Source organism: Citrobacter freundii complex sp. 2024EL-00216, from assembly GCF_043945515.1.
Lineage (GTDB): Bacteria > Pseudomonadota > Gammaproteobacteria > Enterobacterales > Enterobacteriaceae > Citrobacter > Citrobacter portucalensis.
On sequence record NZ_JBIMRA010000003.1, the window covers coordinates 1 to 115,343 of the forward strand.

Here is a 115,343-nt window from a genome sequence, read left to right on the forward strand (position 1 = left end):
TCTGAGGCAGCACCTGGCACGGCTGGGACGGAAGTCGCTGTCGTTCTCAAAATCGGTGGAGCTGCATGACAAAGTCATCGGGCATTATCTGAACATAAAACACTATCAATAAGTTGGAGTCATTACCAAGGCGTTAAATCCACATTCCGCCTGGTGGCTACCACGATTGTGACGACATTTACCATCTGTGCCTGCACGGCAAATGGGACCTTACCGTTGCTGCTGTGCGGTGATGCCTTTAAAGAGGAGTACAAAAAGCGAGGTCTTGCGGCAAAAAACCTCTCGCGAACCACTGAAGATGCCGGAACCGTTGTCGAACCGATTATCCCCTGGTCTGCCTCAGGCGTTTATTGCGCCACTATGCTGGGCGTTGCCACGCTTGATTACTTGCCCTGGGCAATCCTCTGTTACAGCGGCGTCATCTTTGCCCTACTGTGGGCGGCAACCGGTATTGGCATTGCTAAATATGAGCCCAATGAAGCCACTGAGAATATGGTTGAGCAAAAATCATAAACTACTAAATAGCTAAATCTTAGCTATCACCAGGGTAAATTAAATATATCCATTAGATATACATAAACATTCTTCGCTTTTGCGTTGCTTACACTATTTTCAGAGACTTCCAGGAGTCAACAATGTCTTTGTTTGATGATATTGTCACAAGGGATGTTAATTGTCGCAAATACGGGCAATTACAACAGATGTACGGTACCACCGATGTATTACCGCTGTGGATTGCAGATATGGATTTTGCGACACCAGAGCCAATCATGAGCACGCTGCGTTCGGTGGTATCGCAGCCTGTGCAAGGCTATAACCTGGATTATCCACAATGGAAAGAATCTGTTATTCATTGGTATGCACAACAGTATGATGCCGATATCAAGGCACACTGGTTACATTTTATTCCCGGTGTTATAAAAACTATCGTACTCTCTTTAATGGCGCTTACCCGTCCAGACGATAATATTTTAACCTGTACGCCAATCTATGATCCCTATCCTAATCTGGTAAACACCAGCGGCAGGAATTTGATTCAGACGCGCCTCATTGAGAAAAACGGGCACTATGAATTTGACTGGCATGATTTCAGCGAGAAACTCAAGCAGTGCAAAATGTTTTTGTTCCCTTCACCGCATAATCCAGGTGGAATGGTGTGGTCGCGGGAAACGTTGGAAAAAATAAGCCACTATTGCCAGCAGGCTGGCGTCATCATTCTGTCTGATGAAGTGCACAGTGATTTAACCCTGCCAGGAAAGCGCCATTTGCCGTTTTTTACTGTTGATGAAGCGCCAGATAGTCGGTCAATCGTGCTTACTTCCATCAGCAAGACCTTCAATACGGCGGCGATCCAGGGCGGAATCGCCATTATTAAGAATGATGAATTACGCCATCAGTTCTACCACTTTCTGGATAACTGCTACCTTGCAGAGACCCATTCATTGCAGCAGGCGGCCATTTACAGCGCCTTTACTCATTGCGCCGACTGGCACCAGAAATTATTGGCCTATCTGGCCGACAATGTAGCGTTTGTGAAAAGTGAAATTGAAAAGCACTGTCCTTTGATCTCAATAGTGTATGGCGGCGCGTCGTATCTGTTATTTCTGAATGCGGAAAAAATGGATCTCAGCGATGAGCAGCTAAGCGCTTTTTTTGTGCATGACGCCAGGCTTGGCCTGTCACCTGGGGCGCAATACGGTCCCGGTGGAGAGGGGCATATGAGACTCAACGTTGGCTGCCCACGCCCGGTACTGGTAGACGCGATGAACAGGCTAAAAGCGGCATACCAGAAATGGCAGAACGCATAGCGTACATCACACGATTTGCCCTGCCACGGTGGGGCAAAATTATCCAAAGATGTTGCTGAACTGCTATAAAGTCTTTCCCTTCTGTCGGCTGGTGTTAAACTGGAAAGTGTGATCTTCATCATAACCTGCTTAAACAGAGACAAGAGACACTGCTATGCAACATATCATCGAGGGCTTCCTCAACTTCCAAAAAGAGATTTTCCCTCAACGCAAGGAACTCTTCCGCAGCCTGGCATCCAGCCAGAATCCTAAGGCACTTTTCATCTCCTGTTCCGATAGCCGCCTGGTTCCAGAACTCGTTACTCAGCAAGATCCAGGACAGCTTTTCGTTATCCGCAACGCCGGTAATATCGTACCGTCATTTGGTCCGGAACCAGGTGGTGTATCCGCAACCATCGAATACGCGGTTGTCGCACTTGGCGTAACGGATATCGTCATCTGCGGTCACTCCAATTGTGGCGCGATGAAAGCCATTGCCGATAGCCAGCCCCTGGATCCGATGCCCGCTGTCGCTCACTGGCTGCACTATGCCGATGCCGCGAAAGCCGTGGTCGATAAAAAAACCTGGGATAACCCAATCGATAAAGTTAACGCCATGGTGGAAGAGAACGTTATCGCACAGCTTAACAACATTAAAACGCATCCTTGTGTCGCGGTTGGGCTGCGCAATAATGCGCTTCGTCTGCACGGTTGGGTGTATGACATCGAAAGCGGTGAAATCCGTACCCTGGATAAAAACAGCAAAACCTACGTTTCCCTTGCAGATAACCCGCAGGTGCATTTCGAGTAATTCCCCCACTGGAGCAAGGATGCTCTGGACATCTCCTCTCCCTATTTCTGTTAGTGGACAAAAAACGGGCTCGCGACTAGTTTTAAAGTAGCCACTGGTGTTCCACATCGGTTTTCGCACATTTATACAACATTGCGACAGGCTCATTCACTGAGTCGCAAACAGCTGTTCATACATGGTGCAGGCGATAAAAAGGAGCAGGTGCAGATGCAAACAAAAATAAAAAGAATAATGGATAAGTTATTTTATCATGAGTCGTGGGACATCATGCTTATTAAGCATAATGGTACACACTCATTCCCCGACAACACTCTGGAGATATTAAGCAAATCCACTGCGCAGCAGTTAAAAAAGAAATATACATTTCAGGCCGATCCTTTTCTGATTGAAAAAGACGATAAACTGTATGTTTTCTATGAAGCTCTTAGCTTTCGCAACTCAAAAGGCACGCTACGATGTCGCGTTCTTGACCGTGAACTGGTTGAACTTGAAGATATTAGGCTTGAAGGCTTTGACGACTTAAAGTGTCATTTGTCATTCCCTTATCTGATACATATCAACGATCAACTGTTCATGATCCCCGAGTCTTCAGAAAGAAAAGAGGTAATACTGTTTCAGTCAATTGAGTTCCCTGCACGCTGGAAGCAAGTTAAAGTTTTAATCTCTGATACCAAATTAACCGACAACGTATTTATCTCAATTAATGAAACCTGTTATCTGTTGTCCACCACGATGGATAACGAAATAATTATTCATTCAGCAGATCATATTTATGGACAATGGCAGCGGATTACCCCCTCATTAAAGGTGAGCAATCCTCATCATCGAGGTGCAGGTGCCTCCTATCTGGTCGAAAATAAAATGTACTTCCTTACACAGGAGTGCACACCTGAAACTTATGGAAAATCAATCTATATCAAAGAATTAGTGACACTAAACGACGCTAATTTTGCTGAAACTCTGATCGAACAAATCAATTCGTCGATCAACCATAGTGACGGCGTCCACACGCTGAACTTCTCAAATAACTATATTGTTTATGATACAAAAATAAACAAATTCAGCTTTTTATCTATACTTAAAAAAATATCTTATAAATGCATGGTGAGGTATCGCAACTATTACCTTACCAAACGTAACCAATAACGCGTTCTCTATGGTACTGGCGTGAATCAATCCCCGTTTATCTGGAGTCTGTATGGCAATTCTTGTCACTGGTGGTGCAGGTTATATTGGTTCACATACTGTGTTAACGCTACTGGAAAGAGGCGATGATGTCGTAGTCATCGATAATCTGGCGAACGCCAGCAGAATCTCGCTGGGCAGGGTCGCGGAACTCACCGGAAGAGAGCCCATTGTCTATATCGCCGATGTTCTCGACAGGCAGGCATTAAAAAACATTTTCGCCGACCATAACATCACCGATGTCATTCATTTTGCGGGACTCAAATCGGTTTCAGAGTCGATAAAAGAGCCCCTCGCCTACTATGAAAATAACGTCACCGGTACGCTGGTTTTACTGGATGAGATGCTGGCCGCTGGCGTTAATCGTTTCATTTTTAGCTCATCTGCGACGGTATATGGTAATCCAGAAAGCGTACCGCTGAGCGAGCAATCACCTACGGGCGGCACCACCAATCCGTACGGTACGTCTAAGTTGATGGTCGAACAAATTCTGGCCGATTTCTCACGTGCACAACCCGATTTTCGCATTACCTGCCTGCGCTATTTCAACCCGGTTGGCGCCCATCCATCAGGTCGGATTGGTGAAGATCCTAACGGTATCCCTAATAACCTGGTTCCGTATATCTCCCAGGTCGCGATTGGTAAGCTGGAAACCGTGTCGGTGTACGGTAATGATTATCCAACCCCTGATGGTACCGGTGTGCGTGATTATATTCACGTCATGGATCTGGCGACCGGTCATTTAGCCGCACTTGATTGCCAGAGCAAAGGCGCGGCTTACAAAGTGATTAACCTCGGTACCGGTGTCGGTTATTCCGTAATTAATCTGATTGAGGCGTTTGAAAAAGCGGCGCAGACAAAAATAAACTATCAGTTTGTCGCCAGAAGACCCGGAGATATTGCCGAATGTTGGTCTGACCCATCGCTGGCATACAAAGAGCTAGGTTGGAAGGCCATCTATAACCTTGATGAAATGATGCGTGACACCTGGAACTGGCAAAAAAGTAACCCGAATGGGTATCAAATTTAATGTTCTCAGCAGCGAGCCTGACCGTCAGGCTCGCTGCTGTGTCTGACTAGCGTACCGTTATTGTTGACACCCGGTACCAGCCGCTGCTCTGTTTCCCTTCATTGGCAAAGTTAATTCTCGCCGCACCCGACTTATCCAGCATCGCAACCTCAATCGCGTATTGCCCTTTCGCCAGTCGGCCTGGCATAGATAACGCATAACTGACCTGATACTTACCGGGGAGCCAGCGGCGAATATCCTCCGCGGAATTCCCCTGTGCCACCACCTTATTGGCGCTGTCTACGACCCGGAATGCCAGCATGTATGGCAGATAAATCGGTGCGATACCCTCATTGTACCAGGTACTGTTTAATGTCAGCGTTTGTCCACTGTCCCACACGGACTCATGGCTCAGGGACGCAAGGCGAAATCGATAGCCCAATTTGGTCAGCGCATTGTCGACAATCGGTCGATAGTCGCTGGGTATCGTTCTCGATTTCAGGTTAATGGTACTGGCGTGCTGCTTGACCGCCCAGTCAAAAATCCCCTGCACTTCAGCACGTGTATAGTGAAAGGTGTTCTTCCAATCCTGCATATACGAGCAGATCTCCAGACTCACCGGCGCACGTTTCCAGACGTCGTTGAACCCTGAATAACTCTGCTGCGCAGCCAGCAATCGCTGCGGGTAATCATCAGCCATATGGTTCCAGGTGTCCGAAAATACGCGCAGGTCCCCCCAACAGTCCGCACGCCACCCAGCCCCACGCGCCACCGCATTCGCCAGACTTTGACCGCCGCTTATCAGCATGGTTTTTGGCGTCACCGGAAAAGCAGAAAAGTGCATCGCGACGTAGCGATCCAGTTGCGCCGTGGTGTATCGCTCCAGTAATGGCTTCAGGTTCGGGAAGTTGCTGTTATGCCATTCTCCCCACGATCCCACCATGCCAATATCAACAAACGCGAGATTCTCATTACCATCGTAGCGTTTACCAAATGCGTTCAACAGACGCTGGCTGTATTCAATAAACAGAGGATCGTCTAAATCCGGGGCAAATGTCTTTTTATCCGGCGTCCAGGTTCCTTTCACGCCTTTTTTAATCAGCCAGTCAGGTATTTGCGAACCGCTTTCCGGCTCTGCCAGAGCCATAAATCGTAGCCCGACATTCATCGCAGGACGATGTGCCGCCGCGTATTTGAAGGCATCATCCACCAAGGCAAAATTGTACTGGCCTTCGACTGGCTCCAGGTCCCGCCAGTAAAAACGCTCGTATTCAAATCCGGTATTGGGATAGTCCGCCAGCCCCAGCGTTTCACCGTATCCCTGATGAAAACTTGCCACGCCAATCCCCGGATTGGTTAACGGGCCCGTCAATGCTTTGGGGGTAACGGTCGTCAATGCGGCCATAACCGTCAGCGGGAAAAACATGCACAACAACGCACAAACCCATTTACGCTTCATCGCAATGACGTCCTCCACCAATTTGTTAACACTAGCGGTCTTTCAGGCTTAACCACCAGTCCCAGATACCTACGTGAAAATTTTGGAACACATCAATACCTAACGCGGATTTGATCATATACAGCGTCAGCAATATGCAGCAGGTGACGAATAGCACGGCAATCAGCAGCAAAAAAGTGAGCAACATTCTCGACAGGGTTGATTCCTGGCGATGCTGGCGGCGTAAATCTCTGCCAAACAAAAAAACCAGATAATAACGCTTACTGAAAAAAGGAAAGCTTCTGCGAATATCGATCTGATGCCGCGAAGTCAGGGTTGTAGCAAGGAGCGCTTTTTCCACCCCTTCTTTTTGTTCAGGGGTCAATTCCTCCGCTATCCGCTCATCAAGGTGAGCGTAAAACCGTTCGATGGCAGGAAGACGATTTTGAGGACTGGTCAAAATTAACCTATATCTTTATCAATGGAGTGGTAGACGTTAACCGTCTTTTTGGCGATTTCATGCCAATTGTAGTTTTGCAAATATACACCATAGTCCACGCTATTTGCTGTTGCCCCTTGGCCTAATTTTTCAGCCAGACCGGTTACATCTCCCACCTTAAAATAGTCCTCGGCGGGCAGTTGAACTTCAAGGTTAGCCGGAATATCACTGACGACGGCCGGAAGAGAAAATGACATTGCCTCCAGCAGCGCAATAGGCAATCCTTCATGGTATGAGGGCATCACAAACAATTTAGCCTGCGAAAACACCGCCTGAAGTTCGTCACCACGTAAAAAACCAGTCATCACAACACCTGGCGTGTCGGCGGCAAGCTTTTTGAGGCGCACGCTGTATTCGGTCGGATGATCCGCATCGCCAATTAACACTAACGGCATGGTCAAACCACTGTGTTGATAAGCGGCGATGGCATCATGCATCCCTTTTTCTTCCACAAACCGCCCAACCACCACGAGGTAGTTTTTCGGCTGCAGCCCAAAGCGGGAGAGCGTATTGTCGATGGTAAGCTGTGATAATAACCTCGGCTCGTTCACGCCATTGTGAATTAAATGCGCATCATAGCGACCGTGTTTTTTCTGGATCAGTTGATTAATAACGTCAGAAATCACAATCACCTCGTTGGCATATCTCACCGCCCAACGCTCACCCAGCAACAATATTTTTTTGGCTACAACCCCCCATTTCTGGCGATCGTAATCGGGCCCGTGGTGGGTAAAAACCACCTTTTTACCCATCACGCGTAAGAGTGGGATCACAAGGCCGGGGCCGATAGCATGGACATGCACAATATCCGAATGGTCGATACATGTCCTAAACGCCGCTAAAACGGAATGGACAATCGCTTCCAGCGAGCGCTTTTTGGGTGCCCACAGCGCGTAGGTTTCGACTTTCTTATATACCGATCGTTTGTAATTTACATATGGCGAGCGAGCGATCACGCAAATATCCACGTCGAACTGCTGTTTAATGGCAGGATAAAGATTCTGACAGTGTGTCTCCACACCGCCCAATACATCGGGAATACCACGCGTTCCAAAAACCGTTATTTTTTTACTCATACTATGGCCTGCTCAGCAGTTCTTTATACAGCGCCTGTAGGGTATCCATATGTTTACTCAGCGCATATTTTTCACTCAACCGTGCACGTCCATGTAAACCCATATTCCTCGCCTTATCAGGCGAGTCGGCCAGAGCGTCCATCGCATTGGCTAACTCCTGCGCATTGCCCGGTTCGAATAAAATCCCTTCGATACCGTCACGAATTTGTTCCGGTATACCGCCGATGCGCGACCCGATAACCGGCTTGCCTAAGGACATCGCTTCTAATATCGCCATAGAACAGTTTTCATAGCATTCTGAAGGCAGGATCACCGCTCGCGCATGCTTAATAAGGTTGTCGAGGGCTTCCCCTTGTTGCACATAACCTAAAAACTCAACATCAGGGTATTTGGCGGCTAATTCATCATGCAACGGACCGTGCCCCACAACTTTCAGCGGCGCTTTGTTCTGCATTTTTTTATGCGCTGCCAACAACGTTGCCACGCCCTTTTCACGGCTCAGACGGCCAAAGTACAGCATATAGCCCTCATCGCTCACTTCAGCCAGGGGACGGCTGTCATCAACGCCATTGACGATGACATCAATGCGCGAATTTGGCAGCGTGCGCAGCAAGACACCGCGTAAAAAAACGCTTGGTGAAACAATCACATCCAGTGCCTGATAGTTTTGTGCAATGTACTGCCAGGTTGCCTCCAGGGAGAGCAGTAAACTTTTTGAGGCTGAACCTTCCTGACAACGATACCTGAAGGCATTGAAAACCGTTCCGGTAATACAGGAATCACACACTTTGCCGTCGCGCAGCATGGAATACGCGGGGCACACAATCTTATAGTCATGCGCAGTCAGCACCGTTTTGCAGCCAAAATTGCGCGCAACTTTAATCAACGCCGGTGTTAACTGATGGTAGATGTTGTGAAAGTGGACGATATCCGGGCGCTCTTTTTCTAATAGCGCCAGCATTTTTTTGCAGGCCTGCGAATTATGAATAAAGTTAACCGCCGTTTTGATACCACCCAGCAGATTGCTCGCTTTGTGGTAGTCCACATTACTGACGAAATAATCCGCATAGTCCGAGGGGAAATTATTCTCATGCTGCATAGAGAAATCAATAACCTGCACTCCGGCCTGTTTCAGCATATCGCGCTCTTGAAAATAAACCGTTTCCGCGCCGCCTTTGATGAAAAAAAACTTGTTAACCAATAATACTTTCATGGCGCCTGCCCCGGTTATTCATGAATGATTTTACTGTTAGGCGGAGTCAGCGGATCGCGTACCGGATAAAAAATACCTTTGATCAGCCCCGCTGAGCGTACGATTAAATTAATAACGCTTTGCAGCCCATCTGTTAACGAGCGGTTTTGCACAATCTTCAACAAAGCAAACGCCAGTAATGGTAGAAGCGCAACGGCAAACACATTGATATTTAAACTGAGCATCGCCACAAATAAGAGAATAAGGTAGAGCGCAAATACCGCCTCATTCTTCACGATGTTGAATGACTGGGAAAACCAGGGTTTCCCCCAACTACAACGCAAAAGCTCACCTGGCGCCTGGTAATAACCGCTGGTCCAGCGCCGCGCCAGCATCTTAAACGTCGGCAGCGTATGTGACGTATGGCTGAAGTAAGGAATATCCAGACGCCGCAGTTTATAGCCTGCTTCGATTAAACGCAGGCCCAGTTCAGCCTCTTCATACGCGTGCAAATTACGGTTAGTCAGATAACCAATTTTTTCAATTGCCGACCGACGATACAGCCCACCGCCCCCCAGATGATCGCTATCCCCGAGTGGATAGATTTTATTAATGCGTTGCTTACGCGATTTAAACTCATAGTTTACGGCATCATCCATTTCAACGGTTCCCGCAACGCCTGCATATTCTGGTTCGGCCTGCAAAAACGCGACGGCCTGATCCACAAAGCCCTCCTCCAGCTCCATATCGCCGTCCATCAACAACAGATATTCCCCTTCACTATACAGATAACCTAACTGGTGCCCGACGCCACAGCAGCGATCGCCAGGGTCAGTTAAGGACACTACGGTCACCCCTTTATCGATCGCAAGCTGTTGGGTGTTATCCGTTGACAGACTATCTGCCACAATAATTTTGTGTGGATAATCAATAAGCTGCTTACGGATACTGTCAATCGTCTTCTCAATACATTTAGATTCATTGAGTGTTTTAATACTCACTGAAATAAACGGTTTTTGGTCCATACAATTACCCTACGCAGCGAAGGACGGTTCGACGAATCACTAAACTTGATCCTAGTGATAAATAGAACAGGAATTGTAACATCGGTGTAATCATCAGTATCTGGCTATAAGGTAAGCTAATTAAGCAACCAATCGCAAAAGCGTTAAACGCCGGTGCAAAGCTCAATAACTGGAGATCCTGCTGGTCCAGTTGTTCAAGCGTCAGTAATGGCTTTGGCTGACAAACTTTCAGGATATAAATGAATAAGCTAATAAAGAGCAACGTGCCGATCACCCCCACTTCCCACAGCAACATACTCAGGGAAGTCGAGTCGAGAATTAAGTTGTAGATAATATTCAAAAAGCCCGGCGACACCGTACTACCACTGTTAGTTGCATTGAGTCCGTAGCCAAATAACGTTCCTGAAAGCCCCCACAGATCGTTATTTTTCAACCAGAACAGGAACGTCGTAAAGCGCCCTAACTCACCGGTAGACATAATGTAGTTCGGATCAAAGATATAGCTTAAGGAGTCGATAAAAATACTTAACGAGCTTTTCGACGGATCGCCGCCGAACGCCGTAGAATAATAGTATGCGAGGATCACAATCGACAGGCTAATAAGCAACAGCATTCCCGCCACAATAACTAACAACGTCTTCAGATTGACCTTACTAACGTCTTTGACGTAGCTCGGTGAAAGCCACACCCACGCCAGGAATATAGGCGATAGCAGGATGACAAACTTCACTTCACCAATGATGCATAACCCGATACCGAGAACAATATGCAGCGCCATGGACTTGAACGTGGTGAGCCCATGCTTATATTCGGAGACTTTTAACAACATAATTAACAGGCAAAACAGGCCCATTGCGGCAGTATTCCCGCCCCCCATTGGGTCACCGCCAAACGTGCCAACCACGGAGTCCCATTTCTCATCTTCGCCGCGCACCGCAACGCGCTGGGGAACGACCAGTAAAACCTGATAAATCATTACCGGAATCTGCGCGTAAAACACCCAATACAGATAGCGCGTTGCGCGGTAAATCTGTGATTCCCTGCAAAAGCCCAGCAGCAAACAGATCATCACCAGCGACAGCGCAATTTCGTTTTTAAATGCCACAATCGCGACGGTGATCCCGCCCTGAATCAGCGTCGATGCTCCAGCCAGCACCAGAAACGAAAAGTACAACGCCAGGACAATCGTCTCCTGGGCATCCAAATGTAAGGAGCCATCACGCGTCTGCATCACCAATAATCCCACCATCAATAAGGTGAGGAAAAAAGGTATCCACAGCACTGACTGCATGCCGGTAAAGTATTGCACCAGGCCACACAGGATCAGCGTGACAAAGGTATAAACCTGTAAATAGTATCCGGTATTCAGCGTCATAGTATCACCGGCTTGTCTTTCAGGAGATTGGCCCGCTTATTCATTTTCAGATAAATGAAGGCGTAGCGAATAAATGTCAGTGAAGAAAACAAGATGACCGACGTTGCATAATCTTTATAAAAATAGGGCGTCACAACAAAAGCGAAGAGTACAATCGCCAGCTGTTCCAGTTGGATACGCAGAAAATAGCGATGGGAACCAAAAATAAGCTCTATCACCGTCAGAGGGCTTATCGCCAGCGCCGGGAATAAATAGGGCAACATGTAGCGTGACGTCTCAATGGAGTTTATCCAGTCTTCGCTAAAGCCGAGGCGCATCACAATCGGATAGAAAATAAAAACCCCAAGGGTACAGATAACCCCTAGTACCAGCAATAGCATACGTACCTTGGTATACTCCTGATAGTTAAAGGTATTATTTCTGAAGTCGATAGACCATTTGGAAAAAATAGTATTGCGCACCGCATTCCCGATGATCACCACCGGCGCCAGGCAAAAGCGGCTAACCACGGAAAAATAACCCGCCGTCAGCGCCGAGAACCAAAAGTTAATCAGCATAATAGGCAAATTGCTGCTGGCCATCGCCAGCACTTCCGCGCTGCCCACTTTGGTAATGTGATGAATATTCTGTTTGAAAAAATGCCAATTACTGGTGGGCCGCAGATGTCTGGCCGCCACCGAACGAATATCAAACGAATGCAAAATACAGCTTATGGTCAGCACCATCGTCGTACAGGCCCACGACCAATAAAATAGTTGTACATGGTGCGTAACCAGAACCGAAAGTAATACCACCACAGAGACAGAAATACGCTGGAAAATCAGAAAACGAAAGTTGGCCGTGCGTAGTGACAGGTTTTCCGAGATTAAAACCCACGCCGTTGCCAGCGTCAGTAAATAGAGGAACAGAATGTTCTGGTGAAACAGCCACGCGGTCAGCACTGCGTACGGTAAGGCAATGATCGTGCTTTGTATTAAGCAAAACACGACATTCTGCACCAGTTCGTCATCCTGCTGTTTAGGAATTAACAGCTGTGATGCAAAGGTACACACCTGAGCGCCCACCACGGCGATGCTGTAGTTGAGCGCATAAAGCCCCACTTCAGCCATATCGTACTTGTGTGAAATCAACCAAATAGACAGTGCACCAATCAACTGCGAGATGACTGATGAACCGGCTATTGTGGAAGCGCTCTTCAGTAGACTCATACGCGGCCTGGCGTTGCCATCAGTTGATCGGTACTGAAGTTCAGTGAACGCAGACCCTCTTGCGTCTCAAGATCCTTTTCTTCAACTGCATTGAGCACCGCACCAATCACCACGCCGTTATTTTCCTCGATCTTATCCAGCGCGTTGGCGATTTGTCCCGCGGACCCCGCCCCGGCTTTCACAATGAAAACAACGCCATCGACGGCACGTTTGATCAGTTGAACATCCTGGCTCTGGTTCACGGCAGCAACATCAATAATGATGCGCTGATAATGCGATTTCAACTCGCGCATTAAGAGTTCAACATGCTCCGAAGACAGCATCAGTAAAGATGAGATGGTGTTCTTGCCGTGTGGAATAAAGTCGAGATTATCACTGAGTTTGATCCTCGCCTGTTCAAGCTCTGTCTCCCCGCGCAGCAGTTCCGCTAAGCCTGCGGATGTAGCTGACGCCAGCTCGGATGTGAGCCCACCAGTGTTAAAGAAATCTGCATCAATAAGCAGTGTTTTCTGGTCGAAACTAAAAGAGTTCGCTAACAGATTCGCCAACAAAGAACGCCCATCGCCGTGCTCCGTCGACGCCACGGCGAGCGTCTGTAAAGGTCGATTATCCAGCATAATCCGGGTACGGATACCGTGCACAATATCGGCATTAAGCGGGTTCTTCATGATCATGTCCCGCACCTGTGCGCGCCCTGAGGTTCCGCTAAAACGACGAATTTCACCCAACGGAACAACATTGAGCCGTTTTTTCATGCGACTAAGGGTACCGATTGAGTTATCCATTGCCGCTTTGACAATGAAATACATGATGCTGAACACCACCACCAGCATGACCACCATCAGCAACAATAAAGATTTATTCGGTTTCGCCGGTTTTAACGCGGGTACCGCAGGGTCGTATAACACCGCATCGGCATTCACGCCGGACAGCGACAGCTCCTGAGTACGTTGATAAAGCGATTTATACAGGTCTTCCATTTTATCTAACGACAGCTTTTGACTGTTCCAGGCATCCCGTTTTGACGCCATTTTCTGGAAGATCTCTTTCTGCTCAATCACTTGCTGTTGATAGTTTTTTTCGTCCGCCAGCGCCGCCAGATATTGCTGACGTAAACCGACTTTCAGCTCGCCCAACACTCGTCCGGTCTGGCTTTGGATCGACTGAACATCGGCCTCGGCTTTTAAAATAGCGGGATTTTTTGGCCCATAGACTTTACGCTGTTCGGACAACGTTCGTTGCGCCTGAATCAACGCAATGCGCAAATCCTGGATCTGAGCGTGGTTAGAGACCGAAGGCAGCGAGATAACGCTCTCAAGGGACTTACCTCCCCCGTTCACCTCGTTATAGACGGATTCAGCGGCAACCCGACGCTGGGTCGCATCGGCCAGGCGATTAGTTACGATACTTAACTGCTCGGTTTCAAAACCATCGATACCACGGAAGGTCAGCAACCCGGCATTTTTCAGATAGCTGTCCATCTCGTCTTTTTGCTTGGCTATCGACTTCTGAATCTCTTCCATTTTTTCAAAATTCAGTTCGCGAGCTTTCTCCACCTTCAGACGTTTCTGCTCCACCGTATAGTTGATGAAAGCCTGCGCGACGCCGTTGGCAATATCAGCCGCAACCTGAGGCGAAGTTGATTCATAGGTAATGGAAGCCAGGTTCGTCGTGCGAATACCGATGACATTCAGGTTTTTCGATAACGTTTTCAGCGCTTGCTCCATTCTCAGTTGCCGACTTTCATTGCTATCAGCCCCCTGAGCACCGGCTTTTTCCCCGGTAAACTCCGGGTTTTCATCCAGCTTCATATCACGTACGGCTTGCTCCAGCACAATACGTGAATGCATCAACGCATATTGTGTTTCGTAGTAACCACTGCGTGTTGAATCGAAACCATCAACCTGTGGAAACGGAGAAACGTTATCAGCCTGCGCCTTAATCAGCACCGTCGCCGTTGAAACATACTTTGAGGACATCATGCTGATTAACGGATACGCGACGACCCCGGCAACGATACCGGCCAGCGCGATTTTCCAGGCGTTCTTTTTCAGCTCTTTGGCAAAGCGGGAGAATTCGACACTGCTTTCTCGTTTTTTGCCGTTTTCCACTATTGATAGTTTCATCGTCAGAAGAACCCCATGCCAATAATCACGACATCCCCAGGATGAACAGAGTGCGTTAAATCGACATTCTCAAGCAGCTGATTGCTCCCTGACAGGCGAATGTTGATATCTTTTCGGTCAGCACGATCTGTAAATCCACCCGCCTGCGCAATAGATTTCTCGACGGTAAGCCCTGGCTCATAGGCGAAGCCATTTGGACTTTTTACCTCACCTGAAACATAGTATTTGCGGAACTCGGCAATACTCACCGTCACCATTGGAGATGTAAAATAATCTCCGGTCAGGCGTTGAGTTAATTCTTTAGTCACTTGATCAACGGTTTTATCTTGTAATTTAAGAGCACCAACAAACGGGAAATTAATTTCCCCGCTCTTATCCAAAATAAACCGCATCGTCATATCGGGTTGACCATGAACAGCGATATTGACCGTATCCCCCGCCCCAAGTCGGTAATCCTGCTGAACAGTAGCAGGATCGTCCATTAATCGCGGGCTGGACGCTGTGCATCCGACCAACAGGATACTGAATAGCAAAACCGCGCACAGTTCTATTATTTTCATTTTAGATCTGAACCTTAGCTTTAAGCATAATCATAGAATTATCATAACCCAACGTTCTAATGACTTCCTGATTGTCGTTGGGACCGATATAAAACGAGTCAGTATCCTTATTCGAATTTAATGTATCTATCTGATATTTAATCTCAAAATTAACCGACGGCGTGTAGTCATAGCTCATGGTGAAACTAAACACGCCATCTTTATCATGTCGATCCTTGTTCTGTTTTTTATAGTCTTCCGAAGTGAATGAGTAGTCCAATAAAGTAGAAAAACGAGTGCCTAACCAGAAATGCTGGTAAGAAAGGCCATACTGGGTCACTAAAATATATCCCCCAACTTCCGATGGGTCTTTAATGCTTTGCGCAGAGTGGGCCGTGAAAACAGACTGCTGTAACGGCTTCCACTCCGCTTTTATGTCCCAGTTTAGACCATTAAAATCATGCGAGTTTGCGTTGTTTTCAAATGTTTTATACAGCCATGAAATATTCATGTCGACATTGGTTTTCCCCGTCAACTGCGACTTCAGGCCATACAGTAAATAATACTCATTAGTGTCTTTATCTGAGTTGTTATCATAGCGACGCTGGTTAGTAATAAAGCTATAGCGAAAGCGCGTTCTGGATGAGTATTGGTCAAAAACTTCCGCTATCAGGCTATTTTCATGCCATTCCTGTTCCTGAATATAATTGTAGAAGTCCTCACTGCTGTCCCGAACATCAGAGGTGTTACCGAAAGTCAGTTTTTTGTATAAAAACGCCAGTTCCGCTTTGCCGCGACCATCAGGCGCACCGTAGCTGTAGCGCAATTCACTATTGATAAAATTCGTCGTCAGCGGAGATTTAATCCCATACTGCTCAAACTGACTCGGTAGAAACCCCTCGGTGATGTCACGACCGCGGGATTCATGCCCAAGCGAATCCTCCAGATTGAGGGTTAAGCCATGCTTGAGTCCATAACGCCAGGCTCCGTTAAAACGGAAAAAATGATCGTTGTAGTTATCAGCAGAATCGCTTGAGTAATTACGATAATCCCCAGAGTACATCAGCAAATACTTATCCTGACCACGCTCTCCAATCATGCTCAGAACGGGCGCCGCACTCTGAAACGATGAACCGATAGCATCGCTGCTATGTGGCTGATAAGACACGTTATCATTATAACCATAGTCCACAGCGACCTTGCCCTGGAAGTCTATCCCCGCAAAGCCAATGTGTGATTTCGGTGTTAAATCAGCCCATGCGGACTGCGATATCACGATTCCGGTAATAACGAGTAATTTAGTATGCATTCTTACCGACAAATCCTTTGAAAATAGTTTTAATAATAATTTTTATATCCAGCCATAACGACCAGTTTTGAATGTACTCAATATCGTACTGAACCCTTTTTTCCATCTTATAAAGCGCATCGATCTCCCCGCGGAACCCGTTGATCTGCGCAAGCCCAGTGATCCCTGGCTTAACTTTATGGCGAATCATGTAATTTTCGACCTGTTTTCGGTACTGCTCATTATGCGTAACCGCATGAGGTCTGGGACCGACAATCGACATACTTCCCTGCAAAACATTAATAAATTGCGGAAGTTCATCCAGCGAAGTGCGGCGCAAAAAGCTCCCGAATTTGGTTACCCGCGGATCGTTTTTAGTGGCCTGAATAACCGTATCGGAATTCTCCATGACGCGCATAGAACGAAACTTCCAGACCTTAATTTTTTGCCCACTCAAGCCATAGCGGTCCTGTTTGAAAAAAACCGGCCCACGGGACGTGAGTTTGATACCAATGGCAATCGCCAGCATCAGGGAGGAAATCATCACCATAATGATGCTGCCAAGAACCAAATCTTCCGCCCGCTTAATAAACGAGCCCGCCCCTTCGAACGGTGAACTAAAGATACCGATAGTTTGCAGATTGTGGATGGAGCGTAACTTGGACATGTTGTTACTGTAGGTATAAAAGTCAGGGACAATATAGGTATCTACGGTGGTGTCTGACATCATGGCCAAAAAGTGACGAATGCGATGTAAAGCAACCATCGGTAAAGCAATATAGATTTCGTCTATGTTTCCCTTCTTGGCTTCCTCGACCAGATTGATCACCGGACCACGAAAGGGGCTTTTAACCTTATCAACGACATCGCCACAGCGAGATAAGGCGCGCTCATCATAAAAGGCCAGATCTAATGTGATATTGGCGTATTCATTCATTAGCGCGGTTTCTGCGGCCAGACCATTGTCGGTCAGACCAATAATCGCCACACGGATACTCTTTTTCGTTGAATACTTAAAAATAAAAAAACGAATGTAGTAAAGAAAAGGTAATGGAATGAAGTACCAGTAAATAATGGCTGAATAAAAAGGGGAAGGCAGTCTGTCTAAGTAGCCCAGTGACTCAGGTTCAGCCACCGTCATACTGACCAGTTCGTTAAAAAAAATCGCCAGCAGCGTACAAAAAACCAAGCGCTTTTGATTACGTAAACCGATCGTCTTAATCTTTTGCTGGTACATTTTAATGTATTCAGCAAACAGCAAGAAAAAGATTGAGAAGAGAAGACTCAAAATGGCAATGGTGTTAAAGGGCACCAAACCCAGCAGATGGGCGCTAAAAATTAACGTCACATTGATAACAATGAAATCGACCAGTTTTAAAAAGACTGGATATCCTTGGCTGCTAATCTTTAGCGATTTTTTAAGCATATCTCAGCCCATTATTTATTGATCTTTAATTGTTTTTTTTCTCATTTCATGTTGCTAATTATATCACAAGTCTAAAAAACGCAATGGTACATTGTCAGTAAATGTAAAAAATAATACTCATTACTGTGACAACACTCCCCAGTGAAATCGTATCTATATGATTTTAATGCAGATGACATCAATAGAAGTTTTATCTACCTCAGCAAAAAAGATAACCTTTAACAACATTTTCGCTATTGACAGATAACATCTCATGGTCTATGAAAAAGTGTTTTATGTATGATAAATTGCACAAAAGTATTGTTTCAGTGACGTTGAATCACCTTAGAGTTGCTGTTTAATACCGTAATTAAAATAAAAACAGCTGCCTTACGACAACATTTCAAATGATATTAATAATACAATTAATTACTTTTTATTATAATTAAACAACAAATATCATCTCCATGAATACCTCATACGGTAACGCTTAAAAAGCGTACCCGAACCCTCAGCCCACCTAATGTCTCACTACGCGTTAGCTGAGGATGCGTGCGATGCAGACGAGCAATATCATTGACCAGCGCCAGACCAATCCCGGCGCCTGGGAGATTGCCTACGTTATCAAGACGATGAAACGGTAGCAGGGCCTGATGAACCATCTGCTCATCTATGCCCGGCCCGCTATCTTCGACCACCAGCACCACGGCCTCTCCTTCTCGTTGCAGCCGGGCGGTCACCATCCCCTGCGACGGCGTGTATTTCAGTGCGTTATCCAGCAGATTCCCACACAGTTCACCGAGCAGCACTTCATCTCCCTCAACCCACACCGCGTCCTGTTCCCCTTCATAACCCAGATCGATCCCTTTACTACGCGACTGCGCCAGTCGGGTAAAACAGCTGGTTTGCACCACCTCATACAGATTAACCGGCGAGAAATGCCTTTCCCCCTGCTCCTTGCGCTTCACCGCAGACAGCTGCAACAGCCTCTCCGTCAGTTGAATGGTATTATCGAGCGTGCTACTCATGGCTTGTAAACTCTCATACCATTGCCGCGGTTCGGCGCTGGCGAGAGCCACCGATGCCTGAGTTTTCAGTACCGCCAACGGCGTTTTGAGCTGATGGGAAGCATCCGCGCTGAAGCGCTCCTGGCGAGAGATCAGACCGCGAAGTCGGTCCAGATAACGGTTGAAAGCCACAATCAGCAGACGGGTTTCCGACCATGGCAGCAGCTCCGGCAGCGGCGTCAGCAGGCCAGGCTCACGACGCACCATCAGCGATGACAGCTGGCGCATCGGGCGTAGCACCCGGCGCAGCAGCCAGCCAACCAGCACCAGAGTCAGTAGCACCAGCAGCCCTTGCGAAACCCACGAGGAAAACAGCAGCTGTCGCGCCAGATAACGCCGCGATTGCAGCGTTTCGGCAACATAAATCTCCGCCATGCCGACAATGCCGCCTTCGTTGACGGGCTGCAGCAGACGTGCCACGCGGATTGCCTCACCACGATATTCGGTGTGATAAAACCATGCCAGCGCCGGGTAAAGACGCGTGCGCGAGGTGGCAGGCGGCATCGCCGGTAAATCGTCATAACCCGAGATAACCTTCCCCGCCGGATCAACCACTTTGTAATACAGTCGGTCGTTCATATTCAGTTCAAAGCTGTCCAGCACCACCCATGGCACGTTCACTTCCAGCTGTTTATTGCGCACCACCAGCCGCTCGGAGACGGTCCTGGCGGATGAGAGTAGTGTCCGGTCATACGCCTGGATAGCTGTTGAATGCCGACAGGCCCCACAGCAACATTAGCGGCAGGCCCAGAAACATCAGCAGTTGCAGGTACAACGATTGGGGTTTAACCCACTTCATCGCTACGCTCCAGCACATAGCCCAGACCACGCAGCGTAGCAATACGCACATCGCTTCCCTGTAGCTTTTTACGTAAGCGATGGATATACAGCTCAATGCTTTCGGGACTAACCTCATCACTCAGGCTGAAGACCTGCTCAAACAACTGCTGACGTGAAACTGGCCGCAACCGACGGTACATCAGCACCGTTAACAGCGCCTGTTCACGCGGCGTGAGCGCCAACGGCTGCCCCTGCAACAGAAAATAGCCTTCATCGTGAAACGCCAGCTCCCCCAGTTGCTGTATGCCTTGCACCTGTCCCGCACTGCGACGCAGCAAGGCCCGCAGCCGGGCATCCAGTTCCTCTATTTCAAACGGCTTTGCCAGATAATCATCGGCTCCGACGTTCAACCCTTTCACCCTATCGGCCACCGCGCTACGCGCCGTCAGCAGCAGGACAGGAAGCGTCTGCCCGCGTTTGCGCAGCCGCTGAACGACTTCCAGGCCATCCAGCCCCGGCATATTGATGTCCAGCACCGCCAGCGCATACGTTTCGCTATGTAAAAGATGGTCGGCAGCCAGGCCATCAAACACGCAGTCAACGGCAAAACCGTTTTGCACTAGCGCTTTCTCCAGCCAGTGAGCTAACTCACGGTTATCTTCCGCTAATAAGAGACGCATATCACATCCTGTAAAGTTTCTGCCGCATTGAAAGGGAATTGAAAGGTTAATGTTTTAACAATCACGCAACCGAACTGCTACACATCGGCTCACATAATCACAAAAATCTTCTTCCGTACCTGAAAATCCGGTTTTCCGGTGTGAGGATAAACAATGAAAAAACAGTTATTTCGTACCCTTACTGCAAGCATTTTACTGATGAGTACCTCTGTACTGGCGGAACAAGCGCCGTCGCGCACTGAATGTATCGCCCCTGCTAAACCCGGCGGTGGTTTCGATCTCACCTGTAAGCTGATTCAGGTGAGTTTGATGGAAACCGGCGCTATCGAAAAACCGATGCGCGTGACCTACATGCCCGGCGGCGTTGGCGCTGTGGCCTATAACGCGATTGTTGCCCAACGCCCGGCTGAAGCAGGCACCGTGGTGGCCTTCTCCGGCGGCTCCTTGCTGAATCTGTCACAGGGCAAGTTTGGTCGCTACGGCGTGGATGATGTCCGCTGGCTGGCCAGTGTGGGTACCGATTACGGCATGATTGCCGTACGTCAGGACGCGCCATGGAAGACGCTGAAAGATCTGCTGACAGCCATGGAAAAAGATCCCAACAGCGTGGTCATTGGTGCTGGCGCCTCTATCGGTAGCCAGGACTGGATGAAGTCGGCGCTGCTGGCGCAAAAAGCCAATGTCGATCCGCACAAGATGCGCTACGTGGCCTTTGAAGGCGGTGGCGAACCGGTTACCGCATTGATGGGAAATCACGTACAGGTGGTTTCCGGCGATCTCAGTGAGATGGTGCCTTACCTCAGCGGCGACAAAATCCGCGTGCTCGCAGTGTTCTCTGATGAACGCCTGCCGGGCCAGTTAGCCAACGTACCAACCGCTAAAGAGCAGGGTTATGACCTCGTGTGGCCTATCATTCGTGGCTTCTACGTTGGGCCAAAAGTCAGCGACGCCGAGTATCAGTGGTGGGTTGATGCCTTTAACAAACTCCAGCAGACCGATGAGTTTAAAAAGCAGCGCGATCTGCGCGGTCTGTTTGAGTTCAACATGAGCGGCAAACAGCTCGACGACTACGTGAAAAAGCAGGTCACGGATTATCGTGAGCAGGCGAAAGCCTTCGGTCTGGCGAAGTAAACGCAGAGGCAAAGATGATGAGCGATCGTATTTTCGCAGGTATCTGGCTGTTGCTCTGCATAGCCGGGCTGTTCGTGGCCTGGCAAATCAGCAGCGAATACAGCTATGAACCCGTAGGACCGCGTCCCTTCCCGCTTGGCATTATCAGTCTGATGCTGGTCTGCGCCGTGGCGCTGCTGTTGCGCCATCCGGACACCATCAGTTGGCCCCGTCGCCACGTGCTGCAAAAGCTGCTGACGATGGTCATTGTTCTGTTGATGTACGCCTGGGGTTTTGAGTGGCTCGGTTTTCCCATCGCCACCGCCATTCTCACCGTGGTGATTGGCATGCTGTTCGGCGCAACCATCCCGGCTGCGGGTATTTCCGGCGCGGTGCTCGGCATTCTGCTGTGGTTTGCCTTCGACCGACTGCTTGACGTCACCTTACCACTCGGCGCCTGGCTGGGTTAACGGAGAAACGATGGATACCTGGATTTATCTTTCTCAGGGTTTCGCGGTGGCAATGACGCCGGAAAACCTGGTCATCGCCTTGATAGGCTGTTTTGTCGGCACCATTGTGGGTTTGTTGCCTGGCCTTGGGCCGATCAACGGCGTGGCGATTCTGCTGCCGTTGGCCTTTGCGCTGCATCTGCCCGCAGAATCCGCGCTGATCCTGCTGGCTACGGTCTACATAGGCTGTGAATATGGCGGGCGCATCTCCTCCATCCTGCTGAATGTTCCTGGCGATGCGGCGGCGATTATGACCGCGCTGGATGGCTACCCGATGGCGCAGCAAGGACGCGGCGGCGTGGCGCTCTCTATCTCGGCGGTCAGCTCTTTCTTTGGTTCGCTTATCGCCATCGGGGGCATCATTCTGTTTGCCCCGGCGTTAGCCCAATGGTCGCTGGCCTTCGGTCCGGCGGAATACTTTGCCTTAATGGTTTTCGCCATTGCCTGTCTCGGCAGCATGATGGCGCAAAATCCGCTGAAATCATTTCTGGCAGCGCTTATCGGTCTCGGACTTGCGACCGTCGGCGTAGACGCCAACACCGGGGTTTATCGCTTTACTTTTGACAGTGTCCATCTCTCCGACGGTGTGCAGTTTATCGTGGTGGTGATTGGGCTGTTCTCTGTCTCTGAAATACTGTTAATGCTGGAACATACCAGCAGTGGCCAGACGCTGGTGCGTAAAACGGGCCGCATGTTGTTCAACGCCAAAGAAGGCGCACAGTGCGTAGGGGCCACCCTGCGTTCATCAGTGATTGGCTTTTTCGTCGGCGTTCTGCCTGGCGCTGGCGCCACCATTGCCAGTGCCATCACCTACATGACCGAGAAAAAGCTCAGCGGCAACAGCGACAGCTTTGGCAAGGGGGATATTCGTGGCGTAGCGGCTCCAGAAGCCGCCAATAACGCCTCGGCCTGCGGCTCTTTTATTCCGATGCTGACGCTCGGCGTGCCGGGCTCCGGTACCACGGCGGTGATGATGGGCGCGCTGACGCTGTACAACATCACCCCGGGGCCAGCCATGTTTACCGAGCAGCCGGATATCGTTTGGGGGCTGATTGCGGCGCTGCTAATTGCTAACGTAATGCTGCTGGTGATGAACATTCCGCTGATCGGTCTGTTTACCCGCATGCTGACCATCCCGCTGTGGTTTTTGGTACCGGCTATCGCGGCAGTTTCCGCGGTTGGCGTGTACGCCGTTCACAGCACCACCTTCGATTTGGTATTGATGGTCGCCCTCGGCGTGCTGGGCTACATCCTGCGTAAAATGCACTTCCCAATGTCGCCATTGATTCTGGGCTTCGTTCTCGGGGAAATGCTGGAGCAGAACCTGCGCCGGGCGTTGTCTATCAGTAACGGCAGTATGGATATTCTGTGGGCCAGCGGCGTGGCGAAAGTGCTGCTGGTGATGGCGGTACTGGTTATCGTGGTCCCGCCGGTGCTGCGCATGATCCGTAAACGCAACAGCAAACCGCAGGTGGATATCGGTTAATAATATGCCGGATGGCGGCGCTATTGCGCCCTATCCGGCCTACAATTTGGCTCGGTTGTAGGCCGGATAAGTGCAACGCCATCCGGCATTTTTATTTTCCGCGCAGCCCCTGCGTTCCTTCCAGCACATGTTCAACAAACCGTGTCAGCTTAGGCAACGGACGCAAATCCTGTCGCCACAGCAAATGAATTGGCCGCGGCTGCGGCGTAAACCCTTCCAGGATCCGAATCAATTTCCCCGTAGCCAGTTCTTGCGCCAGCAGCACCTCAGGTTGCAATAACAGCCCAGCCCCCGCTACTGCCGCCATACGCAGGCCATGACCATCGTTACAGCGCAGGATCGCATCGCGCTTCCATCTGACCTCCCCCGTCACGCCAGGCAGTATCCACTCGTTTCGAGCCGTCCACACGGTATGAGACAGGCACAGATGATCCACCAGATCCGCGGGCGTCCGGGGGGTGCCATGGCGAGCAAGATAATCTGGCGAAGCACAAATTGCCATACGGTAGGGACACAGGTATTTCGCCACCACGTCAGTCTGATGGATATCGCCAATGCGGATCGCCAGATCGACACCTTCATTCACCAGATCAACCATCCGGTTGGTGAGATCCAGTTCAATACGCACCTCTGGCCAGGTCTGTAAAAACGCAGCGGCCAGCGGCGAGATCACGCAAGCGCCAAAAGAAGTGGGCGCGCTAATGCGCAGCGTCCCCGCAGGTGCCAGCCGCAGACGCTCTACCGAACGTTCGGCTATCGATACCTGCTCCAGCACGCGACGGGCTTCTTCAAAATAGACGCGTCCGGCATCGGTCAGACTCTGGCGGCGCGTATTGCGCTCCAGCAAACGCGTACCGAGCTGCGCTTCCAGTTGGTTGATATATTTTCCCACCATCACCGCAGACATCTCGAGCCTCGTCGCCGCAGAAGTAAAGCTCCCACTCTCCACCACGGCGACAAACGTTTCCATGCCGCGCAGTTTATCCATATTACAAACCCCTGGTTAGTAATCATCTAACTTTTAGCCAGTTTATCTGATTTCATTTTCATTAAAGAATAGCGGCTCACACTATTGCGGAGGTGGTTATGAAAATCGTCATTATTGGTGCCAGTGGTACAGTGGGTCGCGCAGTTACGCAAGCATTGAGCCGTAAACATGAGGTGGTCCGCGTGGGTCGCACTCAGGGTGATTACCAGGTCGATATCACCTCGCAGGAGAGTGTCGAGGCCTTGTTTGAAAAAGTCGGTCGGGTAGATGCGATCGTTTCCGCCACCGGTAATCTGTTCTTTGGGCCGCTGTCGACCATGACCGACCAGGACTTTAATCAGGGGCTTCAGGATAAACTATTAGGCCAGATACGCCTGGCATTAACCGGGCAGCATTTCCTGAATGATGGCGGATCGATAACGTTAATTAGCGGCATTATCGCCCACGAGCCCATCGCCCAGGGGACAAACGCCGCAACGATCAATGCCGGGCTGGAAGGATTTGTTCGCGCCGCGGCCTGTGAACTGGGCCATGGTCAACGCATTAACCTGATAAGTCCGACCGTGCTGAGTGAGTCCGCCGAAGCTTACGACAGTTTCTTCCCGGGCTTTGAAAGCGTGCCTGCCACCACCGTCGCCAACGCCTACCGCCGCAGTGTGGAAGGCATCCAAACCGGGCGTATTTATAAAGTCGGTTACTGACTTTGCCGCTGCCGTTGACACATCACCAACGGCAGCGTGATTAACCCACTGTTTTAAAATACTTTATCTTTTCCCTCGCATTAACCCACATCTTTCATAATGTTAAATATTTGTTGTTTTTGATCACAAATAATAAACAAACAAGCTCATTCTGTGCGCGTTTTTCAAAAATGTAGATATTTTTAATTTATGGCTACGAAACGAGCTGCGCCATATCTCCCTGACAATCTACTGAGAGGAACGATTTGATGAACGCACTGACTGCCGTAAAACCGAACGCTGAAGATCCAGCCCAGCACTACAGCGGTTTCACGCTGAAACCGTCAGCCCAATCCCCACGCCTGCTGGAGCTGACTTTTTCTGCTGAGACCACTGAGCAATTTCTGCAGGCCGTCGTGCAGTGGCCGGTTCAGGCGCTGGAATACAAATCCTTCTTGCGCTTCAAAGTGGGCAAGATCCTCGACGACCTGTGCGGCAATCAGTTACAGCCCCTGCTGCTGAAAACCCTGCTCGATCGTGCCGAAGGCGCACTGCTAATCAATGCCGTTGGCGTAGACGACGTGGCGCAGGCGGAAGAGATGGTCAAGCTGGCAACGGCGGTAGCGCACCTCATCGGACGCTCTAATTTTGATGCGATGAGCGGTCAATATTACGCACGTTTTGTGGTGAAAAACGTCGATAACTCAGACAGCTATCTGCGCCAGCCTCACCGAGTAATGGAATTGCACAACGACGGAACCTACCTCGAAGAAATCACCGATTACGTGCTGATGATGAAGATCGACGAGCAGAACATGACCGGCGGTAACTCGCTGCTGCTGCACCTCGACGACTGGGAGCATCTGGATCAGTACTTTACCCATCCTCTGGCACGTCGCGCCATGCGCTTTGCCGCACCGCCAAGCAAAAACGTCAGTCAGGAAGTGTTCCATCCGGTATTTGACGTTGACCAGCAGGGCCGCCCGGTAATGCGCTACATCGACCAGTTCGTCCAGCCAAAAGACTATGAAGAAGGCGTCTGGCTGAGCGACCTGTCCGATGCGCTGGAAACCAGCAAGAGCATTATTTCCGTTCCGGTTTCAGTAGGTAAATTCCTGCTGATCAACAACCTGTTCTGGCTGCACGGCCGCGATCGTTTCACTTCGCATCCGGACTTGCGCCGCGAACTGATGCGCCAGCGTGGTTATTTTGCGTACGCGACCAACCACTACCAGACCCATCAGTAAGCGCGAAGGAAAAGCGGATGTATGATTTTGTGATTATTGGCGGCGGCATTATCGGCATGTCGACCGCCATGCAACTGATTGATGTCTATCCGGACGCCAAAATCGCGCTACTGGAAAAAGAGTCCGGCCCGGCCTGCCACCAGACGGGCCACAACAGCGGCGTCATTCATGCCGGGGTCTATTACACCCCCGGCAGCCTGAAGGCACAGTTTTGCCTGGCCGGAAATCGCGCCACAAAAGCCTTTTGCGACCAAAACGGCATCCGCTACGACGTCTGCGGAAAAATGCTGGTTGCCACCTCCGCTCTGGAAATGGAGCGCATGCGCGCGCTTTGGGATCGCACCGCCGCTAACGGTCTGGAGCGCGAATGGCTGAATGCGCAGGAACTTCGCGAGCGTGAACCCAATATCACCGGACTGGGCGGCATTTTTGTCCCGTCGAGCGGGATTGTCAGCTACCGCGAAGTCACCGCCGCGATGGCGAAGATTTTCCAGGCCAAAGGCGGTGAGATTATTTACAACGCCGAGGTCAGCGCGCTGAAAGAGCATGCTGCGGGCGTGATTGTCCGTACCCGTCAGGGCCAGGAATATGAAGGCGCGACTCTGATTAGCTGTTCTGGCCTGATGGCGGACCGACTGGTAAAAATGCTCGGCGTTGAACCTGGCTTTATCATCTGTCCGTTCCGGGGCGAATATTTCCGCCTGGCGCCAGAACATAATCAGATAGTTAACCATTTGATCTACCCCATCCCCGACCCGGCGATGCCGTTTCTCGGCGTTCATCTGACCCGGATGATTGACGGCAGCGTCACCGTCGGCCCCAACGCGGTACTGGCATTTAAACGTGAAGGCTACCGTAAACGTGACTTCTCGCTCAGCGATACGCTGGAGATCCTCGGCTCTTCTGGTATTCGCCGCGTGCTGCAAAACAACCTGCGCTCAGGGCTTGGTGAAATGAAGAATTCGCTGTGCAAAAGCGGTTATCTGCAGCTGGTACAAAAGTACTGCCCGAGCCTGACGCTTAAGGATCTGCAACCGTGGCCTGCGGGCGTACGGGCACAGGCGGTATCACCTGATGGCAAGCTTATCGACGATTTTCTGTTTGTCACCACGCCACGCTCAATTCACACCTGTAACGCCCCTTCTCCGGCAGCAACGTCGGCAATCCCTATCGGCGCACATATTGTCAGCAAAGTTCATGCGCTGCTGGAGAACCAGAGTAACCCCGGACGCACGCTGCGTGCGGCACGTAGCGTGGAGACATTACACGCCGCATTTACCCGTTAAACCGATTAAGACAGGAAGCAATCATGCAACTTAACGATCCAACCTTATTTCGCCAGCAGGCACTGATCGACGGCAACTGGCGTGACGCCAACAGCGGCGAGACCATCGCGGTGACCAATCCCGCCAACGGTCAGCAATTGGGTAGCGTACCTAAAATGGGGGCAGATGAAACCCGCGAAGCGATTAACGCCGCTAACCGCGCCCTGCCGGCCTGGCGTGCGCTGACCGCCAAAGAGCGAGCCAATATCCTGCGCCGCTGGTTCAACCTGATGATTGAGCATCAGGACGATCTCGCCCGCTTGATGACCCTGGAACAGGGTAAACCGCTGGCGGAGGCCAAAGGCGAAATCACCTATGCAGCCTCATTTATTGAGTGGTTTGCCGAAGAGGGCAAACGCATCTATGGCGATACGATCCCTGGCCATCAGGCTGATAAACGCCTGATCGTCATTAAGCAGCCGATCGGCGTTACCGCCGCGATTACGCCATGGAACTTCCCGGCGGCGATGATCACCCGCAAAGCCGGTCCGGCGCTGGCAGCAGGCTGTACGATGGTACTTAAACCCGCCAGCCAGACTCCCTACTCCGCACTGGCGCTGGCAGAACTGGCTAATCGCGCCGGGATCCCGGCTGGCGTTTTCAGCGTGGTGACAGGTTCTGCGAGCGCGGTTGGTAACGAGCTGACCGGCAACCCGCTGGTGCGCAAACTGTCATTTACCGGCTCAACCGAAATTGGCCGTCAGTTAATGCAGCAGTGCGCCAAAGACATCAAAAAGGTATCGCTGGAGCTGGGCGGCAATGCGCCGTTTATCGTCTTTGACGATGCCGATCTCGATAAAGCCGTGGAAGGTGCGCTGGCATCGAAGTTCCGTAACGCCGGGCAAACCTGCGTCTGCGCCAATCGCCTGTACGTGCAGGACGGCGTGTATGAGCGTTTTGCCGAAAAACTCCAGCAGGCGGTAAGCAAGCTGCGCCTCGGCGATGGTCTGCAACCTGACGTCACCACCGGACCACTGATCGACGAGAAAGCGGTAGCCAAAGTGCAGGAACACATCGCCGATGCCCTGGATAAAGGCGCGCGCATTATCGCGGGCGGTAAACCTCACGCGCTCGGCGGGAACTTCTTCCAACCCACCATTCTGGTGGATGTGCCTGATAACGCAAAGGTCGCCAAAGAAGAAACATTCGGCCCGCTGGCTCCGCTGTTTCGTTTTAAAGACGAAGCTGACGTCATCGCTCAGGCCAACGACACCGAGTTTGGTCTGGCCGCCTATTTCTATGCCCGTGATTTAAGCCGCGTCTTCCGCGTTGGCGAAGCGCTGGAGTACGGCATCGTCGGGATTAACACCGGCATTATCTCCAACGAAGTCGCCCCGTTTGGGGGGATAAAAGCCTCCGGTCTTGGCCGTGAAGGATCGAAATACGGCATCGAAGACTACTTAGAAATCAAATATATGTGCATCGGCCTTTAATAAAACAAATACTGGAGAACACCTGATGAGCACCAACAAAGAACTTATGCAACGTCGCAGCAACGCCGTTCCCCGTGGCGTAGGACAGATCCACCCTATTTTTGCCGAGCGGGCAGAAAACTGTCGGGTCTGGGACGTTGAAGGCCGGGAATTCCTCGACTTTGCTGGCGGTATTGCGGTGCTGAACACCGGTCACCTGCATCCGCAGATCGTCTCTGCGGTAGAAGCGCAGGTGAAAAAGCTGTCCCATACCTGTTTCCAGGTGCTGGCCTATGAGCCGTACCTGGAGCTGTGTGAAATCATGAATAAGAAAGTGCCGGGTGATTTCGCCAAGAAAACCCTGCTGGTGACCACCGGTTCTGAAGCGGTAGAAAACGCGGTGAAAATCGCCCGCGCCGCCACCAAGCGTACGGGGACTATCGCCTTTAGCGGCGCTTACCACGGTCGTACCCACTACACCCTGTCACTGACCGGGAAAGTCAATCCGTACTCCGCCGGAATGGGGCTGATGCCGGGCCACGTGTATCGCGCGCTTTATCCTTGCCCTCTGCACGGCATCAGTGAAGATGATGCTATCGCCAGCATTCACCGCATTTTCAAAAACGATGCCGCGCCAGAAGACGTCGCCGCCATCGTGATTGAACCCGTTCAGGGCGAAGGCGGCTTTTACGCGGCCTCTCCTTCCTTTATGCAACGGCTGCGCGCCATTTGTGACGAACACGGGATCATGCTGATTGCCGATGAAGTACAGAGCGGTGCGGGCCGCACCGGTACGCTGTTTGCCATGGAGCAGATGGGCGTTGCGCCCGATCTCACCACCTTCGCCAAATCCATCGCCGGCGGCTTCCCGCTGGCAGGCGTGACCGGACGCGCCGAAGTCATGGACGCAATCCCACCGGGTGGTCTGGGCGGTACCTATGCCGGTAACCCAATTGCCTGTGCCGCCGCGCTGGCGGTACTGAACATTTTCGAACAGGAAAATCTGCTGCAAAAAGCCAACGAGCTGGGACAAACCCTGCGCGAAGGCCTGCTGGCTATCGCGGAAACCCATCGCGAGATTGGCGACGTACGCGGGCTGGGCGCGATGATTGCTATCGAACTGTTCGAAAACGGCGACCACACGAAACCAGACGCCAAACTGACTGCGGAAGTGGTGGCGCGTGCACGCGAGAAAGGACTGATCCTGCTCTCCTGCGGACCTTACTATAACGTGCTGCGCATTCTTGTCCCGCTGACCATTGAAGATGCTCAAATCCGCCAGGGGCTGGACATTATCGCCCAGTGTTTTGCCGAGGCAAAGCAGGGTTAAACCCCCGAGTAAAAACGGGAAATTGTAGGCCGGATAAAGCGCAAGCGCTGCCATCCGGCAATGTTGTGATGCCCGGTGGCGCTACGCTTACCGGGCCTACGGGTAAGGTGCAGGAAGCGACGTCAATAACAATAACGAGGTTTAAAGATGGGGCAAGTGTCACAATCACATGATTTAGGGGGCGGGCTGAAATCACGCCACGTCACCATGCTGTCTATTGCCGGGGTAATCGGCGCAAGTCTGTTCGTCGGTTCAAGTGTGGCGATTGCAGAAGCCGGTCCCGCAGTATTATTAGCCTATCTGTTCGCCGGATTGCTGGTGGTGATGATTATGCGCATGCTGGCCGAAATGGCCGTTGCCACCCCGGATACCGGTTCGTTTTCCACTTACGCCGATAAGGCCATTGGCCCGTGGGCAGGTTATACCATCGGCTGGTTGTACTGGTGGTTCTGGGTGTTAGTTATCCCTCTGGAAGCGAATATCGCCGCCATCATTCTGCACTCCTGGGTACCAGGTATTCCTATCTGGCTGTTTTCTCTGGTTATCACGCTGGCGTTAACCGGCAGTAATTTGCTGAGCGTCAAAAATTACGGTGAGTTCGAGTTCTGGCTGGCGCTGTGCAAAGTGGTTGCCATTCTGGCGTTTATTACCCTCGGTGCGGCGGCGATTAGCGGTTTCTACCCTTATGCCGAGGTTAGCGGAGTTTCACGCCTGTGGGATCAGGGCGGCTTTATGCCCAACGGTTTTGGCGCCGTGATCAGCGCGATGTTAATCACCATGTTCTCCTTTATGGGCGCAGAGATAGTTACCATCGCCGCCGCCGAATCCGATACCCCGGATAAACATATCGTTCGCGCTACCAACTCGGTTATCTGGCGTATCTCTATCTTCTATCTGTGCTCTATTTTTGTGGTGGTGGCGCTGATCCCGTGGAACATGCCGGGCCTGAAAGAAGTCGGTTCTTATCGCTCGGTGCTGGAGCTACTGCATATCCCGCACGCGAAATTGATCATGGACTGCGTCATTTTACTGTCGGTGACCAGCTGTCTTAACTCCGCACTGTATACGTCATCGCGTATGCTCTACTCCCTTAGCCGCCGTGGCGATGCCCCCGCCTTTATGGGTAAAACGAACCGCAGCAAAACGCCTTATGTGGCGGTGTTACTGTCGACAGGTGCTGCGTTCCTCACCGTCATCGTCAACTATTACGCCCCGGCCAAGGTATTTAAATTCCTGATCGACAGCTCCGGTGCCATCGCGCTGCTGGTGTATCTGGTCATTGCCGTTTCTCAACTGCGGATGCGCAAAATCCTGCTGGCGCGAGGCGGTGAAATTAAACTGAAAATGTGGCTCTATCCGTGGCTTACCTGGCTGGTCATCGCGTTTATTATCTTTGTGTTGGTGGTCATGCTGTTTCGCCCGGCCCAACAGCTGGAAGTTATCTCTACCGGGTTGTTAGCCATAGGAATTATTTGCACCGTGCCCATTATGTCACGCTGGAAAAAACTGCTATCGTGGCAAAAAGCACCATTGCAAAATACGCATTAAACCTGTTCCCGGCGCAGGCCGGGAAATCCTTTCAGGAGTATGACCATGACCGCCATTCCCCAACCGACGGCCATTGATGGATACCGCTGGCTGAAGAACGACATCATCCGCGGTGTGTATCAGCCTGATGAAAAACTGCGTATGAGTCTGCTAACCTCACGCTATGAGCTAGGCGTGGGACCGCTGCGCGAAGCGCTTTCGCAGTTAGTTGCCGAGCGGTTAGTGACAGTAGTTAATCAGAAAGGGTATCGTGTCGCCCCGATGTCAGAGCAGGAGTTGCTCGATATTTTCGATGCCCGCGCCAATATGGAAGCCATGCTGGTCGCGCTGGCCATTGAACGCGGCGACGACGCCTGGGAAGCTGAAATTCTGGCGCGCGCGCATATGCTCAGTAAGCTTGAAGCCATTGACGCCAGCGAACAGATGCTCGACGAGTGGGATCAGCGCCATCAGGCATTTCACTCGGCGATTGTCGCTGGCTGTGGTTCACAATATCTGCTGCAAATGCGCGAACGGCTGTTCTCTCTGGCGGCGCGCTACCGGTTTATCTGGCTACGTAAAACGGTGCTGTCGGTTGAAATGCTGGAAGACAAACACGATCAGCACAAGACGCTGACCGAAGCGATTCTGGCACGTGATGCCACGTGCGCCAGCGAATTAATGCGCCAGCACTTGCTGACGCCGATTCCGATTATTCAACAGGCTATGTCCGGTAAATTACTGACGCAATAAGCCTAAATAACATTACTGTTCCGGAATACGTAAAACCTGCCCAGGATAGATTTTATCCGGGCTTTTTAGCATTGGTTTATTCGCTTCAAATATCTGGTTATATAGGTTGGCATTACCGTAAACCTGTTTGGCAATAGCGCTCAGGGTATCCCCAGATTTCACGGTATAAAACTGGCTTTCGCTCGCGGGTGCAGAGGTTTTAACCTGATCATCTACGCTGGCGATACCAGAGATATTACCAATCGCGATCAGAATTTTTTCTTTTGCTTCCTGACTTAATCCATCACCAGAAACAGTGGCTTTGCCTTCGTTAATTTGCACGTCCACTTTATCCGCATCAGGGATGCCGGTTTTGTTCAGGTGTTCCTGCACTTTTTTTGCCAGATCGGCTGTGTCATGGTTTCCAGTGACCGCATCCCACAGTTTTTCACCTGCATCTTTTACGAAATTGAAGAGTCCCATATCCACCTCGGTAATTAACAATCAACACCCAAAAGTGTAGCAGAGGAGAAAGGGACACAAAGAAAACGGCGCCGAAGCGCCGTAGTAGAAAGGAATTAATTACGCGTCTGTATCCAGAAGGCGTGGATCAAACCTGGGATGTAGCCCAGCAGCGTCAGAACGATATTGAGGATAAATGCCCAGCCGAACCCCTTCCCCAGCAGCACGCCAAGCGGGGGCAGAATAATAGTAAAAACGATTCTCCAGAAACCCATGCACACTCCCTACAAGCAAAAATTAATCATTGTTTAAAAAGAGATTTTATCTCTAAGAGTAGCCATTCTACCCAACTCTACCAGTACTCCGCGGCTGTTTTACCCTCCTTTACGCTCTTTACGCTGGCGTACGTTGGTTACTTATTTTAGAATACACTTAATTTAGACAACGCTTAAATACATATGACTGAACTTGAACAACTCCAGGACAGCGCTGAACAGGCTGCCGCCCTGCTAAAAGCGATGAGTAACCCGAAACGGTTGCTGATTTTGTGCATGCTCTGTGGTTCACCCGGTACCAGCGCGGGTGAGTTAGCCCGTGTTACCGGCCTTAGTCCTTCCGCCACTTCCCAGCATCTGGCGCGTATGCGTGAAGAAGGTCTGATAGAAAGCCAGCGCGATGCCCAGCGCATCCTCTACTCCATTAAAAATGCGGCCGTGAATTCGCTGATCGCCACATTAAAAACACTGTATTGCCCATAAGGAGCCATCATGACTATTGGGACGATTTCCCCACGCGAGGCGCAGACACTGGTCGCGCAGGGTGCAAAACTGATTGATATCCGCGATGCTGACGAGTATCTGCACGAGCATATTCCTGATGCACATCTGGCGCCATTACCCGCGCTTGAGCAGGGATCGCTGCCAGCGAATTTACGCGCCGAGCAGGTGATTTTTCACTGCCAGTCAGGCAAACGTACACAAAATGCGGCAACAAAACTGAGCGCCATCGCCGCACCCGCGCAGGTCTGGTTGCTGGAAGGTGGAATTGACGGCTGGAAAGCCGCAGGTTTGCCGGTGGCGAAAGACAGTTCACAACCGTTACCGCTGATGCGTCAGGTGCAGATAGCCGCAGGCAGCCTTGCCCTACTCGGCGTTATTCTGGGCTATAGCGTTAGCAGCGCCTTCTTCCTGCTGAGCGGTTTTGTGGGCGCCGGGCTGATACTCGCTGGCGTAACCGGCTTTTGCGGTATGGCGCGATTACTGGACATCATGCCCTGGAACCGACGTACTCATTAAGCGGTAATCATTGAAACAGCACTGTACCCGCCGGTTGACGTGATCTATGGTGAGTTCTGCGATAAATGATAAATAAAGGAGCGCAACAATATGTTTAAACCTGGCGATCTGGTTCAACCGCGTATGGGCGGTCCAAAACTGAAGGTTGTTGAAGTCAATGACGATCAAATTGTGGCGGTACAAGCCAGTAATGAAAGCGGTGATAAATTCACGCTGAAAGCAGCTGATGTCACGCGATATACCGAAGAGGGTGATTTCGGCGTTTGCTGAAAATAAGCGGTGAGGATCTCCTCACCGCCTTCGCAATTAGATCAAAAAGTCATCAAGAGATTTGCCGGCCGCCAGCGCCTGGGCAATTGGCTTCGGTGTGCGACCTTGTCCGGTCCATGTTTTCGTTTCACCATTGAGATCGATAAAACGATATTTCGCCGGGCGCGGTTGGCGTTTTTTAACTGAACGTGCCGTCGCAGGTGTTATGCTCAGCAGCTCCTCCGGGCTGATCCCGTCTGCCTGCATCTGCGCCAGCAAGGCATTAATTTTTGCCTGCTGTTCCGCACGTTGGCGCTGTAGCTGTTCTTCTTCATCGCGCCGTTCTTTGGTCACTACTCTGAATTTTTCAAGCATATCTTCCAGTACATCAACGGAAAATTCACGAGCCATTGCACGCAGCGAGCGGATATTATTTAAGTTTTTTAACATTGAACTCATATTAACAAAACCTCTTTAACGTAAAACATAAAAACGGTATTACGCTAAATATTGTATGCAACCGACTATTATATTTCCAGTCTAATTTATTCGTTTATCATTAAACAAATAGCCAACTCTGATATTTATAGCATCCATTCTGCTATCGCCCAGACAATATATTCTATTACCCTGATTGCAGCTTTGAATATACCTGCAAGGTATCTCAGCGCGTCACTTAAGAAACAAGCCACGGCATCTCGTGGAACCAACGAGTATACATATTGCACATCAGTCAACATTCAGAAAAGGAGCGCAAAAAATTCAGAAAAACAAGCAACAATAACTCTTTGATCTAAAAAGACTTTAATTAACACAGCAACGAAAACACCAAAACGAACAAAAAACAAACCATTACAGAGCATTTTATCGACAAAAAGACAATAAATAAAAATTTTCAGCTAGTTGCTAGTTATTATCCAGGCAGATATCCTATTAAAACGCGAAAGCAGCAAGACAAATCACTAGCAGTTAAGGTATTCAAAACCTTTTTTCCCCTTTTTACAAGGAGCATTAACATGTTCTCTCCGCAGTCACGCTTGCGTCATGCAGTAGCAGACACGTTCGCGATGGTTGTTTATTGTTCTGTCGTGAACATGTTGATCGAAATATTCCTTTCTGGAATGAGCTTCGAACAGTCGCTGTATTCCAGATTAGTCGCTATCCCTGTCAACATACTGATCGCGTGGCCATACGGCATGTATCGTGATTTGTTCATGCGCGCGGCCCGTAAAGCCACGCAGGCAGGATGGGCAAAAAATCTGGCGGATGTGCTGGCTTATGTCACCTTCCAGTCGCCGGTGTATGTGATTATTCTGCTTACGGTTGGCGCAGACTGGCATCAGATTACGGCTGCAGTAAGTTCGAACATCGTGGTGTCAATGCTGATGGGCGCTGTCTATGGCTACTTTCTTGATTATTGTCGCCGCTTGTTTAAGGTCAGCAGCTATCATCAGGCTAAAGCCTGACACGCTTCTTCGCGACTGGCACTGCCAGTCGCGTTATTAGTTAGAATTAACGTCGCCAAACAGCCCGCTCAGATAACGTTCAAGCGCAATACGCGAGCTAAAGCCGTGCGGAATACCATAATGCTCATGAGTCTCTCCGGCTAAATACAGCGGGAATTGCTGGTAATGATCGCAAGTTTTAATATCCGTTGCCGGTTCCGCCAGCGAAGAGCTACGCTCTTTCAACGTGGGATGGATAATTAATGCGGTACGCCCCATGCGAGCTTCACGATTAACATACACATAATTTTCGCCACGCCGATAGCCGTACGTTTTCTGCGTCACTACATCAACGGTAAAACCCACTTTTTCAAGTACGCGCGCCACCTCATCAGGTCGTAAATACATATTATTTTCCTCGTTATCTTTTACTGCGGGCTTACCTTACCTGATTCAGCATTAGCAACGCTTTCAGAAAAGTCCATAAACGAGTGAACACGATGAGACGAATATCTTAAGAACCGTACAGATTTATGTCAGCGCCAACCGCAGTTGGTAGGCCGCCTGTTGCGCCATTTCCGCCGAGCTGATATTGGTAAATGACAGCAATATTCCCCCCTTTCCTTCTGACGTTATTCGCCAGCGGCTTAGCGCCTGAACCGCTAACCCGGCCTGATTCGCTTTGCGCACCAGCGCAATATCATCTCCGTCTACACTCACCACCAGTTGAATCCCACCTTCCTGAGGAATGACGCTAAACCCTTGTTCGGTCAGGGCGTTTTCCATCCATTGTCGTCGTTCGGCATAATGCTGTCGCATACGTTTTAAGTGTCGCCAGAAGTGGCCGTCTCGCATAAAATCCGCCAGCGTTTGCTGCCATAGAACCGGGACGCTACAGGCCGTTAGCGCCGCTTGCTGGCGAAAGCGTTCAACCTGGGTCAGAGGCACCACCAGCCATGCCGTACGCAAAGCCGGAAACATCGATTTGCTGAACGTTCCGGCATAAATCACCCGCTGAGGCGCATCCAGACTTTTTAGCGGCGGCAACGGCTTACCGTGGTAACGAAATTCACTGTCATAGTCATCTTCGATTACCCACGCCTGCGCGCGAGTCGCCCACTCCAGCAACTGGTGGCGACGGTCCAAAGACAGTGCTACCCCCAGAGGGCTTTGATGTGCGGGAGTGAGCAGTACAAAACGCGCCTGCGGGTAGTCGCGGATCCCGGCGCTGACATCCAGACCATCGGCATCCACCGCTACCGGCATCAACTCAATGCGTTCCTGAGCCACCACGGGCCGGATCAGCGGAAAACCGGGATCTTCGACCCACATTCCCTCACCGGGATGCGCCAGAGCGCGCAGGATTAACGTCATTGATGCCGCATAGCCTGAAGTGATAAAAATCTGCTCTGGCTGGCATTCAATGCTGCGTGAAACGCGCAGATAATCAACAATTGCCTGGCGTAACACCCGTTCACCACATACATCGCCCACCGCCAGATCAAAACGCGTTTGGGTGCGTAAACGCCGTCCCATCACCCGTGCCCAGACTTCACGCGGAAAAAGATCGAGTGCGGGTAATCCCATCTGAAAAGGTTGCGGTCTGGGATTTTCTCCGGCGAAGATGGCAGGCGATGCAGGCGCCCTTTCTGGTCGCAGTTGCTCACTGACAAATGTTCCTGCCTGTCCACGCCGCGCGAGCCAGCCCTGCGCCACCAGCTCTGCATAGGCATTTTCCACCGTCGAGCGTGATACTCCCAGCTCCTGGGCCCAGGTCCGGCTGGAGGGCAATCTGGTACCGGGCTTGAGTTCGCCTTTCTCAATTGCGTTTTTTAACTGACGGGCGATTTGCTGATAACGTGGCATTTATGGTCTGCTTTTTTGGCAACAATATGGCTCTCTGTTGCAGTCCATTATAGTGCTACATTGCGGGTCATCCAAACGAGGAGAAATACCATGACAATGTTACGCCAGCCCTATTACGAACTCAGTCCTGAAATCTATAACGCTCTGGTTCAGGCAAGCCAAGCGCTGGAAAACTGCGCGCTGGAACCTACGTTGACGGAACTGATTTACCTGCGGGTCTCGCAAACCAACGGCTGCGCCTTTTGTCTGGAAATGCACAGTAAAGCACTGCGCAAATCCGGTGTTGCGCAGGCCAAACTGGACGCACTGGCAGGCTGGCGGGTGAGCCACCACTTCAGCGAGCAGGAACGTGCGGCGCTGGCGTGGGCCGAATCGGTCACCCAGATTGCCACTACTCACGCCGAAGATGACGTTTATCTGCCGCTGCTCGACCATTTCAGCGCGAAAGAAATTAGCGACCTGACATTTGCCATTAGCCTGATGAACTGCTTTAACCGTCTGGCGGTGGGGATGCGCATGTGATTTTGCGCTGCCGGATGGCGGCATAGATGCCTTATCCGGCCTACGTTGTGCTCTCCTGTTGCCCGTAGGCCCGATAAGCTTAGCGCCATCGGGCAATTTATAACCACCCGTTAGCCTTCCCCCGCCACGCTCATCACCCCGCTCATCATCAATCTAAAATTCCCATATCTTGTATGGTTGAATCTTTTTAAAACTACATCTAGTATTTCTTCTATCAGGACACATACAACCCGACGCCCTCTATCGCGCCGATCCTTTATTTTTAAATGGAAATACGAATCATGCGTATTATTATTTACACTCGCAATAACTGTGTTCAGTGCCACGCCACCAAACGGGCAATGGAAAGCCGTGGTTTTGACTTTGAGATGGTAAACGTCGATTTACAGCCCGATTTGGCTGATAGCCTGCGCGATCAAGGGTTTCGCCAGCTACCGGTCGTGGTCGCGGGTGAAACCAGTTGGTCAGGGTTTCGCCCGGACATGATCAACCGTCTGCATCCGGAACACCGTGTGGCCAGCGCATGAGTCAGCTCGTCTACTTCTCCAGCAGCTCCGAAAATACGCACCGCTTTATGCAGCGTCTGGGGCTGCCAGCCATCCGCATTCCGCTTAACGAACGCGAGCGGATCCGGGTAGACGAACCTTACATATTAATCGTGCCGTCCTACGGCGGCGGCGGCACTGCTGGCGCGGTCCCAAGACAGGTGATCCGCTTTTTAAACGATACGCACAACCGGGCGTTAATCCGTGGAGTGATCGCCTCCGGCAATCGTAATTTCGGTGACGCCTACGGTCGCGCGGGTGATGTCATCTCACAAAAATGCGGCGTGCCGTGGCTCTATCGCTTTGAGCTGATGGGCACCCAAAGCGATATCGACAACGTTCGAAAAGGAGTGAGCGAATTTTGGCAACGACAACCGCAGAACGTGTAATGCAGCCAACGCTGGATTATCACGCCCTGAACGCCATGCTAAATCTGTACGATAAAGCCGGGCGCATTCAGTTCGACAAAGACCATCAGGCGGTGGAGGCCTTCTTTGCCACCCACGTCCGCCCAAACTCGGTGGCGTTTGCCAGCCAGCAGGAGCGCCTGGAAACGTTGGTGGATGAAGGCTATTACGATGCCAGCGTGTTAGCCCGCTACGATCGCGCGTTCGTGCTGAAGCTATTCGATCACGCCCACGCCAGCGGATTCCGTTTCCAGACGTTCCTCGGCGCATGGAAGTTCTACACCAGCTATACGCTGAAAACGTTCGACGGTAAGCGCTATCTCGAAGACTTTGAGGATCGGGTCACGATGGTGGCGCTCACGCTGGCGCAGGGCGATGAAACGCTCGCGATGCAGCTGACCGATGAAATGCTCTCCGGGCGCTTTCAGCCCGCCACACCAACCTTTTTAAACTGCGGCAAACAGCAACGCGGTGAGCTGGTCTCCTGCTTCCTGTTGCGTATTGAAGACAACATGGAGTCTATTGGTCGGGCGGTCAACTCAGCACTTCAGCTCTCCAAACGCGGCGGCGGCGTGGCATTTTTACTCTCCAACCTGCGCGAGGCAGGAGCGCCCATAAAGCGCATTGAGAACCAGTCATCTGGGGTGATCCCAGTAATGAAAATGCTGGAAGATGCGTTTTCTTATGCGAATCAACTCGGCGCGCGTCAGGGCGCGGGGGCGGTGTATCTGCACGCACACCATCCGGATATTTTGCGTTTTCTCGATACCAAGCGCGAAAACGCCGACGAGAAAATCCGCATCAAAACGCTCTCGCTTGGCGTGGTGATCCCGGATATTACCTTTCAACTGGCGAAAGAAAATGCCCAAATGGCGCTGTTCTCGCCGTATGACGTGGAACGGATTTACGGCAAACCGTTCGGTGATATCGCCGTGAGTGAGCGGTATGGCGAACTGCTTGCCGACGAACGTGTGCGTAAAAAATACATTAACGCCCGCGATTTCTTCCAGCGGCTGGCCGAGATCCAGTTTGAGTCTGGCTATCCTTACATCATGTTTGAAGATACGGTGAATCGCGCCAATCCAATTGCCGGTCGGATCAATATGAGCAACCTGTGCTCGGAGATTTTGCAGGTTAACAGTGCCTCCACCTACGATGAAAATCTCAATTACGCGCAGACCGGGCACGATATTTCCTGCAATCTCGGCTCGTTGAACATTGCCCATACCATGGATTCACCCGATTTTGGTCGTACCGTGGAAACGGCGGTTCGTGGCTTAACCGCCGTTTCGGACATGAGCCATATCCGCAGCGTGCCCTCGATTGAGGCCGGAAACAGCGCGTCGCACGCGATTGGTCTTGGGCAGATGAATCTGCACGGGTATCTGGCGCGGGAAGGGATCGCCTACGGTTCGCCGGAAGGGCTGGATTTTACCAATCTCTATTTCTATACCATCACCTGGCATGCGCTGAATACGTCAATGAAGATCGCCCGGGAGCGCGGTCAAACCTTTGCCGGATTCAAACAGTCGCGCTACGCCAGCGGCGAATATTTTAACCAGTATCTGCAGGGCGACTGGCAGCCAGAAACCGCCAAGGTTCGCACGCTTTTTGCCACCAGCGGCATTACGCTGCCGACGCGCGAGATGTGGTCACAGCTGCGTGAAGATGTGATGCGCTACGGCATTTATAACCAGAATTTACAGGCGGTTCCCCCCACCGGTTCTATCTCTTACATCAATCATGCCACGTCAAGCATTCACCCGATCGTGTCGAAAGTGGAGATTCGCAAAGAGGGCAAAACCGGGCGCGTTTACTACCCTGCCCCGTTTATGACCAATGAGAATTTGGCCTTGTATCAGGATGCCTATGAGATCGGCCCACAAAAAATCATTGATACCTATGCTGAAGCAACGCGCCATGTCGATCAGGGGCTTTCACTGACGCTCTTTTTCCCCGATACCGCCACCACGCGCGATATCAATAAAGCGCAGATTTACGCCTGGCGTAAGGGCATCAAATCCCTGTACTACATCCGACTACGCCAGCTGGCGCTGGAAGGCACCGAAATCGAAGGCTGCGTGTCATGCGCGCTGTAAGGAGGAGAAAATGACATTATCCCGCGTGAGCGCCATCAACTGGAACAAGATTGAGGATGATAAAGATCTTGAGGTATGGAACCGTCTGACCAGTAACTTCTGGCTCCCGGAAAAGGTCCCGCTCTCCAATGACATTCCGGCCTGGCAAACGTTGAACGCCGCCGAACAGCAGTTAACAATCCGCGTTTTTACCGGGCTGACGCTGCTCGACACCATTCAGAATGTTGCCGGAGCACCAGCGTTAATGGCTGATTCGTTAACGCCGCATGAAGAAGCGGTGCTGTCGAATATCAGCTTTATGGAGGCGGTGCACGCCCGTTCATACAGCTCTATATTCTCTACCCTTTGCCAGACCAAAGACGTGGATGCTGCCTACGCCTGGAGTGAGGAAAATACCCCACTTCAGCGCAAAGCGCAGATCGTTTTGACACATTACGCCAGCGACGAACCGTTGAAGAAAAAAATAGCCAGCGTGTTTCTGGAATCCTTCCTGTTCTATTCTGGCTTCTGGTTGCCAATGTATTTTTCCAGCCGCGGCAAATTGACCAATACCGCCGATCTCATTCGTCTGATCATTCGTGATGAAGCAGTTCATGGGTATTACATTGGTTATAAATATCAAAAAGGTCTGGAGCATATTTCCGAATCCGCACGCGAGGAGTTAAAGGATTTTGCCTTTGACCTGCTGATGGAATTGTATGATAACGAAGCGTGTTATACGGAAGAGTTGTATGCAGAAACCGGCTGGGTGGATGACGTCAAAGCCTTCCTTTGTTACAACGCCAATAAGGCATTAATGAATTTGGGATATGAGGCGCTATTTCCGCCTGAAATGGCGGAGGTTAACCCGGCAATCCTTGCCGCGCTGTCGCCCAACGCTGATGAAAACCACGATTTCTTCTCGGGTTCCGGTTCATCTTATGTGATGGGAAAAGCGGTCGAAACCGAAGATGACGACTGGAATTTCTAGCGCTCATTTTCACGGGAAATACCGTACATTTTTCGCGGAAATATTTTAACAGGATCACACTTTTGTCGTGCAAATATAATTGTGTGATCTACACTCAATATCAGCCGCATTATTCGCCTGCATTCCAGCAATTCAGGCGATTTTTCATTGCCATTTACAAAAAATATTAACCCGTTCACATTCGCGCTCAGCCCTTATATCACGGGAAGTCCCGCCACTTGGCCTTTGGCAATATTCATGCCACAACCAAATTCAGGGTTGTCTCAGATTCTCAGTATGTTAGGGTAGAAAAAGGTCACTATTTCCATCAGGTAATATATCGATATAAACAAATAACAGGAATCATTCTATTGCATGGCAATTAAATTAGAAGTTAAAAATCTCTATAAGATATTTGGAGAGCATCCCCAGAGAGCCTTCAAATATATTGAAAAAGGACTTTCAAAAGAGCAGATTCTGGATAAAACGGGGCTATCGCTTGGCGTTAAGAACGCCAGTCTGGCCATTGAAGAAGGCGAGATATTTGTCATCATGGGATTATCCGGTTCGGGTAAATCCACAATGGTACGCCTTCTCAATCGCCTGATTGAACCCACCCGCGGACAGGTATTGATTGACGGCGTAGACATCGCCCGGATATCCGATGCTGAGCTTCGCGAGGTGCGCAGAAAAAAGATTGCGATGGTGTTCCAATCCTTTGCCCTGATGCCGCACATGACGGTTCTCGACAATACGGCATTCGGCATGGAATTAGCCGGTGTTGGTGCGGATGAACGTCGTGAAAAAGCGTTAGATGCGCTGCGCCAGGTTGGTCTGGAGAATTATGCTCACGGCTACCCGGATGAACTTTCCGGGGGGATGCGCCAGCGTGTAGGCCTCGCCCGCGCATTAGCCATTAACCCTGACATCTTATTAATGGATGAGGCCTTCTCAGCCCTCGATCCATTAATTCGTACTGAGATGCAGGATGAACTGGTAAAACTACAGGCGAAGCATCAACGCACCGTGGTCTTTATATCGCATGACCTCGACGAAGCCATGCGTATTGGCGACAGAATTGCCATTATGCAAAACGGTGAAGTGGTCCAGGTCGGCACGCCAGATGAAATCCTGAATAATCCGGCCAATGATTATGTACGCACCTTCTTCCGTGGTGTCGATATTAGCCAGGTCTTTAGCGCGAAAGATATTTCACGCCGTAGTCCCGAAGGTTTGATTCGTAAAAACCCCGGGGTGGGTCCACGTTCTGCGCTGCAATTATTGCAGGACAAAGATCGCGAATATGGTTACGTGATCGAACGCGGCAATAAATTCGTTGGCGTTGTCTCTATCGACTCATTAAAAACAGCGTTAAGTCAGGCGCAAGGTATTGAAGCGGCATTGATCGATGAGCCGTTAGCCGTAGATGCACAAACCCCTCTCAGCGAGTTGCTTTCTCATGTCGGTCAGGCCCCGTGCGCGGTGCCGGTTGTAGATGAGGAACAGCAGTATGTGGGCGTCATTTCAAAACGCATGCTGTTACAGGCTTTAGATCGTGAGGGGGTAAACAATGGCTGATCAAACTAATCCGTGGGACACCACACCAGCGGCCGACAGTGCCGCACAAAATGCTGATGCCTGGAGTACGCCATCAGGCGCACCCACTGACGGTGGTGGCGCGGACTGGCTGACCAGCGCACCCGCGCCGGCACCAGAGCATTTCAATATTATGGATCCGTTCCATAAAACGCTGATCCCGCTTGACAGTTGGGTCACAGAGGGGATCGACTGGGTCGTTACCCATTTCCGTCCGGTCTTCCAGGGCATTCGTGTCCCGGTGGATTACATTCTCAACGGCTTTCAACAGCTGCTGTTGGGTATGCCAGCGCCCGTGGCGATTATCCTGTTCGCGCTGATTGCCTGGCAGATTTCCGGCGTGGGGATGGGCGTTGCGACGCTGATTTCCTTGATTGCTATCGGTGCCATCGGCGCGTGGTCGCAGGCCATGATAACCCTGGCGCTGGTGTTGACCGCGCTGCTGTTCTGCGTGGTTATCGGTCTGCCGATGGGGATCTGGTTGGCGCGCAGTCCACGGGCAGCAAAAATTGTTCGCCCGCTGCTGGACGCCATGCAAACCACACCCGCGTTTGTCTATCTGGTGCCGATTGTCATGCTGTTCGGTATTGGTAACGTCCCGGGCGTAGTGGTGACGATTATCTTCGCCCTGCCGCCAATCGTGCGTCTGACTATTCTGGGGATTAACCAGGTGCCAGCCGATCTGATTGAAGCCTCGCGCTCGTTTGGCGCCAGCCCGCGTCAGATGCTGTTTAAAGTGCAGCTCCCGCTGGCAATGCCCACCATTATGGCTGGGGTTAACCAGACGCTGATGCTGGCACTCTCAATGGTCGTCATCGCGTCGATGATTGCCGTCGGCGGACTGGGTCAGATGGTTCTGCGCGGAATCGGTCGTCTGGATATGGGGCTTGCCACCGTCGGCGGGGTTGGGATTGTGATCCTCGCTATCATTCTCGACCGCCTGACGCAGGCCGTCGGTCGCGACTCGCGTAGTCGTGGCAACCGTCGCTGGTACACCACCGGTCCCGTTGGGCTTATCACTCGCCCTTTCACGAAGTAATTCACCCGTTGCCCGGTGGCGCTGTGCTTACCGGGCCTACAATTCATTAACTTACACATAATCATTCAAGTTGCATCGCGGCGGTAAACGAATGTATCCCCAGGAGCGTACAAGTAGTACGTGACTGGGGTGCATGAGTGCAGCCAACAAAGAGGCAGCTTGAAGGATGAAGTGTAATAAGGAACAACGATGCGACAGAAAGTAATTATTGCCACAGCGTTTGCCACCCTTGTCTCCACCAGCACTTTCGCTGCCGACCTGCCGGGCAAAGGCATCACCGTACAGCCAATCCAGAGCACTATCTCTGAAGAATCCTTCCAGACGCAGTTAGTCGCCCGTGCGCTGGAGAAACTGGGTTACACCGTTAACAAAACCAGCGAAGTTGACTACAACGTCGGCTATACCTCCATTGCCTCTGGCGATGCAACTTTTACCGCCGTGAACTGGCAGCCGCTGCATGATGATATGTACGCCGCTGCGGGCGGAGACAAAAAGTTTTATCGCGAGGGGGTATTCGTTACGGGTGCCGCACAGGGTTATCTGATCGACAAGAAAACCGCTGAGCAATATAAAATCACCAATATCGCCCAGTTAAAAGATCCGAAGATCGCCAAAATCTTTGACACCAACGGTGACGGAAAAGCCGATATGATGGGCTGTTCACCGGGCTGGGGCTGTGAAGCAGTAATCAACCACCAGAACAAAGCTTTCGATCTGGAAAAAACCGTCGAGGTCAGCCACGGTAACTATGCGGCGATGATGGCCGACACCATTACCCGCTTCAAAGAAGGTAAACCCATTCTTTACTACACCTGGACACCGTACTGGGTGAGCGACGTAATGAAACCTGGTAAAGATGTGGTCTGGCTGCAGGTGCCGTTCTCTTCCCTGCCAGGCGAGCAGAAAGATATTGATACCAAACTGCCAAACGGCGCCAACTACGGCTTCCCGGTGAACACTATGCATATTGTCGCCAATAAAGCCTGGGCGGAGAAAAACCCGGCTGCGGCGAAACTGTTTGCCATCATGAAGCTGCCGCTGGCGGATATCAACGCGCAGAACGCAATGATGCACGACGGGAAAGCGTCTGAAGCCGACGTACAGGGTCACGTTGACGGCTGGATCAAAGCCCACCAGCAGCAGTTTGACGGCTGGGTGAACGAAGCGCTGGCCGCGCAGAAATAACCCACTCACAGGCCTGATGAGTGTAGCGCCATCAGGCCTGTAACCGCATAAATGCCGGATGGTGGCGCGATGCACCTAATCCGGCCTATCCTCCTTCCCCCAATAGCACAATCCATCACTCAACAAATCAGCAACATTTAATCACTTCCGTTATGATTGTTTTCTGCAACCCATTACTCAGTTGAAAACAATGACGAAAACTACTCAGGGACTTAGCCCTTCGCTGATCCTGTTAATGTCTATTGCCACCGGCCTCGCCGTCGCCAGTAACTATTATGCGCAGCCGCTGCTCGACACCATCGCGCGCAACTTTTCGCTATCTGCCAGTACCGCAGGGTTTATCGTCACTGCAGCCCAACTCGGCTACGCTGCCGGCCTGCTGTTCTTAGTGCCGCTTGGCGATATGTTTGAACGTCGGATGCTGATTGTCTCCATGACATTGCTCGCGGCTGGCGGCATGCTGATCACCGCCAGCAGCCAGTCGCTGGGTATGCTGATTCTCGGTACTGCCCTGACCGGACTGTTCTCGGTAGTGGCACAGATTTTGGTTCCGCTGGCGGCAACGCTTGCCACACCGGACAAGCGCGGGAAGGTTGTCGGCACGATTATGAGCGGCCTGCTGCTGGGTATTCTGCTGGCGCGCACCGTGGCGGGATTACTGGCGAATCTTGGCGGCTGGCGCACCGTATTTTGGGTCGCATCAGTATTAATGGCGCTGATGGCGGTTGCGCTGTGGCGCGGCCTGCCGAAAATGAAATCCGATACTCATCTTAACTATCCTCAGCTGTTAGGCTCGGTACTCAGCCTGTTTATTCACGATAAATTGCTGCGTACCCGCGCGATGCTGGGCTGCCTGACTTTTGCCAATTTCAGTATCCTGTGGACCTCGATGGCGTTTTTGCTCGCCGCGCCGCCGTTTAACTATTCGGAAGGAATGATTGGTCTGTTCGGTCTGGCGGGTGCCGCAGGGGCGTTAGGCGCACGTCCTGCAGGCGGTTTTGCCGATAAAGGTAAATCCCACCTGACCACAACCATAGGACTGCTATTACTGCTGCTCTCCTGGCTTGCTATTTGGCTTGGGCACGCTTCAGTCCCCATGCTGATTATCGGTATTCTGGTGTTGGACCTCACCGTTCAGGGAGTACACATCACCAACCAGACGGTTATCTATCGCATTCATCCGGATGCGCGTAATCGCCTGACCGCCGGATACATGACCAGCTATTTTATTGGCGGAGCGGCAGGTTCGCTGATTTCAGCCTCCGCCTGGCAGCATGCTGGTTGGGCTGGCGTTTGTCTGGCGGGTACGACCGTTGCCGTACTCAACCTGGTGGTCTGGTGGCGAGGTTTTCACCGTCAGGAAGCCGTAAATTAAGCGTATAGTGCATGTTTACCGCTGATTGGGCTCCACAGGGTGTTAAGGAGCCCATCAGTCTGCTAAGGTTATAACTCATTGAGCCAAGTTATATTAATTTCGGTAATGAAACCTATAACCCTATGGAAAGCCCTGTACCCCAGTCTGAATCCTGTTCGGCAACGTTAACGGAAGGATTCAAAGACAGCCTGCCAATAGTCATCAGCTATATTCCGGTCGCTTTTGCATTTGGTCTCAATGCCACTCGCCTTGGCTTTACGCCGGTTGAAAGCGTCTTTTTCTCCTGCATTATCTATGCGGGAGCCAGCCAGTTTGTCATTACCACCATGCTCGCTGCGGGCAGTTCGCTGTGGGTCGCCGCCCTTACCGTCATGGCCATGGATGTCCGTCATGTTTTGTACGGCCCTTCCCTGCGCAGCCGAATAGCCCAGCGACTGAGTAAACCCAAAAGTGCACTCTGGGCTTTTGGCCTTACCGATGAAGTCTTTGCCGCTGCAACGGCAAAACTGGTCCGGGATAATCGGCGCTGGAGTGAAAACTGGATGATCGGCATCGCACTATGCTCCTGGGCCTCCTGGGTGTTTGGTACGGTGATCGGCGCGTTTTCCGGCAGTGGTTTACTCAAGGATTACCCGGCGGTTGAAGCGGCACTGGGATTCATGCTCCCGGCGCTGTTTATGAGCTTCCTGCTCGCGTCATTCCAACGTAAACAAGCGCTCTGCGTGACAGCCTCCCTGGCCGGGGCGCTGGCTGGCGTCATGCTGTTTTCCATACCTGCCGCTATCCTTGCAGGTATTGTCTGCGGATGCCTGACGGCGCTCATCCAGTCATTTTGGCAGGGAGATCCTGATGAGCTATGAGGTTCTGCTACTTGGCCTGTTGGTCGGCTGCGTTAATTACTGTTTTCGCTATTTGCCACTCCGTCTTGGGGTAGGCAATGTTCGCCCGACGAAGCGCGGCGCGACGGGCATACTACTCGACACTATTGGCATTGCATCTATTTGCGCCCTGCTGGTGGTGTCTACCGCACCAGAAGTTATGCACGACGCTCGTCGGTTCGTGCCTACGCTGGTGGGGTTTGTCATACTGGGCGCAAGCTTCTATAAGACCCGCAGCATCATCATTCCAACGTTACTGAGTGCTCTGGGCTATGGATTAGCCTGGAAAATGCTTGTTGGCTTATAGATAAAAACAATCATTTTAAAGAAATAATACATTTACTTTATTTGTCACTGTCGTTACTATATCGGCTGAAATTAATGAGGTTATACCCAAATGGATAGTTCGTTTACGCCCATTGAACAAATGCTAAAATTTCGCGCCAGCCGCTACGAAGAGTTCCCTTATCAGGAAGTGCTTCTGACTCGCCTCTGTATGCACATGCAGGGTAAGTTGCTGGAAAACCGCAATAAGATGCTGAAAGCTCAAGGGATTAACGAGACATTGTTTATGGCGTTGATTACGCTGGAGTCTCAGGAAAACCACAGTATTCAGCCTTCTGAACTGAGTTGCGCGCTTGGCTCGTCACGCACTAACGCTACCCGCATTGCGGATGAGTTAGAAAAACGTGGCTGGATCGAACGTCGTGAAAGCGATAACGATCGCCGCTGTCTGCATCTGCAATTGACCGAGAAAGGCCATGCATTTTTGCAAGAGGTGTTACCGCCTCAGCATAACTGCCTGCATCAGCTCTGGTCGTCTCTTAGCACCACCGAAAAAGATCAGCTTGAGCAAATTACCCGTAAACTTCTGACCCGTCTTGATCAGATGGAGCAGGATGGCGCGGTGTTAGAAGCGCTGCGCTAACGCGCTGACTCGCTCAGAAATCCAGATTTATAAATGAAAAAACCGACAGGCCAGCACGCATACTGCTGGCCTGTCTGATAAACAGGTCGGCTCAGCCGATGTGAAAAAAAATAAGATCGTGGAGAACAACATGAGCGCAAATGCGGAGACTCAAACCCCGCAGCAACCGGTCAAGAAGAATGGCAAACGTAAAAGTATGCTTCTCCTTCTGACCTTGCTCTTTATTATCATTGCCGTGGCATATGGGATTTATTGGTTTTTAGTACTTCGTCATGTCGAAGAGACAGACGATGCGTACGTGGCAGGGAACCAGGTTCAAATCATGGCTCAGGTATCAGGCAGCGTGACGAAAGTCTGGGCTGATAACACTGACTTTGTAAAACAAGGCGATGTGCTGGTCACCCTCGACCAGACAGACGCAAAGCAGGCATTTGAAAAAGCCAAAACTGCGCTGGCTTCCAGCGTGCGTCAGACGCACCAGTTGATGATCAACAGCAAGCAGTTACAGGCAAGCATTGAAGTGCAAAAAACCGCACTGGCGCAGGCACAAAGCGACTTTAATCGCCGAGTTCCGCTGGGCAATGCCAACCTGATTGGCCGTGAAGAGCTGCAACACGCTCGTGATGCCGTCGCCAGCGCTCAGGCCCAGCTTGATGTCGCGATCCAACAATATAATGCTAACCAGGCGATGATTCTGGGTAGCAAGCTGGAAGATCAACCCGCTGTGCAACAGGCTGCCACCGAAGTGCGCAATGCCTGGCTGGCGCTGGAACGTACCAGAATTGTCAGCCCAATGACCGGTTATGTATCCCGTCGCGCCGTACAGCCTGGTGCGCAAATTAGCCCAACCACGCCGCTGATGGCGGTTGTTCCGGCCACTAACCTGTGGGTAGATGCCAACTTCAAAGAAACACAGCTCGCACACATGCGTATCGGCCAACCAGCGACCGTTATCAGCGATATTTACGGCGATGACGTAAAATATACCGGTAAAGTTGTCGGTCTCGATATGGGTACGGGCAGCGCCTTCTCCCTGCTGCCAGCGCAGAACGCAACCGGCAACTGGATCAAAGTCGTCCAGCGTCTGCCGGTACGTATCGAACTGGATGCGCAGCAACTGGCACAGCATCCATTACGTATTGGTTTGTCTACACTGGTTACGGTAGATACCTCAAATCGTGACGGACAAATTCTGGCAAGCCAGGTTCGTACCACGCCAGTATCAGAAAGTAATGCACGTGAAATCAACCTTGCTCCGGTCAATAAGATGATCGAAGAGATCGTGCGGGCCAACGCGGGCTAATTCAAAGGTGCGTGTGATGCAACAGCAAAAACCGCTGGAAGGCGCGCAGCTCGTCATTATGACGATCGCGCTGTCCCTGGCGACATTCATGCAGGTGCTGGACTCCACCATTGCTAACGTGGCGATCCCCACTATCGCCGGGAACCTCGGCTCTTCACTGAGCCAGGGGACCTGGGTGATCACCTCATTCGGGGTGGCGAACGCTATCTCTATTCCGATCACCGGCTGGCTGGCAAAACGCTTTGGCGAAGTAAGACTCTTTATGTGGTCAACTATCGCCTTCGTCATTGCGTCATGGGCATGCGGGATGTCCACCAGCCTGAACATGCTGATTTTCTTCCGCGTAATCCAGGGTATTGTCGCCGGTCCATTAATTCCGCTGTCACAGAGCCTGTTGCTGAATAACTATCCACCCGCCAAGCGTTCCATCGCCCTCGCGCTATGGTCGATGACGGTGATTGTTGCCCCGATATGTGGTCCTATTCTTGGGGGCTATATCAGCGACAACTATCACTGGGGCTGGATATTTTTTATCAACGTGCCAATCGGGGCTGTGGTGGTATTGATGACCCTGCAAACCCTTCGCGGTCGGGAAACCAAAACCGAGCAGCGGCGCATTGACGCCATTGGTCTGGCACTGCTGGTTATCGGTATCGGCAGTTTGCAGATTATGCTCGACCGCGGCAAAGAGCTGGACTGGTTCGCCTCGCAGGAGATTATCATCCTGACGGTGGTCGCCGTTGTCGCTATCAGCTTCCTGATCGTCTGGGAGCTTACCGACGAGCACCCCATTGTCGATCTCTCGCTGTTTAAGTCGCGCAACTTTACCATCGGCTGCCTGTGTATCAGCCTGGCCTATATGCTCTACTTCGGCGCAATCGTCCTGCTGCCGCAGCTGTTGCAGGAGGTATACGGCTATACGGCAACCTGGGCTGGTCTGGCGTCAGCGCCGGTTGGGGTGATTCCGGTGATCCTGTCTCCGATTATCGGCCGCTTCGCGCATAAGCTGGATATGCGTCGGCTGGTAACGTTCAGTTTTATTATGTACGCCGTCTGTTTCTACTGGCGTGCGTGGACGTTCGAGCCGGGTATGGACTTTGGCGCATCGGCCTGGCCGCAGTTTATTCAGGGGTTCGCGGTAGCCTGCTTCTTTATGCCGCTAACCACCATTACGTTGTCCGGCTTGCCGCCCGAGCGTCTGGCGGCGGCATCCAGCTTGTCGAACTTTACGCGAACGCTGGCAGGTTCCATTGGCACATCGATTACGACGACAATGTGGACAAACCGCGAGTCGCTGCATCATGCGCAGCTAACGGAATCTGTTAACCCCTACAACCCAAATGCACAGGCTATGTACGATAAGCTGCAAGATTTAGGGATGACGCACCAGCAGGCTTCAGGTTGGATAGCTCAGCAGATCACCAATCAGGGGCTGATTATTTCCGCTAACGAAATCTTCTGGATGTCGGCGGGGATCTTCCTGGTCCTGCTTGGCCTGGTGTGGTTCGCCAAACCGCCCTTCGGTGCGGGCGGCGGCGGCGGTGGCGCACACTAACTATCTGATAAAAGGGATCTGCGGATCCCTTTTTTATTAGACCTACAATCAGAAGTAATATTTGAATCTCAGACGCCCGCCGTAACGCGCATCTTCGCTGTTATCACCATTATTCGGATTGGCCTCTACCCATGAAGCATAGGCACCGAAGTAGATGTTAAAGTTTTTCATATCCATCACATTGGGGAATAAATATGAGGCATGAATAGTGTGAATGTCATAATTGCCGGGATCGGTGATCCAGCAATCGTCCTCACAAACGGCATCGATATTGGTAGCATTGAAAGCTTCGATTTTGTTATGCGCATAGATATAACCCAGTTCAAATCGATGCCACAACGCATTCACCCCAGCGGTAAAATCTGTCTCATCGGTCGCATCCATATAGGCGGTATTCAGGTTAATCACTGTGCCATCTTCCGGGTCCGTTTTTTGACCATTCCAGGTCATGGTAAAACCATAGCCCGTACGATCTGACTGATCGATCCACGTCCCATTTTGGTAATAGCCGTAGGCGTTGTTAACGACGTTACTTTCCATCGCTATCGCCGTTGAAAAACGCCCGTTTTGCCAGGCGATAACCGGACGGACGTAAGCCACGTTTTTATCGTTGGTTAAATCCATTCCGTGGTACTGCTTCTCGGTATATAACGTACTGCCATTTTCCAGCAATGTGTTAACTTCGAAATACCAGTTGTCGATGGTTTTGCTCAGCAGGAAGTTACCCCCGCTGTCGCTACGTCCCCGTCCTTCTTTCATCATATAGATATAGCCGTAACCGTCACTGTAGAGATCGTTCGCTGTATTCCCCGAATATTCAACAAACGTATCCTGATTCAGCGGGAACATATCGTAGGCTTCAAAACGACCAACCTTAATTTTCCAGTCATTCTCACGACCAAAGAAGAAAACGGCATCATCGAGGTTCATTTTTCCGGTCAGGTCCGCCAGAGGCTGTACCGAGAACCCTGCAAAATTACCGTTGTCCCGCCGCTGGTAGCCATCAAAGCCCAGCAACAGGCGTCCGTTAATATCCCAGCGTTCATTGGTTCCTGGTGCCCAATCTTTATTCGCTGACGTTCTCGTCGATGTCAGGCTACCGGAACGGCTTGCCGCATCCATATTAAATTCGACATCGCCATAGAACTTAATATCGCTGAAGCCGGATAATGTCAGCTTAGGCGGAGTTTCACCTGCTGCAATCGGCTCGGCAGACTGGACATTCACCGTCGGCGTAGCGGCGACCTGCTGCTGCTTCAGCGAGCGAATTTGCGCCTCAGCATCGGATGCCCGTTTTTCGGCATTAACAACACGTTGCTCCAGTTCAGCCAGACGCTGCTCAATAGTGATATTATTTGCTGCCCAAAGGTTATGAGAAAAGCAAGCACCGATCATCAGCGCCAAATATTTAGCCTTCATTTTCATCCCTAAAGTTTAATGTATACCAGATAAGATTTGATAAAAACCCTATCTACCGGCTATTAAAAGAGTCTTGTTATTACCCGGATATCTGGCGCATTCCATTATGTTTTTCTATTAATTATTTATGTTTTTTAGTTTATGTGATCAATACACTCTGGCATCGTTAATTATCCACCGCTTTCTGCTTACCAGATCACACTTTATTATTTAACAGGTCAGGCATCATTTAAATTAAAATATATTCTCGCCGCAAATATAATAAACACACATTATATTAAGCAATAAAAAACCCCGGACATAAACCGGGGTTAATTTAAATACTGGAACAGCTAACCAATAAGACTAAATATGCAGTTCCTGCAGTTTCTCTTTCGGTAGCGCCAGCTCTTCATTGCTGTTCACGCGTACATCACGCTCCAGAATATGACGCGCGATATCCTGTGCTTCGCTAAGAGAGTGCATCTGATACGTACCGCACTGGTAAACGTTCAGCTCCGGGATCTGGTTCTGATCCTGTACTTTCAGCACGTCCGCCATTGCCGCTTTCCACGCGTCGGCTACGCGCTGTTCGTCCGGCGTACCAATCAGGCTCATGTAGAAGCCGGTACGGCATCCCATCGGAGAGATATCGATAATCTCAACGCCGTTACCGTTAAGGTGGTTACGCATAAAACCTGCAAACAGGTGTTCCAGCGTATGGATACCTTTCTCAGGCATCACTTCTTTGTTCGGAATGCAGAAACGCAGATCAAACACGGTGATTGCGTCGCCATGCGGGGTGTTCATCGTTTTTGCAACCCGGACCGCGGGAGCTTCCATCCGGGTGTGATCGACAGTAAAACTATCTAACAACGGCATTTAGCCACCTCCGATAAATTTTTTAAAAATAATCTGAACTCTTTGTTCCGGGGCGAGTCTGAGTATATGAAAGACGCGCATTTGTTATCATCATCCCTGTTTTCAGAGATGAAATTTTGGCCACTCCCGAGTGGCCTTTTTCTTTTGTATCAAGCGTGCTTTTCCAGCCACGCGCTAAACGGCTCAGTATCAGCCGCTTCGATCTCCTGCTGACGACGCTTTGAAGCCTCGGTTTCAGCAATAAACTCAGCTTCCTGCACTATTTCTAACGGCTCTTCACGCAGCAGATTTCGGTAAGCCTCACCCAACGCTTTGCCCGTGCCGCCAATGCCTTCATCAATCATAGACCGTAGGATCCGGGCAGAGAAAGTCAGTTCAGGATTGTCAAAACAGGCAACCAGTTCATCACAGACCTTCTGATACTCCTCTCCCCCATCGATGCTGTCCAGCGTTTGTGCCACGCGTTTCAGATCGCGGAACAAATCTTTCCCAACCTTCGGCAGCGGGAACTGGGCTGTTTCACAGCCAATACCTAACGTCAGTCCAGGCTTACGCCCTTCGAGAATCACGCGATTCCAGTTTTTACGCGTACACAGCAATTCATCGCTGCTCATTTCCGGGGCATCAGCCAGCGCACACCAGACCATAAACAGATCGAGGAAGCGCACCTGCTGCTCGTCCACGCCGATAGGCGAGAACGGGTTGATATCCAGCGAGCGTACTTCGATGTACTCGATACCGCCACGCAGAAGCGCATCTGATGGCGTTTCTCCACGACGAGTGACGCGTTTCGGGCGAATAGGCGCATACAGCTCATTTTCAATCTGCAGAACGTTGCTGTTAATTTGCAGACGCTTACCGTCTTTCTCCAGACCGATCGCCGCGTACTCCTCGGAAGGCGTCTTAATCGCGCGCTTTAATCCTGCCACATACTCATGCAAATCGTTAAACGTAATTCCGAGATTGCTTTGCGACTTATTGGTATAGCCCAAATCACTAAGACGCAGCGACGTTGCGTACGGCAGGTAATACATCCCACAGTCGGTTTTTTCAAACGGCAGAGTTGTCGGTTTTCCTTGCAGGAATGAGGAACAAATGGCCGGAGAGGCACCAAACAAATACGGGATCACCCAACCAAAACGGTAGTAGTTGCGGATCAGACGGAAGTAGCCCGCGGAGATCTTCTCTTTTGCATCCTCACCTTCGGTTACACCGCATTTCGCCTGCCAGAAAGCCATAGGCAGCGAGAAATTGTAGTGTACGCCCGAGATTGTCTGCATCAACGCGCCGTAACGGTTTTTGAGGCCTTCACGGTACAGCGTCTTCAGGCGACCGGTATTCGACGTACCATACTGTGCCAGTTCGATATCCTGACCTTCGGCAATATAGCAAGGCATGCTCAACGGCCACATACGCTCGTCGCCAAGGTTTCTGGCGGTATAACGATGTAAGTCGCGCATGAACGTGAGCATTTTCTCAATGTCGTCACCGGGTGGAGTAATGAACTCCAGCAATGCTTCGGCAAAGTCAGTGGTTATCCACTTATGCGTTAGCGCTGAGCCTAACACCTCAGGATGGCCTGTCGTTGCTAATGACCCATCTGCATTAACACGCAGCGTTTCGCGCTCCAGACCACGTTGAATCCCCTTTAACGCCTGAGGATGGTTTTCCAGCCAGGCCAGCGCCTGTGATACGTCCGGGATCAAATTGACCTCCCGCCTGTCAAAATCGTTTTAATTAGCATAATGGTATTGGTTACCCTGAAGGCTATCCCACAACACAATTAGTGCCACCACATAATGCCTTGTGTCGTAACCGCTGCGACAACAACATAGCGCAGCGCCTTGCCAAGGCATAAGAAAAAGAGAACTGGGCCCCACGAGATGCGCATCCACCCGGCTAACAGGCACAGCAAATCCCCCACAACCGGCATCCAGCTTAATAATAGTGTGACAGCGCCATAGCGCCGCAACCAGCCTGTGGCTTTTTCTTGCCAGCGCGATGTTTTACGCAATGGAAAGAAACGCCCAAGGATAACGTTAGTTAACCCTCCAAGGCTATTACCCATTGTTGCTGTTAAGACTAAGACCCAGGGATGACTGACCCCGGAAACCAACAAAGCAACCAGAACAACTTCAGAATTGCCGGGTAATAGCGTGGCACTGAGAAAACTGCTGGCAAACAGTGACAGGAGCGACAGTCCATCACTCACAATAACCGGACATCCACGGCATCCATTCCCGCGGCATGCGCCGCCTGTATTCCAAAATCGGCATCTTCAAACACGACGCAACGAGCCGGAACAACCCCCATACGTTCGGCACAAAGCAAAAACGTATCAGGAGCCGGTTTATGGTGTTGTACGTGATCGGCTGCGACTACAGCATCAAAATAGCGACGCAGACCAAGGTGAGCGAGCAGCGCTTCTGCAATTGCGCTTTCACTACCCGTACCTACCGACATAGGACGACGACCATGCCAGGCTTTCACGACATCAACCAACGGCAAAGGCTGGACGCTATCCAGCAGCATGCTTCTCACCTTGTCGGTTTTTTCACGTGCCAGCGCATGAGGATCAAGATCGGCATGGTTCAATTCAATTACCGACTGCGCAATACGCCACGTTGGGGAGCCATTGAGGGCGACCATGGCATGTTCATCAAACCGTAGTCCATAATGCCCCAATACCTCATGCCACGCCTTACGATGCGTAGGCTCGGTATCCAGGATGGTACCATCCATATCAAAAATCAAACCCGCATAACGTTCGTACATCGTCTTCTCACAAGCCGAGTGACCAGACGTTATTTTATCGTAATTGATTGATTTTGTCGCTGACAGCGAATTGAGGGGTGTTCAGAGAGTATGTGGAAATTATTTGAGGGGGAGATGGTGCTGCCGATTATCTCGCAGACCATGAAAAAACAGTTTCGCTGTTATCTCGGAGAAGATGGTGCATCCGGGAGGATGACTCACTAGTGTTCGCCCTGCGGGCCGTTGCTGAAGCAACGTTATCCTCCCTGGTGCTGGCGATTATCTCGCAGACCGTGAAACAACAGTTTCGCTATTATTCAGGAGAAGATGGTGCATCCGGGAGGATTCGAACCTCCGACCGCTCGGTTCGTAGCCGAGTACTCTATCCAGCTGAGCTACGGATGCATTGGGAATTGCTGATTACTACTGATACTGCGAAGAAGATGGTGCATCCGGGAGGATTACTCGGCTGCGCCTCGCCCTGCGGGCCGTTGCTGAAGCAACGTTATCCTCCCTGGTGCTCGCGATTATCTCGCAGACCATGAAACAACAGTTTTGCTGTTGTCTCGGAGAATATGGTGCATCCGGGAGGATTCGAACCTCCGACCGCTCGGTTCGTAGCCGAGTACTCTATCCAGCTGAGCTACGGATGCATCGGAAAACTTGCTTTACTGCCGATATTGATATCGTGATAAGCGATATCAAGTAAGAGATGGTGCATCCGGGAGGATTACTCGGCTGCGCCTCGCCCTGCGGGCCGCTGCTAAAGCAACGTTATCCTCCCTGGTGCTCGCGATTATCTCGCAGACCATGAAACAACAGTTTGCTGTTGCCTCGGAGAAGATGGTGCATCCGGGAGGATTCGAACCTCCGACCGCTCGGTTCGTAGCCGAGTACTCTATCCAGCTGAGCTACGGATGCATCAGGGAAACTTACTTTACTGCAGATTTGATGTCGCTGCTAAAGCGCTATCAAGTAACATGGTGCATCCGGGAGGATTCGAACCTCCGACCGCTCGGTTCGTAGCCGAGTACTCTATCCAGCTGAGCTACGGATGCAAATGGCGGTGAGGCGGGGATTCGAACCCCGGATGCAGCTTTTGACCGCATACTCCCTTAGCAGGGGAGCGCCTTCAGCCTCTCGGCCACCTCACCAACACGCCTCTTGCGAGTGCTTCGAAGAACTTGTTTCTGCTCATCGTCGCTGCGTGGCGCACATATTACTTTCTGGGACTTATAAGTCAAACAATTTTTCCAGAGCTTTTATCGTTTGCACATTTCACGCGCAATTAGTCTGCAAAAACGGCAAAAAGAGTGTTTTATCAACAGATAAATTGGCAATTTCCTGAAGGAGTGAACAAACGGAAACTTCGCAGGAAAAGGCATTACGCGCAGTGGAATCGAAAAAAGGGGGAAGACGAAGAAGAAAAGAGAAGAAAAAGAGTAACTCAATCAGGTTGCGCCTCACCAGAAAGGTGAGACGCGAAAACCTTAGTAACTGGACTGCTGGGATTTTTCAGCCTGGATACGCTGGTAGATCTCTTCACGATGGACAGAAACTTCTTTCGGGGCGTTTACGCCAATGCGCACCTGGTTGCCCTTCACCCCTAAAACTGTCACGGTGACCTCATCGCCTATCATGAGGGTCTCACCAACTCGACGAGTCAGAATCAGCATTCTTTGCTCCTTGAAAGATTAAAAGAGTCGGGTCTCTCTGTATCCCGGCATTATCCATCATATAACGCCAAAAAGTAAGCGATGACAAACACCTAAGTGTAAGCAGTCACGGCATCACATTCTGTTAAACCTAAGTTTAGCCGATATACACAACTTCAACCTGACTTTATCGTTGTCGATAGCGTTGATTCAAACGCTGCGGATTGAAGTCCGCAGCGTCGACTTACGCTTATAATTATTACAGTTTTGCGCTGACCCAGCCTTTCACACTGGCTAACGCTGCAGGCAGAGCCGCTGCATCCGTACCACCGGCTTGCGCCATGTCCGGACGACCGCCACCCTTACCGCCGACCTGCTGAGCGACCATTCCAACCAGTTCCCCTGCTTTCACGCGATCTGTCACGTCCTTAGACACACCCGCAATCAGAGAAACCTTACCTTCCACTACCGTTGCCAGAACGATAACGGTAGACCCCAGTTGATTTTTCAGATCATCAACCATGGTACGCAACATTTTCGGCTCAACGTCCGCGAGTTCGCTGACCAGCAGCTTCACGCCGTTGATATCAACCGCTTTGCTGGAAAGATTTGCACTCTCCTGCGCCGCAGCCTGTTCCTTCAATTGCTGCAATTCTTTTTCCAGTTGACGAGTACGCTCCAGCACGGAACGAACTTTGTCACCGATATTCTGGCTATCGCCTTTCAGCAACTGCGCAATATCGCTTAAGCGATCGCTCTCAGCATGCACGGTTTGGATAGCACCTTCACCGGTTACGGCTTCAATACGACGAACGCCTGCCGCAGTACCTGACTCGGACACAATCCGGAACAGACCGATATCACCCGTACGGCTGGCGTGAGTACCGCCACACAGTTCGGTAGAGAAATCACCCATGCTCAGAACGCGCACATGGTCGTCATATTTCTCGCCAAACAGTGCCATTGCGCCTTTGGCTTTTGCCGCTTCGAGATCCATGATGTTCGTTTCAATCGGCAAGTTGCGACGGATTTGCGCGTTCACCAGATCTTCAACGGCACGGATTTCAGCAGGCTTCATTGCTTCGGTATGAGAGAAGTCGAAGCGCAGCAGTTTATCGTTAACCAACGAGCCTTTCTGTGCCACATGTGTGCCCAGAACCTGGCGCAGCGCTGCATGCATCAGATGCGTTGCGGAGTGGTTCAAACGAATACGCGCACGACGGGCTTCATCCACATCAGCCTGTACCGCATCACCAATTTTCAGAGAACCCGCAGACAGCTTGCCGATGTGACCAATGGCCTGGCCATATTTCTGCGTGTCGCTAACGGCAAACGCGAAGCCTGCGCCTTTCAGCTCACCCTTGTCGCCAACCTGACCACCAGATTCCGCATAGAACGGCGTCTGATCCAGTACGACAACGGCATCCTGACCTGCGTTAATTGCGTCTACCGCTTTACCATCAACAAACAGCGCGGTCACTTTGCCGTTCAGTTCCAGGTGCTCGTAGCCTTTAAATTCAGAGGCGCCATCAACGCGAATCATCGCATTGTAGTCTGCGCCGAAGCCGCTGGCTTCACGCGCACGACGGCGCTGTTCTTCCATTGCAGCTTCAAAGCCCGCTTCATCAACCTTAATGTTACGCTCGCGGCAAACGTCTGCCGTCAGGTCAACCGGGAAACCGTAGGTGTCATACAGACGGAATGCGGTTTCGCCATCCAGCGTATCGCCAGACAGTTTTGCCAGTTCTTCGTCCAGCAGCGCCAGACCTCGCTCCAGAGTACGCGCAAACTGCTCTTCTTCGGTTTTCAGAACCTGTTCAACCATAGCCTGCTGACGCTTCAGTTCTTCACCTGCAGAGCCCATGACGTCCACCAACGGACCAACCAGCTTGTAGAAGAAGGTATCCTTCGCGCCCAGCATGTTGCCATGACGTACCGCGCGACGAATGATACGGCGCAGCACATAGCCACGGTTTTCATTCGACGGCACAACGCCATCGGCAATCAGGAATGCACAGGAACGGATATGGTCGGCGATAACGCGCAGAGACTTGTTGCTCAGATCGGTTGCGCCAGTGACTTTCGCCACGGATTCGATCAATGAGCGGAACAGGTCGATTTCATAGTTGGAGTTAACGTGTTGCAGCACGGCCGCAATACGCTCCAGACCCATACCGGTATCCACGGACGGTTTCGGCAGCGGTTCCATGGTGCCGTCAGCCTGACGGTTGAACTGCATGAAGACGATGTTCCAGATCTCAATGTAGCGATCCCCATCTTCTTCTGCGCTTCCCGGAGGTCCACCCCAGATATGGTCGCCGTGGTCGTAGAAAATTTCGGTACATGGACCGCAAGGACCGGTATCACCCATCTGCCAGAAGTTGTCTGAAGCATAAGCCGCACCTTTGTTATCACCGATACGGATGATACGTTCGCGCGGAATACCGACTTCTTTTTCCCAGATTTCATAGGCTTCATCGTCAGTTTCATAGACGGTTACCCACAGACGCTCTTTTGGCAGGGCAAACCAGTTTTCACCAGTCAGCAGTTCCCATGCATATTGAATAGCGTCGTGTTTGAAGTAATCGCCGAAGCTGAAGTTGCCCAGCATTTCGAAGAAAGTGTGGTGACGTGCAGTGTAACCGACGTTTTCCAGGTCATTGTGCTTACCGCCCGCACGTACACAACGCTGCGAGGTGGTTGCGCGGGAATAATTACGCTTGTCGAGGCCAAGGAAAACATCCTTGAACTGGTTCATCCCGGCGTTGGTAAACAACAAAGTAGGGTCATTGTTCGGTACCAGGGAGCTGCTGGCAACTACCTGGTGTCCTTTACTATGGAAAAAATCGAGAAACGCCTGACGGATCTCAGCGGTGCTCTTGCTCATAATTATCCTGAAGAAATCAAGCTAACGAAATGTCATTACCAGCATCGGCACGCAAACTGCGCCTCTGGCAATCGAAAAGTGGGAATAAGATAAGTTTTCTTTACTGGGAAGTAAAATCCCGTATGCGGTCAATCGTCAAAATTTCGCCATATTGCCTGAATATCTTCCATCAGATAGCCGCGATAGAGCAAAAAACGCTGGACCTTTATCTTATCTGAAAAATCGACAGGTAAAGGTTCACCGTACTTACGAATGGCCTGCTCGCGTGCAAGCACTGCCCAGTCAATTTCGCACTCACGCATGGCCCGCTCGATAGCTTCACGTGCGATCCCTTTTTGGTTTAATTCCTGGCGCACTCGGGCTGGTCCATAACCTTTGCGGCTACGGCTGGCGATAAACTGCTGCACGAAACGATCATCATCCAGATAACGACTTTCAATACACCAGGCGATGACCTTGTCGTAATCCTCCGGCGTGGCATCAATTTCTTCTGGTCCATTTTTCCCCATCACCGGAGCGGCCAGCTTGCGCCGCAGTTCCTGCTCGCTGTGGTCGCGCATCGCCAGAATGCGTACGGCGCGGTCAAGCAGTCGGGAATAAGCGGAACGGCGGGAAGTTGCTTCTGTCATAGTAAGCCTTCAGAAATGAAAAAGGGCTGCATGATATGCAGCCCTTTACTATATGTGATTCACAACATGCGATTCAAAACAGATTATCAGAAATCTTCGTTCGTTTCTTTTACGTCTTCGCCGCTGTCATCAACGGAGAAATCAGGCGTTGAATCCTGGTTATTGAGCAGTAACTCACGTAATTTCTTCTCAATTTCTTTCGCAGTTGCCGGGTTTTCTTTCAGCCAGTTGGTCGCATTCGCCTTACCCTGACCGATTTTCTCACCGTTGTAGCTGTACCATGCACCGGCTTTTTCAATCAGCTTCTCTTTCACGCCCAGGTCAACCAGTTCGCCGTAGAAGTTGATGCCTTCACCGTAAAGGATCTGGAATTCAGCCTGTTTGAACGGCGCTGCAATTTTGTTTTTCACAACCTTAACGCGGGTTTCGCTGCCGACCACATTGTCGCCTTCTTTCACCGCGCCAATACGACGGATATCCAGACGAACAGACGCATAGAATTTCAGGGCGTTACCACCGGTGGTGGTTTCCGGGTTACCAAACATAACGCCAATCTTCATACGGATCTGGTTGATGAAAATCAGCAGCGTGTTGGACTGCTTCAGGTTACCGGCCAGCTTACGCATCGCCTGGCTCATCATACGCGCCGCAAGGCCCATGTGAGAGTCGCCAATCTCGCCTTCGATTTCTGCCTTCGGCGTCAATGCGGCAACGGAGTCGACAACGATAACGTCAACCGCACCGGAGCGCGCCAGCGCATCACAGATTTCCAGCGCTTGTTCACCGGTATCCGGCTGAGAACACAGCAGGTTGTCGATATCAACGCCAAGCTTACGTGCATAGACCGGATCCAGCGCGTGTTCCGCATCGATAAATGCACAGGTTTTACCTTCACGCTGTGCAGCGGCAATAACCTGCAGGGTCAGCGTTGTTTTACCGGAGGATTCAGGCCCGTAGATTTCGACGATACGGCCCATTGGCAAACCGCCCGCGCCCAATGCGATATCCAGAGAAAGCGAACCGGTGGAGATAGTTTCCACATCCATGGAACGGTCTTCACCCAGGCGCATGATGGAGCCTTTACCGAATTGCTTTTCGATCTGACCCAGCGCTGCAGCCAACGCTTTCTGTTTGTTTTCGTCGATAGCCATTAATTACTCCTGTCATGCCGCTTTCGGGTTAAACCGCGAAACGTGATAGATAATGTTCTGTTGAGGCAATTATACTGTATGCTCATACAGTATCAAGTATTTTGTAGAAATTGTTGCCACAGGGTTTGTAACGCGTAGACGGTCGCCTGTCGACGTACCGCGTCGCGATCGCCGCTGAAGCATTCCCGACGCGTAATCCCCTCGCCGCTCGCGCTGGCAAAGGCGAACCATACGGTACCTACGGGCTTTTCTTCACTGCCGCCATCCGGCCCGGCAATACCGCTGATCGAAACTGCGAAATGCGCGCGGGCAGCTTTTAGCGCGCCAATCGCCATCTCCACCACCACAGGCTCGCTCACCGCCCCATGCTGGGCCAGCGTCTCTTCGCGCACGCCAATCATTTGTGCTTTGGCTTCGTTGCTGTAGGTCACAAACCCGCGTTCAAACCAGGCGGAGCTTCCGGCAATATCCGTAATCGCTTTGGCCACCCAGCCGCCGGTGCAGGACTCCGCCGTCGTAACGGTCGCCCCACGCGCTTTCAGCGCCAGGCCAACCTGCTCACTTAACTGCATCAGTTCACTGTCGGTCATCTCAGCCTCTGTCAGTTAAAAAATATGCCGGACAAGATAGCACTTTCATAACCAATGTGGGGATGGAGAGAACGTTTTACGAGGGGGATTCCAAAAATTGCTCCGTTGCATAAATAAGACCTGCCGGATGACGATGTCAGGGCATCTTATCCGGCCTACAAGAAATTTCTTCCTGTAGGCCAGTGGAGCGATTACTGCACGCGGGCCAGCGCGACCGCCTGACCCAACTGCCACACGGCCATCGCGTAGTGGGTACTGTGGTTGTAGCGGGTGATGGTGTAGAAGTTCGGCAGTCCATACCAGTACTGATAGCCGGTACCAATATCCAGGCGCAGCAGGCTGGCCTGCTGATGATTACCCAACGACTGCTGTGGCGTCAGACCCGCGGCAGCAAGCTGAGAAATGCTGTACTGGGTTTTAAAGCCGTTCGCAAGCCCTGGTGCCTGACCATTTGCCGGCACCGCGACCGTATCGCCTTTCACCCAGCCGTGGCCCTTGAAGTAATTCGCCACGCTACCGATGGCATCAACCGGATCCCACAGGTTAATGTGGCCATCACCATTAAAATCAACGGCATATTGCTTATAGGAAGACGGCATAAACTGGCCGTAGCCCATCGCGCCGGCAAAAGAACCTTTCAAATCGAGCGGATCGTCGCTTTCATCTCGCGCCATCAGCAGGAAGGTTTCCAGTTCACCAGAGAAGTATTCCGCACGACGAGGATAGTTAAAGGACAGCGTCGCCAGCGCATCCAGAATCCGCGTTTTACCCATCACGCGGCCCCAACGCGTTTCAACGCCGATAATGCCAACGATAATTTCCGGCGGAACACCATAGACCTGCCACGCACGGTTCAGCGCATCTTCATATTGATTCCAGAAGGCCACTCCATTTTGCACGTTGTCAGGCGTGATGAACTGTTTGCGGTAGCGCAGCCATGCGCCGTTAGGACCGGCTGGCGGTTGAGTCGTCGGTGCCTGGCGGTCCATCAAACGCAATACCGAGTCCAGACGCTTGGCCTGCGACAGGATCTCCTGCAACTGCTGGCGGTCAAAGCCGTGCTTGTTCACCATTTTTTCGATGAACTGCTGCGCGTTCGGATTATTGGCAAAATCACCGCCCGTTTGCATGACGTTGTGCTGTGGCTCAAGCAGGAAGCCGCCGGATGGCGCACCCGTAGTCGTTTGAGTCTCTGAAGGTTTAGGTTTGCTGCTACAGGCAGCGAGCAGTACGAAAAGGGGGAGTAACGCTACATAACGACGCTTGAACATGAGACATCCATTAAACAAATTCAGCCTGGGAGAAGTATGGTAAAGCATCCTCCGCCATACAAGGAAGCGGTAGTCGCTCTCCTTCACAGAATTTACATCCCCTTTCATCTCTGACCTTCACATTTGCGAGCCTTCACGCAATAACTTTCAAATTAAAATATTTATCTTTCATTTTGAGATCAAAATAACACTTTTATATCTTTCAATCTGATTAAAATTAACCACCGTTTGGCAAGATAACTAAAATCCCTACAGGAGAGAATAATGATCGACACCATCACACTCGGTGCTGAGTGGTTTATCGGGCTGTTCCAGAAAGGCGGAGAAGTGTTTACCGGTATGGTGACCGGTATTCTTCCCCTGCTGATTAGCCTGCTGGTCATCATGAATGCGCTGATTAACTTTATCGGCCAGCAGCGTATTGAACGTTTTGCTCAGCGCTGCGCTGGAAATCCACTGTCCCGCTATTTGCTGCTGCCGTGCATCGGCACATTTGTATTTTGTAACCCGATGACGCTGAGTCTGGGTCGCTTTATGCCAGAAAAATACAAGCCCAGCTACTACGCCGCCGCCTCTTACAGTTGCCATTCAATGAACGGCTTATTCCCGCACATCAACCCCGGCGAACTGTTTGTCTATCTGGGGATCGCCAGCGGCCTGACCACGCTGGGGCTTCCGCTTGGCCCACTGGCGGTGAGCTACCTGCTGGTCGGTTTGGTGACTAACTTCTTCCGCGGCTGGGTGACCGATTTCACCACCACTATCTTCGAGAGAAAAATGGGCATTCAACTTGAACAGAAGGTGCATCTGGCGGGAGCAACATCATGACACGTATTCGTATTGAAAAAGGCACCGGCGGCTGGGGTGGCCCCCTTGAACTGGATGCCATTCCGGGCAAGAAAATTGTCTATATCACCGCCGGAACTCGCCCCGCAATAGTCGACAGGATAGCAAGCCTGACCGGTTGGCAGGCAGTTGATGGCTTCAAAGAAGGCGAGCCGCCGGAGAACGAAATTGGTGTGGCGATCATCGACTGCGGCGGCACGCTGCGCTGTGGTATCTATCCCAAACGCCGTATACCGACGGTGAATATTCACGCTACGGGTAAATCCGGCCCGCTGGCTCAGTACATTGTCGAAGATATCTATGTCTCTGGCGTGAAAGAAGAAAACATCACGATAGTCGGCGAGGCATCCGCTGCGCCGCAACCTGCAAGCAGCACTATCGGTCGCGATTACGACACCAGTAAAAAGATTACCGAACAAAGCGACGGCCTGTTGGCAAAAGTGGGAATGGGCATGGGTTCAGCCGTTGCGGTTCTGTTCCAGTCCGGACGTGACACCATCGATACCGTCCTGAAAACTATTCTGCCATTTATGGCGTTCGTCTCGGCACTGATCGGCATCATTATGGCTTCGGGTCTGGGAGACTGGATTGCCCATGGACTCGCGCCGCTGGCCAGCCATCCGTTGGGACTGGTTACTCTGGCGCTGATCTGCTCTTTCCCGCTGCTGTCGCCTTTCCTCGGCCCCGGTGCGGTTATCGCCCAGGTTATCGGCGTGCTGATCGGTGTACAGATTGGTCTGGGGAACATTCCTCCGCATCTTGCACTACCTGCCCTGTTCGCCATTAACGCCCAGGCTGCATGTGACTTTATTCCGGTTGGGTTGTCGCTGGCCGAAGCACGTCAGGACACGGTCCGCGTCGGCGTGCCATCCGTACTGGTGAGCCGTTTTCTGACCGGCGCGCCTACCGTTCTCATCGCCTGGTTTGTTTCTGGCTTTATTTACCAATAAGGGGCACTCAAAAATGACCGTAATTTATCAAACCACCATCACCCGTATCGGCCAAAGCGCCCCGGATGCACTGTGCGACCAGATGCTGATTACCTTTCGTGAAGGCGCGCCAGCGGATATCGAAGAGTTTTGTTTCATCCATTGCCACGGGGACCTGAACGGCTCTTTACAAGCAGGGATCCAGTTTGAACTGGGCCAGCACCACTACCCGGTCACCGCCGTTGGCAGCGTGGCGGAACAAAACTTACGTGAACTCGGGCATATCACCCTGCGCTTTGACGGGCAGAGCGAAGCGGAATTCCCCGGCACTGTACACGTTGCGGGCCCCGTCCCGGACGGTATCACCCCGGGCTGTATTTTGAAGTTTGTTGCTTAAGATTGAAGGAGATAAAAATGAATCAGGTTGCCGTTGTCATTGGTGGAGGCCAGACCCTGGGGGCATTCCTTTGCCGTGGGCTTGCGACAGAAGGATACCGCGTCGCGGTGGTGGATATTCAAAGCGATAAAGCTGCCAACGTCGCGCAAGAAATTAACGCCGAGTTTGGCGAAGGTACCGCGTACGGTTTTGGCGCAGATGCCACCAGCGAACAGAGCGTGCTGGCGCTGTCGCGCGGAGTGGATGAAATATTCGGTCGTGTCGATCTGCTGGTTTACAGTGCGGGTATCGCTAAAGCCGCGTTTATCAGCGACTTTCAGCTTGGGGATTTCGACCGCTCGCTGCAGGTCAATCTGGTCGGCTACTTCCTCTGTGCTCGTGAATTTTCACGCCTGATGATCCGCGATGGCGTGCAGGGACGCATTATCCAGATCAACTCAAAATCAGGGAAAGTGGGCAGCAAACACAATTCAGGCTACAGCGCGGCAAAATTTGGTGGCGTGGGCTTAACCCAGTCGCTGGCGCTGGATCTGGCGGAGTATGGGATCACCGTACATTCGCTGATGCTCGGCAACCTACTGAAATCACCAATGTTTCAGTCGTTATTACCGCAATATGCGACCAAGCTGGGCCTTAAGCCAGATGAGGTGGAGCAGTACTACATTGATAAGGTTCCGCTTAAACGCGGCTGCGATTATCAGGACGTACTGAACATGCTGCTGTTTTACGCCAGTCCAAAAGCCTCTTACTGCACCGGGCAGTCCATCAACGTGACCGGCGGTCAGGTGATGTTTTAATGTTGAATTGCCGGATGGCGGCTGCGCTTATCCGGCAAAATCAAAGGAGTACATAATGGTTTCCGCACTGATTACCGTCGCCGCTATCGCCTGGTGCCTGCAACTGGCGCTTGGTGGCTGGCAAATATCCCGCTTTAACCGGGCGTTTGATCAACTCTGCCAGCAAGGTCGGGTTGGTGTTGGTCGCTCCGGTGGGCGTTTTAAACCGCGCGTGGTGGTAGCCATTGCGCTGGATGAGCAGCAACGGGTGACCGACACGTTATTTATGAAAGGTCTTACGGTATTCGCCCGACCAGGCAAAATTGCCACGATAATGGGCAAACATCTTGATGATTTACAGCCTGATGTGATCTTTCCCCATGATCCGTTATCACAGAATGCACTATCATTGGCGCTTAAACTGAAACATGGGTAATTTCGTTGTGAATGCTAATAGCTTGCGAAATTATCATTTTGCAACTTATTAAGTCAGGGTAATCACGCCTATGAAACCTCGTCAGCGTCAGGCTGCCATACTGGAGCATCTGCAAAAGCAGGGCAAATGCTCGGTTGAAGAACTGGCCCACTACTTTGACACGACCGGCACGACCATTCGCAAAGACCTGGTCATTCTGGAAAATGCCGGAACCGTCATTCGTACCTATGGCGGCGTGGTATTAAATAAAGACGAATCCGACCCGCCAATCGATCACAAAACGCTAATCAATACGCATAAAAAAGAGCAGATTGCCGAAGCCGCCGTCCGTTTTATACACGATGGCGACTCTATTATTCTGGATGCGGGTAGCACCGTACTGCAGATGGTGCCAATGCTCACGCGCTTTAGCAACATCACCGTCATGACCAACAGTCTGCACATTGTTAACGCCCTTTCGGAGCTGGACAACGAGCAAACTATCCTGATGCCCGGCGGGACCTTTCGCAAAAAATCTGCGTCATTTCACGGTCAGCTGGCAGAAAACGCCTTTGAGCAGTTCAGCTTTGATAAACTCTTCATGGGCACCGACGGCATTGACCTTAATGCCGGCGTGACCACCTTTAATGAGGTGTTTAGCGTCAGTAAAGCGATGTGCAATGCCGCTCGCGAAGTGATTCTGATGGCTGACTCGTCAAAATTTGGGCGCAAAAGCCCTAATGTTGTATGCAGTCTGGAAAGCGTCGACAAGCTGATTACCGATGCGGGCATCGACCCTGCGTTTCGTCAGGCGCTGGAAGCAAAAGGGATTGAAGTGATCATAACCGGAGAAACCAATGAGTGATGCACTACTGAACGCGGGCCGTCAGACGTTAATGCTGGAACTACAGGAAGCCAGCCGACTGCCAGAACGCCTGGGCGATGATTTTGTCCGCGCCGCCAATACGATTATCCACTGTGAAGGCAAAGTCATTGTCTCCGGTATTGGTAAATCAGGTCATATTGGCAAAAAAATTGCGGCGACCCTCGCCAGCACCGGCACGCCCGCCTTTTTTGTGCATCCGGCGGAAGCGCTGCACGGCGACTTAGGGATGATCGAAAGCCGTGATGTCATGCTGTTTATCTCCTACTCCGGCGGTGCGAAAGAGCTGGATCTCATCATCCCACGCCTGGAAGACAAATCCGTCGCACTGCTGGCAATGACCGGAAAACCGACCTCACCGTTGGGTCTGGCAGCCAAAGCCGTGCTGGATATTTCCGTTGAGCGCGAAGCCTGTCCGATGCGCCTGGCACCGACGTCCAGCACCGTAAATACGTTGATGATGGGCGACGCGCTGGCGATCGCCGTAATGCAGGCGCGCGGCTTTAACGAAGAAGATTTTGCCCGCTCACATCCGGCAGGTGCGCTGGGCGCTCGTCTGTTAAATAAAGTGCATCATCTGATGCGCCGTGACGATGCCATACCTCAGGTGAAGCTCACCACCAGCGTTATGGACGCGATGCTGGAACTCAGCCGCACGGGTCTTGGCCTGGTCGCGGTCTGCGACGACCAGTCACTGGTGAAAGGGGTCTTTACCGACGGTGACCTGCGCCGCTGGCTGGTTGGCGGCGGAGCGCTCACCACCCAGGTTATCGAAGCTATGACTCAGAATGGCATTACGCTGCAGGCGCAGAGCCGCGCGATTGACGCCAAAGAGATCCTGATGAAGCGTAAAATCACTGCCGCACCGGTGGTCGATGAAAACGGTAAACTCACCGGTGCTATCAACCTGCAGGATTTCTATCAGGCCGGTATTATCTAATCCTTCAGACCCAGACGTTTCGCCAGCCGGTGCAGGTTGGCAACGTCTGTTTCCAGCGCCCGCGCGCTTGCCGCCCAACTGTGATTATTTTGCGCCAGTGCCCGGCGGATCATCTCCCGCTGGAACGACTCTGTTGCTTCACGCAGATTGTGATGTTGTGGGATCTCCGCAACAACTTCCGCCACCTGCGGAGCCGGACCTTCATCCTGCAAGGCAAAATGCTGCGCCTCCAGCACCACTTCATCCCCTGCCCTGGTAGCCCTGGCCAGAACTACCGCCCGGTGAATGGCATGCTCCAGCTCGCGCACGTTTCCGGGCCAGCCGTAATTCAACAAATGGCTACGCGCGCCGGGGCTTAACACCACGCGGGAAAGACCCAGCCGCAGTCGACATTGCTCGCAAAAATAACCGGCCAGCAGCACCACATCTTCGCCGCGCTCACGAAGAGGCGGTACAGAAAGGGGGAAAACGCTCAGACGGTGGAACAAATCCGCGCGGAAATTCCCGGCCAGCACCTCTTCGCGTAAATCACGGTTCGTCGCCGCCAGCACCCGCACATCCACGCGCAGGCTGCGATCGTCACCGACGCGCTGAATATCGCCGTACTGCAATACGCGCAGCAGCTTAGCCTGTAGCGCCAGCGAGAGTTCGCCTATCTCGTCGAGAAACAGCGTCCCATTGTCGGCCATTTCAAACTTACCGCTACGATTGCTGATAGCCCCGGTAAATGCACCTTTTACGTGACCAAACAGCTCACTTTCGGCTACGGTTTCCGGCAACGCCGCGCAGTTCAGATACACCAGTGGATTCACCGCGCGCGGCGAACCTTCATGGATAGCTTTAGCCACCAGCTCCTTCCCGGTTCCTGTTTCGCCGCTAATCAGCACGTTGAGATCGGACCCCGCCACAATCTCAATTTCTTTTTTCAACTGCATCATATTGGGCGACAGGCCAATCATCTGGGTTTCCGTCACCTGCTCAAAGTTGGTTGACGAACCTGGCAGCATATTCTGGCTTTCCAGTTGTTCAATCAGCAGCGCATTGCTCAGCGCACCCGCCGCCAGCGCGGCAATCAGCCTAAGCTCCTCATCGCTGAAAACATCGAACTGATCGGGCTCCATGCCATCCAGGGTTAACGCACCAATCAAATTTTGACCGGCGAACAACGGCAGCCCAATACAGGCATGCACCTTCAGACTCTCCTGCCCCGGAATCAGACCATCATATGGGTCTGGCAAATCGCTGTCGGCAGGGAAACGAACCACGTCTCCGGCGCGGGCAATCGCCTCCAGACGCGGATGCCCTTCCAGAGTAAAGCGTCTGCCGAGAACATCCTGCGCCAGCCCATCGATCGCCAGCGGAATAAACTGTCGCGACTCGTAGCGCAGCAGTGCCGACGCGTCGCACTCCAGCACCTGACGCAAAGTGGTTATCAGACGTTGAAAACGGTCCTGATGTCCAATACCGCTTTGTAATTCAATGGCGATGCCCGCCAGCACGTCTACGGAAAAGCTCATGACTACCTCATTGTCATTTTGACAATTCATATTGTCATATTGACAATAAAATAAATAGTCATTTTGACTACCACTTAATAAGCACAAAACAATAAAAACATTAAAATCAATAAGATAAAAAGTTGGCACGCAACCTGCAGTAAGCAAAACATCTTTTTTAGAAAAACGCTGAATTAATTACTGAGGTTGCTATGTCTATTCTGGTTAAAAATAACATTCATTGGGTTGGCCAACGTGACTGGGAAGTTCGTGATTTCCACGGGACTGAATACAAAACGCTGCGCGGCAGCAGCTACAACAGCTATCTCATCCGTGAAGAAAAAAATGTCCTGATCGATACAGTAGACCATAAGTTTAGCCGTGAATTCGTACAGAACCTGCGCAGTGAAATTGACCTCGCGGATATCGACTACATCATCATTAACCACGCGGAAGAAGACCATGCAGGGGCGCTGACTGAGCTGATGTCCTGCATCCCGGACACGCCGATTTACTGCACAGCCAACGCCATTGACTCCATCAACGGGCATCACCATCACCCGGAGTGGAATTTCAACGTGGTGAAAACCGGTGATTCACTGGACATTGGAAACGGCAAACAGCTGATCTTCGTTGAAACGCCAATGCTGCACTGGCCTGACAGCATGATGACCTACATGACCGGCGACGCGGTGCTGTTCAGTAACGACGCCTTCGGCCAGCACTACTGCGACGAACGTCTGTTTAACGACGAAGTTGACCAGACCGAACTGTTCGAACAGTGCCAGCGTTACTACGCCAACATTCTGACGCCGTTCAGCCGTCTGGTTACACCGAAAATTACTGAGATCCTCGGCTTCAACCTGCCTGTCGATATGATTGCTACTTCCCACGGCGTGGTATGGCGCGACAACCCGACGCAAATCGTGGAAATGTACCTGAAATGGGCGGCGGATTATCAGGAAGACCGCATCACCATTTTCTACGACACCATGTCCAACAACACCCGCATGATGGCGGACGCCATAGCCCAGGGCATCAACGAAGTTGACCCGAACGTGGCAGTGAAAATCTTTAACGTCGCCCGTAGCGATAAGAACGAAGTTCTGACTAACGTCTTCCGCTCTAAAGGCGTGCTGGTCGGTACTTCGACGATGAACAACGTGATGATGCCAAAAATCGCCGGTTTGGTGGAAGAGATGACCGGCCTGCGTTTTCGTAACAAACGCGCCAGCGCCTTTGGCTCACACGGCTGGAGCGGCGGCGCAGTAGACCGTTTGTCTACGCGTTTGCAGGATGCTGGTTTCGAAATGTCGCTGAGCCTGAAGGCGAAATGGCGTCCGGACCTGGATGCACTGGAACTATGCCGCCAGCACGGCCGTGAAATCGCGCGTCAGTGGGCGCTTGCGCCACTGCCGGAAACAACCGTGAAAGCCGCATCCAAAGAAGAAGAATGCGCTTGCGCCGCTGCGGCTGCCGCCGATCTTGGACCTAGCATGCAGTGCAGCGTGTGCCAGTGGATTTACGACCCGGCAAAAGGTGAACCGCTGCAGGATGTCGCGCCGGGAACACCGTGGAGCGACGTGCCGGATAACTTCCTGTGCCCGGAATGTTCATTAGGTAAAGACGTCTTCGACGTCCTGGCAACGGAGGCAAAATGAGCCGCGGAATTGTCATTATTGGTTCGGGCTTCGCCGCCCGCCAGTTAGTCAAAAATATCCGTAAGCAGGATGCAAATGTCCCGCTGACCCTGATTGCTGCAGACAGCATGGATGAGTACAACAAGCCCGATCTCAGCCATGTTATCAGTCAGTCACAGCGTGCAGACGACCTCACCCGCCAGTCGGCGGGGGAGTTTGCCGAACAGTTTAATTTGCGCCTGTTCCCGCACACCTGGGTAACCGACATCGATGCTGATGCCCACGTAGTGAAAAGCCAGGATCAGCAGTGGCAGTACGACAAACTGGTGCTGGCGACGGGCGCGTCAGCCTTTGTACCGCCGGTTACCGGACGTGAGTTAATGCTCACATTGAACAGCCAACAAGAGTATCGCGCTTGTGAAACACAGCTGCGTGATGCCCAGCGGGTGCTGATTGTCGGCGGCGGCTTGATTGGCAGTGAACTGGCGATGGATTTCTGTCGTGCCGGTAAAGCGGTAACGCTTATCGACAACGCCGCCAGCATTCTGGCTTCGCTGATGCCACCGGAAGTTAGCAGTCGCTTACAGCATCGTCTGACCGATATGGGCGTACACCTGCTGTTGAAATCACAGCTTCAGGGGCTGGAGAAAACGGCGTCAGGTATTTGTGCCACGCTCGATCGTAGCCGCAGCGTAGAAGTCGATACGGTGATCGCCGCCACCGGCTTACGCCCGGAGACCGCACTGGCGCGTCGTGCCGGATTGAACATCAATCGTGGCGTCTGCGTCGATAGCTACCTGCAAACCAGCCACCCGGACATTTATGCTCTCGGCGACTGTGCGGAGATTAACGGTCAGGTGCTCCCTTTCCTGCAGCCGATTCAGCTGAGCGCCATGTATCTGGCGAAAAACCTGCTCGGCGGCAATGCGCCATTGAAACTGCCAGCCATGCTGGTAAAAGTCAAAACGCCAGAACTGCCTCTGCATTTGGCCGGGGAAACCCAGCGCCGCGATCTAAACTGGCACATCGCCGCCGAAGCGCAGGGAATGGTTGCCAGAGGGATGAACGACGAAGGCCAGCTGTGTGCGTTTGTCGTCAGTGAAGACCGCATGAAAGAGGCCTTTGCGCTGCTGAAAACGTTGCCCGTGTAAGTCCGGGATGCCGGATGGCGCCGCTTCGCGTCTTATCCGGCCTACGACTTTGCCCGGCAACGCTGCTACTGATTTATTAACCTCACGCACATGGATGTGCGTTGCCACTTGTCGGTATGCCCCTACATGTTTTCCTTGCCCCGCCAGTCCCGGGGCTTTTTTTATTTTTTCGCCAATGCTCGCGCTGCGGCAATCACGCCCTGCCCCAATGACAACCCGCCGTCGCCCGCCGGTAAACGCTGCGGGAACAGTAAGGTAAAATCACGCAGATAAAACGCCAGACGGGCCGACAATAAGCGGTTATGCATCACGCCACCGCTAAATACTAACGTCTTAATCCCGCGAGCTTCGGCCTGCATTCGCATCAGAGTGGCAAACCCACGCGCCAGCGCGTCGTGAAACGCCCACGCCCTTTCTGCTGGTTTGGCCTGCCAGTTCAGCCATTGCTGCCAAAAAACTGCTAAGTCCAGCTGATTGTCATCAAGCGGCACCGTGACTGGGTGATCAACGCCATCACATTGCGATGCCATCGCCTCAAGCGCACAGGCCGCTTCACCTTCATAACTCAATGATTCCGGTGCACATTGCAACGCGGCGGCAACGGCATCAAACAGTCGTCCGCACGATGACGCCAGCGGAGCGTTAATTCCCCGTTCAATAGCGCGCGCCAGCACGTTCCAGTTTTGATGTTGCAGCACCGATGTTTCCGGATAACGCTGCCAGTCAGGAACAAAACGCAGGCACTGCGCGAGCAGATTACGCCACGGCTGTTTTGCCGCCAGATCGCCGCCCGCCAGCGCTACCGCCGGTAAGCCGCCAAGGTGTTCACATTCACGATAGTTAACCCGCAAACACTCTCCACCCCACAGCGCGCCGTTTTCCCCCATACCGATACCGTCTAGCGTCAGAGCAATCACATCACCGCCATTGAGCGGCCAGCCGTGCTCCGCAAGACACGCAGCGGCATGCGCATGGTGATGCAGCACCGTTTCAGTTGGCAGCTCCATTTCACTGGCCCACTGGCTGGAAACATAGCCTGGGTGTGCATCATGCACGATACGCTGCGGCGTAAAGTCATAAATGTTCTGGATCAGGCGTAGCGCATCACGCCACTGTTGCTGAATGCCGTCATCGCTAAGATCACCCAAATGCTGGCTGATAACCGCCTGCTCGCCGCGCACCAGACAGAAAGTATTTTTCAGATCCGCACCTAAGCACAGCATCGGCGGCACGTCGCGAAATCCTGGCGGTAGTGCGACCGCATCTGGCACATATCCCCGGGAACGACGCAGCATTTCCCCACTGTCACGCACCACGGAGTCATCCATCCGCTGCACAATTTCGCGATTATGCAGCAGGAAACCGTCGGCAATGTCATGTAAATCTTCCAGCGCCTGGGCGTTAGTAATGGCCGGAGGCCTGCCGCTGAGGTTGCCAGAGGTCATCACCAGTGGACAATTCATCTCTTGTAAGAGTAAATGCTGTAACGGATTCGCTGGCAGCATGACGCCAACCTCCGTTAACCCCGGCGCAATGCCCTCGCTCAATGCCGCGACATAGCGTTTCTGCACCAGCACGATCGGCGCAGCAGGGGTAGTAAGCAAACGACGAGCGGGTTCAGGCAATCCCTCATCAGAGGGCAGCATCACTGCCAGAGGTTTCGCCGGACGGTGTTTGCGCAGCCTGAGTAGCGCTACGGCGTTATCATTTCGCGCATCGCACACCAGATGAAACCCACCAATGCCTTTAACCGCCACAATACCGCCTGCTTTCAGCCGCGATACCGCCGCCTGCAGCGCCTCTTCTTTCTCCGCTCGCTCACCCGCACAGAACCACTCCAGATGAGGGCCGCATGCCGGACAAGCCACTGGCTGGGCGTGGAATCGACGGTCGTACGGATCGCGATACTCTTTGTCACATTGCGCGCAGAGTGGGAATGACGCCATTACGGTAAACGGACGATCGTAGGGCATCGCGCGGATAATCGTAAAACGCGGACCACAGTGGGTGCAGTTGATAAAGGGGTATCGGTAACGACGTTCGCCGGGGGTGTTCATTTCTACAAGGCATTCGGGACAGGTCGCGGCGTCCGGAACGATTTGCGTATTCATCGTACCGCCAGCACTTTGACGAATCGAGAAATCGGCAGGCTGCTGCGTCCAGGCGAATGGTTCACTCTCAACGCTGTCAATGCGCGCCAGCGGTGGGCAGTGTTGATGCAACTGCGCAATAAACTCCGCCGGATCTTCCTGTAAGCGCACAACCACACCGTCACCGTCGTTACACACATCGCCATGCAGTTGTAAGCGCTGCGCCAGTTGCCAGACGTAGGGGCGAAATCCGACGCCCTGTACTTTGCCGCGAATACGCAGCTGTACGCCGGAGTGGTTGTTTATTGTCATTAAGTCGTTCCCGCAGTCATCTATCCCGGTTTGCCTGATGGCGCTACGCTTATCAGGCCTACGTGGATACGAACAGTAGGCCGGATAAGGCAAAGCCGCCATCCGGCATAAGTACTACCGTATTTTACGCGGATTTTCAGATATCAGAACAGCAAAGATGCGGTGGAATCCAGCGCGGCGCGACGACGTTTTTCCGCGCTCAGTTGCTCAAGCTTATTGCGATCCACATATATCAGTGCGTGAGTCGGGCACACTTCCATACAGGCAGGACCGGCCTCACGATGGTGGCACAGGTCGCACTTATTGGCTTCAGCTTTTTCTGCACGGACGTTCAGACCTGCGCCGCTGTTACGCACGACCGGACGCACGACCACTTCCATTGCGCCGTAAGGACAAGCCACAACGCAGGTTTTACAGCCAATGCAGCGTTCCTGCATTACGTGGACAAAACCTTTATCACGGCTGATCGCACCGTTCGGACAGACGTTAGCGCACGGCGCGTCTTCGCACTGGCGGCACAGCGTCGCCGTGGAGACATTAACGCCTTTGATGACGTGAATGCGGGGTAAAAAGGTTTCAGGGGTCAGCGATGCGCAGTCCTGGTTATCCTGATGGGATACCACGCAGGCCACTTCACAGGTACGGCAACCAATGCATTTATTGGCGTCTGCAATGATGAAACGGTTCATCAATTTCTCCAGCAATGACAGAATATCTGCCGAAGCATACACAAATCGTGCCAGAATTTAATTTGCTGTTATTAAAGGAATTTTATTATAAAAAACGCAAGAAGGGCGTGTCATCGTCACTAGTGACGATGACAAATGACAGCCGTCAGCGCGAAACGAGCGGCACAACTGAGTCGCGCGCAATGAGTTCACCGGTGAAGGTCTTTGACGGCGTAAACGCCCCGTCACCTAGCATAAAGATCAGACGCCCAATCGTTTCCTGAATCATTTCTGTTACCGGAATTTTAACGCTGGAAAGCGCCGGAATAGTGTATGGCGCGAGGGCGATATCATCAAAGCCAATCACCGACACCTGTGCGGGAACGCTCACACCATGCTCGTGCAACTGCTTCATCGCGCCGATCGCCATATCGTCATTGCTGGCCACCAATGCGGTAAAATTGACCTTGCGCGAAAGCAAAGTATCCACACCCGCTGCGCCGCAGGCTGGCGTCCATTTCCCTTTAACAATCAGATCATTATTTAGCGCGATCCCATGATGTGCCAGCGCGTCTTTATAGCCTGAAAGTCGCTCCACGCCGGTTGGCGAATCCATCGAGCCGGTAATAAAACCAATCTCTTTATGCCCGGCGGCAATGAGCTGAGTAACGGCGTTAAAGCTGGTCTGCTTTTGATCGCACCATACGCTATGGCTACTGTTTTTCCGCAGGCGTCGATTAAGCACCATAATCGGCTGGCTGTGGGCATCGATGATGTCATCTATCTCATCCACGCTGAGAAAACGCGGATAAATCATAATCGCGTCACAGCGCAGGTCGAGCAGGTACTGGATCGCCTGGCGCTCTTCCTCAGCGCTATGCTTACCGTCAGCCAGTAACAGCTGGCGCCCTTTATCTTCCGCCATCCGCGCGGTATGAAACAGCAGTTCGCTGAAATAGACGCCGTGATAAAGGGTGTTTGTTACCACCAGACCCAGTGTCTGCGTGGTTTTCGCCGCGAGACTGCGCGCCAGCAAATTTGGGCGGTAACCACTCTCTTCAATGGCCTGAAACACGCGGTCTTTGGTTTCCTGGCTGACATAGCCGTTTCCGGAAAGCACCCGGGAAACCGTCGCTTTCGACACTCCGGCACGCTTCGCCACCTCCAGCATCGTGGTCATATTACTCATCCCTTTTCTCTCAATGTGACGCAGTGTACTGCACCGTTTTGCCGCTGTCCTTGCTGCTAAATCGCAGACGCTGACATCTGGTGATCGGAATCACAATTACAAAAATTGATCAAAATTAAATCTTGATCAGTTAATGCAATTTAAACATGATTTTGTGGAACCGGTTTCCTATCTGCGTTTCATCAACCCAGAAAAGCGACCCACGTAAACGGATAAAAAATAACGTACTCTACTGATAAAACAGGATTAAATCCGATGTCCAAGAATTATGCAGCGCTGGCGCGCTCCGTTGTGACGGCTCTGGGAGGCGTCGACAACATCACAGCAGTGACCCACTGTATGACCCGTTTGCGTTTCGTTATCAAAGATGACTCGCAGGTCGACAGCGCGACGCTGAAAACCCTCACTGGCGTGCTCGGCGTGGTGCGCAACGAGAACCAGTGCCAAGTGATTATCGGCAACACCGTTTCGCAGGCGTATCGTGAAGTGGTCAGCCTGTTGCCTGCCAACATGCAGCCTGCTGAGCCGCAAATCAAACCCCGACTGACGCTGAAGCGGATTGGCGCTGGGATCCTTGATGCGCTGATCGGCACAATGTCGCCGTTGATCCCGGCGATTATCGGCGGATCAATGCTCAAGCTGCTGGCGATGGTTCTGGAAATGACCGGCGTGCTGGTGAAAGGATCGTCCACGCTCACCATTCTGACCGTCATTGGCGACGGTGCATTCTTCTTCCTGCCGCTGATGGTCGCCGCGTCGGCCGCTATCAAATTCAAAACCAACATGTCGCTGGCTATCGCCATCGCGGGCGTACTGGTGCATCCCAGCTTTATCGACCTGATGGCGAAGGCCGCGCAGGGTGAGCACGTTGAGTTTGCCCTGATCCCAGTGACGGCGGTGAAATACACCTACACGGTGATCCCGGCGCTGGTCATGACCTGGTGCTTGTCATACATCGAACGTTGGGTCGATCGTATAACTCCGGCGGTGACCAAAAACTTCCTCAAACCGATGCTGATCGTGCTGATCGCCGCCCCGCTCGCCATCGTCATCATTGGCCCGATCGGTATCTGGATCGGTAGCGCGATTTCAGCGCTGGTCTATACCATCCACGGCTATCTCGGCTGGCTGTCAGTGGCCATTATGGGCGCGCTGTGGCCGCTGCTGGTAATGACCGGTATGCACCGTGTCTTTACGCCAACCATTATTCAGACCATTGCCGAAACCGGAAAAGAAGGCATGGTGATGCCATCGGAAATTGGCGCCAATTTGTCGTTAGGTGGTTCATCGCTGGCAGTGGCATGGAAAACCAAAAACCCGGAGCTGCGCCAGACGGCGTTGGCGGCCGCCGCCTCAGCCATCATGGCGGGCATTTCCGAACCCGCGCTGTATGGCGTGGCAATCCGCCTGAAACGTCCGCTGATTGCGAGCCTTATCAGCGGTTTTATCTGCGGTGCTGTTGCTGGAATGGCCGGGCTTGCAAGCCACTCCATGGCGGCTCCAGGTCTGTTCACCAGCGTCCAGTTTTTCGATCCGGCCAATCCGATGACCATCGTTTGGGTATTTGGCGTAATGGCGCTGGCGGTAGTGCTTTCTTTTGTATTAACGCTGATTCTCGGCTTTGAAGATATTCCTGTCGAAGATGCAGCCGCGCAGGCCAGAAAAAACCAGGCCGCACAACCGGGCAATATCAATGGAGCCAGCATTTGACTGGTATGAACTGAGGTTAATTATGTCTGTTTTTCCGCAAGGATTTTTATGGGGCGGCGCACTGGCCGCCAACCAGTCTGAAGGGGCATACCGGGAAGGCGGCAAAGGGCTGACTACCGTCGATATGATCCCCCACGGCACACACCGCATACCCGTCAAACTGGGTCAGGAAAAGCGCTTTACGCTGCGGGATGACGAATTTTATCCCAGCCATCAGGCGATCGACTTTTATCATCGCTATAAAGAAGATATCGCGCTGATGGCGGAAATGGGGTTTACGGTTTTTCGGACTTCCATTGCCTGGAGCCGCCTCTACCCTAACGGCGACGAGCTGACGCCGAATGAAGACGGAATCGCGTTTTATCGGGCCGTGTTTGCCGAGTGTAAAAAATACGGTATTGAGCCATTAGTCACGCTGTGTCACTTCGATGTGCCTATGCATCTGGTCACCGAGTACGGCTCCTGGCGTAACCGCAAAATGGTGGAGTTCTTTACCCGCTACGCCCGTACCTGCTTCGAGGCCTTTGACGGTCTGGTGAAGTACTGGCTGACGTTCAACGAAATCAACATCATGCTGCACAGCCCCTTTTCAGGCGCCGGGCTGGTATTTGAAGAAGGTGAAAATCAGGATCAGGTAAAATATCAGTCCGCTCACCACGAACTGATAGCCAGCGCCCTGGCGACTAAAATAGCCCATGAAATTAATCCGCAAAACCAGGTCGGTTGTATGCTGGCTGGCGGTAATTTTTATCCTTACTCGTGTAAGCCGGAAGATGTGTGGACCGCACTGGAAAAAGACCGTGAAAACCTGTTCTTCATTGATGTGCAGGCGCGCGGGGCCTACCCGGCTTACTCTGCCCGCGTGTTTCGCGAAAAAGGCGTGGTAATCGAAAAAGCCCCGGAAGACGACGACATCCTGAAAAACACCGTCGATTTCGTCTCTTTCAGCTATTACGCATCGCGCTGCGCCTCCGCTGAAATGAACTCGGGCAATACCAACGCTGCCAACGTGGTGAAGTCGCTGCGTAATCCGTACATTGCCGCCAGTGAATGGGGCTGGGGAATCGATCCGCTCGGCCTGCGCATCACCATGAATATGATGTATGACCGCTACCAGAAACCGCTGTTTCTGGTGGAAAACGGGCTGGGAGCGAAAGATGAAATTGATGCCAACGGTGAGATCAATGACGACTATCGCATCAGCTATTTACGCGAACATATTCGCGCCATGGCAGATGCGATTGAAGATGGCGTGCCGCTGATGGGTTACACCTCCTGGGGCTGTATCGATCTGGTTTCAGCCTCAACCGGTGAGATGAGCAAACGCTACGGTTTTGTATATGTGGACCGCGATGACGCGGGCAACGGCACGCTGGCACGTACACGCAAGAAATCATTCTGGTGGTACAAAAAAGTCATCGCCAGTAACGGTGCCGATCTGGCATGACGGATCTGCCGGAGGGGGTTACAGCCTTCCGGCAGAAGTATATATTTTCATTTCATTTATTACATTCCGGATTTGGAATCGTCCTTCCAGTTTCAGGTTTGCCCTCCCCCTTTTTTACTGGCATTTTATTCAGTAGTTTTTAATCCTGGCCGTTCACCACAAGGAAGCGTGCATGTTTGATAAAAAGGGCAAAACAGCAGTGGCAATCACCAAACCAGTACGTCGCTTGAAAGTCAGCTATGTCAGAAAACGCCATGAAGATCCAAAAACGGGTTATACGCGACGAATCAGTCGTCACGCCTCACTCACGCTGAACGGCGACTGGCTGGAACAAGCGGGATTTCCGACCGGTACGGCAGTGAATGTATCAGTGATGCAGGGGAAATTAATTATTGAGCAGGCAATTGAATGACGAGGATACACTGGGAAAACAGGCCGGATGTCGTTCACATCCGGCACTGATACGGTTTACTCTTCTGGTGCTTCCAGCTCGGAGAATCCACCGTGTCCTTCCCAACCGGCTAATCGCTGATAGACGGTATCAACCGCATCTTTGATCGGCTGTGTCATCGGGTAGTAAAAACCGACGATGTCCGGTTGAATGCCGAGGAAAATTACCTCACCAACATCGTCTTTCAGCTGATCTACCAGGTAGTTCAGCGGCATGTTGTGGGTGGTCATCATGAACATCTCGGCAATGTCATCAGGATCGATAATGCGGATTTCACCGGGGTTCAGCCCCATATCGGTGGCATCAACAATCAACAAACGCTGCGGACGCAGTTCACGGATGGCGACAATATCGTTCTCCGGCGCGCTACCGCCGTCGATGACAACCCAGTTGCCTTGAGGATTTGCAGCACACATTTCAGCCAGCAGCGGGCCCGCGCCGTCATCGCCCATCATGCTGTTACCCACACATAATAAAACGTCAGTCACGGTGTCTCCTCACCATCAGATAGATGGCGCTTTCCTGGTGTATGTCGTGCAGCATGCTAAGCATCAGCTTGCTCCACTCCTGCTGCTGCGGGGTCTGCACGGCACGCGCATCATCGAACGCGCGCGCCAGCATTTGCACATGGTTGAAATCGATAACGATCTCGCCGTATTTCGGCACGCCTTCCATTTTCCGGCGGGCTTCGCTTCCCTCAGCAAGGGTAGCAATCCATGCCAGATATTCGTCCCATGGACAAGTTAACGCCGCTTCCAGGCAATCGATGATCCCAAGGTGGTGACCAATCGCCAGGCTGTAATAGACAACCTGCTGCGCCTCAGCAGGCGTCGCATCGTTCTCATCAATAAACTTACGGCTCAGTTGACTGAACACCACCGTTTCACTCATCGGATACGCGCCTCTTCGACAACATGATTAAGATGCGTGACGATCTCGGTCAGACGCGGATCGTTTTCCGCTTCCAGCCAGCGCGCCACCTGATGCTCGCCCTGCCCTAACTGCGTCATATAGTCATCAGCAATCTGGCGACCATAGCGGTATCCCGCCAGACGGCGAGCCTCGCGATCCACCTTCACGCGCAGCGGCTGAACCATGTCCGGATGCAGAATTTCCGCCGGCTGTTCGTCCAGTTCACCCGGCGCACGCGCGTGAATTTTTTGCTCCAGCAGACCCAGCGCCATGGCAAAACCATACAGCGTTGCCGCAGGCGTCGGCGGACAACCTGGAATATACACGTCCACCGGTACGATTTTGTCCGTGCCGCCCCATACGCAGTATAAGTCGTGGAAGATACCGCCGCTGTTACCGCAGGCACCGTAAGAGATACAAATTTTCGGATCTGGCGCAGACTGCCAGGCACGCAGCGCCGGAGAGCGCATGGCACGGGTTACCGCGCCGGTAAACAGCAGAATATCCGCATGGCGCGGTGACGGGACGACTTTGATGCCAAAACGTTCGGCATCAAACAGCGGAGAAAGCGTAGCAAAGATTTCGATTTCGCAACCGTTGCAGCCGCCGCAGTCCACGCGGTAAACGTACGCTGAACGCTTGATGCTTTTCAGCAGCGACGCTTTCATGCTGGCAATGGATTCATCCACCGTCATCGGTACCGGAATACCGTTGGCGTCACGTGGGCCTAATAAATTGCTCATCAGCTGGCCTCTTTCATATGGCGAGTCAGTTCAATACGGTCAGACGGCACCAGGCATTTCTGGCGCTTACAGTCCGGGCAGGTCTCAAAGCTTTCACGGTGGTTTTCCGCGCGGGTATCACCGTTGTGCTTAAGCAGCGCAATGGCGTAATCAATCTCTTTTTGCACCGCAAACGGACGGTTACATACGCGGCAATTGCACAGCGCAAAACGAGACTGCTGCAGGAAATCATCTTTCTTCCACACCGCCAGCTCATACTCCTGCGACAGCTTGATTGCCGCTGTCGGGCAGACTTCTTCGCAGCGGGCGCAGAAAATGCAGCGCCCAAGGTTGAACTGCCACGCCAGCTCATTGGTGACCAGATCGGTTTCTACCGTCAGCGCGTTCGACGGGCACGCGTTCACACAGGCCGCACAGCCGATGCACTGCTGCGGATTATGTTCCGGTTTGCCACGGAAGTTTTTATCGACCGCAATCGGCTCCAGCGGATACGACGACGTCGGTGCCCCGGTTTTGATGACTTTTTTGATAAAGGTAAACATGGCGATTCCTTATTTCAGCGGCGAGTTTTTACGCTCGATGCTGTAGCGCTCAAGTTCTTTGTACGGCACGACTTTGCTCTTCTTCTTACGCACATCAACCACAGTCATACGGTCAGTACAGGAGTAGCAAGGATCGAGGCTACCGATAATCAGCGGGGCATCGGAAACGGTATTGCCACGCAGCATGTAGCGCAGCGTCGGCCAGTTGGCGTAAGTCGCCGCACGGCAGCGCCAGCGATACAGTTTCTGGTTGTCGCCGGTCATGCTCCAGTGGATGTCATCTCCACGCGGCGCTTCAGCAAAGCCCAGTGCGAAACGGTGAGGAATATAGGTAAAGCCTTCCACCATCAGCGGGCCGCCCGGCAGGTTATCCAGACCAAAGTCGATCATATTCAGCGCGGTGTAGACTTCATTAATACGGACTTTCAGGCGAGAAATAACGTCGCAGCCCTGCTCGCTGTGAACTTCCATCGGCAGCAGACCATAGCCGACAAACGGGTGATCGGCGCGGGTGTCACGCGCGTGGCCGCTGGCGCGAACCATCGGGCCGACGTTACTGAAGTCACGGGCAATTTCCGGATCAAGACGACCAATACCAACGGTACGCTGTTCCATGTTCGGCGTGCTGAGCAGCATATCGACCAATTCCTGCACGTCACGACGCATCTGCTGCGCCAGTTGACGGGTCTGGATCATATCTTCTTTCAGCAGATCACGACGGATACCGCCGATCAGGTTCAGACCGTAGGTTTTACGTGCCCCAGTGAGGATCTCCGCCATCTTCATCGACGTTTCACGCACGCGGAAGAACTGCATAAAGCCGGAGTCAAAACCGGTGAAGTGACAGGCCAGGCCGAGGTTGAGCAGGTGCGAGTGCAGACGCTCAACTTCCAGCAGAATAGCGCGGATCATCTGCGCACGTTCCGGCACCACGATGCCCATCGCATTCTCAACGGAGGTGGTATAAGCGGTGCTATGCGCAAAGCCGCAGATGCCGCACACGCGATCTGACAGGAACGTCACTTCGTTGTAACCCATGCGGGTTTCCGCCAGTTTCTCCATGCCGCGGTGGACATAGAACAGACGGTAATCGGCGTCGATGATGTTCTCACCGTCAACAAACAGGCGGAAGTGACCGGGTTCATCGGAGGTGACGTGCAACGGGCCAATCGGCACCACGTTATTTTTCTTGTCGCCCAGTTCGTTGATGAACTCGTAGGTTTCAGCATCTGTAGTCGGCGCCGGGCGCTGACGATAATCCATGCTGTCTTTACGCAGCGGATAGAGTTCGTCCGGCCAATCATCCGGTAACACCAGACGGCGCTCATCCGGTAAACCAACCGGGATCAAACCGTACATGTCGCGCACTTCACGCTCGCCCCAGACCGCTGCTGGAACGCGCGGCGTGACGGACGGGAACTCCAGTTTATTGGCATCGACTTCAACGCGGACGGTTATCCAGCACTTGGTGCCCTGCTCCATCGACATCACGTAATAAACGGCGTAATGACCGCACAGCTGACGTTCGTCGTTACCAAACAGCACGGATAACCAGCCGCCCTGTTTGTAGTACAGGAACTCCACCACTTCCGGCAGGTAGTTCACCTTGACGGTGATCGTCAGCTGATCTTTGGTCTGCCAGGCTTCATCCAGCACCACGCCCGGAAAGGCCTGGTGCAGCGCAGCGAGATATTGTTGACCTAATTTTTCTTCAGACATGCTCAAACTCTCTTAAATCACGCCACCAGCAAGGAGACGAACGCTAAAAACGCAAACCCAAAACCGGCCCAGGTCACGCGTGAAGTGGCGCAAAAACGCAGACGCGCCATGCTGTTTTCGAACAGGGCGATGACCAGCACGCCGAGGACCAGCTTGACGACGGCAATCACCAGCGCCAGCAGCAGTCCACCGGCGGTGAAGGTTTCCATCTGTCCCCACGGCAGGAACACGCCAACGAACATTTGCAGAACGACCAGCTGTTTGAGGCTAATGCCCCACTTCAACACGGCAAAACCGCTGCCGCTGTATTCAGTCAATGGACCTTCCTGCAGCTCCTGCTCTGCTTCCGCCAGATCGAACGGCAGTTTGCCCATTTCGATAAAGGTGGCGAAAGCACAGGCGCACAGTGCCAGAATCAGCGGGATGCTGCGCGCAGCAGGCCAGTGGTAAATGGTATCGGCGATATTGCTGATATGGGTTGAACCCGCAACCTGTGCCGCTACCCACAGCCCCAGCAGCAGGATAGGTTCGACCAGCACGCCGAGCATCGCTTCACGGCTGGCGCCAATGGCGGTAAACGGGCTACCGGTATCCAGTCCCGCGATAGAGAAGAAGAAACGGGCGATGGCGAACAGGTAAATTAAGGTGATCAGATCGCCCAGTTGTGGCAGCGGCGAGCCAACGGTCACGACCGGCAACGCAGTGGCGATAGTCAGCATCACGCCCACCATCACAAACGGCGTCAGGCGGAAAACCCAGCTGGAATCCGCAGGCGCAATGCTCTGACGGCCCAGCAGTTTGATAATGTCGCGGTATTCCTGCAAAACGCCCGGACCGCGGCGATTGTGCAAACGCGCACGCGCCACGCGGGTAACACCGGACAGCAGCGGCGCAACGGCAAACAGCACCAGCGCCTGAATTAACGGATATAAAACACTCATTCTCAGGCTCCTCGAGAAACCACAATCACCACCAGCACCGCCAGCTCAATCAGCGCCAGGCGACGGAACAGCACCGGTGCAGCCGCATTCTGCCAGCCCGGAACCAGTGATACCGGGTTCAGCCATTTACGCAGTTTGAGTACCGGGGCAAAGGCTTCTTTCACCGGCATGGCAAAACCGTGCGCGGTAATCACCATTGACCGCTCGTGATCGTAACCACACACCCATGCCGCACCGCGTGAACGCGACGGCAGACGGTTGCCTTTGAAAATGGCCATGATGATGAACGGCAGCAGCGGACACGCGATCAGCAGCAGCGTGATCATTGGCTGAGAAACGGTGGTGTTCGCGGTTTCCAACGGCAGCGGAACGGCGGAGGAGATCATCGGCAGCAGCCACGGCGCAGCAACGCCGCCAATCACGCAGCAGATAGCCAGCGCGACGACGCTCACTCCCATCAGGATTGGCGCGCAGCAGGCATTTTCAGCTTCCTTCGTGCGCGGTGCGCCAAGGAACGTAACGCCATAGACTTTCGCCATACACATCACCGCCAGCGCGCCGGTAATTGCCAGCCCTACCGCCAGCAACGGTCCTAACAGGCTACCGACAAACGCGCCGCTGTTGCCAAGCTTAAAGAAGGATTGGTAGATAACCCACTCACCGGCAAAACCGTTCAGCGGCGGCAGTGCGGCCATCGCCATCAGACCAACCAGCATCGCCAGCGAGATAACCGGCATACGTTTACCGATACCGCCCAGTTTTTCGATATCACGATGACCGGTACGGAACCAGATGCTGCCTGCACCCAGGAACAGAACGCTTTTGAACAGGCTGTGGTTTACCAGGTGGTACAGACCGCCGGTCAAACCCAGCGCGATCAGCGCAGGTTGATTCAGGGAGATTCCGGTCACGCCAGCGCCCAGACCCAGCAGAATAATGCCGATGTTTTCCAGCGTGTGGTACGCCAGCAGGCGCTGGATATTGTGTTCCATCAGCGCATACAGACCACCAACAAACGCGGTGATCATGCCCAGCACCAGCAGCGTAATCCCCCACCACAGCGGCGCGTTACCGCCCAGCAGCGACAGGGAGAGAATACCCAGCAGACCAACCTTCATGACGACGGTAGAGAACAGCGCCGCAGCCGGTGCGCTGGCATTGGCGTGTGCCTGTGGCACCCAACCGTGCAGCGGAATAATCCCGGCCAGCAGGCCAAAACCTGCCACGCCCAGCAGCCAGATGTCAGACCCGAGCGGCAGCTCCTGGGTGCGCAGGTCTAGCAGACGCAGCTCCAGTGTGCCGTAACGTTGCCACACCAGGTAGCAGGCGACCGCCAGCAGCAGCGTACCAATACGCCCCAGTGCAAACCACAGTTTGCCTTCTTTACTGCATCCGGTAAGGAACACGGCACACAGCGCCATGATTTCCGCCATCACCACCAGCGTACCGAGGTTGCTGGCAACCACCGCACATACCGCCGCGGCCATCAGCAGATTCACCAGCAGGCCGTTAGCTTTCACCTGCGGATGACGATGCCAGTCAATGTTGTACAGGCTGACAAACAGGCCGCACAGGCCCAGTGTAATCAGCCAGATAGCATTAAGCGGAGTAATTTGCAGACTGTGACCAATAAACGGCATCACGCCGCTCACTGCCAGCGCATTAGTCAGAACGGTATAACCCGCGGCTGCCGTACACAGGCTGCCGACTGCACCGCCAACCCCAGCAATCCATCCGCTCAGCGATTTATGAAATGAAAACAGAAATGCCAGAACCGCAGCCGCTGTAAACCAGGCTACGCCGCTGTTAATCAGTGAAATTGCGCTCATTTTGCATCCCCACTCTGAGCCTGCTGAAACAAGGTGAGATCGCCGAAATCGGTATTGAAAGTCAGCTCACGCTTACGTTTGCTGGCGCGGGCGATATCCATGTTGCTCACCAAGTGCAGGGCTTTGGTCGGACACATGCGCACGCAGGCCGGACCTTGCTCGTCAAAACTACACAGATCGCATTTCACCGCGATGGCACGAACGCCAGGAACCCAGTCCAACAGCGAACTCACGCGAGCAGGCGCTGGCGGAGCCGGAGGCGCTTTTGGCGTATTGGCGTTTGCCGGAATGTGTAGCGGACGGCTACCGGAAAACTCTATCGCGCCAAACGGACAAGCGATCCCGCACAGTTTGCAGCTTACGCACAGGCTTTCGTTCAGCTGTACGGCGCCATCAACGCGGTTAATGGCATTAACCGGACACACGGTGGCGCAAGGTGCATCTTCACACTGGTGGCAAAGCTGCGGCGCGGATTCTTTTTCATTTAACATCACTTTCAGGCGCGGCATTGACTGCAGGCCATGCTGGCGATGTGTCTCTGAGCAGGCGGCTTCACAGGTGTGGCAGCCAATACAAAGAGTGGAGTCAGCAATTACAAAACGATTCACCAGGCATTCCTCAGGTGATAGTCATTTTTGACGAAAACATGTCTACCAAATGTCATTTCGACATTTTTCGACATGCCCATTCCCTAAAACGTCGTGACGCAGTATGTAGACCGCACCATGACAAAGTGGGCAGCACCCGAGGCTTAAGCCGGGCTGTGTCCCTCAACCAGCTGGCTTAAATTCACCGGCATATTGTTCTCAACCGCGGTGTACAGGCTGTCGTAGACGGTGGCGATTTTTTCGAGATAGTGCTCCAGCACCTGCTCGCGATCGCGGTTGCTAATACGCTCATCGACCTTACCGTCGATAGTCAATTCTGCCTGTGCAATCAGCTGCTTATCATCACCGTCTTTCGTTTCGACGTAGTATTCGATGGTATGGCTGTTAAAGCCGTCCGCCAGCGTGACGTAGATAGTGAAGTGTTCAAAAAGGACGAAGCAGAGATCCTTGTCCGGTGCGCAGCTCATCGCATGATGCAAACGCGCTTTTGACAGGGTGATCCCCTGAACCAGCGAGTTGCAGTAAATACGCCACTGGTCCTGTAGGCGACGATGCCGTTCAGCGATGTAATCGGCTTTTTCGCTTATTTCCCAAATAGTCATGTCAGGTTACCCGTTTAGCAGAGATGAACAGCCTTAAGCACATTTCATGCCAAAATTAAATTACTTAATTTTCATATAGATAAAAAATCAAAGGCGGGTGACGACATGTCATTTCGTCATCGTCGTCATTGTCACGAATGAAAAAAATCAACCTGGCATGCTTATTGCTTTTAATACGGCAACTTCACAGGAGGCGGTATGCACGAAATAACCCTCTGCCAACGGGCACTGGAATTGATTGAACAACAGGCCACGCAACACGGTGCTAAGCGAGTAACTGGGGTCTGGCTCAAAATTGGCGCATTTTCTTGCGTAGAAACCAGCGCTCTCTCCTTTTGTTTTGATCTGGTATGCCGCGGGACCCTTGCAGAAGGTTGTAAACTCCACCTCGAAGAACAAGAAGCCGAATGTTGGTGCGAATCTTGTCAGCAATACGTCACGTTACTGACGCAACGCGTGCGCCGATGTCCGCAATGCAACAGCGATATGCTGAGAATTGTGGCCGATGACGGCTTACAGATTCGACGTATTGAAATAGATGAAACTCCAGCGCCGGATGGCGACGCTTAAGCGTCTTATCCAGCCTACAGAAACAGCTCGTTTGTAGGCCGGATAAGGCAACGCAGCCATCCGGCAACAGATGTATCGCAAGTAAAAAGATCAGGAGTGAGCGATGTGTACGACATGTGGTTGCGCTGAAGGCAACCTATATATAGAGGGTGATGAGCATAATCCCCACTCGGCGTTTCGCAGCGCGCCATTTGCCCCGGCGGCTCGTCCGGCGCTGAATATTACCGGTGTGAAGACCTCAAATTTCACACCGAGCCAGACTGAAGAAGGCGATTTGCACTACGGTCACGGTGAGGCCGGAACCCACGCACCAGGTATGAGCCAACGCCGTATGCTGGAAGTGGAAATTGACGTACTGGACAAAAACAACCGCCTCGCCGAGCGCAACCGTGCCCGCTTTGCGGCCCGTCAGCATCTGGTGCTGAACCTTGTTTCAAGCCCGGGCTCTGGTAAAACTACCCTGCTGACCGAAACGCTGATGAAGCTGAAAGATAGCGTGCCGTGCGCCGTTATTGAAGGTGACCAGCAGACGGTGAACGATGCCGCCCGTATTCGCGCCACAGGCACACCCGCCATTCAGGTCAACACCGGTAAAGGTTGCCACCTTGACGCACAAATGATTGCTGACGCCGCGCCGCGTTTGCCGCTTGACGATAACGGTATTCTGTTCATTGAAAACGTCGGCAACCTGGTCTGCCCGGCCAGCTTCGACCTCGGCGAGCGCCATAAAGTGGCCGTGCTTTCAGTAACCGAAGGTGAAGACAAACCGCTGAAATACCCGCATATGTTTGCCGCCGCATCGCTGATGCTGCTCAACAAAGTGGATCTATTGCCGTACCTCAATTTTGACGTTGAAAAATGCATCGCCAGCGCCCGGGAAGTGAACCCGGGGATTGAGATTATCCTAATTTCCGCCACCAGTGGTGAAGGGATGGATCAATGGCTCTCCTGGCTGGAGACGCAGCGATGTGCATAGGTGTTCCGGGTCAAATCCGCACCATTGATGGCAACCAGGCCAAAGTCGACGTCTGCGGTATTCAGCGCGACGTCGACCTGACGCTGGTCGGTAGCTGTGATGAACATGGTCAACCGCGCCTCGGCCAGTGGGTACTGGTCCACGTCGGTTTTGCCATGAGCATCATTAATGAAGCTGAAGCGCGCGATACGCTCGACGCGCTGCAAAACATGTTTGACGTTGAGCCGGATGTCGGCGCGTTGCTGTACGGCGAGGAAAAATAAATGCGTTTTGTTGACGAATACCGCGCACCAGAACAGGTGATGCAGTTGATAGAGCACCTGTGCGAACGTGCCGCCCACCTCTCCTACACGGCTGAACGCCCGCTGCGGATCATGGAAGTTTGTGGTGGTCATACCCACGCTATCTTCAAATTCGGGCTCGACCAGTTGCTACCGGAAAACGTGGAGTTTATTCATGGTCCGGGTTGCCCGGTTTGCGTTCTGCCGATGGGCAGAATCGACAGCTGTGTAGAAATCGCCAGCCATCCAGAAGTAATTTTCTGCACCTTTGGCGACGCTATGCGCGTCCCGGGTAAGCAAGGCTCCCTGCTGCAAGCCAAGGCGCGCGGTGCGGATATCCGTATTGTCTATTCACCGATGGATGCACTGAAGCTGGCGCAGGAAAACCCAACGCGTAAAGTGGTGTTCTTTGGCCTGGGTTTTGAAACCACAATGCCAACGACTGCTATCACCCTGCAACAGGCAAAGCAGCGTGACGTGCAGAACTTTTACTTTTTCTGCCAGCACATCACGCTTATCCCTACGCTGCGCAGTCTGCTGGAACAGCCAGACAACGGTATCGACGCCTTTTTAGCACCGGGCCACGTCAGCATGGTAATTGGCACCGACGCCTATAATTTCATTGCTTCAGATTTCCATCGCCCCCTGGTGGTCGCCGGTTTCGAACCGCTTGATCTCCTGCAAGGCGTAGTGATGTTAATTGAGCAGAAAATTGCAGCCCAAAGCCAGGTAGAAAACCAGTACCGCCGCGTGGTACCGGATGCCGGTAACGCGTTAGCGCAACAGGCCATTGCCGAGGTGTTCTGCGTCAATGGTGACAGCGAATGGCGCGGTCTGGGCGTTATCGAATCCTCTGGCGTTCACCTGACGCCGGACTATCAGCGCTTTGATGCCGAAGCACATTTCCAGCCAGCGCCGCAGCAGGTGTATGACGATCCGCGCGCGCGTTGTGGGGAAGTGCTGACGGGCAGATGTAAACCACATCAGTGTCCGTTATTTGGCAAAACGTGTAACCCGGAGACCGCGTTTGGCGCCCTGATGGTCTCCTCAGAAGGCGCATGTGCCGCCTGGTATCAGTATCGTCAGCAGGAGTGTGAAGCATGAGCAGCGTACAACTCGCCCACGGTAGCGGCGGTCAGGCTATGCAGCAGTTGATCAACAGTCTGTTTATGGAGGCTTTTGCGAATCCGTGGCTGGCGGAACAAGAAGATCAAGCGCGTCTGGAACTGGCACAACTGGTGGCAGAAGGCGATCGTCTGGCGTTTTCAACTGACAGCTACGTTATCGATCCGTTGTTCTTCCCCGGCGGCAATATCGGCAAGCTGGCCATCTGCGGTACGGCTAACGACGTAGCGGTCAGCGGGGCTATTCCACGCTACCTCTCCTGCGGTTTTATCCTCGAAGAGGGTCTGCCGATGGAGACACTGAAAACCGTTGTTAACAGCATGGCAGCAACCGCGCGCGAAGCAGGCATCGCCATCGTGACTGGCGATACCAAAGTCGTGCAGCGTGGTGCAGCAGACAAGCTGTTCATTAACACTGCCGGAATGGGGGCAATTCCCGCCAACATTCACTGGGGTGCACAGACTCTCAGCGTGGGTGATGTGCTGCTGGTCAGTGGCTCTCTTGGCGATCACGGGGCAACTATCCTTAACCTACGCGAGCAATTGGGTCTGGATGGCGAACTGGTCAGCGACTGCGCGGTGTTAACACCTCTTATCCAGACGCTGCGTGATATTCCTGGCATGAAGGCGCTTCGTGACGCCACCCGTGGCGGCGTGAATGCGGTCACGCATGAATTTGCCGCAGCATGCGGATTTGGTATTGAGCTGTCGGAAGCTGCTCTGCCCGTGAAGCCAGCGGTGCGTGGCGTTTGCGAGCTGCTGGGTCTGGATGCGCTCAACTTTGCTAACGAAGGCAAACTGGTGATTGCCGTTGAGCGTCAGGCCGCTGAAAGCGTGCTTGCCGCGCTGCACGCGCATCCGTTAGGACGCGATGCGGCAATGATTGGTGAAGTGGTTGAACGTAAAGGTGTTCGTCTTGCCGGACTCTACGGCGTAAAACGAACCCTCGATTTACCACACGCCGAACCATTACCTCGTATATGCTAGCAGCCGGTTGGCAGCATGCTGTAGGCCGGATAAGACGCATTTGCGTCTTATCCGGCATTAACGCTGCATAACGCCTGATGGCGCTTTGCTTATCAGGCCTACGGATTGCGTGACCAGCGAGTTTGCGGTCAGCCATCCGGCAATAATTTACGACTTATACCTATAATTCATTTACCGTTTTCGCACCGTTCTGCGGTGCTTTCCCTGGAAAAGCAATATGTCGTATACACCGATGAGTGACCTCGGACAGCAAGGCCTGTTCGATATTACTCGTACATTATTACAGCAGCCCGATCTCCCGTCTCTTAGCGAGGCGCTTTCGCAGCTGGTCAAGCGTTCAGCGCTGGCCGACTGCGCGGCTATTGTCTTATGGCAGGCACAAACGCAACGTGCGCGTTATTTTGCAACGCGTGAAAATGGTAAACCCATCGATTATGAAGACGAAACGGTGCTGGCACATGGTCCGGTACGCCGTATTTTGTCTCGCCCTGATGCGTTGCACTGCAACTATCATGAGTTTACGGAAACATGGCCACAATTGGCTTCAGGTGGACTGTATTCTGAATTTGGCCACTACTGCCTGCTGCCACTGGCGGCAGATGGGCGCATCTTTGGCGGTTGCGAATTCATCCGTAACGAAGACCGTCCGTGGAGTGAAAAAGAATATAACCGTCTACAGACCTTCACTCAGATAGTCGGCGTCGTTGCTGAACAAATTCAAAGCAGAGTCAGCAACAACGTCGATTACGATCTGCTGTGTCGTGAGCGTGACAACTTTCGCATCCTGGTCGCCATCACCAATGCCGTGCTCTCCCGACTGGATATTGATGAGCTGGTCAGCGAAGTCGCCAAAGAGATCCACCACTACTTCGACATCGATGCCATCAGCATCGTGTTACGCAGCGATCGCAAAAATAAACTCAGTATCTATTCCACTCACTATCTGGATGAACATCATCCGGCACACGAACAAAGTGAAGTGGACGAAGCGGGAACGCTCTCTGAACGGGTCTTCAAAAGCAAAGAGATGCTGCTGATCAACCTGAGCGAACGTGACATCCTTGCCCCTTACGAACGGATGCTGTTCGAAACCTGGGGCAACCAGCTACAAACCCTGTGTCTGCTACCGCTGATGTCCGGCAATACTATGCTCGGCGTACTCAAGCTGGCACAGTGCGAAGAGAAAGTGTTCACTACCGCCAACCTCAAGCTATTGCGCCAAATCGCCGAGCGCGTGGCTATTGCCGTGGATAACGCCCTCGCCTATCAGGAGATCCACCGCCTGAAGGAACGTCTGGTCGATGAAAACCTGGCGTTGACTGAACAACTCAACAACGTAGAGAGTGAGTTCGGCGAAATCATTGGTCGCAGCGAAGCGATGTACAGCGTACTCAAGCAGGTCGAAATGGTGGCGCAAAGCGACAGCACCGTCTTGATTCTGGGTGAGACCGGAACAGGTAAAGAGCTGATCGCACGAGCCATTCACAACCTGAGCGGACGTAACGCCCGTCGGATGGTGAAGATGAACTGCGCGGCAATGCCTGCCGGATTACTGGAAAGCGATCTGTTTGGTCATGAGCGTGGCGCGTTTACCGGTGCCAGCACGCAGCGGATTGGTCGTTTCGAGCTGGCAGATAAAAGTTCGCTGTTCCTCGATGAAGTTGGCGATATGCCGCTGGAGCTTCAGCCTAAGCTACTGCGCGTTCTGCAAGAGCAGGAATTTGAACGTCTGGGCAGTAATAAGCTGATCCAGACCGACGTGCGCTTGATCGCCGCTACCAACCGCGATCTGAAGAAGATGGTTGCCGATCGCGAATTTCGTAACGATCTGTACTACCGGCTGAACGTCTTCCCGATCCATCTGCCGCCGCTGCGTGAGCGCCCGGAAGATATTCCGCTGCTGGTAAAAGCCTTCACCTTTAAAATTGCTCGTCGGATGGGACGCAATATCGACAGTATTCCTGCCGAGGCTCTGCGCACGCTGAGCTGTATGGAATGGCCGGGTAACGTGCGTGAGCTGGAAAACGTGGTAGAACGTGCGGTTCTGCTTACCCGGGGCAACGTGCTGCAACTGTCCCTTCCGGATATTGCCCCTTTGACGCCGTCCACGCCTCCGGTGGCAACCGAAGTCGCGCAGGACGGTGAAGATGAATACCAGTTGATTATGCGCGTACTGAAAGAAACCAACGGGGTGGTTGCCGGTCCCAAAGGCGCGGCACAAAGGCTGGGGTTGAAACGTACAACGTTACTCTCACGCATGAAGCGATTAGGCATTGATAAGGATGCACTGGTTTAGCCAGTGTGGCTATACTGGGTGATATCTCAACGAAAGGAGGCAGTATGGCGGTATCAGCACGTAATCAATTAACCGGTACGGTGAGCGCAGTCGCTACGGGCGCAGTGAATGATGAAGTTGAACTGACGCTGGCTGGCGGCGCAAAACTGGTCGCGATTGTAACCCATAGCAGCCAGCAGGCGCTGGGTCTGGCGAAAGGGAAAGAAGCAATTGCCCTGATTAAAGCGCCATGGGTGACGCTGGCAACTGAAGACTGTGGTCTGAAGTTCTCTGCCCGCAACCAGTTTGCTGGCAGTGTTTCCCAGGTCACAGAAGGCGCAGTCAACGCCACGGTACATATCAAAACTGACGCAGGCTTCGAGATTGTTGCCGTCGTCACCAACGAAAGTCAGCAAGAGATGAAACTGAGTCAGGGAAGCCGTGTTGTTGCGCTGATCAAAGCCTCAGCTATTCTGATTGCCACCAAAGCGTAGTCGCCATTCATCACCACATGGCTAAGTTGCCCGATGGCGCAATGCGCATCGGGCCTACGCGACAGATGCACTTATTCTCGTAGGCCAGATAAGGCGCAGCCGCCATCCGGCGCACAGCGACCTTATTTTTTCCGCTGGTACTTCTCGGGTAACTCCGGCACTGGACGTTTGTCATCAATCAGGTGACGTACGGTCAGAATCGGGTGACGCCAGAGCATTCTCGGCCCAGCCCAACGCATAATTTGCTTCATCTCTTCGCGTTTAGCAGGTTGATAACAGTGCACAGGACACTGTTTACAGGCCGGTTTTTCCTCACCAAATACGCACTTGTCGAGGCGCTTTTGCGCATAGGCAAATAACGCATCGTAATGCCCCGGCTCGCCTGAAGCCTGCGGGCACTGGCTCTCGTAGAGCGAAATCATTCTCTGGATCGTCATTTTTTCACGTGCAATGCGTTTGCCGGACATGATGCCTCCACAATTAAGTTGCATAAATAATACGCCTTAACAAAGCACAGAACTATTACCTGAAGGTGATACATCCTTAGCACCCTACGCAAATAAGAATTATTTTCATTTGTTTATGCCATGTGCTATATAACATAGCAAAGGCTATATTCGATGATAAATTAACCACTTTGTTGCGAGGGATACTATGCCGCATCTGCCCCATCTGAAGTCATTTCTCCTTGCCAGCGTGTTAACAGCGCTGACGCTGTCACCCGCCTGGGCGAAAGAAAAATTCAAAGTGGTGACCACCTTTACGGTGATTGCCGATATGGCAAGCAATGTAGCAGGTGACGCGGCGGACGTTAGTTCTATCACCAAACCGGGTGCTGAAATTCACGAATATCAACCAACCCCAGGCGATATTAAACGGGCGCAAGGCGCACAGCTTATTCTCTCCAACGGTCTAAACCTCGAACTATGGTTTTCCCGCTTCTACCAAAATTTGTCCGGCGTACCAGAAGTGATGGTCTCAAACGGCGTGCAGCCAATGGGCATCAGCGAAGGGCCGTACAACGGTAAACCAAACCCGCATGCCTGGATGTCAGCAGAGAACGCGCTGATCTACGTGGATAACATTCGCGATGCGCTGATCAAATATGATCCGGACAATGCCGCAACCTACCAGAATAATGCGCAGAATTATAAAGCGAAAATCCAGCAGACCCTGGCGCCACTGCATACAGAACTGGCAAAGCTCCCTGCTGATAAACGCTGGCTGGTCACCAGCGAAGGCGCATTCTCTTATTTAGCTCGTGATAACAATCTCAAGGAGCTGTATCTGTGGCCGATCAATGCCGATCAGCAGGGTACGCCCAAGCAGGTACGCAAGGTTATCGATGCGATCAGAGAGCATCATATCCCGACGGTATTTAGCGAAAGCACCGTGTCCGACAAACCAGCGCGTCAGGTTGCCCGTGAGTCTGGCGCACATTACGGCGGCGTGCTGTATGTCGATTCGCTCAGTGCAGCCGACGGTCCGGTACCGACCTATCTGGATTTACTGCGCGTCACCACGCAAACCATTGTTAACGGCATCAACAAGGGTCTGGAGAGCCAACCATGAGTCACTCTGCGATTACCGTAAATCAGGTTACGGTGACGTATCGCAACGGTCATACCGCATTGCGGGACGCCACTTTTCAGGTTCCGGGCGGCTCAATTGCCGCGCTGGTCGGCGTAAACGGTTCGGGAAAATCAACGCTTTTTAAAGCGCTGATGGGTTTTGTCCGCCTGGCGCAGGGGGAAATCTCAATTCTGCAACAGCCGGTAAATAAGGCGCTCAAACAGAATCTGATCGCCTATGTCCCCCAGTCAGAAGAGGTGGACTGGTCGTTTCCGGTACTGGTGGAAGATGTGGTGATGATGGGACGCTTTGGCCATATGGGCTGGCTGCGTCGACCAAAACAAATTGACCACGCCTGCGTAGATGCGGCGCTGGCGCGGGTTGATATGCTGGACTATCGCCATCGTCAGATAGGTGAACTGTCCGGTGGGCAGAAAAAGCGTGTTTTTCTGGCAAGGGCCATCGCACAGGACGGACAGGTTATTTTACTGGATGAACCCTTTACCGGCGTGGATGTAAAAACCGAGGCCCGGATCATCGACCTGCTGCGTGAACTGCGTAATGAGGGTCGAACCATGCTGGTCTCTACCCATAATTTGGGATCCGTCACCGAGTTTTGTGATTACACGGTGATGATTAAGGGCACGGTGCTGGCAAGTGGACCCACTGAAACCACCTTTACCCCCGAGAATCTCGAACTGGCATTCAGCGGTGTACTGCGTCACGTTGCGCTGAGCGGCGGTGAACAGCACGTAATTACCGATGATGAACGCCCGTTTATTTCGCGACGCACGGCAAACGAGGGGGAATAACCATGAACTGGCTAACGGAGCCGTTTGGCTACCAGTACATGCTCAACGCCATGTGGGTCTCGGCAATGGTCGGCGGCCTGTGTGCGTTTCTCTCCTGCTATCTGATGCTCAAAGGCTGGTCGCTGATTGGCGATGCGCTGTCGCACTCTATCGTGCCGGGCGTGGCAGGCGCTTATATGTTAGGGCTTCCCTTCGCGCTTGGCGCATTCCTTTCCGGCGGACTGGCGGCGGGCAGTATGCTGTTTCTTAATCAACGTTCGCGCCTGAAGGAAGATGCGATTATCGGACTGATTTTTTCGTCTTTTTTCGGTATCGGGCTGTTTATGGTGTCGCTCAATCCGATGTCGGTGAATATTCAGACCATTATTCTCGGCAACGTGCTGGCGATTGCGCCAGAAGATATTCTGCAACTGGCCATCATCGGGGTTATTTCGCTAACCATCCTGTTTTTGAAGTGGAAAGATCTGATGGTGGTTTTTTTTGATGAAAACCACGCGCGCTCTATCGGTCTGAATCCGGGCCGGTTGAAGCTGTTATTTTTTACGCTGCTCTCCGTTTCCACGGTCGCCGCGCTGCAAACCGTCGGCGCATTTCTGGTGATTTGCCTGGTGGTTACGCCCGGTGCAACGGCCTGGCTGCTGACCGATCGTTTTCCACGCCTGCTCACTATCGCCGTAGCTATTGGCAGCCTGACCAGCTTTTTCGGCGCCTGGCTGAGCTACTGGCTGGACGGTGCAACCGGCGGAATTATTGTCGTTCTGCAAACGCTGCTGTTCCTGCTGGCATTTGTCTTCGCGCCAAAACACGGTCTGCTGGCGAATCGCCGCCGCGCCCGTCTGGTGAACAAGGAGTCAGTATGATCTTAACAACGCTGCTGGAACCCTTTCAGTTTGGTTTTATGGTCAATGCGCTGGTCATCTCCACCATTGTCGCCGTGCCCTGCGCGCTGCTGTCTGTATTTTTAGTACTCAAAGGCTGGGCGCTGATGGGCGATGCAATGAGCCACGCGGTTTTCCCGGGAATTGTACTGGCGTGGATTGCGGGCATCCCACTGGCAATTGGCGCATTTATCGCCGGGCTGTTCTGTGCGGTGGCGACGGGTTATCTCGACGATAACAGCCGCATCAAACGCGATACCCTGATGGGAATCGTCTTTTCCGGCATGTTTGGCGCAGGGCTGGTGCTGTACGTCTCTATCCAGTCAGAGGTCCATCTCGATCATATTCTGTTCGGCGACATGCTGGGCGTATCGTTCAGCGACATCATACAAACCGCGGTTATTACGCTTGGGATAGCGCTTATTATTGGGCTTAAGTGGAAAGATCTGCTGCTGCATGCGTTCGACCCGCATCAGGCAAAGGCCAGTGGGCTTAACACTGCACTGCTACATTACGGCCTGCTGTGCATGATCGCCCTGACGATTGTCGCCACGCTAAAATCAGTAGGGATTATTTTGTCGATCTCCTTACTGATTGCGCCTGGCGCCATTGCGATTTTAATGACGCGGAAATTTTCCCACGCCTTGTGGCTGGCGGTGATTATGTCGGTCGTTACCTCGTTTATGGGCGTGTACCTGTCTTTTTTCATCGACAGTGCACCGGCCCCCACCATCGTCGTACTATTTTCACTACTGTTTGTGATGACCTTTATTTATTCCACCCTGCGCGACCGTCGTTTAGAACGGCGACGCCAGCAATACGACCTCTAACGGAGTGGGCAGTGATATGCCCACTATCGTTATTAGAATACGTAATGACAATATTCCCAGCGTCCTGAACAAATGCCCCGTTCTGAAACCATGCCATATTTACCAGCGCTATTTAATAATCAGATAGTCACTATCACATTAGATAAAAATACAGGTAAATTTTATGAGCAAGATGAGCATGTCAGAAATCTATTCTGAACCAGAGGCCTATGGCTTACCACGCAAAGGTATAACACTTAATAATAAGGAAGCTGCGTTGGTGGTAGTCGATCCACAGATCGATTTTTTAAGCCCTCAGGGTATTGGCTGGGAGGTTTTTAAAGACAGCATTATTGAAAATAATACTGTAGAAAATCTCGAGACGTTGTTCAAAATGGCAAAAGAAGCACAAATGCCTGTTTTTATTTCTCCACATTATTACTTTCCGCACGACCATAAATGGCAATCTACCGCTCCGGGAGAAACATTTATGCACGGCACTGGAATGTTCAGTCGTAAAGGTCCACTGACGATGGAGAATTTTGAAAATTCCGGCGCAGACTTTTTACCGCAGTTTAAGCCATATATTTATGATGGCGAAACGGTCATTGCCTCACCGCATAAGATTTTCGGACCAGAAACCAACGACCTGGTACTGCAATTAAGAAAACGCGGTGTCTCACAGGTCATTCTCGCCGGTATGGCTGCCAATCTGTGTATTGAATCCCATATGCGTGAATTGATTGAGCAAGGTTTTGAAGTTGTCGTCGTTAAAGATGCGACAGCGGGTCCGCGCATTCCGGAAGGTGACGGTTATCTCGCCGCTCTAACCAACTACCGCATCATTGCCAATGATTTATGGGACACCGACACCACGGTTGAAAAGGTAAAGGCAGCAGCTAAGTAATAGCTATGAGTACGGTTACCGAGGGTAATTGTATGTACAACATCGCTCATCCATTAGCCATCAAAATAAATTTCATTAAGCGCGGAACTTTTCCATGAATCTTAAGTTAAAGGTTATTTCGGCATGTATTTTACTTTCCATGTCTGTTTCAGCTACTCAGGTATTGGCCGCTGCCAGTACAAATGAGACAACTTACTTAGTTAACCGTGGTGATCCACAATTAAAGGTCAACGGCAAATATATCGATCAGATCATTGCCGAGGTAATGGCGAAAAATAATCTGCCGGGTTTATCCATGGCGATTGTTCAGGCGCCTTATATTCCGCGCTCAGCGGGATACGGTCTGGCAACGGCTGCCAATGATGAGCTTGCTTCCACCAAAACCATGTGGGGAATTGGCCCTATCACGCAGGCTTTTACTGCAGTCGCAGTAATGCAACTGGTAGAGCAAGGTAAATTGGATCTTAATACTCCTGTGAGTGTTTATTTGCCTGGCCTGCCGGAAAACTGGCATAACATTACGATTCTGGAATTAATGCAGCACTCATCCGGGATCCCTGATTTCAGATCTTTCGGCTATAAACAAGAGCAAAAATATACACCTGCGCAGCTGGTGGATCTTGTTAAAGATAAACCGCTCGAATTTAAAAATGGCACGGACATCAACTCCAGCGCAACTGACTTTATCCTGTTAGGAATGGCTATCGAGAAAGTCAGCGGAATGAGTTACGTAGACTTCGTCAACAAATACCAAATTGCGCCGTTAGGTCTGCAAAGCACCATGTTCGCAAAAGACATGCCAACGAAAGCATTCCTTGATCGCCCGACGCCTGATAAGCAACATAATCAGCATTCGAAATTTAAGTCAGAAATTGACTGGATCAACCCTGTTGAGCCTGCAACAGGTTACGTCGCAGCGGGTGACAAACTGGCGCCTGTCAGCGCGATCGCCACTGATAATCTGTTCGCCTACGGTGGTCTGTGGTCGTCAGCGGAAGACATCAGTAAGTGGGATATCGGTCTTGCCGGCAGCACGCTGGTTAAAGACAAAAAGCTGCGCGACATTATCTATAGCCCGGCAAAACTGAAAAATGGCAAAGTCGTGCCTGCCATGGCCGGCTGGGAATTTACCCGCCATCCTGGTTTTCTGGAAATCAAAGGAACCACAGGTGGCTTTAGTGCCTATCTGAGCCGCTTTACCGCCGGTGATGAACTGGTTTGCGTGACAATGCTGACCAACAAAGAAGGCGTAGACATGACTCAGGTGGCTCGTGATATCGCTGAAGCCTATAAAATCGGGCTGGGTTCTGGGTTAAATTCAGAGAAGATCAAAAACCAGGAAAGTAAATTCTCTGTCGATGAGACGGTCTCCCGTCTGAAAGCCATTCTGAAAAGCGAAGGCGTTCCGGTATTCACTGAAATTGATCACGAGAAAAATGCCGAGGGCGCGGGAATGAACCTGAGGCCAACGAAAGTCCTGGTATTTGGTAACCCTAAAGTCGGCACAAAACTGATGCAGGATAAACAGGGTGTCGCGCTGGATCTGCCGTTACGTGTCTCCGTATGGCAGGATAAGATCGGGCGAGTTTGGGTCGGTTATGAAAACCTGGATGACGTAGCAAAAACCTACGATCTTCAGGACAAGCAGACCATTGATAAGATTGACAACTTTATGACTAAGCTGGTCAGTCGGGCTGTTGATGCTTATATCCAGTAACGGGATTTAGCACTCCCAGCCTTCTCATGCTGCGGGACCGTTAAAGCTCCCGCAGCGTGTCAGCGCCAGCTTAATAGCGGGCTAAACGCCTCACGTCCCACCAGGGCACGAAGCGCAGGCAGATGACAGTTACGCGCCAGAAGCGGAGGTACGGCAAAAATAATGTCGCCGGAGAGCATCACATTCTCAAGTTGTCCCCACAGGTACCAGCCAGTTTCAACGCCACTGTCCGGGACGCGTAAATGCAAATGCCATCCCTCCTGCGGCTCATCAGCAATCCCCAGCCATTGGCTAAATCGGGGGATTTCAGGCACAACCTGAGTCACTAACGAACACACACCAACCTGGTTTGCCGGTATATACAACGTTAGCGCTCCCAAAGTAATACGTACCGCCGCCAGATTAGTGGGAGCCGTCATAACCGCTGGTCTCCTGATAACGCTCAAAGACCAGATTCAGATCGAGCAGCGTGTACCAGGTTTCCATCACGTTAACCACCCCCACAGCGATGCTTTGTAACGCCGGGGGCAACGAATCTCCTGGCAAATGAATCTGGCTTTCGGCGACTTCCAACACATCAATCAGTTTATCTATCAGGATCCCACTTTGCATTTTCTCGGCGCATCCAATCAAAATAGTGCGCTTACCTGCCGAATTGACGGTAGGTTTATCGATCAGGCTGTCCAGTCTCATTACCGATTCCACCCGTCCACGATAGTTGATGACCCCTTCAAGCATTGGCGCGCAACAGGGAACCCAGGAGATCGGGCGCTCTGCAAGGATCTCTTTAATTTGCGCCCCATAGAAGGCAAAATTTTTACCCGCCAGTTGAAATAACACCAGCGTACGCTGGGGTTCATCAACGTTTTCACACTCCGGCTTTTCACCATGGTTCAGCGCAAGAATCTGCTCCAGCTGTTGGCTCATATTGACTCCTTTTACTCGGCAATGCAGAAAGTGTTACGGCCATTTTGTTTCGCGGCATACAGCGCCTGATCGGCGCGTTCGCGTAGCGTTTCAATCCGATCGCCAAACTGCCACTGGGCAATACCCGCGCTGAAGGTACTGTGAAAACTGGCGTCGTTAACGGAAAATGTGACCTGCTCGTAATCCCTACGCAATCGTTCGACCACGCGCGCGGCCTTGTCACTGCTGGTGTTGGGCATAATGATGACAAACTCTTCACCACCATAACGGCCAACGATATCGGTGCTGCGTAAGCGATGGGAGAACAACTGCGAAATACCGACAATTACCTGGTCACCGACCGCATGACCGTAGGTATCGTTAATACTTTTAAAGCGATCCAGGTCCACCATCACCATACAAAACGGGTTGCCGCTGTAGTTCGACTCGGCAATCGCGCTTTTGAGAAAATGGGTGGTCGTTGAGTGGTTATATAACCCGCTCAGACTGTCCTGCGACATGCGGGCACGCAGGACGCGCATTCTTTCCGCGCGAATCGATACGGCGCGGATCAGCTCCTCAGGGTCGCTCTGTTTGAGGATAAAATCCTCCGCGCCGATGCTCATTGCTCCCAACTGCGCATGCTTGTTGGTCTCGCTGGAGAGATAGGCGATAGGCAGGCCAATATGCTGCGGTATTTGGCGAATCAGTTTTGTCAGTTCCTCACCGCTGAACTCCGGCATGTGATAATCCATCAACACCAAATCGATCGGCTGCGCATTGAGTACATGCAGTAGATAGTGAGGTTTTTCCAGCACATGCACTTCCATGCCCGCCAAGCGCAGCATCTCCGCGTTGTATTCAGCCACCGCCGGTTCGTCATCGATCAACAATACCTGGTAAGGCTTTTTCAGCGACGGTTGAGTCAGGCGATGAAGTTCCTGGACTAAATCGGTTATAGACGCAGGTTTTACGTAGTAGCCATCGCAGCCAGATTTGATGGCGTTGACGCGGGCATTGAAATCGCTATGACACGAGAGGAACAGCACAGGGAAAGGTTTGCCCACTTTTTGTTTCAAATCCGACATTGCCAGCGGTCCACCGTAGGCGTTGTCCGGAAAGCTAACATCCATAATCACCACGGCAGGCGGTTGCGACAATACGGCCTGAGTGAAATCCTGCGTGTTCGCGAACGCATGGCAGGTAAAACCAAAACAGCGCAGTTGGGTCGCGAGAAGCTCGACCTGGTCAATATCATCATCACACAGGTAGATAGGCTTACTGGCCCGCCGAACATATCCCTCTTCCGGGCGCTGCGCGGTGATCGGTAATGTGAACTCCGTATCGCTGATACGATGTTCAAGATTGAGCTGCTCCTGTGTCAGGGTGTACAACCACCTGATGATTCGCCGCAGCTCATCGTAATGCAATGTGCTTTGCTCTGTTTCCGGTTCTGTTAGTAAACGCTCACCTTCTGCTGAGGCATTCGCCAGCGGGCTAAAGCCAAAGGACCCTGCCGAACCGTGAATACTGTGCAGCAGGATATGTAGCTGTTTGCGACAGGCTTCGCTAGGCTCTGCGACCAGTTGAACGAGTAATCTTTCCGCTTGTGCCAGCATGTCGGGAATTCGGCGTAGAAACCCCTGCCGCAAACGCGCTATTTTTTCCTGCGCTGCCGCCATCGCTATATGCTTATTTTCTTGTTTCATCAAACACGTAGGCTTATTCAGTTAATCGCAGATGGTTGCAGTAGCGCATTGACAGCAGCCCCCAGATTTTCCGCGAGGTTTTCATCTTTTTTCACCCAACGGTCGTACAGAGCGTCGCTGCCCGTTACTTCATTGGCACTCAGTAAAATAAAAGGCTTAGCCCAATCCTGAGCGCGTAACAGCGCCAGCAAATCCAAACCACTGATCTCTGGCATATGCAGATCGCTAATCACCAGGTCGATGTTGTTATCCGAGTCCAGGCACGCCAGGGCGGAAATCGCGCTTTCCACAATCACCACATCGTAGCCGTCCATTTGCAAAAATATGGATGCCAGTTCAGCCGCAAAAAGATCATCATCAACTAATAAAATTCGCATTTTCTCTCTCGATTTTGCGCCATCAGCACAAAAGCATTTTTAATGTTTTTATCAAACTGTCCTGCTCGAAATCGCCCTTGGCGATGTAGGCATCCGCCCCCACCTGAATCCCCCGTCGCCGGTCCTCTTCCTTCGCGCGGGACGTCACGATGATGATTGGCGTATGCTGGTAGTTTTTCTCCCCACGCAACGATTTGGTGAAGGTGAAACCATCCATAAACGGCATTTCGACATCCGTCAGTACGGCATCAAACTGGGTCAGTTTCGCTTTTTGCAGCCCCGACAGCCCGTCTTCTGCCAGAGTCACCTGATAGCCGTGCGCTTCCAGCACGTTCTTTTCTATCTCACGGGTATTCAGTGAGTCATCGACCACCAACACATGCCAGGCATCATGCGTTACGCTCGTGGCGGGCGCTGGTGTACTGGTTTGCCGTGATTGTTGCGCCATCGCCATCAGCGCGGGAACGTGCAGGATGCTGACCAGTTGGTTATCCGGTGTTTGTACCATCCCGGAGACCAGCGACTGCTGTTGCATATGCTTCGGTAACGGTTTGATCATCATCTTGCGTTCATCGAGGAGCTTATCCACTTGCAGCGCCATTTTGCTGTACTGGTTCTGCACCACGATTAATCGCTGTCCGGGCGTTGAAAAGCTGCTCTGGCGTTCATGAATGCCCAGTAAGCTACCTACGCAAACCACCGGGATAAACTCGTTATGCAAGATAATTGCAGGACGTCCGGCGATATCGCTGATCCCCTGTGGCGTGCATTCCACCACCTCAACCACATACTGCGCAGCCAGTCCAAAAAGGTGCCCCTGCTCTTCAAATTGCAAAATCCGCATCATGGTTAACGAAACAGGCAACCGCAGGTTAAAGCTGGTTCCGACTCCCGGACGGCTATAAACCTGCAAATCGCCTTGCAGGTCGGTCACCACCGTTTTGCGCACCACATCAAGACCAACACCGCGACCAGAAAGCTCGGAGACTATCTTGCTGGTCGAAAAGCCGGGATGAAAAATCAGCTCATTACATTCTTGCTCGGAGAGCTGCCCGACCATTGAAGCGGGAACAAGACCTTTACTGACCGCCTTCGCGCTGATGGCCTCATAGTTCAGACCACGGCCATCATCTTCGATACGCAGTAGTATCCCGCTGCCGTCCTGCTGAGTAGTGATGGTAATCGTGCCGCGAGTGGATTTACCGAGCGCCAGACGTTCGTCGATCTCACCAATCCCGTGATCGACGGCATTACGCAGTAGATGCGTCAGCGACTCCGAAAGCCGATCAATGAGCTGGCGGTCGATTTCCACTTCTCCGCCAACAAAGCGGCACACCACCTGCTTGTTCAGTGTGGAAGCCAGTTCGCTGACCTGCAGCGAAATGGGTTCAAACAATGTTGAAAGTGGCAGCATACGGATCCGCGCCGCCACATCGTATAGTTCAAACATCTGCAAATGCTGGAGCTGAACGCTTTCTTTTAGCTGGGCGCTAAAGTCATGGATCTGCTGGCGAAGCTGTTCAGCGCTTAATCCCGGTAACCGTGGTACCAGTTGACTCAGGTTTTGTATCTGCTGTTCCAGGCGATCATGTCCGGCGAGCACCTCCCCCAGAATGTCGATCAGTCCATCGAGCTTGTTCAGCTTTACCCGAACGAAATCCGCCTGCTTAATACCGGCATCCATGCTGGCTGGCGTCGCGGGCGCAGGGACTACCGGTTTTTCTGTTGCCCCGGCAGTTTCGACAGCCAGCGTGATATCCTCTCCCCGACTGGCGCGGGCAAGGCGTTCGCACAGCCCGGCATCCGCCGGTGGCAACTGATTATCCCCTTCGCTGACAGAAAGCTGGGTAAGCTGACCAGAAAGATACTCCACAGACTCATGAATCAGATTGCCCAGCGCCCTGTCCGGCGTCAGTTTGTTATCACGCAGTTCACTCAATACATCTTCAAGATGATGCGTGACATCGGCAATACTTTGCAGCTTCAGCATCCGCGCGCCCCCTTTCAGGGTATGCGCAGCGCGAAACATCTCACCTATCCAGGCGTCGGTATGTTCATCAGCGGAGAGGAGAAACGCCCCTTCGCTGATCGTCTGCAAATGACCTCTCCCTTCATCAATAAAGCGCAGAACGAATTTTTTCAGATCGATAGCCATAATCGCTCTTATTAGCCACTTTGGTGGGCGAATTGCGCCAGTTGATGTTCACACAAGAAACGAAACGTATTGCCTGGAAATACCATTGGCAAACGCAGACGACAAACCGAGGAAGGATTGTTTATCTCGTCGTTCAGTAACTGCATCACCACACGATAAGTCCGTTGAGCAGGCTGGTATAACTCGCTTTGCCGGTACATTTCAGCCAGATAATAGTGCGCAGGCCAGTAGCCGGGTTCCTGATAAACCACCTGTTTGAACCAGGCGATGGCCTGCTGGGTCTGGTGTTGCCACATCATCGCCAGTCCGAGCAGCATTTTGGCCTCTGCCGACCACTCATCCTGGGCGAGGATCTGCTGTGCGTTTCCGGCTGTTTGAGAAAACTCACGCTGTTCGAGGGCAATAACGCCCTGGATCAAAAGCGCATCCTGATTACGGGGATCGTCACGTAATACACAGGCGATACACTTTTCAGCTTCAGAAAAACATTTTTCATCGAGGCTGGCGCGTGCTTTCTTCAGCCAGTCATTACTCTGCTGCGCCGTGGGCACCAGAGGAACCTGTTCAACCACCGCTCTCGACTGCGGAATGCGCACCGCAACTCTGGGGACAGGCACAACCCTTGCCGCTTCACGATGATGGCAAAAATAGAAAATCCCCTCTTCCTGCTCCAGCTTCAGAATGTCGAAATTGTTAGCCAGCGTTTCCGCATTGCCAAAAAATAAGGCTCCCTGTGGTTGCAACATCTTCAGCAAATTACCGTGCAGCTCGCGACGCGTTGGCGTATCAAAATAGATGGACACATTGCGCAGCAAAATGATGTCCACTTCCGGCAGTAACTGTTCTTTTATAATGTTGGTGCGATGGAAGGAGACCTTCTCACGGATCTCATCATGCAGTCGGTAGAGGTTTCCCGAGCGGGTAAAATAGCGTTGCTGAATACTCGGGTCGACGCCACGAAACGAGTAGCTTGAATAGCAGGCGTTGCGGGCTTTTGCCAGGATTGCCGGGTCAATATCACAGCCGTAAATTTCAATGCGCTGGGCCATTCCGCCGAGGTATTTCTCATGCAGCTTGATCGCCAACGAGTAGGCTTCCTCTCCGGAAGAGCATCCGGCACTCAGAATTCGCACCGGGCCGCTGCGCTGTTGCAACAGACGCGGGATCCATTTATCGCAGATTAAATCCAGCGTATCGCTTTCACGGAAAAAATAGGTTTCGTTAATCGTAATCAGCGTGATGAAACTATCAAACTCATTCTGCGAGCTACGCAGTTGTTCATAGTATTCATAGTAATCATTGATTTTTCGCTCGGCCATTCGCCGACCCAGCGCCGTTTTCAGCAATGCTTCCATGGCGTTATCGAAGTGCAAACCGACCCGTTCTTTGATCAGGCGCGCATAGTCAGGAAGATTAGGGATCATGGCAATTTACTCTCAACATGCCCGTGGCAAGCCATCGAAAGCAGTACTGCAGCAAGACCATCCAGAGGGATCGTGCGGTGTATCAGTTGCTTGTCGATCGCGTTCTTATTCATACCGAATACCACCGAACTTTCTTCGTCCTGCGCCAGCGTTGTTCCGCCACGGCGGACAATAAGCTCAATGCCGCGGCAGCCATCGCTGCCCATGCCGGTCATAATCAGTCCGACGGCTTTTTCGCGAAACACCTCAGCCACTGACTCCAGCAACAGGTTGCAACTGGGATGGTAAACGTCGCTTTCCTGTCGTGGGATCGCCGCTAAACGCTGGTTGCTTTTGACGATCAGGTGCTGCTCCGGCGGCAATATATACACATACCCCGCTTCCACCCGATCGTCCTCCTGCGCCAGTCGCACCTTCAGATCGGTCACGCTATCCAGCCAATGCACCATATTTTTCGCGAAGCCATCGGCAATATGTTGGGCAATAAGTACCGGGCACGGGAACGTACCGGGCAGCTTCTGTAACAGTTTACTGAGCGCCTGCGGCCCGCCCGTCGAGCAGGCAATCGCCAGCACAAAAGGCCAGTCCTGTGGCGTTTTTACAACGTCTATCATCGGTCGTGCAGTGGGGATTACCGGTTCGCCTGGATAGCGTAATCCCTTGATATGTCGAATGACTTTCACACCGACCAATAATTCTACTTTACGATGCAAAGCATCCGTTGAGAGTGGTGAATCACTGCTATGGTGCAACACCGCCAACGCACCACGGGAAATGTAGTCATCATCCCATTGATTCTCTGGACAAAATCTCATGACAAGGATCGGGATTGCGCTGGTTGCCATGATCGTTTCCACGATTTCGACGTTATCGGCGCTCGAGATATCCAGCGTCAGAATCAGCAGGTCAGGCATCAGCTGTTGCAACAGTCGGATCGCCTGCCTGCGATGGGCTGCTTGCCCCACCACCTTAATGTGCGGGTGATCCTCCAGTTGCCTGACCAGCTCATTACGCGATGCGCTGCCCAGGTCGAGGATCAGCACCCGAATGTTGCTGCTATTCATGCATCTGTTTCCGTCAGTGTGAATGAGGACGAAGCCTCTTTCAGCGCTTTCGACAGTTGTGTCATATCCTGACTGACAACCAGAATGTCTTTGATAGATTGCGAGGTATAGTTACTGGCAACAACGATCTCACGTAGCGCCATGACCACCTGATTACTCGCCGTTTTCTGTTGCTGTGTTGAAAGCGATATTTGCAGCGCCGCCGTCGAGGTTTGCTCGGCCGTAACAACGATATCGTTCAGATGTTCGGCGCTGACTTTACAGGCTATTGCGCCCGCTTTAATGCTCTCGCCGCCTTTTTCCGCGTTCAGCACCAGACGATTAATCGCGTTTTGGATCTCGCTGATCTTATTTTCAATTTCAACCGTCGATTCCGTCACCGAATCCGCCAGACGGCGGATTTCAGCCGCCACAACCGAGAAACGCTTACCGGCTTCCCCGGCGCTGGCAGCTTCGAGCGCTGCGTTAAAGGCGATAAGTTTCGTCTGATCCGCGACGCTGTTAATGATCACCATCACGCGACTGATTTCCGTCGACTTATTACCAAGCATCATGATTTCACGCATATTTTGCTGATTGTCGGTATCAATATCCGTCATACGCATCAGCAATTGCGACATCGACTCGGAGCCTTTATTGCAATCCTCGAGCGTCTGGTTGGCAATATCCACAACCGCCCGTGAGTGTTCGGCTATCTGTGTCGATGAGGCAGACAGCTCTTCCATGGTGGAGGTAATTTCAGCCACTGAAGATGAGGTTTCCACGCTGGTTGATGCCTGCCCATCGACCGCTTCGGTAATATGCAAAGATGCCTGATGTACCGAATTTGCATGAGAAACCATACCGCCTACCAACGAGTGCAGACGCTGACGCATCATCTCCACCGCACTCAGCAGTTCGCCGATCTCATCGTGGTGATCGACCTGAACATCCACCGTTAAGTCGCCTTCGGCAATGGTTTGTGCAATCCCCAGGACACGGTTTAAGCGCCGGGAAATCAGGAAACGGCTGGCCACAGCAATCAGCAGTAAAATGATGGGCAGCAGCAGCGCGGTAAACAGCAGCAGACCGTTACGCACCAGATTGCTGCTCTTGGCGACATCATCAACATAGTTGGTGGTGGCGATTATCCAGTTTATCCCTTCAACGTATTCATAAACGGCAACTTTGGTCTTCGGCAATGCGCCATAACCGCTCACCCAGTTGTAGTAAGTGATGCCATTCTTGTGTTCGAGCATGTCGGCAAACAGCTTAAAACCATTGGCATCGGTAATATTAATTGCCTGCTGGTTGCTCAACGAGGGGTGGACCAACATACGACCAGGTTCAAATCCGGCATCCAGCACATAGGCGTAGCCATCTTTACCAATATGCACATTCAACAAACGCTGAATGATCGGTTGCAAACTCTGTTTGACGTCGAAACCCACCGCGACGGCCCCCACGACCTGACCATATTTGTCGGCAATCGGTTCGTAGTGACTAATAAACTGTTTACCGAACAGTGTGACCACACCGGAAAAGGGTTTATTTTTCAAAAGCAGCGGCAACGCAGGATTATCATGCCCTAGCGCTGTTGCTGTTGCTGTATTGCCTGAACTCGCCAGTAACGTACTGCTGACACGTACAAATTGCTCGCCTTGCAGAATAAACGTACTGGCAAATACGCTGGTTAATTCGGTGAAGTGCGCGTTGGTGTTCGGGTTGCTCAGCACCGCTTTTAATTCAGTAGAGTCCATATAACGCAGCGGTTTATTGGCAACGTTTTGATAATTATTAATATAAACATTGCTGTAATGTTCCGCATCACGAGTCACACGCTGAAACTCGTTAGAAATACTGTTGTGGAATATCCGCGTGTTGGTTTTAATCATCTCCAGCGCATTGACCTGCAATTCTCTGGAAAGATACGACGATAATATAAAAGAGGCGCCAATCAGCAACGTTGCGATACAAACAACCAAAATCATACCGAGCTTCATCGCCACACCGGGATGGATGTTGTGCAGCCAGGACAATAGTCGAGCGCGCGGTCCCTCACTGGTGGTATTCGCCGTTCGATTTTTTACTTTAATAATGTCACTCATGATTTTTATTCTCTACCTGAGAAGAAATTACTCTTTTTTTGGTCATCAGGAGCTAGCGCCCTGTGATTCGAGCGTGAACAGCGGCGTAGGTTTGCCAATGTGATATCCCTGTAACCAGCCCACATTCATTTTTTCCAGACAGGCCTGAATAGTGGCGTTCTCGACAAATTCAGCGACCACCTGCATTTTTTTCATTTCAGCAACGCGGCAGAATGACTCAACGATGTAGTAACTAATTTCACTTTCGGTGATCCGTCGAATAAACGAGCCATCTATTTTCAGGATATCTGCTTCGATATTCATCAAGCGCGCATGACTCGCAAACCCGGTGCCAAAGTCATCAATTGCCACCCGACATCCCAGCTGACGTATTAAACGTAGCGTTTCCACGGTTTGTTCTTTGTCTGATAACGTATCTGCTTCCGTTATTTCAAAAATAATCCGCTGTGGCTCCACCGCGTAGTCGTGCAGGAGTTGGGTGATCTTCATGACAATATTTGAACGACACACCGTCACCGGTGCCAGGTTAATAGAAAAACAATGCTGCGGGTGGTTACGCATAAATTTGAGGGTATTTTCGATAACCCAGAGATCGATATCCGGTGCCAGCCCCGCATCATGAGCAACCGGCAGGAAACTGTTCGGTGGAATAAATTCTCCCCGTTCGTTAAGCATACGGATCAATATTTCATGATACGGCGCTTCACCGTGGGTACTAACTATTGGCTGTGCCATCAGGACAAACGCATTGTTATCCAGCGCATTTTGCAGCGCAGTGCGAATTTCCGTTTTATCAACAATGTGGTTGCCAAGGATCCGGCTATGCTGCGCCTCAAGGTTTTCCGGCCTGCCGTTGGTGAGTGATAAACCCGCCACCATGCCCAGTTTCCCCACCAGCTGATAAATGTCATCACTTAGATCGTTAATCAGGCAATAGCCCAAACCACTGCGAAAACCCAACCGATGGTTGTTGTAAAAGAGACGAAAACTGTTGGCGGCCTGATACAGATCGCATAGCCGCTCCCAGGTGCCATTTTCCAGCCGAATGAGCAGATCATAACCCGCGTGGTAATAGACTTTCTCGCTTTTCACCAGATGTCTGCGCAAATGCTCAGCAAGGATCTTCTGGTAGCGGGCGCGGAAATGAAAACCATAACGACGCGAAAAAAGCTCCAGCTCGGGGATCTGTATCAGACATACAGTCGCGCGTTCAGTGGTAAATAGCTCCGTCT

General features: G+C 52.1%; 111 protein-coding genes, 5 tRNA genes and 1 pseudogene (1 of these 117 running past the window's edge). 59 read left to right on the forward strand and 58 right to left on the reverse strand.

Annotated elements, in window-relative coordinates; translation table 11 throughout:
• The 6 genes from ACHHZ7_RS04360 to galE all read left to right on the forward strand — a co-directional run.
• Positions 1-112, forward strand: a 112-nt coding sequence (locus ACHHZ7_RS04360; protein WP_001691633.1) for an IS1 family transposase, incomplete at its 5' end; no start/stop codon positions are given.
• Positions 109-513: a Na+/H+ antiporter NhaC family protein gene (locus tag ACHHZ7_RS04365; protein WP_395148767.1), complete on the forward strand. Its 405-nt coding sequence runs from the start codon at positions 109-111 to the stop codon at positions 511-513. The genes ACHHZ7_RS04360 and ACHHZ7_RS04365, both read left to right, overlap by 4 nt.
• Positions 514-635: 122 nt before the next feature.
• Complete coding sequence (locus tag ACHHZ7_RS04370; RefSeq protein WP_192463926.1) at positions 636-1,808, forward strand: MalY/PatB family protein; 1,173 nt, start codon at positions 636-638, stop codon at positions 1,806-1,808.
• A gap of 154 nt (positions 1,809-1,962) precedes the next feature.
• The gene (locus ACHHZ7_RS04375; protein WP_003826059.1) at positions 1,963-2,598 is read left to right on the forward strand and encodes a carbonic anhydrase; all 636 of its coding nucleotides are present in this window, start codon (positions 1,963-1,965) and stop codon (positions 2,596-2,598) included.
• Between the two features lie 207 nt (positions 2,599-2,805).
• Positions 2,806-3,744, forward strand: a complete 939-nt coding sequence (locus tag ACHHZ7_RS04380; RefSeq protein WP_060683355.1) for a hypothetical protein — start codon at positions 2,806-2,808, stop codon at positions 3,742-3,744.
• 52 nt (positions 3,745-3,796) lie between these two features.
• Positions 3,797-4,813, forward strand: coding sequence for a UDP-glucose 4-epimerase GalE (galE, locus tag ACHHZ7_RS04385; RefSeq protein ID WP_060683354.1), 1,017 nt, complete (start codon positions 3,797-3,799; stop codon positions 4,811-4,813).
• Between the two features lie 46 nt (positions 4,814-4,859).
• On the opposite strand, the gene ACHHZ7_RS04390 is transcribed toward galE, so the two are convergent.
• From ACHHZ7_RS04390 to tctD, 13 genes and pseudogenes are all read right to left on the reverse strand, one after another.
• Complete coding sequence (locus tag ACHHZ7_RS04390; RefSeq protein WP_045899692.1) at positions 4,860-6,251, reverse strand: DUF4832 domain-containing protein; 1,392 nt, start codon at positions 6,249-6,251, stop codon at positions 4,860-4,862.
• A 31-nt stretch (positions 6,252-6,282) separates the two neighbouring features.
• A complete protein-coding gene (locus ACHHZ7_RS04395) occupies positions 6,283-6,690 on the reverse strand; it encodes a hypothetical protein (protein ID WP_060683353.1) in 408 nt (135 codons plus the stop codon).
• A 2-nt stretch (positions 6,691-6,692) separates the two neighbouring features.
• On the reverse strand, positions 6,693-7,805 hold the full coding sequence (locus ACHHZ7_RS04400; protein ID WP_060683352.1) for a glycosyltransferase family 4 protein: 1,113 nt from the start codon (positions 7,803-7,805) through the stop codon (positions 6,693-6,695).
• Position 7,806: 1 nt separating this feature from the next.
• Complete coding sequence (locus ACHHZ7_RS04405; RefSeq protein WP_060683351.1) at positions 7,807-9,018, reverse strand: glycosyltransferase family 4 protein; 1,212 nt, start codon at positions 9,016-9,018, stop codon at positions 7,807-7,809.
• Between the two features lie 14 nt (positions 9,019-9,032).
• Positions 9,033-10,022, reverse strand: coding sequence for a glycosyltransferase family 2 protein (locus tag ACHHZ7_RS04410; RefSeq protein ID WP_008785586.1), 990 nt, complete (start codon positions 10,020-10,022; stop codon positions 9,033-9,035).
• Positions 10,023-10,026: 4 nt separating this feature from the next.
• The gene (locus tag ACHHZ7_RS04415) at positions 10,027-11,397 is read right to left on the reverse strand and encodes a hypothetical protein (RefSeq protein WP_060683350.1); all 1,371 of its coding nucleotides are present in this window, start codon (positions 11,395-11,397) and stop codon (positions 10,027-10,029) included.
• Positions 11,394-12,605 (reverse strand): lipopolysaccharide biosynthesis protein, encoded by a 1,212-nt coding sequence (locus ACHHZ7_RS04420; RefSeq protein ID WP_032944673.1) that lies wholly within the window; start codon positions 12,603-12,605, stop codon positions 11,394-11,396. The genes ACHHZ7_RS04415 and ACHHZ7_RS04420 overlap by 4 nt, the downstream gene beginning before the upstream one ends.
• Positions 12,602-14,731: a tyrosine-protein kinase domain-containing protein gene (locus ACHHZ7_RS04425; RefSeq protein ID WP_103285671.1), complete on the reverse strand. Its 2,130-nt coding sequence runs from the start codon at positions 14,729-14,731 to the stop codon at positions 12,602-12,604. The genes ACHHZ7_RS04420 and ACHHZ7_RS04425 overlap by 4 nt, the downstream gene beginning before the upstream one ends.
• A 2-nt stretch (positions 14,732-14,733) precedes the next feature.
• Positions 14,734-15,291 carry a polysaccharide biosynthesis/export family protein gene (locus ACHHZ7_RS04430; RefSeq protein WP_003826038.1) on the reverse strand — a complete coding sequence of 186 codons (558 nt, stop codon included), beginning with the start codon at positions 15,289-15,291 and terminating at the stop codon, positions 14,734-14,736.
• A gap of 1 nt (position 15,292) precedes the next feature.
• Entirely contained in the window at positions 15,293-16,579 is a 1,287-nt protein-coding gene (locus ACHHZ7_RS04435; RefSeq protein ID WP_060683348.1) for an outer membrane beta-barrel protein, read from the reverse strand.
• On the reverse strand, positions 16,569-17,984 hold the full coding sequence (locus ACHHZ7_RS04440; RefSeq protein ID WP_008785590.1) for an undecaprenyl-phosphate glucose phosphotransferase: 1,416 nt from the start codon (positions 17,982-17,984) through the stop codon (positions 16,569-16,571). Before ACHHZ7_RS04440 ends, ACHHZ7_RS04435 begins: the two co-directional genes overlap by 11 nt.
• A 455-nt stretch (positions 17,985-18,439) precedes the next feature.
• Positions 18,440-19,829, reverse strand: a pseudogene (locus ACHHZ7_RS04445) (sensor histidine kinase).
• Positions 19,816-20,490 (reverse strand): transcriptional regulator TctD, encoded by a 675-nt coding sequence (tctD, locus tag ACHHZ7_RS04450; protein ID WP_003826032.1) that lies wholly within the window; start codon positions 20,488-20,490, stop codon positions 19,816-19,818. The pseudogene ACHHZ7_RS04445 and the gene tctD overlap by 14 nt, the downstream one beginning before the upstream one ends.
• 153 nt (positions 20,491-20,643) lie before the next feature.
• On the opposite strand from tctD, the gene ACHHZ7_RS04455 reads away from it, so the two are divergent.
• Genes ACHHZ7_RS04455 through ACHHZ7_RS04465 form a run of 3 tightly spaced genes read left to right on the forward strand, consistent with a single transcriptional unit; the run spans position 20,644 to position 23,595 of the window.
• Complete coding sequence (locus ACHHZ7_RS04455; protein WP_008785593.1) at positions 20,644-21,621, forward strand: tripartite tricarboxylate transporter substrate binding protein; 978 nt, start codon at positions 20,644-20,646, stop codon at positions 21,619-21,621.
• Between the two features lie 14 nt (positions 21,622-21,635).
• Positions 21,636-22,070, forward strand: a complete 435-nt coding sequence (locus ACHHZ7_RS04460; RefSeq protein ID WP_095533105.1) for a tripartite tricarboxylate transporter TctB family protein — start codon at positions 21,636-21,638, stop codon at positions 22,068-22,070.
• A gap of 10 nt (positions 22,071-22,080) precedes the next feature.
• Positions 22,081-23,595, forward strand: a complete 1,515-nt coding sequence (locus tag ACHHZ7_RS04465) for a tripartite tricarboxylate transporter permease (protein ID WP_003826025.1) — start codon at positions 22,081-22,083, stop codon at positions 23,593-23,595.
• A 91-nt stretch (positions 23,596-23,686) separates the two neighbouring features.
• Here the strand turns inward: ACHHZ7_RS04465 and ACHHZ7_RS04470 are convergent, their stop codons facing one another.
• Positions 23,687-24,583 (reverse strand): LysR family transcriptional regulator, encoded by an 897-nt coding sequence (locus ACHHZ7_RS04470; RefSeq protein ID WP_008785595.1) that lies wholly within the window; start codon positions 24,581-24,583, stop codon positions 23,687-23,689.
• 98 nt (positions 24,584-24,681) lie between these two features.
• Here ACHHZ7_RS04470 and ACHHZ7_RS04475 point away from each other — a divergent pair, with 98 nt between their 5' ends.
• From ACHHZ7_RS04475 to csiR, 7 genes are all read left to right on the forward strand, one after another.
• Positions 24,682-25,284 carry a short chain dehydrogenase gene (locus tag ACHHZ7_RS04475; protein WP_008785596.1) on the forward strand — a complete coding sequence of 201 codons (603 nt, stop codon included), beginning with the start codon at positions 24,682-24,684 and terminating at the stop codon, positions 25,282-25,284.
• A 248-nt stretch (positions 25,285-25,532) separates the two neighbouring features.
• Positions 25,533-26,510, forward strand: a complete 978-nt coding sequence (glaH, locus tag ACHHZ7_RS04480) for a glutarate dioxygenase GlaH (protein ID WP_008785597.1) — start codon at positions 25,533-25,535, stop codon at positions 26,508-26,510.
• Between the two features lie 17 nt (positions 26,511-26,527).
• Positions 26,528-27,796, forward strand: a complete 1,269-nt coding sequence (lhgO, locus tag ACHHZ7_RS04485; RefSeq protein WP_060683345.1) for an L-2-hydroxyglutarate oxidase — start codon at positions 26,528-26,530, stop codon at positions 27,794-27,796.
• Positions 27,797-27,819: 23 nt separating this feature from the next.
• Positions 27,820-29,268: an NADP-dependent succinate-semialdehyde dehydrogenase gene (gene gabD / locus ACHHZ7_RS04490; RefSeq protein WP_060683344.1), complete on the forward strand. Its 1,449-nt coding sequence runs from the start codon at positions 27,820-27,822 to the stop codon at positions 29,266-29,268.
• 25 nt (positions 29,269-29,293) lie between these two features.
• The gene (gene gabT, locus ACHHZ7_RS04495) at positions 29,294-30,577 is read left to right on the forward strand and encodes a 4-aminobutyrate--2-oxoglutarate transaminase (protein ID WP_060683343.1); all 1,284 of its coding nucleotides are present in this window, start codon (positions 29,294-29,296) and stop codon (positions 30,575-30,577) included.
• A gap of 147 nt (positions 30,578-30,724) precedes the next feature.
• Positions 30,725-32,125, forward strand: coding sequence for a GABA permease (gene gabP, locus ACHHZ7_RS04500; RefSeq protein ID WP_032944690.1), 1,401 nt, complete (start codon positions 30,725-30,727; stop codon positions 32,123-32,125).
• A 45-nt stretch (positions 32,126-32,170) separates the two neighbouring features.
• On the forward strand, positions 32,171-32,857 hold the full coding sequence (gene csiR, locus ACHHZ7_RS04505) for a DNA-binding transcriptional regulator CsiR (protein ID WP_032944692.1): 687 nt from the start codon (positions 32,171-32,173) through the stop codon (positions 32,855-32,857).
• Positions 32,858-32,869: 12 nt separating this feature from the next.
• Here csiR and lysM read toward each other — a convergent pair whose 3' ends face one another.
• Entirely contained in the window at positions 32,870-33,319 is a 450-nt protein-coding gene (gene lysM / locus ACHHZ7_RS04510; protein ID WP_003037241.1) for a peptidoglycan-binding protein LysM, read from the reverse strand.
• Between the two features lie 95 nt (positions 33,320-33,414).
• Positions 33,415-33,573 (reverse strand): YqaE/Pmp3 family membrane protein, encoded by a 159-nt coding sequence (locus tag ACHHZ7_RS04515; protein WP_003037242.1) that lies wholly within the window; start codon positions 33,571-33,573, stop codon positions 33,415-33,417.
• Between the two features lie 183 nt (positions 33,574-33,756).
• On the opposite strand from ACHHZ7_RS04515, the gene ACHHZ7_RS04520 reads away from it, so the two are divergent.
• The 3 genes from ACHHZ7_RS04520 (at position 33,757) to ACHHZ7_RS04530 (ending at position 34,863) form a co-directional block, all read left to right on the forward strand.
• Positions 33,757-34,056, forward strand: a complete 300-nt coding sequence (locus ACHHZ7_RS04520) for a helix-turn-helix transcriptional regulator (protein WP_060683342.1) — start codon at positions 33,757-33,759, stop codon at positions 34,054-34,056.
• Between the two features lie 9 nt (positions 34,057-34,065).
• Positions 34,066-34,593: a rhodanese family protein gene (locus tag ACHHZ7_RS04525; protein WP_060683341.1), complete on the forward strand. Its 528-nt coding sequence runs from the start codon at positions 34,066-34,068 to the stop codon at positions 34,591-34,593.
• 90 nt (positions 34,594-34,683) lie between these two features.
• The gene (locus tag ACHHZ7_RS04530; RefSeq protein WP_003825999.1) at positions 34,684-34,863 is read left to right on the forward strand and encodes a hypothetical protein; all 180 of its coding nucleotides are present in this window, start codon (positions 34,684-34,686) and stop codon (positions 34,861-34,863) included.
• Positions 34,864-34,899: 36 nt separating this feature from the next.
• On the opposite strand, the gene stpA is transcribed toward ACHHZ7_RS04530, so the two are convergent.
• Positions 34,900-35,301 (reverse strand): DNA-binding protein StpA, encoded by a 402-nt coding sequence (stpA, locus tag ACHHZ7_RS04535; RefSeq protein WP_008785604.1) that lies wholly within the window; start codon positions 35,299-35,301, stop codon positions 34,900-34,902.
• A gap of 557 nt (positions 35,302-35,858) precedes the next feature.
• Here stpA and alaE point away from each other — a divergent pair.
• Positions 35,859-36,308, forward strand: a complete 450-nt coding sequence (alaE, locus tag ACHHZ7_RS04540; protein ID WP_003037259.1) for an L-alanine exporter AlaE — start codon at positions 35,859-35,861, stop codon at positions 36,306-36,308.
• A 36-nt stretch (positions 36,309-36,344) separates the two neighbouring features.
• Here alaE and ACHHZ7_RS04545 read toward each other — a convergent pair whose 3' ends face one another.
• Positions 36,345-36,695: a DUF2002 family protein gene (locus ACHHZ7_RS04545; protein WP_003037262.1), complete on the reverse strand. Its 351-nt coding sequence runs from the start codon at positions 36,693-36,695 to the stop codon at positions 36,345-36,347.
• Between the two features lie 123 nt (positions 36,696-36,818).
• The gene (locus tag ACHHZ7_RS04550; protein ID WP_060683340.1) at positions 36,819-38,153 is read right to left on the reverse strand and encodes a PLP-dependent aminotransferase family protein; all 1,335 of its coding nucleotides are present in this window, start codon (positions 38,151-38,153) and stop codon (positions 36,819-36,821) included.
• Positions 38,154-38,243: 90 nt separating this feature from the next.
• On the opposite strand from ACHHZ7_RS04550, the gene ACHHZ7_RS04555 reads away from it, so the two are divergent.
• The 14 genes from ACHHZ7_RS04555 to emrB all read left to right on the forward strand — a co-directional run bounded on the left by ACHHZ7_RS04555 (position 38,244) and on the right by emrB (position 52,534).
• A complete protein-coding gene (locus tag ACHHZ7_RS04555) occupies positions 38,244-38,675 on the forward strand; it encodes a carboxymuconolactone decarboxylase family protein (RefSeq protein ID WP_060683339.1) in 432 nt (143 codons plus the stop codon).
• Between the two features lie 281 nt (positions 38,676-38,956).
• A complete protein-coding gene (nrdH, locus tag ACHHZ7_RS04560; RefSeq protein WP_048236625.1) occupies positions 38,957-39,202 on the forward strand; it encodes a glutaredoxin-like protein NrdH in 246 nt (81 codons plus the stop codon).
• On the forward strand, positions 39,199-39,609 hold the full coding sequence (gene nrdI / locus ACHHZ7_RS04565; RefSeq protein WP_003825987.1) for a class Ib ribonucleoside-diphosphate reductase assembly flavoprotein NrdI: 411 nt from the start codon (positions 39,199-39,201) through the stop codon (positions 39,607-39,609). Before nrdH ends, nrdI begins: the two co-directional genes overlap by 4 nt.
• A complete protein-coding gene (nrdE, locus tag ACHHZ7_RS04570; protein ID WP_060683338.1) occupies positions 39,582-41,726 on the forward strand; it encodes a class 1b ribonucleoside-diphosphate reductase subunit alpha in 2,145 nt (714 codons plus the stop codon). Before nrdI ends, nrdE begins: the two co-directional genes overlap by 28 nt.
• A gap of 10 nt (positions 41,727-41,736) precedes the next feature.
• On the forward strand, positions 41,737-42,696 hold the full coding sequence (gene nrdF / locus ACHHZ7_RS04575) for a class 1b ribonucleoside-diphosphate reductase subunit beta (protein ID WP_060683337.1): 960 nt from the start codon (positions 41,737-41,739) through the stop codon (positions 42,694-42,696).
• Positions 42,697-43,050: 354 nt separating this feature from the next.
• Positions 43,051-44,253 carry a glycine betaine/L-proline ABC transporter ATP-binding protein ProV gene (gene proV / locus ACHHZ7_RS04580; protein WP_003825980.1) on the forward strand — a complete coding sequence of 401 codons (1,203 nt, stop codon included), beginning with the start codon at positions 43,051-43,053 and terminating at the stop codon, positions 44,251-44,253.
• Entirely contained in the window at positions 44,246-45,310 is a 1,065-nt protein-coding gene (gene proW, locus ACHHZ7_RS04585) for a glycine betaine/L-proline ABC transporter permease ProW (RefSeq protein WP_032944705.1), read from the forward strand. The genes proV and proW overlap by 8 nt, the downstream gene beginning before the upstream one ends.
• Before the next feature lie 189 nt (positions 45,311-45,499).
• A complete protein-coding gene (gene proX, locus ACHHZ7_RS04590) occupies positions 45,500-46,495 on the forward strand; it encodes a glycine betaine/L-proline ABC transporter substrate-binding protein ProX (protein WP_003825976.1) in 996 nt (331 codons plus the stop codon).
• 190 nt (positions 46,496-46,685) lie between these two features.
• Entirely contained in the window at positions 46,686-47,870 is a 1,185-nt protein-coding gene (locus ACHHZ7_RS04595) for an MFS transporter (protein ID WP_060683336.1), read from the forward strand.
• Between the two features lie 122 nt (positions 47,871-47,992).
• The gene (locus tag ACHHZ7_RS04600) at positions 47,993-48,730 is read left to right on the forward strand and encodes an AzlC family ABC transporter permease (RefSeq protein WP_060683335.1); all 738 of its coding nucleotides are present in this window, start codon (positions 47,993-47,995) and stop codon (positions 48,728-48,730) included.
• Positions 48,720-49,055 carry an L-valine transporter subunit YgaH gene (ygaH, locus tag ACHHZ7_RS04605; RefSeq protein ID WP_003825969.1) on the forward strand — a complete coding sequence of 112 codons (336 nt, stop codon included), beginning with the start codon at positions 48,720-48,722 and terminating at the stop codon, positions 49,053-49,055. Before ACHHZ7_RS04600 ends, ygaH begins: the two co-directional genes overlap by 11 nt.
• A 90-nt stretch (positions 49,056-49,145) precedes the next feature.
• On the forward strand, positions 49,146-49,676 hold the full coding sequence (gene emrR / locus ACHHZ7_RS04610; RefSeq protein WP_003037300.1) for a multidrug efflux transporter EmrAB transcriptional repressor EmrR: 531 nt from the start codon (positions 49,146-49,148) through the stop codon (positions 49,674-49,676).
• A 130-nt stretch (positions 49,677-49,806) separates the two neighbouring features.
• On the forward strand, positions 49,807-50,979 hold the full coding sequence (gene emrA / locus ACHHZ7_RS04615) for a multidrug efflux MFS transporter periplasmic adaptor subunit EmrA (RefSeq protein WP_003825968.1): 1,173 nt from the start codon (positions 49,807-49,809) through the stop codon (positions 50,977-50,979).
• Between the two features lie 16 nt (positions 50,980-50,995).
• On the forward strand, positions 50,996-52,534 hold the full coding sequence (gene emrB / locus ACHHZ7_RS04620) for a multidrug efflux MFS transporter permease subunit EmrB (protein WP_003825966.1): 1,539 nt from the start codon (positions 50,996-50,998) through the stop codon (positions 52,532-52,534).
• 48 nt (positions 52,535-52,582) lie between these two features.
• Here the strand turns inward: emrB and ACHHZ7_RS04625 are convergent, their stop codons facing one another.
• From ACHHZ7_RS04625 to mltB, 16 genes are all read right to left on the reverse strand, one after another.
• On the reverse strand, positions 52,583-53,953 hold the full coding sequence (locus ACHHZ7_RS04625) for a carbohydrate porin (RefSeq protein ID WP_395148684.1): 1,371 nt from the start codon (positions 53,951-53,953) through the stop codon (positions 52,583-52,585).
• 345 nt (positions 53,954-54,298) lie between these two features.
• Positions 54,299-54,814, reverse strand: coding sequence for an S-ribosylhomocysteine lyase (gene luxS, locus ACHHZ7_RS04630; protein ID WP_003037312.1), 516 nt, complete (start codon positions 54,812-54,814; stop codon positions 54,299-54,301).
• Positions 54,815-54,963: 149 nt separating this feature from the next.
• Positions 54,964-56,520: a glutamate--cysteine ligase gene (gene gshA / locus ACHHZ7_RS04635; RefSeq protein ID WP_060683334.1), complete on the reverse strand. Its 1,557-nt coding sequence runs from the start codon at positions 56,518-56,520 to the stop codon at positions 54,964-54,966.
• A 77-nt stretch (positions 56,521-56,597) separates the two neighbouring features.
• Positions 56,598-57,026, reverse strand: coding sequence for a YqaA family protein (locus tag ACHHZ7_RS04640; protein WP_003825961.1), 429 nt, complete (start codon positions 57,024-57,026; stop codon positions 56,598-56,600).
• Entirely contained in the window at positions 57,023-57,589 is a 567-nt protein-coding gene (gene yqaB, locus ACHHZ7_RS04645; RefSeq protein ID WP_003825960.1) for a fructose-1-phosphate/6-phosphogluconate phosphatase, read from the reverse strand. Before yqaB ends, ACHHZ7_RS04640 begins: the two co-directional genes overlap by 4 nt.
• A 307-nt stretch (positions 57,590-57,896) precedes the next feature.
• Positions 57,897-57,973: transfer RNA gene (locus ACHHZ7_RS04650), tRNA-Arg, on the reverse strand.
• A 171-nt stretch (positions 57,974-58,144) separates the two neighbouring features.
• Positions 58,145-58,221: transfer RNA gene (locus tag ACHHZ7_RS04655), tRNA-Arg, on the reverse strand.
• Positions 58,222-58,412: 191 nt separating this feature from the next.
• Positions 58,413-58,489, reverse strand: a tRNA-Arg gene (locus ACHHZ7_RS04660).
• A 60-nt stretch (positions 58,490-58,549) separates the two neighbouring features.
• Positions 58,550-58,626 (reverse strand) — tRNA-Arg (locus ACHHZ7_RS04665).
• Between the two features lie 3 nt (positions 58,627-58,629).
• Positions 58,630-58,722: transfer RNA gene (locus tag ACHHZ7_RS04670), tRNA-Ser, on the reverse strand.
• A gap of 336 nt (positions 58,723-59,058) precedes the next feature.
• The gene (gene csrA / locus ACHHZ7_RS04675; RefSeq protein WP_000906486.1) at positions 59,059-59,244 is read right to left on the reverse strand and encodes a carbon storage regulator CsrA; all 186 of its coding nucleotides are present in this window, start codon (positions 59,242-59,244) and stop codon (positions 59,059-59,061) included.
• A 238-nt stretch (positions 59,245-59,482) separates the two neighbouring features.
• Positions 59,483-62,110: an alanine--tRNA ligase gene (gene alaS / locus ACHHZ7_RS04680; protein WP_003825959.1), complete on the reverse strand. Its 2,628-nt coding sequence runs from the start codon at positions 62,108-62,110 to the stop codon at positions 59,483-59,485.
• A 128-nt stretch (positions 62,111-62,238) separates the two neighbouring features.
• On the reverse strand, positions 62,239-62,739 hold the full coding sequence (gene recX / locus ACHHZ7_RS04685; RefSeq protein ID WP_008785618.1) for a recombination regulator RecX: 501 nt from the start codon (positions 62,737-62,739) through the stop codon (positions 62,239-62,241).
• Positions 62,740-62,825: 86 nt separating this feature from the next.
• On the reverse strand, positions 62,826-63,890 hold the full coding sequence (gene recA / locus ACHHZ7_RS04690; RefSeq protein WP_003037330.1) for a recombinase RecA: 1,065 nt from the start codon (positions 63,888-63,890) through the stop codon (positions 62,826-62,828).
• A 92-nt stretch (positions 63,891-63,982) separates the two neighbouring features.
• Entirely contained in the window at positions 63,983-64,480 is a 498-nt protein-coding gene (gene pncC, locus ACHHZ7_RS04695; protein ID WP_048225249.1) for a nicotinamide-nucleotide amidase, read from the reverse strand.
• A 191-nt stretch (positions 64,481-64,671) separates the two neighbouring features.
• On the reverse strand, positions 64,672-65,751 hold the full coding sequence (gene mltB, locus ACHHZ7_RS04700; protein ID WP_003037336.1) for a lytic murein transglycosylase B: 1,080 nt from the start codon (positions 65,749-65,751) through the stop codon (positions 64,672-64,674).
• 264 nt (positions 65,752-66,015) lie between these two features.
• Between mltB and srlA the strand changes: the two genes are divergently transcribed.
• The 7 genes from srlA to gutQ all read left to right on the forward strand — a co-directional run bounded on the left by srlA (position 66,016) and on the right by gutQ (position 70,937).
• Positions 66,016-66,579, forward strand: a complete 564-nt coding sequence (gene srlA, locus ACHHZ7_RS04705; RefSeq protein WP_060683333.1) for a PTS glucitol/sorbitol transporter subunit IIC — start codon at positions 66,016-66,018, stop codon at positions 66,577-66,579.
• A complete protein-coding gene (locus ACHHZ7_RS04710; protein WP_008785620.1) occupies positions 66,576-67,547 on the forward strand; it encodes a PTS glucitol/sorbitol transporter subunit IIB in 972 nt (323 codons plus the stop codon). The genes srlA and ACHHZ7_RS04710 overlap by 4 nt, the downstream gene beginning before the upstream one ends.
• Before the next feature lie 13 nt (positions 67,548-67,560).
• Positions 67,561-67,923, forward strand: a complete 363-nt coding sequence (gene srlB, locus ACHHZ7_RS04715) for a PTS glucitol/sorbitol transporter subunit IIA (protein ID WP_008785621.1) — start codon at positions 67,561-67,563, stop codon at positions 67,921-67,923.
• A 17-nt stretch (positions 67,924-67,940) separates the two neighbouring features.
• On the forward strand, positions 67,941-68,720 hold the full coding sequence (srlD, locus tag ACHHZ7_RS04720) for a sorbitol-6-phosphate dehydrogenase (RefSeq protein ID WP_003037345.1): 780 nt from the start codon (positions 67,941-67,943) through the stop codon (positions 68,718-68,720).
• Between the two features lie 55 nt (positions 68,721-68,775).
• Entirely contained in the window at positions 68,776-69,135 is a 360-nt protein-coding gene (gene gutM, locus ACHHZ7_RS04725) for a transcriptional regulator GutM (protein ID WP_008785622.1), read from the forward strand.
• Positions 69,136-69,205: 70 nt separating this feature from the next.
• The gene (locus tag ACHHZ7_RS04730; protein ID WP_003037350.1) at positions 69,206-69,979 is read left to right on the forward strand and encodes a DNA-binding transcriptional repressor; all 774 of its coding nucleotides are present in this window, start codon (positions 69,206-69,208) and stop codon (positions 69,977-69,979) included.
• Positions 69,972-70,937, forward strand: a complete 966-nt coding sequence (gutQ, locus tag ACHHZ7_RS04735) for an arabinose-5-phosphate isomerase GutQ (RefSeq protein WP_060683332.1) — start codon at positions 69,972-69,974, stop codon at positions 70,935-70,937. Before ACHHZ7_RS04730 ends, gutQ begins: the two co-directional genes overlap by 8 nt.
• Here the strand turns inward: gutQ and norR are convergent.
• Entirely contained in the window at positions 70,934-72,454 is a 1,521-nt protein-coding gene (gene norR / locus ACHHZ7_RS04740) for a nitric oxide reductase transcriptional regulator NorR (protein ID WP_048215691.1), read from the reverse strand. The genes gutQ and norR overlap by 4 nt on opposite strands.
• Positions 72,455-72,645: 191 nt before the next feature.
• On the opposite strand from norR, the gene norV reads away from it, so the two are divergent.
• Together norV and norW are read left to right on the forward strand one after the other, a co-directional pair.
• Positions 72,646-74,094 (forward strand): anaerobic nitric oxide reductase flavorubredoxin, encoded by a 1,449-nt coding sequence (gene norV, locus ACHHZ7_RS04745; RefSeq protein ID WP_008785624.1) that lies wholly within the window; start codon positions 72,646-72,648, stop codon positions 74,092-74,094.
• Positions 74,091-75,224 (forward strand): NADH:flavorubredoxin reductase NorW, encoded by a 1,134-nt coding sequence (norW, locus tag ACHHZ7_RS04750; protein ID WP_060683331.1) that lies wholly within the window; start codon positions 74,091-74,093, stop codon positions 75,222-75,224. Before norV ends, norW begins: the two co-directional genes overlap by 4 nt.
• A 161-nt stretch (positions 75,225-75,385) precedes the next feature.
• On the opposite strand, the gene hypF is transcribed toward norW, so the two are convergent.
• The 3 genes from hypF to ACHHZ7_RS04765 form a co-directional block, all read right to left on the reverse strand.
• Complete coding sequence (gene hypF, locus ACHHZ7_RS04755) at positions 75,386-77,626, reverse strand: carbamoyltransferase HypF (RefSeq protein ID WP_060683330.1); 2,241 nt, start codon at positions 77,624-77,626, stop codon at positions 75,386-75,388.
• Between the two features lie 143 nt (positions 77,627-77,769).
• Positions 77,770-78,315, reverse strand: coding sequence for an electron transport protein HydN (hydN, locus tag ACHHZ7_RS04760; RefSeq protein ID WP_003037366.1), 546 nt, complete (start codon positions 78,313-78,315; stop codon positions 77,770-77,772).
• Between the two features lie 145 nt (positions 78,316-78,460).
• Positions 78,461-79,474, reverse strand: coding sequence for a LacI family DNA-binding transcriptional regulator (locus ACHHZ7_RS04765; RefSeq protein ID WP_060683329.1), 1,014 nt, complete (start codon positions 79,472-79,474; stop codon positions 78,461-78,463).
• 264 nt (positions 79,475-79,738) lie between these two features.
• Here ACHHZ7_RS04765 and ascF point away from each other — a divergent pair, with 264 nt between their 5' ends.
• The 3 genes from ascF to ACHHZ7_RS04780 all read left to right on the forward strand — a co-directional run bounded on the left by ascF (position 79,739) and on the right by ACHHZ7_RS04780 (position 83,052).
• Positions 79,739-81,193, forward strand: coding sequence for a PTS cellobiose/arbutin/salicin transporter subunit IIBC (gene ascF, locus ACHHZ7_RS04770; RefSeq protein WP_032944740.1), 1,455 nt, complete (start codon positions 79,739-79,741; stop codon positions 81,191-81,193).
• A gap of 22 nt (positions 81,194-81,215) precedes the next feature.
• On the forward strand, positions 81,216-82,640 hold the full coding sequence (locus tag ACHHZ7_RS04775) for a 6-phospho-beta-glucosidase (RefSeq protein WP_060683780.1): 1,425 nt from the start codon (positions 81,216-81,218) through the stop codon (positions 82,638-82,640).
• Positions 82,641-82,812: 172 nt separating this feature from the next.
• A complete protein-coding gene (locus ACHHZ7_RS04780; RefSeq protein ID WP_008785630.1) occupies positions 82,813-83,052 on the forward strand; it encodes a SymE family type I addiction module toxin in 240 nt (79 codons plus the stop codon).
• Positions 83,053-83,108: 56 nt separating this feature from the next.
• On the opposite strand, the gene hycI is transcribed toward ACHHZ7_RS04780, so the two are convergent.
• From hycI to hycA, 9 genes are all read right to left on the reverse strand, one after another.
• Positions 83,109-83,579 (reverse strand): hydrogenase maturation peptidase HycI, encoded by a 471-nt coding sequence (hycI, locus tag ACHHZ7_RS04785; protein WP_003037382.1) that lies wholly within the window; start codon positions 83,577-83,579, stop codon positions 83,109-83,111.
• Positions 83,572-83,982 carry a formate hydrogenlyase maturation HycH family protein gene (locus tag ACHHZ7_RS04790; RefSeq protein WP_003037385.1) on the reverse strand — a complete coding sequence of 137 codons (411 nt, stop codon included), beginning with the start codon at positions 83,980-83,982 and terminating at the stop codon, positions 83,572-83,574. Before ACHHZ7_RS04790 ends, hycI begins: the two co-directional genes overlap by 8 nt.
• Positions 83,979-84,746: a formate hydrogenlyase subunit HycG gene (gene hycG, locus ACHHZ7_RS04795; protein WP_003037388.1), complete on the reverse strand. Its 768-nt coding sequence runs from the start codon at positions 84,744-84,746 to the stop codon at positions 83,979-83,981. The genes ACHHZ7_RS04790 and hycG overlap by 4 nt, the downstream gene beginning before the upstream one ends.
• Complete coding sequence (locus ACHHZ7_RS04800) at positions 84,746-85,288, reverse strand: formate hydrogenlyase complex iron-sulfur subunit (RefSeq protein ID WP_032944742.1); 543 nt, start codon at positions 85,286-85,288, stop codon at positions 84,746-84,748. Before ACHHZ7_RS04800 ends, hycG begins: the two co-directional genes overlap by 1 nt.
• A 9-nt stretch (positions 85,289-85,297) precedes the next feature.
• On the reverse strand, positions 85,298-87,007 hold the full coding sequence (gene hycE, locus ACHHZ7_RS04805) for a formate hydrogenlyase subunit HycE (RefSeq protein WP_003037393.1): 1,710 nt from the start codon (positions 87,005-87,007) through the stop codon (positions 85,298-85,300).
• 17 nt (positions 87,008-87,024) lie between these two features.
• A complete protein-coding gene (locus ACHHZ7_RS04810; RefSeq protein WP_003825914.1) occupies positions 87,025-87,948 on the reverse strand; it encodes a respiratory chain complex I subunit 1 family protein in 924 nt (307 codons plus the stop codon).
• Between the two features lie 2 nt (positions 87,949-87,950).
• A complete protein-coding gene (gene hycC / locus ACHHZ7_RS04815; RefSeq protein ID WP_060683328.1) occupies positions 87,951-89,777 on the reverse strand; it encodes a formate hydrogenlyase subunit 3 in 1,827 nt (608 codons plus the stop codon).
• Positions 89,774-90,385, reverse strand: a complete 612-nt coding sequence (gene hycB / locus ACHHZ7_RS04820) for a formate hydrogenlyase subunit HycB (RefSeq protein ID WP_003825909.1) — start codon at positions 90,383-90,385, stop codon at positions 89,774-89,776. The genes hycC and hycB overlap by 4 nt, the downstream gene beginning before the upstream one ends.
• 143 nt (positions 90,386-90,528) lie before the next feature.
• The gene (gene hycA / locus ACHHZ7_RS04825; RefSeq protein ID WP_008785633.1) at positions 90,529-90,987 is read right to left on the reverse strand and encodes a formate hydrogenlyase regulator HycA; all 459 of its coding nucleotides are present in this window, start codon (positions 90,985-90,987) and stop codon (positions 90,529-90,531) included.
• 198 nt (positions 90,988-91,185) lie between these two features.
• Between hycA and hypA the strand changes: the two genes are divergently transcribed.
• The 7 genes from hypA (at position 91,186) to ACHHZ7_RS04860 (ending at position 97,694) form a co-directional block, all read left to right on the forward strand.
• A complete protein-coding gene (gene hypA / locus ACHHZ7_RS04830; protein ID WP_008785634.1) occupies positions 91,186-91,557 on the forward strand; it encodes a hydrogenase maturation nickel metallochaperone HypA in 372 nt (123 codons plus the stop codon).
• 103 nt (positions 91,558-91,660) lie between these two features.
• Positions 91,661-92,533 carry a hydrogenase nickel incorporation protein HypB gene (gene hypB / locus ACHHZ7_RS04835; RefSeq protein WP_003037409.1) on the forward strand — a complete coding sequence of 291 codons (873 nt, stop codon included), beginning with the start codon at positions 91,661-91,663 and terminating at the stop codon, positions 92,531-92,533.
• On the forward strand, positions 92,524-92,796 hold the full coding sequence (gene hypC, locus ACHHZ7_RS04840; protein WP_003037411.1) for a hydrogenase 3 maturation protein HypC: 273 nt from the start codon (positions 92,524-92,526) through the stop codon (positions 92,794-92,796). The genes hypB and hypC overlap by 10 nt, the downstream gene beginning before the upstream one ends.
• Complete coding sequence (hypD, locus tag ACHHZ7_RS04845; RefSeq protein ID WP_003825899.1) at positions 92,797-93,918, forward strand: hydrogenase formation protein HypD; 1,122 nt, start codon at positions 92,797-92,799, stop codon at positions 93,916-93,918.
• On the forward strand, positions 93,915-94,925 hold the full coding sequence (hypE, locus tag ACHHZ7_RS04850) for a hydrogenase maturation carbamoyl dehydratase HypE (protein ID WP_060683327.1): 1,011 nt from the start codon (positions 93,915-93,917) through the stop codon (positions 94,923-94,925). The genes hypD and hypE overlap by 4 nt, the downstream gene beginning before the upstream one ends.
• Positions 94,926-95,142: 217 nt before the next feature.
• Positions 95,143-97,221 (forward strand): formate hydrogenlyase transcriptional activator FlhA, encoded by a 2,079-nt coding sequence (flhA, locus tag ACHHZ7_RS04855; protein WP_032944751.1) that lies wholly within the window; start codon positions 95,143-95,145, stop codon positions 97,219-97,221.
• 44 nt (positions 97,222-97,265) lie between these two features.
• A complete protein-coding gene (locus ACHHZ7_RS04860) occupies positions 97,266-97,694 on the forward strand; it encodes a molybdopterin-binding protein (protein WP_003825890.1) in 429 nt (142 codons plus the stop codon).
• Between the two features lie 122 nt (positions 97,695-97,816).
• Here the strand turns inward: ACHHZ7_RS04860 and ACHHZ7_RS04865 are convergent, their stop codons facing one another.
• Entirely contained in the window at positions 97,817-98,161 is a 345-nt protein-coding gene (locus ACHHZ7_RS04865) for a nitrous oxide-stimulated promoter family protein (protein ID WP_048236638.1), read from the reverse strand.
• A 187-nt stretch (positions 98,162-98,348) separates the two neighbouring features.
• Between ACHHZ7_RS04865 and ACHHZ7_RS04870 the strand changes: the two genes are divergently transcribed.
• From ACHHZ7_RS04870 to ACHHZ7_RS04895, 6 genes are all read left to right on the forward strand, one after another.
• Positions 98,349-99,266 (forward strand): metal ABC transporter substrate-binding protein, encoded by a 918-nt coding sequence (locus ACHHZ7_RS04870; RefSeq protein WP_008785641.1) that lies wholly within the window; start codon positions 98,349-98,351, stop codon positions 99,264-99,266.
• Complete coding sequence (sitB, locus tag ACHHZ7_RS04875; protein ID WP_060683326.1) at positions 99,263-100,078, forward strand: iron/manganese ABC transporter ATP-binding protein SitB; 816 nt, start codon at positions 99,263-99,265, stop codon at positions 100,076-100,078. The genes ACHHZ7_RS04870 and sitB overlap by 4 nt, the downstream gene beginning before the upstream one ends.
• A gap of 2 nt (positions 100,079-100,080) precedes the next feature.
• Positions 100,081-100,938: an iron/manganese ABC transporter permease subunit SitC gene (gene sitC / locus ACHHZ7_RS04880; protein WP_008785642.1), complete on the forward strand. Its 858-nt coding sequence runs from the start codon at positions 100,081-100,083 to the stop codon at positions 100,936-100,938.
• Positions 100,935-101,786 carry an iron/manganese ABC transporter permease subunit SitD gene (sitD, locus tag ACHHZ7_RS04885; protein ID WP_032944764.1) on the forward strand — a complete coding sequence of 284 codons (852 nt, stop codon included), beginning with the start codon at positions 100,935-100,937 and terminating at the stop codon, positions 101,784-101,786. The genes sitC and sitD overlap by 4 nt, the downstream gene beginning before the upstream one ends.
• Positions 101,787-101,949: 163 nt before the next feature.
• Positions 101,950-102,672: a cysteine hydrolase gene (locus tag ACHHZ7_RS04890; protein WP_008785644.1), complete on the forward strand. Its 723-nt coding sequence runs from the start codon at positions 101,950-101,952 to the stop codon at positions 102,670-102,672.
• Between the two features lie 94 nt (positions 102,673-102,766).
• Positions 102,767-104,389, forward strand: a complete 1,623-nt coding sequence (locus ACHHZ7_RS04895) for a serine hydrolase (RefSeq protein WP_032944766.1) — start codon at positions 102,767-102,769, stop codon at positions 104,387-104,389.
• A 59-nt stretch (positions 104,390-104,448) separates the two neighbouring features.
• Here the strand turns inward: ACHHZ7_RS04895 and ACHHZ7_RS04900 are convergent, their stop codons facing one another.
• The 9 genes in view from ACHHZ7_RS04900 to ACHHZ7_RS04940 are tightly spaced (at most 45 nt apart) and all read right to left on the reverse strand, a layout consistent with a single transcriptional unit that may run on beyond the window.
• On the reverse strand, positions 104,449-104,808 hold the full coding sequence (locus ACHHZ7_RS04900) for a hypothetical protein (RefSeq protein WP_003825861.1): 360 nt from the start codon (positions 104,806-104,808) through the stop codon (positions 104,449-104,451).
• Positions 104,792-105,316 carry a chemotaxis protein CheW gene (locus ACHHZ7_RS04905; protein WP_032944769.1) on the reverse strand — a complete coding sequence of 175 codons (525 nt, stop codon included), beginning with the start codon at positions 105,314-105,316 and terminating at the stop codon, positions 104,792-104,794. The genes ACHHZ7_RS04900 and ACHHZ7_RS04905 overlap by 17 nt, the downstream gene beginning before the upstream one ends.
• An 11-nt stretch (positions 105,317-105,327) precedes the next feature.
• The gene (locus ACHHZ7_RS04910) at positions 105,328-107,004 is read right to left on the reverse strand and encodes a diguanylate cyclase (protein WP_032944772.1); all 1,677 of its coding nucleotides are present in this window, start codon (positions 107,002-107,004) and stop codon (positions 105,328-105,330) included.
• A 17-nt stretch (positions 107,005-107,021) separates the two neighbouring features.
• Complete coding sequence (locus ACHHZ7_RS04915; RefSeq protein WP_008785648.1) at positions 107,022-107,381, reverse strand: response regulator; 360 nt, start codon at positions 107,379-107,381, stop codon at positions 107,022-107,024.
• Positions 107,382-107,403: 22 nt separating this feature from the next.
• Complete coding sequence (locus ACHHZ7_RS04920) at positions 107,404-109,536, reverse strand: response regulator (protein WP_032944774.1); 2,133 nt, start codon at positions 109,534-109,536, stop codon at positions 107,404-107,406.
• 11 nt (positions 109,537-109,547) lie between these two features.
• A complete protein-coding gene (locus tag ACHHZ7_RS04925) occupies positions 109,548-110,960 on the reverse strand; it encodes a protein-glutamate O-methyltransferase CheR (protein WP_032944776.1) in 1,413 nt (470 codons plus the stop codon).
• Positions 110,957-112,024 carry a chemotaxis protein CheB gene (locus tag ACHHZ7_RS04930; protein WP_032944778.1) on the reverse strand — a complete coding sequence of 356 codons (1,068 nt, stop codon included), beginning with the start codon at positions 112,022-112,024 and terminating at the stop codon, positions 110,957-110,959. Before ACHHZ7_RS04930 ends, ACHHZ7_RS04925 begins: the two co-directional genes overlap by 4 nt.
• Positions 112,021-114,111 carry a Cache 3/Cache 2 fusion domain-containing protein gene (locus ACHHZ7_RS04935; RefSeq protein ID WP_032944781.1) on the reverse strand — a complete coding sequence of 697 codons (2,091 nt, stop codon included), beginning with the start codon at positions 114,109-114,111 and terminating at the stop codon, positions 112,021-112,023. The genes ACHHZ7_RS04930 and ACHHZ7_RS04935 overlap by 4 nt, the downstream gene beginning before the upstream one ends.
• Positions 114,112-114,156: 45 nt before the next feature.
• Positions 114,157-115,343: the 3' portion of an EAL domain-containing protein gene (locus ACHHZ7_RS04940; RefSeq protein ID WP_008785653.1), read on the reverse strand. It continues 1,024 nt past the right edge of the window; 1,187 of the gene's 2,211 nt are visible here — the last part of the coding sequence; its start codon lies beyond the right edge, outside the window; its stop codon occupies positions 114,157-114,159.

Bases quoted from the DNA above. Each gene is read 5' to 3' on its own strand.
- ACHHZ7_RS04470 (WP_008785595.1), bottom strand. From the start codon at position 24,583: ATGGATAAACTGCGCGGCATGGAAACGTTTGTCGCCGTGGTGGAGAGT.
- srlD (WP_003037345.1), top strand. From the start codon at position 67,941: ATGAATCAGGTTGCCGTTGTCATTGGTGGAGGCCAGACCCTGGGGGCA.
- hypB (WP_003037409.1), top strand. From the start codon at position 91,661: ATGTGTACGACATGTGGTTGCGCTGAAGGCAACCTATATATAGAGGGT.
- hycE (WP_003037393.1), bottom strand. From the start codon at position 87,007: ATGTCTGAAGAAAAATTAGGTCAACAATATCTCGCTGCGCTGCACCAG.
- sitB (WP_060683326.1), top strand. From the start codon at position 99,263: ATGAGTCACTCTGCGATTACCGTAAATCAGGTTACGGTGACGTATCGC.
- proX (WP_003825976.1), top strand. From the start codon at position 45,500: ATGCGACAGAAAGTAATTATTGCCACAGCGTTTGCCACCCTTGTCTCC.
- ygaH (WP_003825969.1), top strand. From the start codon at position 48,720: ATGAGCTATGAGGTTCTGCTACTTGGCCTGTTGGTCGGCTGCGTTAAT.
- norW (WP_060683331.1), top strand. From the start codon at position 74,091: ATGAGCCGCGGAATTGTCATTATTGGTTCGGGCTTCGCCGCCCGCCAG.
- ACHHZ7_RS04865 (WP_048236638.1), bottom strand. From the start codon at position 98,161: ATGTCCGGCAAACGCATTGCACGTGAAAAAATGACGATCCAGAGAATG.
- gutM (WP_008785622.1), top strand. From the start codon at position 68,776: ATGGTTTCCGCACTGATTACCGTCGCCGCTATCGCCTGGTGCCTGCAA.
- hypE (WP_060683327.1), top strand. From the start codon at position 93,915: ATGAGCAGCGTACAACTCGCCCACGGTAGCGGCGGTCAGGCTATGCAG.
- mltB (WP_003037336.1), bottom strand. From the start codon at position 65,751: ATGTTCAAGCGTCGTTATGTAGCGTTACTCCCCCTTTTCGTACTGCTC.
- srlA (WP_060683333.1), top strand. From the start codon at position 66,016: ATGATCGACACCATCACACTCGGTGCTGAGTGGTTTATCGGGCTGTTC.
- ACHHZ7_RS04475 (WP_008785596.1), top strand. From the start codon at position 24,682: ATGAAAATCGTCATTATTGGTGCCAGTGGTACAGTGGGTCGCGCAGTT.
- flhA (WP_032944751.1), top strand. From the start codon at position 95,143: ATGTCGTATACACCGATGAGTGACCTCGGACAGCAAGGCCTGTTCGAT.
- ACHHZ7_RS04415 (WP_060683350.1), bottom strand. From the start codon at position 11,397: ATGACGCTGAATACCGGATACTATTTACAGGTTTATACCTTTGTCACG.
- ACHHZ7_RS04520 (WP_060683342.1), top strand. From the start codon at position 33,757: ATGACTGAACTTGAACAACTCCAGGACAGCGCTGAACAGGCTGCCGCC.
- ACHHZ7_RS04435 (WP_060683348.1), bottom strand. From the start codon at position 16,579: ATGCATACTAAATTACTCGTTATTACCGGAATCGTGATATCGCAGTCC.
- ascF (WP_032944740.1), top strand. From the start codon at position 79,739: ATGTCCAAGAATTATGCAGCGCTGGCGCGCTCCGTTGTGACGGCTCTG.
- ACHHZ7_RS04370 (WP_192463926.1), top strand. From the start codon at position 636: ATGTCTTTGTTTGATGATATTGTCACAAGGGATGTTAATTGTCGCAAA.
- ACHHZ7_RS04780 (WP_008785630.1), top strand. From the start codon at position 82,813: ATGTTTGATAAAAAGGGCAAAACAGCAGTGGCAATCACCAAACCAGTA.
- ACHHZ7_RS04800 (WP_032944742.1), bottom strand. From the start codon at position 85,288: ATGTTTACCTTTATCAAAAAAGTCATCAAAACCGGGGCACCGACGTCG.
- ACHHZ7_RS04375 (WP_003826059.1), top strand. From the start codon at position 1,963: ATGCAACATATCATCGAGGGCTTCCTCAACTTCCAAAAAGAGATTTTC.
- ACHHZ7_RS04920 (WP_032944774.1), bottom strand. From the start codon at position 109,536: ATGGCTATCGATCTGAAAAAATTCGTTCTGCGCTTTATTGATGAAGGG.
- hypC (WP_003037411.1), top strand. From the start codon at position 92,524: ATGTGCATAGGTGTTCCGGGTCAAATCCGCACCATTGATGGCAACCAG.
- ACHHZ7_RS04530 (WP_003825999.1), top strand. From the start codon at position 34,684: ATGTTTAAACCTGGCGATCTGGTTCAACCGCGTATGGGCGGTCCAAAA.
- alaS (WP_003825959.1), bottom strand. From the start codon at position 62,110: ATGAGCAAGAGCACCGCTGAGATCCGTCAGGCGTTTCTCGATTTTTTC.
- recA (WP_003037330.1), bottom strand. From the start codon at position 63,890: ATGGCTATCGACGAAAACAAACAGAAAGCGTTGGCTGCAGCGCTGGGT.
- galE (WP_060683354.1), top strand. From the start codon at position 3,797: ATGGCAATTCTTGTCACTGGTGGTGCAGGTTATATTGGTTCACATACT.
- norV (WP_008785624.1), top strand. From the start codon at position 72,646: ATGTCTATTCTGGTTAAAAATAACATTCATTGGGTTGGCCAACGTGAC.
- lysM (WP_003037241.1), bottom strand. From the start codon at position 33,319: ATGGGACTCTTCAATTTCGTAAAAGATGCAGGTGAAAAACTGTGGGAT.
- ACHHZ7_RS04400 (WP_060683352.1), bottom strand. From the start codon at position 7,805: ATGAGTAAAAAAATAACGGTTTTTGGAACGCGTGGTATTCCCGATGTA.
- proV (WP_003825980.1), top strand. From the start codon at position 43,051: ATGGCAATTAAATTAGAAGTTAAAAATCTCTATAAGATATTTGGAGAG.
- ACHHZ7_RS04900 (WP_003825861.1), bottom strand. From the start codon at position 104,808: ATGACGGCTCCCACTAATCTGGCGGCGGTACGTATTACTTTGGGAGCG.
- hypD (WP_003825899.1), top strand. From the start codon at position 92,797: ATGCGTTTTGTTGACGAATACCGCGCACCAGAACAGGTGATGCAGTTG.
- ACHHZ7_RS04905 (WP_032944769.1), bottom strand. From the start codon at position 105,316: ATGAGCCAACAGCTGGAGCAGATTCTTGCGCTGAACCATGGTGAAAAG.
- ACHHZ7_RS04440 (WP_008785590.1), bottom strand. From the start codon at position 17,984: ATGCTTAAAAAATCGCTAAAGATTAGCAGCCAAGGATATCCAGTCTTT.
- stpA (WP_008785604.1), bottom strand. From the start codon at position 35,301: ATGAGTTCAATGTTAAAAAACTTAAATAATATCCGCTCGCTGCGTGCA.
- gabP (WP_032944690.1), top strand. From the start codon at position 30,725: ATGGGGCAAGTGTCACAATCACATGATTTAGGGGGCGGGCTGAAATCA.
- hycA (WP_008785633.1), bottom strand. From the start codon at position 90,987: ATGACTATTTGGGAAATAAGCGAAAAAGCCGATTACATCGCTGAACGG.
- ACHHZ7_RS04555 (WP_060683339.1), top strand. From the start codon at position 38,244: ATGACAATGTTACGCCAGCCCTATTACGAACTCAGTCCTGAAATCTAT.
- hypF (WP_060683330.1), bottom strand. From the start codon at position 77,626: ATGACAATAAACAACCACTCCGGCGTACAGCTGCGTATTCGCGGCAAA.
- ACHHZ7_RS04935 (WP_032944781.1), bottom strand. From the start codon at position 114,111: ATGAGTGACATTATTAAAGTAAAAAATCGAACGGCGAATACCACCAGT.
- gabD (WP_060683344.1), top strand. From the start codon at position 27,820: ATGCAACTTAACGATCCAACCTTATTTCGCCAGCAGGCACTGATCGAC.
- ACHHZ7_RS04895 (WP_032944766.1), top strand. From the start codon at position 102,767: ATGAATCTTAAGTTAAAGGTTATTTCGGCATGTATTTTACTTTCCATG.
- emrR (WP_003037300.1), top strand. From the start codon at position 49,146: ATGGATAGTTCGTTTACGCCCATTGAACAAATGCTAAAATTTCGCGCC.
- ACHHZ7_RS04775 (WP_060683780.1), top strand. From the start codon at position 81,216: ATGTCTGTTTTTCCGCAAGGATTTTTATGGGGCGGCGCACTGGCCGCC.
- ACHHZ7_RS04380 (WP_060683355.1), top strand. From the start codon at position 2,806: ATGCAAACAAAAATAAAAAGAATAATGGATAAGTTATTTTATCATGAG.
- nrdI (WP_003825987.1), top strand. From the start codon at position 39,199: ATGAGTCAGCTCGTCTACTTCTCCAGCAGCTCCGAAAATACGCACCGC.
- ACHHZ7_RS04430 (WP_003826038.1), bottom strand. From the start codon at position 15,291: ATGAAAATAATAGAACTGTGCGCGGTTTTGCTATTCAGTATCCTGTTG.
- ACHHZ7_RS04860 (WP_003825890.1), top strand. From the start codon at position 97,266: ATGGCGGTATCAGCACGTAATCAATTAACCGGTACGGTGAGCGCAGTC.
- ACHHZ7_RS04595 (WP_060683336.1), top strand. From the start codon at position 46,686: ATGACGAAAACTACTCAGGGACTTAGCCCTTCGCTGATCCTGTTAATG.
- ACHHZ7_RS04910 (WP_032944772.1), bottom strand. From the start codon at position 107,004: ATGAAACAAGAAAATAAGCATATAGCGATGGCGGCAGCGCAGGAAAAA.
- pncC (WP_048225249.1), bottom strand. From the start codon at position 64,480: ATGACCGACAGTGAACTGATGCAGTTAAGTGAGCAGGTTGGCCTGGCG.
- ACHHZ7_RS04925 (WP_032944776.1), bottom strand. From the start codon at position 110,960: ATGATCCCTAATCTTCCTGACTATGCGCGCCTGATCAAAGAACGGGTC.
- nrdH (WP_048236625.1), top strand. From the start codon at position 38,957: ATGCGTATTATTATTTACACTCGCAATAACTGTGTTCAGTGCCACGCC.
- ACHHZ7_RS04425 (WP_103285671.1), bottom strand. From the start codon at position 14,731: ATGAAACTATCAATAGTGGAAAACGGCAAAAAACGAGAAAGCAGTGTC.
- luxS (WP_003037312.1), bottom strand. From the start codon at position 54,814: ATGCCGTTGTTAGATAGTTTTACTGTCGATCACACCCGGATGGAAGCT.
- hydN (WP_003037366.1), bottom strand. From the start codon at position 78,315: ATGAACCGTTTCATCATTGCAGACGCCAATAAATGCATTGGTTGCCGT.
- lhgO (WP_060683345.1), top strand. From the start codon at position 26,528: ATGTATGATTTTGTGATTATTGGCGGCGGCATTATCGGCATGTCGACC.
- ACHHZ7_RS04890 (WP_008785644.1), top strand. From the start codon at position 101,950: ATGAGCAAGATGAGCATGTCAGAAATCTATTCTGAACCAGAGGCCTAT.
- ACHHZ7_RS04460 (WP_095533105.1), top strand. From the start codon at position 21,636: ATGATGAGCGATCGTATTTTCGCAGGTATCTGGCTGTTGCTCTGCATA.
- hycC (WP_060683328.1), bottom strand. From the start codon at position 89,777: ATGAGCGCAATTTCACTGATTAACAGCGGCGTAGCCTGGTTTACAGCG.
- ACHHZ7_RS04870 (WP_008785641.1), top strand. From the start codon at position 98,349: ATGCCGCATCTGCCCCATCTGAAGTCATTTCTCCTTGCCAGCGTGTTA.
- ACHHZ7_RS04600 (WP_060683335.1), top strand. From the start codon at position 47,993: ATGGAAAGCCCTGTACCCCAGTCTGAATCCTGTTCGGCAACGTTAACG.
- ACHHZ7_RS04405 (WP_060683351.1), bottom strand. From the start codon at position 9,018: ATGAAAGTATTATTGGTTAACAAGTTTTTTTTCATCAAAGGCGGCGCG.
- csiR (WP_032944692.1), top strand. From the start codon at position 32,171: ATGACCGCCATTCCCCAACCGACGGCCATTGATGGATACCGCTGGCTG.
- emrB (WP_003825966.1), top strand. From the start codon at position 50,996: ATGCAACAGCAAAAACCGCTGGAAGGCGCGCAGCTCGTCATTATGACG.
- gutQ (WP_060683332.1), top strand. From the start codon at position 69,972: ATGAGTGATGCACTACTGAACGCGGGCCGTCAGACGTTAATGCTGGAA.
- alaE (WP_003037259.1), top strand. From the start codon at position 35,859: ATGTTCTCTCCGCAGTCACGCTTGCGTCATGCAGTAGCAGACACGTTC.
- sitC (WP_008785642.1), top strand. From the start codon at position 100,081: ATGAACTGGCTAACGGAGCCGTTTGGCTACCAGTACATGCTCAACGCC.
- ACHHZ7_RS04765 (WP_060683329.1), bottom strand. From the start codon at position 79,474: ATGACCACGATGCTGGAGGTGGCGAAGCGTGCCGGAGTGTCGAAAGCG.
- glaH (WP_008785597.1), top strand. From the start codon at position 25,533: ATGAACGCACTGACTGCCGTAAAACCGAACGCTGAAGATCCAGCCCAG.
- norR (WP_048215691.1), bottom strand. From the start codon at position 72,454: ATGAGCTTTTCCGTAGACGTGCTGGCGGGCATCGCCATTGAATTACAA.
- ACHHZ7_RS04390 (WP_045899692.1), bottom strand. From the start codon at position 6,251: ATGAAGCGTAAATGGGTTTGTGCGTTGTTGTGCATGTTTTTCCCGCTG.
- ACHHZ7_RS04410 (WP_008785586.1), bottom strand. From the start codon at position 10,022: ATGGACCAAAAACCGTTTATTTCAGTGAGTATTAAAACACTCAATGAA.
- recX (WP_008785618.1), bottom strand. From the start codon at position 62,739: ATGACAGAAGCAACTTCCCGCCGTTCCGCTTATTCCCGACTGCTTGAC.
- ACHHZ7_RS04810 (WP_003825914.1), bottom strand. From the start codon at position 87,948: ATGAGTGTTTTATATCCGTTAATTCAGGCGCTGGTGCTGTTTGCCGTT.
- gabT (WP_060683343.1), top strand. From the start codon at position 29,294: ATGAGCACCAACAAAGAACTTATGCAACGTCGCAGCAACGCCGTTCCC.
- hycG (WP_003037388.1), bottom strand. From the start codon at position 84,746: ATGAGCAATTTATTAGGCCCACGTGACGCCAACGGTATTCCGGTACCG.
- ACHHZ7_RS04455 (WP_008785593.1), top strand. From the start codon at position 20,644: ATGAAAAAACAGTTATTTCGTACCCTTACTGCAAGCATTTTACTGATG.
- tctD (WP_003826032.1), bottom strand. From the start codon at position 20,490: ATGCGTCTCTTATTAGCGGAAGATAACCGTGAGTTAGCTCACTGGCTG.
- sitD (WP_032944764.1), top strand. From the start codon at position 100,935: ATGATCTTAACAACGCTGCTGGAACCCTTTCAGTTTGGTTTTATGGTC.
- ACHHZ7_RS04930 (WP_032944778.1), bottom strand. From the start codon at position 112,024: ATGAATAGCAGCAACATTCGGGTGCTGATCCTCGACCTGGGCAGCGCA.
- ACHHZ7_RS04465 (WP_003826025.1), top strand. From the start codon at position 22,081: ATGGATACCTGGATTTATCTTTCTCAGGGTTTCGCGGTGGCAATGACG.
- yqaB (WP_003825960.1), bottom strand. From the start codon at position 57,589: ATGTACGAACGTTATGCGGGTTTGATTTTTGATATGGATGGTACCATC.
- ACHHZ7_RS04710 (WP_008785620.1), top strand. From the start codon at position 66,576: ATGACACGTATTCGTATTGAAAAAGGCACCGGCGGCTGGGGTGGCCCC.
- csrA (WP_000906486.1), bottom strand. From the start codon at position 59,244: ATGCTGATTCTGACTCGTCGAGTTGGTGAGACCCTCATGATAGGCGAT.
- emrA (WP_003825968.1), top strand. From the start codon at position 49,807: ATGAGCGCAAATGCGGAGACTCAAACCCCGCAGCAACCGGTCAAGAAG.
- srlB (WP_008785621.1), top strand. From the start codon at position 67,561: ATGACCGTAATTTATCAAACCACCATCACCCGTATCGGCCAAAGCGCC.
- ACHHZ7_RS04420 (WP_032944673.1), bottom strand. From the start codon at position 12,605: ATGAGTCTACTGAAGAGCGCTTCCACAATAGCCGGTTCATCAGTCATC.
- ACHHZ7_RS04790 (WP_003037385.1), bottom strand. From the start codon at position 83,982: ATGAGTGAAACGGTGGTGTTCAGTCAACTGAGCCGTAAGTTTATTGAT.
- ACHHZ7_RS04550 (WP_060683340.1), bottom strand. From the start codon at position 38,153: ATGCCACGTTATCAGCAAATCGCCCGTCAGTTAAAAAACGCAATTGAG.
- hypA (WP_008785634.1), top strand. From the start codon at position 91,186: ATGCACGAAATAACCCTCTGCCAACGGGCACTGGAATTGATTGAACAA.
- ACHHZ7_RS04515 (WP_003037242.1), bottom strand. From the start codon at position 33,573: ATGGGTTTCTGGAGAATCGTTTTTACTATTATTCTGCCCCCGCTTGGC.
- ACHHZ7_RS04525 (WP_060683341.1), top strand. From the start codon at position 34,066: ATGACTATTGGGACGATTTCCCCACGCGAGGCGCAGACACTGGTCGCG.
- ACHHZ7_RS04545 (WP_003037262.1), bottom strand. From the start codon at position 36,695: ATGTATTTACGACCTGATGAGGTGGCGCGCGTACTTGAAAAAGTGGGT.
- ACHHZ7_RS04730 (WP_003037350.1), top strand. From the start codon at position 69,206: ATGAAACCTCGTCAGCGTCAGGCTGCCATACTGGAGCATCTGCAAAAG.
- nrdF (WP_060683337.1), top strand. From the start codon at position 41,737: ATGACATTATCCCGCGTGAGCGCCATCAACTGGAACAAGATTGAGGAT.
- proW (WP_032944705.1), top strand. From the start codon at position 44,246: ATGGCTGATCAAACTAATCCGTGGGACACCACACCAGCGGCCGACAGT.
- ACHHZ7_RS04915 (WP_008785648.1), bottom strand. From the start codon at position 107,381: ATGCGAATTTTATTAGTTGATGATGATCTTTTTGCGGCTGAACTGGCA.
- ACHHZ7_RS04625 (WP_395148684.1), bottom strand. From the start codon at position 53,953: ATGAAGGCTAAATATTTGGCGCTGATGATCGGTGCTTGCTTTTCTCAT.